This is a genomic window from Pseudomonas sp. NY8896, assembly GCF_039634505.1.
The window spans coordinates 889,150-1,004,492 of the sequence record NZ_CP132350.1 but is presented as its reverse complement, the minus strand read 5'-3'; the positions used below and the strand labels follow the sequence as shown (position 1 = coordinate 1,004,492).

General features: G+C 62.5%; 107 protein-coding genes and 1 other RNA gene (2 of these 108 only partly in view). 39 read left to right on the top strand and 69 right to left on the bottom strand.

What is annotated here, in order from left to right; translation table 11 throughout:
* The 9 genes from ubiB to Q9451_RS04425 all read left to right on the top strand — a co-directional run.
* Positions 1-1,111 carry the 3' portion of a ubiquinone biosynthesis regulatory protein kinase UbiB gene (gene ubiB / locus Q9451_RS04465; protein WP_012274570.1) on the top strand. The gene continues 512 nt to the left of window position 1, outside the view, so only the last 1,111 of its 1,623 coding nucleotides appear in the window; its start codon lies off the left edge, out of view; its stop codon occupies positions 1,109-1,111.
* A gap of 72 nt (positions 1,112-1,183) precedes the next feature.
* The gene (gene hisI, locus Q9451_RS04460; RefSeq protein ID WP_012274571.1) at positions 1,184-1,576 is read left to right on the top strand and encodes a phosphoribosyl-AMP cyclohydrolase; all 393 of its coding nucleotides are present in this window, start codon (positions 1,184-1,186) and stop codon (positions 1,574-1,576) included.
* A gap of 1 nt (position 1,577) precedes the next feature.
* Positions 1,578-1,913, top strand: coding sequence for a phosphoribosyl-ATP diphosphatase (locus Q9451_RS04455; RefSeq protein WP_012274572.1), 336 nt, complete (start codon positions 1,578-1,580; stop codon positions 1,911-1,913).
* 25 nt (positions 1,914-1,938) lie between these two features.
* The gene (locus tag Q9451_RS04450) at positions 1,939-2,211 is read left to right on the top strand and encodes a twin-arginine translocase TatA/TatE family subunit (RefSeq protein ID WP_012274573.1); all 273 of its coding nucleotides are present in this window, start codon (positions 1,939-1,941) and stop codon (positions 2,209-2,211) included.
* Between the two features lie 3 nt (positions 2,212-2,214).
* Entirely contained in the window at positions 2,215-2,592 is a 378-nt protein-coding gene (gene tatB, locus Q9451_RS04445; RefSeq protein WP_012274574.1) for a Sec-independent protein translocase protein TatB, read from the top strand.
* Complete coding sequence (gene tatC, locus Q9451_RS04440) at positions 2,589-3,377, top strand: twin-arginine translocase subunit TatC (RefSeq protein WP_012274575.1); 789 nt, start codon at positions 2,589-2,591, stop codon at positions 3,375-3,377. The genes tatB and tatC overlap by 4 nt, the downstream gene beginning before the upstream one ends.
* Positions 3,374-4,081, top strand: coding sequence for a 16S rRNA (uracil(1498)-N(3))-methyltransferase (locus Q9451_RS04435; RefSeq protein ID WP_012274576.1), 708 nt, complete (start codon positions 3,374-3,376; stop codon positions 4,079-4,081). Before tatC ends, Q9451_RS04435 begins: the two co-directional genes overlap by 4 nt.
* Before the next feature lie 101 nt (positions 4,082-4,182).
* Positions 4,183-6,099 carry a methyl-accepting chemotaxis protein gene (locus Q9451_RS04430; protein WP_012274577.1) on the top strand — a complete coding sequence of 639 codons (1,917 nt, stop codon included), beginning with the start codon at positions 4,183-4,185 and terminating at the stop codon, positions 6,097-6,099.
* Between the two features lie 162 nt (positions 6,100-6,261).
* On the top strand, positions 6,262-8,205 hold the full coding sequence (locus Q9451_RS04425; RefSeq protein WP_012274578.1) for a methyl-accepting chemotaxis protein: 1,944 nt from the start codon (positions 6,262-6,264) through the stop codon (positions 8,203-8,205).
* A 34-nt stretch (positions 8,206-8,239) separates the two neighbouring features.
* On the opposite strand, the gene Q9451_RS04420 is transcribed toward Q9451_RS04425, so the two are convergent.
* From Q9451_RS04420 to hutC, 14 genes are all read right to left on the bottom strand, one after another.
* The gene (locus tag Q9451_RS04420; RefSeq protein WP_003249271.1) at positions 8,240-8,974 is read right to left on the bottom strand and encodes an amino acid ABC transporter ATP-binding protein; all 735 of its coding nucleotides are present in this window, start codon (positions 8,972-8,974) and stop codon (positions 8,240-8,242) included.
* Positions 8,967-9,929: an amino acid ABC transporter permease gene (locus tag Q9451_RS04415; RefSeq protein WP_012274579.1), complete on the bottom strand. Its 963-nt coding sequence runs from the start codon at positions 9,927-9,929 to the stop codon at positions 8,967-8,969. The genes Q9451_RS04420 and Q9451_RS04415 overlap by 8 nt, the downstream gene beginning before the upstream one ends.
* 79 nt (positions 9,930-10,008) lie before the next feature.
* A complete protein-coding gene (locus Q9451_RS04410) occupies positions 10,009-10,806 on the bottom strand; it encodes a transporter substrate-binding domain-containing protein (protein WP_025752328.1) in 798 nt (265 codons plus the stop codon).
* 252 nt (positions 10,807-11,058) lie between these two features.
* Positions 11,059-13,632 carry a glucans biosynthesis glucosyltransferase MdoH gene (gene mdoH, locus Q9451_RS04405; RefSeq protein WP_012274581.1) on the bottom strand — a complete coding sequence of 858 codons (2,574 nt, stop codon included), beginning with the start codon at positions 13,630-13,632 and terminating at the stop codon, positions 11,059-11,061.
* Complete coding sequence (locus Q9451_RS04400; RefSeq protein ID WP_209976282.1) at positions 13,625-15,364, bottom strand: glucan biosynthesis protein G; 1,740 nt, start codon at positions 15,362-15,364, stop codon at positions 13,625-13,627. The genes mdoH and Q9451_RS04400 overlap by 8 nt, the downstream gene beginning before the upstream one ends.
* 263 nt (positions 15,365-15,627) lie before the next feature.
* Positions 15,628-16,065 (bottom strand): D-aminoacyl-tRNA deacylase, encoded by a 438-nt coding sequence (gene dtd, locus Q9451_RS04395; protein WP_012274583.1) that lies wholly within the window; start codon positions 16,063-16,065, stop codon positions 15,628-15,630.
* Positions 16,062-17,033 carry a prolyl aminopeptidase gene (gene pip / locus Q9451_RS04390; RefSeq protein WP_012274584.1) on the bottom strand — a complete coding sequence of 324 codons (972 nt, stop codon included), beginning with the start codon at positions 17,031-17,033 and terminating at the stop codon, positions 16,062-16,064. The genes dtd and pip overlap by 4 nt, the downstream gene beginning before the upstream one ends.
* A 77-nt stretch (positions 17,034-17,110) precedes the next feature.
* A complete protein-coding gene (hutG, locus tag Q9451_RS04385; protein WP_012274585.1) occupies positions 17,111-17,914 on the bottom strand; it encodes an N-formylglutamate deformylase in 804 nt (267 codons plus the stop codon).
* Positions 17,915-17,924: 10 nt separating this feature from the next.
* Positions 17,925-19,130 carry an imidazolonepropionase gene (hutI, locus tag Q9451_RS04380; protein ID WP_012274586.1) on the bottom strand — a complete coding sequence of 402 codons (1,206 nt, stop codon included), beginning with the start codon at positions 19,128-19,130 and terminating at the stop codon, positions 17,925-17,927.
* A 15-nt stretch (positions 19,131-19,145) separates the two neighbouring features.
* Positions 19,146-20,549, bottom strand: coding sequence for an amino acid permease (locus Q9451_RS04375; protein WP_012274587.1), 1,404 nt, complete (start codon positions 20,547-20,549; stop codon positions 19,146-19,148).
* Positions 20,550-20,707: 158 nt separating this feature from the next.
* Positions 20,708-22,240, bottom strand: coding sequence for a histidine ammonia-lyase (gene hutH, locus Q9451_RS04370; protein WP_012274588.1), 1,533 nt, complete (start codon positions 22,238-22,240; stop codon positions 20,708-20,710).
* A 107-nt stretch (positions 22,241-22,347) separates the two neighbouring features.
* Positions 22,348-24,021 carry a urocanate hydratase gene (hutU, locus tag Q9451_RS04365; protein ID WP_012274589.1) on the bottom strand — a complete coding sequence of 558 codons (1,674 nt, stop codon included), beginning with the start codon at positions 24,019-24,021 and terminating at the stop codon, positions 22,348-22,350.
* A gap of 395 nt (positions 24,022-24,416) precedes the next feature.
* Entirely contained in the window at positions 24,417-24,989 is a 573-nt protein-coding gene (locus Q9451_RS04360) for a HutD family protein (protein ID WP_012274590.1), read from the bottom strand.
* Positions 24,986-25,696, bottom strand: coding sequence for a histidine utilization repressor (gene hutC, locus Q9451_RS04355; RefSeq protein ID WP_171577230.1), 711 nt, complete (start codon positions 25,694-25,696; stop codon positions 24,986-24,988). The genes Q9451_RS04360 and hutC overlap by 4 nt, the downstream gene beginning before the upstream one ends.
* Positions 25,697-25,841: 145 nt before the next feature.
* On the opposite strand from hutC, the gene Q9451_RS04350 reads away from it, so the two are divergent.
* Positions 25,842-27,206: a formimidoylglutamate deiminase gene (locus tag Q9451_RS04350; RefSeq protein ID WP_012274592.1), complete on the top strand. Its 1,365-nt coding sequence runs from the start codon at positions 25,842-25,844 to the stop codon at positions 27,204-27,206.
* A 31-nt stretch (positions 27,207-27,237) separates the two neighbouring features.
* On the opposite strand, the gene Q9451_RS04345 is transcribed toward Q9451_RS04350, so the two are convergent.
* From Q9451_RS04345 to Q9451_RS04320, 6 genes are all read right to left on the bottom strand, one after another.
* Positions 27,238-27,810 (bottom strand): lipocalin family protein, encoded by a 573-nt coding sequence (locus tag Q9451_RS04345; protein WP_012274593.1) that lies wholly within the window; start codon positions 27,808-27,810, stop codon positions 27,238-27,240.
* Positions 27,807-28,061 carry an outer membrane protein assembly factor BamE gene (gene bamE, locus Q9451_RS04340; protein WP_003249234.1) on the bottom strand — a complete coding sequence of 85 codons (255 nt, stop codon included), beginning with the start codon at positions 28,059-28,061 and terminating at the stop codon, positions 27,807-27,809. Before bamE ends, Q9451_RS04345 begins: the two co-directional genes overlap by 4 nt.
* 226 nt (positions 28,062-28,287) lie before the next feature.
* Positions 28,288-29,709 carry a group II intron reverse transcriptase/maturase gene (gene ltrA, locus Q9451_RS04335; RefSeq protein WP_024718247.1) on the bottom strand — a complete coding sequence of 474 codons (1,422 nt, stop codon included), beginning with the start codon at positions 29,707-29,709 and terminating at the stop codon, positions 28,288-28,290.
* A gap of 465 nt (positions 29,710-30,174) precedes the next feature.
* Positions 30,175-30,636 carry an FxsA family protein gene (locus tag Q9451_RS04330; protein WP_012274037.1) on the bottom strand — a complete coding sequence of 154 codons (462 nt, stop codon included), beginning with the start codon at positions 30,634-30,636 and terminating at the stop codon, positions 30,175-30,177.
* A gap of 65 nt (positions 30,637-30,701) precedes the next feature.
* Positions 30,702-31,433 (bottom strand): DUF2470 domain-containing protein, encoded by a 732-nt coding sequence (locus Q9451_RS04325; RefSeq protein ID WP_041166584.1) that lies wholly within the window; start codon positions 31,431-31,433, stop codon positions 30,702-30,704.
* 152 nt (positions 31,434-31,585) lie between these two features.
* Positions 31,586-32,596 carry a DUF481 domain-containing protein gene (locus Q9451_RS04320; protein WP_012274039.1) on the bottom strand — a complete coding sequence of 337 codons (1,011 nt, stop codon included), beginning with the start codon at positions 32,594-32,596 and terminating at the stop codon, positions 31,586-31,588.
* 152 nt (positions 32,597-32,748) lie between these two features.
* On the opposite strand from Q9451_RS04320, the gene Q9451_RS04315 reads away from it, so the two are divergent.
* Together Q9451_RS04315 and Q9451_RS04310 are read left to right on the top strand one after the other, a co-directional pair.
* The gene (locus Q9451_RS04315) at positions 32,749-33,102 is read left to right on the top strand and encodes an MGMT family protein (protein WP_012274040.1); all 354 of its coding nucleotides are present in this window, start codon (positions 32,749-32,751) and stop codon (positions 33,100-33,102) included.
* A gap of 43 nt (positions 33,103-33,145) precedes the next feature.
* Positions 33,146-34,693, top strand: a complete 1,548-nt coding sequence (locus Q9451_RS04310) for an AmpG family muropeptide MFS transporter (RefSeq protein ID WP_012274041.1) — start codon at positions 33,146-33,148, stop codon at positions 34,691-34,693.
* 67 nt (positions 34,694-34,760) lie between these two features.
* Here the strand turns inward: Q9451_RS04310 and Q9451_RS04305 are convergent, their stop codons facing one another.
* The 3 genes from Q9451_RS04305 to Q9451_RS04295 form a co-directional block, all read right to left on the bottom strand.
* Positions 34,761-36,005: an MFS transporter gene (locus Q9451_RS04305; protein WP_012274042.1), complete on the bottom strand. Its 1,245-nt coding sequence runs from the start codon at positions 36,003-36,005 to the stop codon at positions 34,761-34,763.
* A gap of 112 nt (positions 36,006-36,117) precedes the next feature.
* On the bottom strand, positions 36,118-36,960 hold the full coding sequence (locus tag Q9451_RS04300; RefSeq protein WP_012274043.1) for a mechanosensitive ion channel family protein: 843 nt from the start codon (positions 36,958-36,960) through the stop codon (positions 36,118-36,120).
* 114 nt (positions 36,961-37,074) lie between these two features.
* Complete coding sequence (locus Q9451_RS04295) at positions 37,075-37,560, bottom strand: YajQ family cyclic di-GMP-binding protein (RefSeq protein ID WP_012274044.1); 486 nt, start codon at positions 37,558-37,560, stop codon at positions 37,075-37,077.
* A 100-nt stretch (positions 37,561-37,660) separates the two neighbouring features.
* On the opposite strand from Q9451_RS04295, the gene Q9451_RS04290 reads away from it, so the two are divergent.
* Genes Q9451_RS04290 through Q9451_RS04280 form a run of 3 tightly spaced genes read left to right on the top strand, consistent with a single transcriptional unit; the run spans position 37,661 to position 41,208 of the window.
* The gene (locus Q9451_RS04290) at positions 37,661-38,578 is read left to right on the top strand and encodes a putative 2-dehydropantoate 2-reductase (protein WP_345960896.1); all 918 of its coding nucleotides are present in this window, start codon (positions 37,661-37,663) and stop codon (positions 38,576-38,578) included.
* Between the two features lie 37 nt (positions 38,579-38,615).
* On the top strand, positions 38,616-40,640 hold the full coding sequence (locus Q9451_RS04285) for an ATP-binding protein (protein WP_012274046.1): 2,025 nt from the start codon (positions 38,616-38,618) through the stop codon (positions 40,638-40,640).
* 1 nt (position 40,641) lies between these two features.
* Positions 40,642-41,208: a cob(I)yrinic acid a,c-diamide adenosyltransferase gene (locus Q9451_RS04280; protein WP_012274047.1), complete on the top strand. Its 567-nt coding sequence runs from the start codon at positions 40,642-40,644 to the stop codon at positions 41,206-41,208.
* A 130-nt stretch (positions 41,209-41,338) separates the two neighbouring features.
* Here the strand turns inward: Q9451_RS04280 and Q9451_RS04275 are convergent, their stop codons facing one another.
* From Q9451_RS04275 to secA, 4 genes are all read right to left on the bottom strand, one after another.
* Complete coding sequence (locus Q9451_RS04275) at positions 41,339-42,283, bottom strand: Nudix family hydrolase (protein ID WP_012274048.1); 945 nt, start codon at positions 42,281-42,283, stop codon at positions 41,339-41,341.
* A complete protein-coding gene (locus Q9451_RS04270) occupies positions 42,280-42,912 on the bottom strand; it encodes a glutathione S-transferase family protein (protein ID WP_012274049.1) in 633 nt (210 codons plus the stop codon). The genes Q9451_RS04275 and Q9451_RS04270 overlap by 4 nt, the downstream gene beginning before the upstream one ends.
* Before the next feature lie 130 nt (positions 42,913-43,042).
* Positions 43,043-44,260: a bifunctional glutamate N-acetyltransferase/amino-acid acetyltransferase ArgJ gene (argJ, locus tag Q9451_RS04265; protein ID WP_012274050.1), complete on the bottom strand. Its 1,218-nt coding sequence runs from the start codon at positions 44,258-44,260 to the stop codon at positions 43,043-43,045.
* Between the two features lie 194 nt (positions 44,261-44,454).
* Positions 44,455-47,190 carry a preprotein translocase subunit SecA gene (gene secA, locus Q9451_RS04260; RefSeq protein WP_012274051.1) on the bottom strand — a complete coding sequence of 912 codons (2,736 nt, stop codon included), beginning with the start codon at positions 47,188-47,190 and terminating at the stop codon, positions 44,455-44,457.
* Between the two features lie 301 nt (positions 47,191-47,491).
* On the opposite strand from secA, the gene Q9451_RS04255 reads away from it, so the two are divergent.
* Entirely contained in the window at positions 47,492-47,950 is a 459-nt protein-coding gene (locus tag Q9451_RS04255; protein WP_345960895.1) for a DciA family protein, read from the top strand.
* Between the two features lie 62 nt (positions 47,951-48,012).
* Here the strand turns inward: Q9451_RS04255 and ltrA (Q9451_RS04250) are convergent, their stop codons facing one another.
* The 19 genes from ltrA (Q9451_RS04250) to rsmI form a co-directional block, all read right to left on the bottom strand.
* Positions 48,013-49,434 (bottom strand): group II intron reverse transcriptase/maturase, encoded by a 1,422-nt coding sequence (gene ltrA, locus Q9451_RS04250; protein ID WP_024718247.1) that lies wholly within the window; start codon positions 49,432-49,434, stop codon positions 48,013-48,015.
* Positions 49,435-49,920: 486 nt separating this feature from the next.
* Positions 49,921-50,832 carry a UDP-3-O-acyl-N-acetylglucosamine deacetylase gene (gene lpxC, locus Q9451_RS04245; RefSeq protein WP_012274053.1) on the bottom strand — a complete coding sequence of 304 codons (912 nt, stop codon included), beginning with the start codon at positions 50,830-50,832 and terminating at the stop codon, positions 49,921-49,923.
* 112 nt (positions 50,833-50,944) lie between these two features.
* The gene (ftsZ, locus tag Q9451_RS04240) at positions 50,945-52,141 is read right to left on the bottom strand and encodes a cell division protein FtsZ (protein ID WP_012274054.1); all 1,197 of its coding nucleotides are present in this window, start codon (positions 52,139-52,141) and stop codon (positions 50,945-50,947) included.
* Between the two features lie 55 nt (positions 52,142-52,196).
* Positions 52,197-53,459, bottom strand: coding sequence for a cell division protein FtsA (gene ftsA / locus Q9451_RS04235; RefSeq protein WP_012274055.1), 1,263 nt, complete (start codon positions 53,457-53,459; stop codon positions 52,197-52,199).
* 14 nt (positions 53,460-53,473) lie between these two features.
* Positions 53,474-54,343: a cell division protein FtsQ/DivIB gene (locus Q9451_RS04230; RefSeq protein ID WP_012274056.1), complete on the bottom strand. Its 870-nt coding sequence runs from the start codon at positions 54,341-54,343 to the stop codon at positions 53,474-53,476.
* A gap of 5 nt (positions 54,344-54,348) precedes the next feature.
* Positions 54,349-55,305, bottom strand: coding sequence for a D-alanine--D-alanine ligase (locus Q9451_RS04225; protein WP_012274057.1), 957 nt, complete (start codon positions 55,303-55,305; stop codon positions 54,349-54,351).
* Positions 55,302-56,750, bottom strand: a complete 1,449-nt coding sequence (gene murC, locus Q9451_RS04220) for a UDP-N-acetylmuramate--L-alanine ligase (protein WP_012274058.1) — start codon at positions 56,748-56,750, stop codon at positions 55,302-55,304. Before murC ends, Q9451_RS04225 begins: the two co-directional genes overlap by 4 nt.
* Positions 56,743-57,822, bottom strand: coding sequence for an undecaprenyldiphospho-muramoylpentapeptide beta-N-acetylglucosaminyltransferase (gene murG, locus Q9451_RS04215; RefSeq protein ID WP_012274059.1), 1,080 nt, complete (start codon positions 57,820-57,822; stop codon positions 56,743-56,745). The genes murC and murG overlap by 8 nt, the downstream gene beginning before the upstream one ends.
* On the bottom strand, positions 57,812-59,023 hold the full coding sequence (ftsW, locus tag Q9451_RS04210) for a putative lipid II flippase FtsW (protein WP_171577223.1): 1,212 nt from the start codon (positions 59,021-59,023) through the stop codon (positions 57,812-57,814). The genes murG and ftsW overlap by 11 nt, the downstream gene beginning before the upstream one ends.
* Positions 59,023-60,369 (bottom strand): UDP-N-acetylmuramoyl-L-alanine--D-glutamate ligase, encoded by a 1,347-nt coding sequence (murD, locus tag Q9451_RS04205; RefSeq protein ID WP_041166782.1) that lies wholly within the window; start codon positions 60,367-60,369, stop codon positions 59,023-59,025. The genes ftsW and murD overlap by 1 nt, the downstream gene beginning before the upstream one ends.
* Positions 60,370-60,375: 6 nt before the next feature.
* Positions 60,376-61,458, bottom strand: a complete 1,083-nt coding sequence (mraY, locus tag Q9451_RS04200; RefSeq protein ID WP_003251852.1) for a phospho-N-acetylmuramoyl-pentapeptide-transferase — start codon at positions 61,456-61,458, stop codon at positions 60,376-60,378.
* Positions 61,458-62,825, bottom strand: coding sequence for a UDP-N-acetylmuramoyl-tripeptide--D-alanyl-D-alanine ligase (gene murF / locus Q9451_RS04195; protein WP_012274062.1), 1,368 nt, complete (start codon positions 62,823-62,825; stop codon positions 61,458-61,460). The genes mraY and murF overlap by 1 nt, the downstream gene beginning before the upstream one ends.
* The gene (locus Q9451_RS04190; protein ID WP_041166783.1) at positions 62,818-64,305 is read right to left on the bottom strand and encodes a UDP-N-acetylmuramoyl-L-alanyl-D-glutamate--2,6-diaminopimelate ligase; all 1,488 of its coding nucleotides are present in this window, start codon (positions 64,303-64,305) and stop codon (positions 62,818-62,820) included. The genes murF and Q9451_RS04190 overlap by 8 nt, the downstream gene beginning before the upstream one ends.
* Positions 64,305-66,053: a penicillin-binding protein 2 gene (locus Q9451_RS04185; protein WP_171577224.1), complete on the bottom strand. Its 1,749-nt coding sequence runs from the start codon at positions 66,051-66,053 to the stop codon at positions 64,305-64,307. The genes Q9451_RS04190 and Q9451_RS04185 overlap by 1 nt, the downstream gene beginning before the upstream one ends.
* Positions 66,053-66,346, bottom strand: coding sequence for a cell division protein FtsL (gene ftsL / locus Q9451_RS04180; protein WP_012274065.1), 294 nt, complete (start codon positions 66,344-66,346; stop codon positions 66,053-66,055). Before ftsL ends, Q9451_RS04185 begins: the two co-directional genes overlap by 1 nt.
* Complete coding sequence (rsmH, locus tag Q9451_RS04175) at positions 66,343-67,284, bottom strand: 16S rRNA (cytosine(1402)-N(4))-methyltransferase RsmH (protein WP_171577225.1); 942 nt, start codon at positions 67,282-67,284, stop codon at positions 66,343-66,345. The genes ftsL and rsmH overlap by 4 nt, the downstream gene beginning before the upstream one ends.
* A gap of 2 nt (positions 67,285-67,286) precedes the next feature.
* Positions 67,287-67,742: a division/cell wall cluster transcriptional repressor MraZ gene (gene mraZ / locus Q9451_RS04170; RefSeq protein WP_004575120.1), complete on the bottom strand. Its 456-nt coding sequence runs from the start codon at positions 67,740-67,742 to the stop codon at positions 67,287-67,289.
* A 308-nt stretch (positions 67,743-68,050) separates the two neighbouring features.
* Positions 68,051-68,424: RNase P RNA component class A (rnpB, locus tag Q9451_RS04165), an RNA gene on the bottom strand.
* A gap of 67 nt (positions 68,425-68,491) precedes the next feature.
* Complete coding sequence (gene rsmI, locus Q9451_RS04160) at positions 68,492-69,286, bottom strand: 16S rRNA (cytidine(1402)-2'-O)-methyltransferase (protein WP_231118587.1); 795 nt, start codon at positions 69,284-69,286, stop codon at positions 68,492-68,494.
* 267 nt (positions 69,287-69,553) lie between these two features.
* On the opposite strand from rsmI, the gene Q9451_RS04155 reads away from it, so the two are divergent.
* The 5 genes from Q9451_RS04155 (at position 69,554) to Q9451_RS04135 (ending at position 73,337) form a co-directional block, all read left to right on the top strand.
* Positions 69,554-71,371 (top strand): penicillin-binding protein activator, encoded by a 1,818-nt coding sequence (locus Q9451_RS04155; RefSeq protein WP_012274068.1) that lies wholly within the window; start codon positions 69,554-69,556, stop codon positions 71,369-71,371.
* Positions 71,371-71,742 (top strand): YraN family protein, encoded by a 372-nt coding sequence (locus Q9451_RS04150; protein WP_012274069.1) that lies wholly within the window; start codon positions 71,371-71,373, stop codon positions 71,740-71,742. The genes Q9451_RS04155 and Q9451_RS04150 overlap by 1 nt, the downstream gene beginning before the upstream one ends.
* An 86-nt stretch (positions 71,743-71,828) precedes the next feature.
* The gene (locus Q9451_RS04145; protein ID WP_012274070.1) at positions 71,829-72,422 is read left to right on the top strand and encodes a phosphoheptose isomerase; all 594 of its coding nucleotides are present in this window, start codon (positions 71,829-71,831) and stop codon (positions 72,420-72,422) included.
* Positions 72,419-72,997: a BON domain-containing protein gene (locus Q9451_RS04140; RefSeq protein ID WP_012274071.1), complete on the top strand. Its 579-nt coding sequence runs from the start codon at positions 72,419-72,421 to the stop codon at positions 72,995-72,997. The genes Q9451_RS04145 and Q9451_RS04140 overlap by 4 nt, the downstream gene beginning before the upstream one ends.
* A gap of 121 nt (positions 72,998-73,118) precedes the next feature.
* On the top strand, positions 73,119-73,337 hold the full coding sequence (locus Q9451_RS04135) for a YgdI/YgdR family lipoprotein (protein WP_012274072.1): 219 nt from the start codon (positions 73,119-73,121) through the stop codon (positions 73,335-73,337).
* A 50-nt stretch (positions 73,338-73,387) separates the two neighbouring features.
* Here the strand turns inward: Q9451_RS04135 and Q9451_RS04130 are convergent, their stop codons facing one another.
* The 7 genes from Q9451_RS04130 to rplM all read right to left on the bottom strand — a co-directional run bounded on the left by Q9451_RS04130 (position 73,388) and on the right by rplM (position 78,252).
* Positions 73,388-73,819: a ClpXP protease specificity-enhancing factor gene (locus tag Q9451_RS04130; RefSeq protein WP_012274073.1), complete on the bottom strand. Its 432-nt coding sequence runs from the start codon at positions 73,817-73,819 to the stop codon at positions 73,388-73,390.
* A gap of 10 nt (positions 73,820-73,829) precedes the next feature.
* Entirely contained in the window at positions 73,830-74,453 is a 624-nt protein-coding gene (locus Q9451_RS04125; protein ID WP_012274074.1) for a glutathione S-transferase N-terminal domain-containing protein, read from the bottom strand.
* A 117-nt stretch (positions 74,454-74,570) separates the two neighbouring features.
* Positions 74,571-75,350, bottom strand: a complete 780-nt coding sequence (locus Q9451_RS04120; RefSeq protein WP_012274075.1) for a cytochrome c1 — start codon at positions 75,348-75,350, stop codon at positions 74,571-74,573.
* On the bottom strand, positions 75,350-76,561 hold the full coding sequence (locus tag Q9451_RS04115) for a cytochrome bc complex cytochrome b subunit (RefSeq protein WP_003251825.1): 1,212 nt from the start codon (positions 76,559-76,561) through the stop codon (positions 75,350-75,352). Before Q9451_RS04115 ends, Q9451_RS04120 begins: the two co-directional genes overlap by 1 nt.
* The gene (petA, locus tag Q9451_RS04110; protein ID WP_003251823.1) at positions 76,561-77,154 is read right to left on the bottom strand and encodes a ubiquinol-cytochrome c reductase iron-sulfur subunit; all 594 of its coding nucleotides are present in this window, start codon (positions 77,152-77,154) and stop codon (positions 76,561-76,563) included. Before petA ends, Q9451_RS04115 begins: the two co-directional genes overlap by 1 nt.
* 262 nt (positions 77,155-77,416) lie before the next feature.
* Entirely contained in the window at positions 77,417-77,809 is a 393-nt protein-coding gene (gene rpsI / locus Q9451_RS04105) for a 30S ribosomal protein S9 (protein ID WP_003260797.1), read from the bottom strand.
* 14 nt (positions 77,810-77,823) lie between these two features.
* Positions 77,824-78,252 (bottom strand): 50S ribosomal protein L13, encoded by a 429-nt coding sequence (gene rplM, locus Q9451_RS04100; RefSeq protein WP_003251819.1) that lies wholly within the window; start codon positions 78,250-78,252, stop codon positions 77,824-77,826.
* Between the two features lie 258 nt (positions 78,253-78,510).
* On the opposite strand from rplM, the gene Q9451_RS04095 reads away from it, so the two are divergent.
* Positions 78,511-79,551 carry an NADP(H)-dependent aldo-keto reductase gene (locus tag Q9451_RS04095; RefSeq protein ID WP_012274076.1) on the top strand — a complete coding sequence of 347 codons (1,041 nt, stop codon included), beginning with the start codon at positions 78,511-78,513 and terminating at the stop codon, positions 79,549-79,551.
* A gap of 179 nt (positions 79,552-79,730) precedes the next feature.
* The gene (locus Q9451_RS04090; protein ID WP_171577226.1) at positions 79,731-80,651 is read left to right on the top strand and encodes a GlxA family transcriptional regulator; all 921 of its coding nucleotides are present in this window, start codon (positions 79,731-79,733) and stop codon (positions 80,649-80,651) included.
* Between the two features lie 31 nt (positions 80,652-80,682).
* Here the strand turns inward: Q9451_RS04090 and zapE are convergent, their stop codons facing one another.
* The 3 genes from zapE to Q9451_RS04075 all read right to left on the bottom strand — a co-directional run bounded on the left by zapE (position 80,683) and on the right by Q9451_RS04075 (position 83,872).
* Positions 80,683-81,777 carry a cell division protein ZapE gene (gene zapE / locus Q9451_RS04085; RefSeq protein ID WP_012274078.1) on the bottom strand — a complete coding sequence of 365 codons (1,095 nt, stop codon included), beginning with the start codon at positions 81,775-81,777 and terminating at the stop codon, positions 80,683-80,685.
* A gap of 84 nt (positions 81,778-81,861) precedes the next feature.
* A complete protein-coding gene (locus Q9451_RS04080) occupies positions 81,862-83,211 on the bottom strand; it encodes a tryptophan--tRNA ligase (RefSeq protein WP_012274079.1) in 1,350 nt (449 codons plus the stop codon).
* Between the two features lie 25 nt (positions 83,212-83,236).
* Positions 83,237-83,872: an alpha/beta fold hydrolase gene (locus Q9451_RS04075; RefSeq protein ID WP_012274080.1), complete on the bottom strand. Its 636-nt coding sequence runs from the start codon at positions 83,870-83,872 to the stop codon at positions 83,237-83,239.
* Positions 83,873-84,007: 135 nt separating this feature from the next.
* On the opposite strand from Q9451_RS04075, the gene Q9451_RS04070 reads away from it, so the two are divergent.
* Entirely contained in the window at positions 84,008-84,445 is a 438-nt protein-coding gene (locus Q9451_RS04070) for a DUF1043 family protein (RefSeq protein ID WP_012274081.1), read from the top strand.
* 59 nt (positions 84,446-84,504) lie between these two features.
* Here Q9451_RS04070 and Q9451_RS04065 read toward each other — a convergent pair whose 3' ends face one another.
* On the bottom strand, positions 84,505-85,701 hold the full coding sequence (locus Q9451_RS04065; RefSeq protein ID WP_012274082.1) for a methionine gamma-lyase: 1,197 nt from the start codon (positions 85,699-85,701) through the stop codon (positions 84,505-84,507).
* Positions 85,702-85,828: 127 nt separating this feature from the next.
* On the opposite strand from Q9451_RS04065, the gene Q9451_RS04060 reads away from it, so the two are divergent.
* From Q9451_RS04060 to Q9451_RS04050, 3 genes are all read left to right on the top strand, one after another.
* Entirely contained in the window at positions 85,829-86,308 is a 480-nt protein-coding gene (locus Q9451_RS04060; RefSeq protein WP_012274083.1) for an Lrp/AsnC family transcriptional regulator, read from the top strand.
* 114 nt (positions 86,309-86,422) lie between these two features.
* Positions 86,423-86,743, top strand: coding sequence for an S-type Pyocin (locus tag Q9451_RS04055; protein WP_012274084.1), 321 nt, complete (start codon positions 86,423-86,425; stop codon positions 86,741-86,743).
* Complete coding sequence (locus Q9451_RS04050) at positions 86,740-86,997, top strand: bacteriocin immunity protein (protein ID WP_012274085.1); 258 nt, start codon at positions 86,740-86,742, stop codon at positions 86,995-86,997. The genes Q9451_RS04055 and Q9451_RS04050 overlap by 4 nt, the downstream gene beginning before the upstream one ends.
* 93 nt (positions 86,998-87,090) lie before the next feature.
* Here the strand turns inward: Q9451_RS04050 and cysN are convergent, their stop codons facing one another.
* From cysN to Q9451_RS04035, 3 genes are all read right to left on the bottom strand, one after another.
* Positions 87,091-88,992, bottom strand: a complete 1,902-nt coding sequence (gene cysN / locus Q9451_RS04045) for a sulfate adenylyltransferase subunit CysN (RefSeq protein ID WP_012274086.1) — start codon at positions 88,990-88,992, stop codon at positions 87,091-87,093.
* Positions 88,993-89,008: 16 nt separating this feature from the next.
* Positions 89,009-89,926, bottom strand: coding sequence for a sulfate adenylyltransferase subunit CysD (gene cysD / locus Q9451_RS04040; RefSeq protein ID WP_003251799.1), 918 nt, complete (start codon positions 89,924-89,926; stop codon positions 89,009-89,011).
* 198 nt (positions 89,927-90,124) lie between these two features.
* Entirely contained in the window at positions 90,125-90,883 is a 759-nt protein-coding gene (locus Q9451_RS04035) for a Nif3-like dinuclear metal center hexameric protein (RefSeq protein WP_012274087.1), read from the bottom strand.
* A gap of 168 nt (positions 90,884-91,051) precedes the next feature.
* On the opposite strand from Q9451_RS04035, the gene algW reads away from it, so the two are divergent.
* Entirely contained in the window at positions 91,052-92,212 is a 1,161-nt protein-coding gene (gene algW / locus Q9451_RS04030) for a Do family serine endopeptidase AlgW (RefSeq protein ID WP_012274088.1), read from the top strand.
* Positions 92,213-92,242: 30 nt separating this feature from the next.
* Here algW and Q9451_RS04025 read toward each other — a convergent pair whose 3' ends face one another.
* The 4 genes from Q9451_RS04025 to Q9451_RS04010 all read right to left on the bottom strand — a co-directional run bounded on the left by Q9451_RS04025 (position 92,243) and on the right by Q9451_RS04010 (position 96,400).
* On the bottom strand, positions 92,243-93,007 hold the full coding sequence (locus Q9451_RS04025) for an amino acid ABC transporter ATP-binding protein (protein WP_003251792.1): 765 nt from the start codon (positions 93,005-93,007) through the stop codon (positions 92,243-92,245).
* Positions 93,008-93,017: 10 nt separating this feature from the next.
* On the bottom strand, positions 93,018-94,115 hold the full coding sequence (locus Q9451_RS04020; protein ID WP_012274089.1) for an amino acid ABC transporter permease: 1,098 nt from the start codon (positions 94,113-94,115) through the stop codon (positions 93,018-93,020).
* 10 nt (positions 94,116-94,125) lie between these two features.
* On the bottom strand, positions 94,126-95,304 hold the full coding sequence (locus Q9451_RS04015) for an amino acid ABC transporter permease (protein WP_012274090.1): 1,179 nt from the start codon (positions 95,302-95,304) through the stop codon (positions 94,126-94,128).
* Positions 95,305-95,371: 67 nt separating this feature from the next.
* Positions 95,372-96,400 carry an amino acid ABC transporter substrate-binding protein gene (locus Q9451_RS04010; RefSeq protein WP_012274091.1) on the bottom strand — a complete coding sequence of 343 codons (1,029 nt, stop codon included), beginning with the start codon at positions 96,398-96,400 and terminating at the stop codon, positions 95,372-95,374.
* Between the two features lie 332 nt (positions 96,401-96,732).
* Between Q9451_RS04010 and Q9451_RS04005 the strand changes: the two genes are divergently transcribed.
* Positions 96,733-97,389 carry an alpha/beta fold hydrolase gene (locus Q9451_RS04005; protein ID WP_012274092.1) on the top strand — a complete coding sequence of 219 codons (657 nt, stop codon included), beginning with the start codon at positions 96,733-96,735 and terminating at the stop codon, positions 97,387-97,389.
* 101 nt (positions 97,390-97,490) lie between these two features.
* On the top strand, positions 97,491-98,960 hold the full coding sequence (gene rhlB, locus Q9451_RS04000) for an ATP-dependent RNA helicase RhlB (protein ID WP_012274093.1): 1,470 nt from the start codon (positions 97,491-97,493) through the stop codon (positions 98,958-98,960).
* Positions 98,961-99,123: 163 nt separating this feature from the next.
* Here the strand turns inward: rhlB and moaE are convergent, their stop codons facing one another.
* From moaE to Q9451_RS03975, 5 genes are all read right to left on the bottom strand, one after another.
* On the bottom strand, positions 99,124-99,570 hold the full coding sequence (gene moaE, locus Q9451_RS03995; RefSeq protein WP_012274094.1) for a molybdopterin synthase catalytic subunit MoaE: 447 nt from the start codon (positions 99,568-99,570) through the stop codon (positions 99,124-99,126).
* A 2-nt stretch (positions 99,571-99,572) separates the two neighbouring features.
* Positions 99,573-99,818 (bottom strand): MoaD/ThiS family protein, encoded by a 246-nt coding sequence (locus tag Q9451_RS03990; protein WP_012274095.1) that lies wholly within the window; start codon positions 99,816-99,818, stop codon positions 99,573-99,575.
* Positions 99,818-100,288, bottom strand: a complete 471-nt coding sequence (moaC, locus tag Q9451_RS03985; RefSeq protein ID WP_012274096.1) for a cyclic pyranopterin monophosphate synthase MoaC — start codon at positions 100,286-100,288, stop codon at positions 99,818-99,820. The genes Q9451_RS03990 and moaC overlap by 1 nt, the downstream gene beginning before the upstream one ends.
* 106 nt (positions 100,289-100,394) lie before the next feature.
* On the bottom strand, positions 100,395-101,789 hold the full coding sequence (locus Q9451_RS03980; RefSeq protein ID WP_012274097.1) for a PhoH family protein: 1,395 nt from the start codon (positions 101,787-101,789) through the stop codon (positions 100,395-100,397).
* Positions 101,790-102,070: 281 nt separating this feature from the next.
* Positions 102,071-103,198: a polysaccharide deacetylase family protein gene (locus Q9451_RS03975; RefSeq protein ID WP_060493260.1), complete on the bottom strand. Its 1,128-nt coding sequence runs from the start codon at positions 103,196-103,198 to the stop codon at positions 102,071-102,073.
* A gap of 137 nt (positions 103,199-103,335) precedes the next feature.
* On the opposite strand from Q9451_RS03975, the gene yaaA reads away from it, so the two are divergent.
* The 9 genes from yaaA to Q9451_RS03930 form a co-directional block, all read left to right on the top strand.
* Positions 103,336-104,115 (top strand): peroxide stress protein YaaA, encoded by a 780-nt coding sequence (yaaA, locus tag Q9451_RS03970; RefSeq protein WP_012274099.1) that lies wholly within the window; start codon positions 103,336-103,338, stop codon positions 104,113-104,115.
* Between the two features lie 804 nt (positions 104,116-104,919).
* Entirely contained in the window at positions 104,920-106,236 is a 1,317-nt protein-coding gene (locus Q9451_RS03965) for a UDP-glucose/GDP-mannose dehydrogenase family protein (protein ID WP_012274100.1), read from the top strand.
* A gap of 75 nt (positions 106,237-106,311) precedes the next feature.
* Positions 106,312-107,793, top strand: a complete 1,482-nt coding sequence (locus Q9451_RS03960; RefSeq protein ID WP_041166586.1) for a glycosyltransferase family 2 protein — start codon at positions 106,312-106,314, stop codon at positions 107,791-107,793.
* 37 nt (positions 107,794-107,830) lie between these two features.
* Positions 107,831-108,997: an alginate biosynthesis protein Alg44 gene (locus Q9451_RS03955; protein WP_012274102.1), complete on the top strand. Its 1,167-nt coding sequence runs from the start codon at positions 107,831-107,833 to the stop codon at positions 108,995-108,997.
* 21 nt (positions 108,998-109,018) lie between these two features.
* Complete coding sequence (gene algK / locus Q9451_RS03950; RefSeq protein WP_223296420.1) at positions 109,019-110,560, top strand: alginate biosynthesis TPR repeat lipoprotein AlgK; 1,542 nt, start codon at positions 109,019-109,021, stop codon at positions 110,558-110,560.
* Entirely contained in the window at positions 110,557-112,035 is a 1,479-nt protein-coding gene (locus Q9451_RS03945) for an alginate export family protein (protein ID WP_012274104.1), read from the top strand. The genes algK and Q9451_RS03945 overlap by 4 nt, the downstream gene beginning before the upstream one ends.
* A gap of 22 nt (positions 112,036-112,057) precedes the next feature.
* On the top strand, positions 112,058-113,617 hold the full coding sequence (algG, locus tag Q9451_RS03940; RefSeq protein ID WP_012274105.1) for a mannuronan 5-epimerase AlgG: 1,560 nt from the start codon (positions 112,058-112,060) through the stop codon (positions 113,615-113,617).
* A 13-nt stretch (positions 113,618-113,630) separates the two neighbouring features.
* Positions 113,631-115,070, top strand: coding sequence for an alginate O-acetyltransferase (locus tag Q9451_RS03935; RefSeq protein ID WP_012274106.1), 1,440 nt, complete (start codon positions 113,631-113,633; stop codon positions 115,068-115,070).
* A gap of 8 nt (positions 115,071-115,078) precedes the next feature.
* Positions 115,079-115,343 carry the start of a mannuronate-specific alginate lyase gene (locus Q9451_RS03930; protein WP_012274107.1) on the top strand. 839 nt of this gene lie beyond the right edge of the window, so 265 of the gene's 1,104 nt are visible here — the first part of the coding sequence; its start codon is at positions 115,079-115,081; its stop codon lies beyond the right edge, outside the window.

Here is a 115,343-nt window from a genome sequence, read left to right as displayed (position 1 = left end):
GTTCCTGATCGCCAAGGCCGCCGAGCGAGCCTCGGCCGATGCCCGTCGCCTGCACCCGGTGGAAATCGTCGGCGACTACGAAAAGACCATCTACGACGAACTCGACCTGCTGCGCGAGGCGGCCAACGCCAGCCAGCTGCGACGCAACTTCGAAGGCTCCGAGCTGATGTACGTGCCCCAGGTGTACTGGGACCTGTGCCGCCCCAAGGTGCTGGTAATGGAGCGCATCTACGGCGTACCGGTAACCGACATGGTCACCCTGGCCGACCAGCGCACCGACATGAAGCTGCTGGCCGAGCGTGGCGTGGAGGTGTTCTTCACCCAGGTGTTCCGCGACAGCTTCTTCCACGCCGACATGCACCCCGGCAACATCTTCGTCAGCACGGTCAAACCGTGGAGCCCGCAGTACATCGCCATCGACTGCGGCATCGTCGGCAGCCTGACCGCCGAGGACCAGGACTACCTGGCGCGCAACCTGATTGCCTTCTTCAAGCGTGATTACCGCCGCGTCGCCCAGTTGCACATCGATTCGGGCTGGGTGCCGGCGCACACCAAGGTCAACGAGTTCGAAGCGGCGATCCGCACCGTGTGCGAGCCGATCTTCGAAAAACCGTTAAAGGATATTTCCTTCGGCCAGGTGCTGATGCGCCTGTTCCAGACCGCGCGGCGCTTCAACATGGAAGTACAACCGCAGCTGGTACTGCTGCAGAAGACCCTGCTCAACATCGAAGGGCTGGGCCGCCAGCTGTACCCTGACCTGGACCTGTGGAGCACCGCCAAACCGTTCCTTGAACGCTGGATGCGCGATCGCTACAGCCCAAAGGCCGTGTTCGGCAACATTCATGGGCAGGTCGAGCAGTTGCCGCACCTGGCCAACATGGCCCGCGACCTGCTCGAACGCCTGTCGCAGCCGCACCTGAACGACCCGCAACTGCCGGAGCGTCGCCGCCAGGGTGACCGCTGGGCACTGCGCCTGCTGGGTGCCGGCCTGCTCGGCGGTGGTGCGGTATTGGCCGCAGGCGCCGCCGAGGCCGCGAGCCTGGCCGCCCCTGCTGCCTGGCCGGCCTGGCTGATGCTGGCCGCCGGCCTTTACCTGATCGTGCGCCAATAGCCAGCCGCGCCCGTGGCTGGCACACTAGCGCAAAGGGCCCGGTACAGGAGCGGGCCCGCTTTGGAGTCGACGATGAAAGACTGGCTGGACGAGATCAAGTGGAACAGCGATGGCCTGGTACCGGCGATCGCCCAGGACCACAAGACCGGACGCGTGCTGATGATGGCCTGGATGAACCGTGAATCGCTGGCCCTGACCGCCACCGAGCAACGCGCCATCTACTGGTCGCGTTCGCGCGGCAAGCTGTGGCGCAAAGGCGAGGAATCCGGGCACGTGCAAAAGCTGCATGAGCTGCGCCTGGACTGCGACGCCGACGTGATCATCCTGATGGTCGAGCAACTGGGCCATATCGCCTGCCATACCGGCCGTGAAAGCTGCTTCTACCGCGTGTATGAAGACGGCCAGTGGAAAATCGTCGACCCGGTCCTGAAGGACCCGGATGCCATCTACAGCGCAGGACACTGACATGAGCGACACCCTCAACCGCCTGGCCGAAGTGCTTGAAGAACGCAAGCACGCGGCGCCTGACAGCTCCTATGTGGCCAGCCTGTACCACAAGGGCCTGAACAAGATTCTCGAAAAGCTCGGCGAAGAGTCGGTCGAAACGATCATTGCTGCCAAGGATGCCGAGCACAGCAAGGATTACAGCGATGTCATCTACGAAACCGCCGACCTGTGGTTTCATAGCCTGGTGATGCTCAGCGCACTGGGCCAGCATCCACAAGCCGTACTCGATGAGCTGGAGCGCCGTTTCGGGCTTTCCGGGCACGATGAAAAGGCCGCGCGTCAGCCCTCGGCTTGAGCACAAAGCATTCTAGGAGAGCACCATGGGTATTTTTGACTGGAAACACTGGATCGTCCTGTTGGTCGTCGTGGTCCTGGTGTTCGGCACCAAGAAGCTGAAAAACTTCGGCAGCGACCTGGGCGAATCGATCAAGGGCTTCCGCAAGGCCATGAACGAAGAAGAGACCAAGCCAGCCGAGCAAACGCCGCCGCCTGCCCAGCCCGTGCCACCGGTGCAAAACACCGCGCAGCCGCAGCAAGGCCACACCATCGATGGCCAGGCCCAACCGGTCCAAGAGCCGCAGCGGAAAGACTGACCCATGTTCGGCATCAGTTTCAGCGAGCTGCTGCTCGTAGGCCTGGTCGCCCTGCTGGTGCTCGGCCCCGAGCGCTTGCCGGGTGCCGCACGCACGGCAGGGCTGTGGATCGGCCGGCTCAAGCGCAGCTTCAACAGCATCAAGATGGAAGTGGAGCGCGAGATCGGCGCTGACGACATCCGCCGGCAGCTGCACAACGAGCACATCCTGCAGATGGAAGAGGAAGCCAAGCGCATCCTCAACCCGCTGACGCCACCCGCGCAGCCGCCGGTAACCACGGCCAGCGTGCAGCCGCCTGCCGGGCTCGAAGCCAGGCCGGTCGAAGCACCTGCCGCCCCGGTCGCACCTTCTGAACCGCCTCAACCGCCGCGAGCCCCATGAGCGAGAATCCGGAACACGACCAGCCTATGCCGCTGGTTTCGCACCTGACCGAACTGCGCACCCGCCTGCTGCGCTGCGTTGCCGTCATTTTCCTGATCTTTGCCGGGCTGTTCTCCTTCGCCCAGCAGATCTACACCCTGGTCTCGGCGCCTCTGCGCGACCATTTGCCGGCCAACGCGACGATGATCGCCACCGACGTGGCCTCGCCGTTCCTCACGCCGTTCAAGCTGACCATGATCGTGTCGCTGTTCCTGGCCATCCCGTTCATTCTCCAGCAGATCTGGGGCTTTATCGCGCCAGGGCTGTACCGCCATGAAAAACGCATTGCCATTCCACTGCTGGTGTCGAGCATTCTGTTGTTCTACGCCGGTATGGCCTTTGCCTATTTCCTGGTGTTCCCGCTGATGTTCAAGTTCTTTGCCGCCGCCACCCCGGCAGGCGTGGCAATGATGACCGACATCGCCAACTACCTCGACTTCGTGATGACGCTGTTCTTCGCCTTTGGCGTTGCCTTCGAAATCCCGGTGGCGGTGGTGCTGCTGGTGTGGATCGGCGTGGTCGACGTGAAGTACCTGAAGAAGATCCGCCCCTACGTGATCATCGGCTGTTTCGTGGTCGGCATGGTCCTCACCCCGCCGGACATCTTCTCCCAGACTTTGCTGGCCGTGCCCATGTGGCTGCTGTTCGAGGTCGGTGTGCTGTGCGGCAGCCTGATCCGCAAGCGTAGTGCCCACGACGAAGAAGCCAACGACCACAACGACCAGCCACCTGCGACCCAACCGTGAACCTGTTGCTTCTTGAAGAGGCCGACTTCGTCTCGGCCGACCGCGTCGTTCTCGCCGACCGACGCTTCATCCACATGCAGGAAATCCATCGCGTGGCGGTGGGTGACAACCTGCGCGTGGGCCGCATCAACGGCCTGATGGGCAAAGCCACGGTGCTGCGCCTGGAAAAGCACGAAGCCGAACTTGAAGTAGCCTTCGACCAGCCACCACCGGCCAAGCTGCCATTAACCCTCATATTGGCGGTGCCGCGGCCCAAAATGCTGCGGCGGCTGTTCCAGACCGTGGCCACCCTCGGCGTATCACGGCTGATCCTGGTAAACAGCTACAAGGTCGAGAAAAGCTTCTGGCAAACGCCTTTCCTGCAGCCCGAGAGCATTCGCGAAAACCTGATCCTCGGCCTGGAACAGGCGCGGGACACGGTGCTGCCCGAGGTGATCATCGAGAAACGTTTCAAGCCTTTCGTCGAAGATCGGCTACCCGCCATCGCCACTGGCACCCTGGGCCTGGTCGGCCACCCCGGCCCCTACCCCGCCTGCCCGCGTGCCGTGGAGCAAGCCGTAACCCTGGCCATTGGCCCCGAGGGCGGCTGGATCCCCTACGAAATCGAGCTGCTGGGCAAGGCTGGGCTGGCACCGGTGCAACTGGGTGATCGCATCCTACGGGTAGAGACCGCCGTCACCGCGCTGCTTTCGCGTATTTTCTGACGTAAACGCCCCTTTTTCACCCATCAAGTTTCCCTCCCCGGGGCCGATGGCCTTGGCAACACAACAACTATTTGTGCTGCCAAGCCGCCGGGGAGTCGTACATGTATCAATGGTTAGCCCAATCGCTGGGCAATGTGAGCGTCAATCGCAAATTGGGGCTGGGCTTCGGCCTGGTGCTGCTGTTGACCTTGGCCATTACCCTGGCCGGCTGGCACGGCATGGACAGCATCATCGACCGTGGCGACAAGCTGGGTAACATCTCGGTCATCCAGCAGTACACCCAGGAACTGCGCATTGCCCGCCAGCATTACGAGCGCCGCAGTGATGATGCGTCGGTGGCCGAGCTGGAAAAAGCCCTGGCCAACCTCGACCGCCAGGTGCAGCTGATGCTCGGGCAGATCGAACACCCCGCCGACCGCCAGCGCCTGGAGCAGCAGCGTGAGGCTGTGCGCATCTACCAGCAGGCATTCAACGAGCTGAAGCAGGCCGGCCAGCGCCGCGAGGCCAGCCGTAGTGTGCTTGGCGACAGCGCCGACAAGGCCGCAGAGCTGATCGGCCGCGTGCAGCGGGGCCTGCTGCAAGGTGGCGATATCAACCAGTACCAGCACGCTGTGGAGGTGAGCGCCCTGCTCCAGCAAGCCCGCTTCCAGGTGCGTGGCTACACCTACAGCGGCAATGCCGAGTTCCAGCAAACGGCGCTGAAGGCCATCGACCAGGCCCTGGCCGAGCTGCGCGCATTGCCGGCCAAAGTGTCGGCCGAACATGCCGCCGGCCTCGACGATGCTGCCACTGCCATGGGCGGCTACCGCGATGCGGTCACCCAGTTCGGCAATGCCCAGGCCGCCAGCGAGCAGGCCCTGCAGCACATGGCCGAGCAAGGTACGCTGCTGCTGCAGACCAGCCAGGCGATGACCACATCGCAGACCGAGGTACGTGACGCAGGCGCAGCCCAGGCCAAGACCCTGCTCGCCGTGGCCACGGTGCTGGCCCTAGCCCTCGGCCTGCTGGCCGCCTGGGCCATTACCCGGCAGATCATCATCCCCCTGCGCCAAACCTTGCGCGCCGCCGAGCGCGTGGCCAGTGGCGACCTGACCCAGAACCTGCAAGTGCAACGTCGCGACGAACTGGGCCAGTTGCAGGCCAGCATGCAGCGCATGACCCAAGGCTTGCGGGAACTGATCGGCGGCATTGGCGACGGCGTCACGCAGATCGCCAGCGCTGCCGAGCAACTGTCGGCCGTCACCGAGCAGACCAGCGCCGGGGTCAACAACCAGAAGGTCGAAACCGACCAAGTGGCGACTGCCATGAACCAGATGACGGCCACCGTGCACGAAGTAGCGCGCAATGCCGAACAGGCCTCGGAAGCCGCCTTGATGGCCGACCAGCAGGCCCGTGAAGGCGACCGGGTGGTGGGCGAAGCGGTGGCGCAGATCGAGCGCCTGGCGGGCGAAGTGATCAACTCCAGCGAAGCGATGAACCAGCTCAAGGCCGAAAGCGACAAAATCGGCAGCGTGCTCGACGTGATCAAGTCGGTGGCCCAGCAAACCAACCTGCTGGCCCTCAACGCGGCGATCGAAGCCGCCCGCGCCGGTGAGGCCGGGCGTGGCTTTGCCGTGGTGGCCGACGAAGTGCGCAGCCTGGCCCAACGCACCCAGCAGTCGACTGAAGAGATCGAAGAGCTGATTGCCGGCCTGCAAAGCGGCACCCAACGGGTGGCCAGCGTGATGGACAACAGCCGCCAACTGACCGACAGCAGCGTCGAGCTGACCCGCCGCGCCGGCAGCTCGCTGGAAACCATCACCCGTACCGTGTCGTCGATTCAGGCGATGAACCAGCAGATTGCCACGGCGGCAGAGGAACAGACAGCCGTGGCCGAGGAGATCAACCGCAGCGTGATGAATGTGCGGGATATTTCTGACCAGACCTCGGCGGCCAGCGAAGAGACGGCCAGCTCCAGCGTTGAGCTGGCGCGGCTGGGGACCCACCTGCAGGGGTTGGTGGGGCGGTTCAAGCTCTGAGCTGAGAGGTGGTTCGCCTGTACAGGCGAACCATCCTACATGCAGCAGTGAAATTTCCTACCTGATTATCAGGTCAAGTCCTACAACTCCGCTGCCGATTGGCAGGGATGTGATGCCGGCAATACGCCTGCATGCATTTTCCCAATCGCTCGGAGATTCCCCATGCTCGGCTACCTCAACCGCAAGCTCGGCAACATCAGTGTCGCTGCCAAGCTGGCCCTCGGCTTCGCCGTGGTCCTGCTACTCACCCTGGCCACCACACTCAGTGGCTGGCGCGCCCTGGATGGCGCGATCGTGCGCTCGCAGCAGCTCGGCGAAATAAACCTGATCAACGACCTGGGCAAAGACCTGCGCGCAGAACGCATCACCTACCGCGTGCTCAGCGACGACACCAGCAAGACGCGCATGACCGGCATCTACGACCAGCTCGAAAACCTCCTGACCACGTTGCAGCATCGCAGCAGCATCGATGAATCACGGCAGTTGCTGGCTAAAGACCTGGCACTGTTGCAGCGCATGCGCAGCGACTTCAGCGAACTGCAGCAATACGTCGCCAAGCGTACTGGCTTGCGTAAGGCCATGCAGATACAGGAGCAGAAACTCAACGAGGCGATCGACGAACTGCAAACCCAGGCTTTACTGAAGATGCCTGCAGACAGCCAGCAAAACGGTGTACTGGGGCTGATGGACACCCTCACCCGGCATGTCGACGGGGCCAACCAGCAAAGCCTGGTGCCGGCCTATACCTTCGATCCGGTCGAGGATTTCGCCAAAGTCGGCGACAACGCCCTGGATGCCGCCAACAGTAGCCTCGGGCAACTGCTTGCAGGCCTTGCGCCGCTGGGCTTGCCACGCGCAGTCAGCGAGCAGCCTGGTGTCGAGCTGGCCAAGTACCGCGCCAGCCTTGAGCAGTACCGCCACGCCGCCGTACGTGTCGAGCAGTTGCAGAACAACCTGGACATCATGGGCACCGAGCTGCGGGCGACGAGCCTCGAACTGGGCAAACGCAAGGTCGAACAACGCGACAGTGAGGCCCTGGCCGCCCGCTCGCTGCTGACCAGCGTGGCGCTGATGGCACTGGTGGTAGGGGTATTGGCCGCCTGGCTGATCACCGTGCAGATCACCCAACCGTTGCGCCAGACACTCGCCGTGGCCGCGCGTATCGCCAAGGGTGACCTGAGCCAGGTTGACGCAGTGCACCGCCGCGACGAAATGGGCCAGCTGCAAACCAGCATGCGCCAGATGACCTTGAGCCTGCGCGAACTGATCGGTGGCATCGACCAGGGTGTCGGCCAACTGTCACAGGCCGCCACTCAGTTGGCGGCCAGTAGCGAGGACACCAAGCTGCGCATCAACCAACAGCGCGAAGAGACCGACCAAGTGGCCACCGCCATGAACCAGATGAGCGCCACCGTGCAGGAAGTGGCACAGAACGCCGAGCAGGCCTCGCTGGCCGCGAGCAACGCCGACCAGCAGGCACAACTGGGCGACCGAGTGGTGGCAGAGGCCATCGGCCGTATCGAACAACTGGCCGGGCAGATGGACCATTGCCTGGCGGCCATGCAACACCTGGCGGGCGAGAGCCAGCGCATTGGCAGCATCCTCGACGTGATCAAGTCGGTTTCCGAACAGACCAACCTGCTGGCCCTGAACGCGGCGATCGAAGCTGCACGGGCGGGAGAAGCCGGGCGTGGCTTTGCCGTGGTGGCCGATGAAGTGCGCGGCCTGGCCCAGCGCACCTCGACGGCGACCGAGGAGATTGGCCAGTTGATCGACAGCCTGCACAACGGTACCGACGAAGTGACCCGCCTGCTGGACAGCAGCAAGAGCCTGACCGAGCAAAGCGTGGAGCTGAGCCGCAAGGCCGGGCAGGCGTTGGGCCAGATAACCGATACGGTGTCGAGCATTCAGGGCATGAACCAGCAAATCGCCACGGCCAGTGAAGAACAGAGCGTGGTGGCCGAGCAGATCAACCGCAGTGTGATCAACGTGCGGGATGTGTCGGATCAGACCAGTGCGGCCAGTGAACAGACGGCGGCTTCGAGCGGGGAGCTGGAGCAGCTGGGGCAGCAGTTGCGGGGGATGGTGGGGCGGTTCAACATCTGAAATTGCTGGGGGGCGCAAAGCGCCCCCCATGCGGTTACAGCACCTGGCGCAGGAAGGCCTGCGCACGCGGGTCTTTCGGGGCGGCGAAGAACGCGGCCGGGGCCGAATCCTCCAGCAGCTTGCCATGATCGAAGAACAGCACACGGTCGGCCACTTCGCGGGCAAAGCCCATTTCGTGGGTGACGCAGACCATGGTCATGCCTTCCTGGGCCAAGGTCTTCATCACGTCCAGTACCTCGCCGACCATTTCCGGGTCGAGCGCCGAGGTTGGTTCGTCGAACAGCATCACTTTCGGGTCCATCGCCAGCGCTCGGGCAATCGCTACGCGCTGCTGCTGCCCGCCAGAAAGCCGAGACGGGAACTCGTTGGCCTTTTGCGCAATGCCGACCTTTTCCAGCAGCGCCCGGGCCTTGGCTTCGCGGTCAGCCTTGTTGCGCTTGCGCACCACCTTCTGCGCCAGGCACAGGTTTTCCAGCACGGTCATGTGCGGGAACAGGTTGAAGTGCTGGAACACCATGCCGACTTCGCGGCGGTAGGCGTTGATGTCGGTCTTGGGGTCGGCCAGCTGCAGACCGTCGATGGCCACATGGCCCTGGTCGAAATGCTCCAGGCCGTTGAGGCAACGCAGGAAGGTCGACTTGCCCGACCCCGACGGGCCGAGCACTACCACCACTTCGCCCTTGGCGACCTGGGTGGTGACGTTATCCACAGCCCGTACCACCTGGCCACGGGTGTCGAAGACTTTCAGCAGGTCACGGACTTCAATCACTTTGCGCAAGCCTCCGCTCGAGCCGACTGGCAATGTGCGACAGCGGCAGGTTGATCAGCAGGTACAGGCCTGCCACGCAGAACCAGATTTCGAAGGTAGAGAACGAGGTGGTGATAGCCTCACGGCCACTCTTGGTCAGCTCGGTGATGGCGATTACCGACACCAGCGAAGTGTCCTTGACCAGGCTGATGAACTGGCCGGCCAGCGGTGGCAGCACACGTTTGAACGCCTGCGGCAAGATGACGTGGCGCATCGACTGGCCAGCGTTCAGGCCCAGGGAACGAGCTGCTTCATTCTGGCCCTTGGCGATCGACTGCACGCCGGCACGGACAATTTCGGCCACGTAGGCGCCAGTGAACAGCGCCAGCGCCGCCACCCCGGCAAATTCCCGGGACAGGTTGAGCACAGTGCCGATGAAGAAGTAGAAGATGAAGATCTGCACCAGCAGCGGCGTGCCGCGCACCAGTTCGACATAAACGGTCGACAGGTCGCGCAGGGTGGGGTTGTTGGACAACCGGCACAAGCCAGCGAACAGGCCGATCACCAGGCCCAGTGCCCCGGACACCACCGAGATCCACAAGGTGGTCCAAAGGCCCCAGGCCAGCGGGCCCGCTGCCCAATGCCGGGTTACACCAATCGGGTCGCCTTCGGCGACATCGTCGCCACGGCTCAGCTGCAGGCTGTCCTTGGCCACATCGAGCACTTGCTCGGCACCGCTCTCGTCCTTCAGCGTGACGCGAGCGTTATCGCCGGAGATGACGATTTCCTGCACGGTGCCGTAATTGGCAGCGCGCTGTGTTTCCTCGGCCTTGTAGGCAAAGTACTGCGGTACGCGGTTCCAGCGCCACTCGTAGGAAATCATCGAAGTGGCCATGTACAGGCTGAGCGCCAGGCCCACCAGGACCAGGGCGGTCAGCCCGTGCCAGGGCCACTGGGCTTTCTTGTGTTTGATCACGTGGGGTACTTCCGTAAATGCGAACGCGCAGGGTTTGCCTGCGCGTCGGGGTCATAAAGCCGGGCTTTTGGCCTGGGCCTTATTCCATTTCCTTCAGCCAGTCCTTGTTCTTGAACCACTTGTCGTGGATACGATCGTAGGTCCCGTCATGCTTGATCTGGTGCAGGAAGTTGTTGATGAAGTTGATGCTGTCGTAGTCGCCTTTCTTCAGGCCGAAGGCCAGCGGCTCGTAGGTGAAGGGCTCTTCGAGGAACAGCAGCTTGCCGGCGCCGGCTTTTTCCACGGCAACCACGTTGTATGGGGCGTCATAGACGAAGGCATCGGCCTTGCCGTTGACCACGTCCATCACCGCTTCCTGCTCGTTGTCGTAGCCGTGGTACTTGGCTTTGCCGATCAACTTCTTGGAAACCATTTCGCCGGTGGTGCCCAGCTTGGACGTCAGGCGGTACTTCTCGTTGTTCAGGTCCTTGTACGACTTGATCTCGCCAGCCAGCTCTTTGCGGATCAGCAGGGTCTGACCAACCACGATGAAGGGTTCGCTGAAGTTCAGGCGCAGGTTGCGCTCCTGGGTCAGGGTCATGCCGCTGCCGATCATGTCGAACTTGTCGGTCAGCAGGGCCGGGATGATGCCGTCATAGGCGGTGGACACTGCCTCGAACTTGACGCCCATCGACTTGGCCATGGCTTTGAGGATATCGACTTCGAAGCCGATGATCTCGCCACGCTTGTTGGTCATCTGGAACGGCATGTAGGTCGGGTCCATGCCCACCCGCAAGGTGCCGCGCTTGACCGCGTCATCGATGGCGCCCGCCTGGGCCGCTGTCACGGCGACCAGGGCGGTAACACCGACCAACAGTCGCGAAAGGTATTTCTTGATCATCACCAAGTCCCCTAGCAAGAAAAGTAGCGAATCTTATTGTTGGCACGGCCGTGCAGGCCGATGAGTCGTATCGGAGAGGGATGCTAACGCATGGCGGCCCGGGGACCTAGAGCTGGGGGGGACTTTGTTGGCCAAAATCGGTTATGCAGGGACATTGCTGGCGAGGGCTTCCGCTCCTACAGAGGAATGTATATCCCTGTAGGAGCGGCCTTGTGTCGCGAATGGGCCGCAAAGCGGCCCCAAGATCTATCAGGCGCCGGCGAGTACTGGTTGGCCTTCACTCTCCGGATGCAACGGCAACAGCGGCGAGTGCGGGTCGTTTTTGATGGAAGCACGCCACACATCGATCCACGCCGCATTGTGCTCGGCCCACACTTGCTCATGCAGGCGAGTCAGCGCCACGGGGTCACTGAGCAGAGCCAGACGGGTATTGAGGTCCAGCCCTTTCGGCCCGACCTCCATCGCCTTGGCCACGCGCTCGGCACGCAGTGCTTCGATCGGCGCCGCCTGGCCGTGACGGGCAGTGGCCATGGCGCAGGCCAGGGCGTTCTGCCGCGGGTCGACCACTGCCCGCACGAAGCCATCATGCAGGGCATGCCAGCGGTTTTCGTGGGTGTACTGGTCGGTAGCCAGCAGCTCTTGCGGGGTGGCGTATTCCTCGGGGATGAGGAACAGCTTCTCATCCTTGGCCGCCAGGCCCAGGCGGGTGCGGCTGGAAATTACCGACACCGGGATCGACAGCACCAGCGAACCGACGATAGGCGCCAGCCACCACAGGAAGCTTGGGTTCAACCACGCCACCAGCGCGGCCCAGGCAATACCCAGCAGTGTTTGTGGGCCGTGGCGACGCACCGCTTCGCTCCACGGCGTGGAGTCGTCGTCACGCTGCGGCGAGTTCCAGGTCGCGGCCCAGCCGAGGAACGCGGCCAGCACGAAGCGGGTGTGGAAGATCATGCGTACCGGTGCCAGCAGCATGGAGAACAGCATCTCCATCAGCATCGACAAGGTAACCTTGATCCGCCCGCCGAACTCGACGGCGCCCTTGGCCCAGATCAGGATGACACTGAGCAGCTTGGGCAGGAACAGCAGCACGATGGTGGTGGAGAACAGCGCCACGGCCTTTTCCGGGTGCCACTGCGGCCACAGCGGGTAAAGCTGGTACGGCTCGATGAAATACTGCGGCTCCATCAGCGTGTTGGTCGCCAGCAGCGCAGTCGACAGCACCAGGAACAGGAACCACAACGGTGCCGACAGGTACGACATGACCCCGGTGAGGAACACCGCACGGTGTACCGGGTGCATGCCCTTGACCAGGAACAGGCGGAAGTTCATCAGGTTGCCGTGGCACCAGCGGCGGTCGCGCTTGAGCTCGTCGAGCAGGTTCGGCGGCAGTTCTTCGTAGCTGCCCGGCAGGTCGTAGGCGATCCACACGCCCCAGCCGGCGCGGCGCATCAGCGCGGCTTCGACGAAGTCGTGGGAAAGGATGGCACCGGCGAACGCGCCCTTACCCGGCAACGGCGCCAGGGCGCAGTGCTCGATGAACGGCTTCATGCGGATGATCGCGTTGTGGCCCCAGTAGTGCGACTCGCCCAGCTGCCAGAAGTGCAGGCCAGCGGTGAACAGCGGGCCGTACACGCGGGTGGCGAACTGCTGCATGCGTGCATACAGGGTGTCCATGCCCGAGGCTTTTGGCCCGGTCTGGATGATGCCGGCGTCCGGGTTGGCCTCCATCAGGCGCACCAGGCTGCTCAGGCACTCGCCGCTCATGACGCTGTCGGCGTCGAGCACGACCATGTACTTGTACTCGCCACCCCAGCGACGGCAGAAGTCGTCGAGGTTGCCGCTCTTGCGCTTCACCCGGCGCCGACGGCGGCGGTAGAAGATGCGGCCAAAGCCTTTGGTTTCGCGGCACACGTCCAGCCAGGCCTGTTGCTCCGCCACGGCAATGTCGGTGTCGTTGGTGTCGCTGAGCACGAAGAAGTCGAAGCGGTCGAGGTTGCCGCTGGCGGCCACCGACTCGAACGTTGCGCGCAGGCCGGCGAACACGCGCGGCACGTCTTCGTTGCAGATCGGCATCACCAACGCGGTACGCGCCTCGGGTGCAATCGGCTCGTTGCCGGCGCTACTGCCCGAAATCTTGTATTTGTCGCGCCCGGTGAGCAGCTCGAGGAAGCCCATCAGTGCGGTCCAGAAGCCCGCCGATACCCAGCAGAACAGGATGCCGAAGAGGATCAGGATGGAGGTTTGCAAGGCATACGGCCACACCTGCACGACGGTGTCCCACAGCGACTGACTGAGGATTTCGTCGAGGTCGACGAACGACCAGCCCTGGTACGGCAGGATGCCCTTCATGTACCAACCGGCGACGATGGTCTGGCCGATCATCAGGGCCAGCAGGATGTAACGGCGGATCGACCCGACCGTGCGCCAGCGTGCCGGCGGCAGCTCGCGCTTGGGTGGCTGCGGCGCGTTGGGACGGCCGGTCATGCGCCGCCACATGCGGATCAGCACGTTGGTGCGCCACGGCTCGGGCACGACCTTGGTGCGTTTGATCGGCGGGGCGATCTTCAGGCACAGGCGGCCGCTGCCATCGACACCGAGCATTTCGGCATCTTCCAGCTCGGCAGCACTGCCCACGGTCAAACGTGGACCGACCGAGGCCTGTACGGCCTCGGCAGGGCCGGCGGCCGGGTCGGCCGCCAGACGTTGGTGCAGCTCACTGAACGACGAGCAACTGGCGAGTTCCGCCCGTTGCTCGTCACTCAGTGGCAGGTGAGCCAGGTACTCGCCAAGCGATACTGGCCTTGCGTTTGAGTTACTCATCGGCAGGCAACTGATAGCTCCAGGTCTCGGTCAGCACCTTCTCGGTGGTGGCCGGGGCCCCGTTGGTGGGCGCCGCATCGGCGGCAGGTTGTTCGGCCTTGGCAGGTTGCTCGGCCTTCACGGCTTTCTCGGCCTTGGCATGTTTGGCTGCGGCCTTGTCCTGCTTGGCGTCCTGGGCAGGCTTGGCGGGCTCGACCGGCACATCACGCACCAGCGCGGCACGCATTTCGGTCGACTTGTTGGCTTCCTTGACCTTCAGACGCAGGGTCAGGCGCCAGCCCTTGGTCTCAGGGTTATAGCGCAGATTGTTTTCGACCACCTCGGCGTTGTCGTCAACGCTGATCTGGCTGCGCACGGCGGTATCTTCCGGCAAGGCGGCCAAGGCGGGGCCTGTGAAATCGACCAGGAAGGCCACGCTGCCGTCTGGCTGGCGGATCAGGTTGGACTGCTTGACGTCACCGGTGGAGCGCAGGGTCTGCTTGACCGAGCCCAGATCAGGCGCCTGGAATTTCGCCTCGTCGATGGTCCAGTGCAGGCGGTAGGCGTACTCGATCGGCTTGCCTGGCTCTGGCAGCTTCTCCGGGCTCCAGAAAGCTACGATGTTGTCGTTGGTTTCGTCGGCAGTCGGGATTTCGACCAGGTCGACGGTGCCCTTGCCCCAGTCACCCTTTGGCTCGATCCAGGCGCTTGGGCGCTTCTGGTAGTTGTCGTCGAGGTCTTCGAAGTCGCTGAAGGCACGCTGACGCTGCATCAAGCCGAAACCACGCGGGTTCTCGACGCTGAAGTTGCTCACGGCGAGGTGTTTCGGGTTGTTCAGCGGGCGCCACAGCCACTCGCCATTGCCGGCGTGAATCGACAGGCCTTCGGAGTCGTGCAGGGCCGGGCGGTAGTTGAGCACTTTGGACGGCTGGTTGGGGCCGAACAGGTACATGCTGGTCAGCGGGGCAATGCCCAGGCGGCTGACCTGGTCACGCAGGAACACGCGGGACTGCACGTCGACCACGGTATCGTTGCCTGGGCGCAGGGTCAGCTTGTAGGCACCGGTGGAGCGCGGCGAGTCCAGCAAGGCGTAGATCACCAGGTGCTTGTCGGCCGGCTTGGGTTTCTCGACCCAGAACTCGGTGAAGCGCGGGAACTCTTCGCCCGATGGCAGTGCAGTGTCGATGGCCAGGCCACGGGCCGACAGGCCGTACACATGGCCCTTGCCGACCACGCGGAAATAGCTGGCGCCAAGCAGGGTCATGATCTCGTCCTGCTTGTCGGCCTTGTTGATCGGGTACAGCACGCGGAAGCCGGCGTAACCAAGGTTCTTGGTGGTTTCCGGGTCGTGCGGCACGTCACCGAACTCGAAGCGGCTCGGGTCGTACTTGATTTCCTCGACCTTGGAGGCGGTGACTTCGTTGATTTTCACCGGGGTGTCGAAGTGCATGCCCTGGTGATAGAACGACAGTTTGAACGGGGTCTTGTCCTTGGCCCACTCGGCCTTTTCCTGCAGGAAATGGATTTTCTGGTAGTCCGCGAACTTCATGTCGCGGAACACCGCAGGCAGGTTGCTTTTTGGTGCGTCGTACTTCTGGCCGGCCAGATCCTTTGCCTTGGCTGCAACATCGTCAAGATTGAATGCCCACAGCTGGCCCGCGCTCATCAGGCCGACCAGTGCCACACTGGCCATCAGGGCCTTGCGTAGACGCACGCCGGGGATTCTTGATGCTTTTTGGGGACTAACAATCACGAGCAACCCTCGCCGAAAACAGATCATGAAACCAACGGCCAGCGACAAATGCCGGGTTGGCGAGCACTGTTCGGACCCCGTGAGGGCGTAATGATTCCCCAAACGGATCCAGACAATGCTCGAGTCAGAGTGAAACGAACCTGCGAACGCAGGTCCATGCAGCGCGCGATTATCCAGCAGGTCGCGTGACAACGCATCAGGCTGGAACAACTATTTATCGTACAAAACCCCTTGTTTTCCTATAAACAAAGGGTTTTTTGACCTCACATTTGTAACATAAATGTTACGGGGCCATCATTGACCAGGTGCACCTGCATATCCGCACCGAAGCGGCCGCTGGCCACGTCGGCGTGCTGAGCGTTTGCCTGCTGCAAAAGATAGTCGAACAATTCGGCGCCGAGGGCCGGTGGCGCTGCCGTCGAGAAGCTTGGGCGCATGCCATTGCGGGTGTCGGCCGCCAAGGTGAACTGCGACACCAGCAACAAGCCACCCCCGACATCCTTGAGCGACAGGTTCATCTTGCCTTGCTCGTCGCTGAACACACGGTAGTTCAGCAGCTTGTGCAACAGCTTATCGGCCTGTTCACGGGAATCTTCAGGCTCGACCGCCACCAGTACCAGCAGACCCTGGTCGATGGCGCCGACCACCTCCCCCGCTACTTCGACGCGTGCACCGCGCACGCGCTGCAGCAGGCCCCTCATGCTTCTTCCAGGGGCAGGTCGAGCAGGCGCCGGGCCATCTGGTCGGCGGCACGTACCAGGGCATCGGTGATGCCAGGCTCCGAAGCCGCGTGACCGGCGTCACGGATCACTTTCAACTCGCTGTTCGGCCAGGCCTGGTGCAGGGCCCAGGCGTTGTCCAGCGGGCAGATCACGTCGTAGCGGCCGTGCACGATCACCGCCGGCAGATGGGCGATTTTCGGCAAGTCGCGGATCAGCTGATCCGGCTCGAGGAAGGCATTGTTCATGAAGTAGTGGCATTCGATACGGGCGATCGACAGCGCACGCTGCGGTTCGGAGAACCGGTCGACGACCAGCGGGTTCGGACGCAGGGTGGCGGTACGGCCTTCCCAGGTGGACCAGGCCTTGGCCGCATGCATCTGGGCAATCTGGTCGTTGCCGGTCAGGCGCTTGTGGAAAGCCTTGACCAGATCGCCACGCTCTTCCGGCGGAATCGGTGCGATGTAGTCCTGCCAGTAGTCCGGGAACATGCGGCTGGCGCCTTCCTGGTAGAACCATTCGATCTCCTGTGGCCGGCACAGGAAGATGCCGCGCAGGATCAGGCCATGCACACGCTCGGGGTGGGCCTGGGCGTACGCCAGGGCCAGGGTCGAGCCCCACGAGCCGCCGAAGAGCACCCACTTGTCGATACCCAGGTGCTCACGAATGCGCTCCAGGTCCTCGACCAGGTGCCAGGTGGTGTTGTTCTCCAGGCTCGCATGGGGCGTGGAGCGGCCACAGCCGCGCTGGTCGAAGGTGATGATGCGGTACAGCGTTGGGTCGAAGTAGCAACGGCTCTGGGCGTCGCAACCGGCGCCCGGCCCACCGTGGATGAACACCACCGGCAGACCTTCTGGCGAGCCGCTCTCGTCGACATACAGCACATGCGGCGCTTCCACGGCCAGATCGTGCCGGGCGTAGGGTTTGATCTGCGGGTAGAGGGTCTGCATTGCGCACTCCGTGTGAGGATTATTCGGCCGTGGGCCATCATAAACCTGAATTGCGCTTTGAGCACCGCCTCTTCCACTCAACGCGGGTAACGCGCTTCCCCCCAAGCCAGCAGCGCTTGCAAAAGCTGCTTCAATACCACTTGCGTCGGTTGCGCCAAGTCTTCCCGGTAGGCAAACGGCTCGGTTTCCTCCATGTACGTGCTTTGCGCCAGCTCCAACTGCACCGCATGGATATGGTTGGCCGGGTCGCCATAATGCCGGGTGATGTGCCCGCCCTTGAACCGGCCATTAAGCACATGGCTGTAACCTTGCGCCTCGGCGCACACGGCCTGCAGCCGCTCAGCCAGTGCCGGGTCGCAACTGGCACCGTTGAAAGTGCCCAGGTTGAAGTCCGGCAACTTGCCGTCGAACAGGTGCGGGATATGCGAACGGATCGAATGGGCATCCCACAGCAGCGCATAGCCAAACTGCTCGCGCAGCCGGTCCAGCTCGTGACGAAGGGTGTCGTGATAAGGGCGCCAGATTTGCTCCAGGTAACGTTTACGTTCTTCGCCGGACGGCACCAGCCCATCCTTGAACAGCGGCTCGCCTTCGAACAACGTGGCCGGGTACAGGCCCGTGGTCGCGCCGGCGTACAGCGGTTTGTCGTCATCCGGGCGATTCAGGTCGATGACGAAACGCGAATACTCCGCGGCCACCACGCTGGCACCCAGGTCACGGGCAAAGTCATACAGCCGCGGGATGTGCCAGTCGGTGTCCGGCAAGCTGCGCGCCTGGTCGACCAGGCCGTCGCGCACGGCGTCGCTCAGGCGCAGGCCGGCGTGCGGCATGCTGATCAGCAGCGGCAGGCGGCCTTGGTGAAAACTCAGTGCCTTGTCCATCATGCCTCGCTCAGTTGGAGATTTCGTGGCCCTTGCGCACCACGCGCTTGGGCAGGTCGCCACCCAGCCAGTAGGCCAGGTCGGCGGGACGTTCGATTTGCCAGGCGACGAAGTCGGCCACCTTGCCCACCTCCAGCGAGCCGTGGCTGTCGCCCAGGCCCAAAGCAGTGGCGGCATGCACGGTGACGCCGGCCAAGGCTTCTTCCGGGGTCATGCGGAAACAGGTACAGCCCATGTTCAGCATCAAGCGCAGTGACAGCCCTGGCGAAGTGCCGGGGTTGAGGTCGCTGGCCAGGGCAATCTTCACTCCGTGGCGGCGCAAGGCGTCCATGGGCGGCAACTGGGTTTCGCGCAGGAAGTAGAAGGCGCCCGGCAGCAGCACGGCGACCGTGCCGGCTTTTGCCATGGCAATGGCGTCTTCCTCGGTCATGAACTCCAGGTGGTCGGCCGACAGTGCCTGGTAGCGTGCTGCCAGGCTGGAGCCATGCAACGACGACAGCTGTTCGGCGTGCAGTTTGACCGGCAGGCCCAGCGCGCGCGCCTTGATGAACAACCGCTCGACCTGGGCTGGGGAGAACGCCAGGTGTTCGCAGAAGGCATCCACCGCATCCACCAGGCCTTCGGCGGCCAGGGCTGGCAGCATCTCGTCACAGATGTGCGCGATGTAATCGTCGGCCCGGCCCGCGTACTCCGGCGGCAAGGCATGCGCCGCCAGGCAGGTGGCACGCACCGCCAACGGCAGCTCGTCGGCCAAGCGCCGGGCCACACGCAGCATCTTGCGCTCGTTGGCCAGGTCCAGGCCGTAGCCGGACTTGATCTCGATCGTGGTCACGCCATCGCGCATCAGCGCCTGGACCCGCTGGCGAGCACTGGCGAACAGCTCGTCTTCGCTGGCCGCGCGGGTGGCCCGCACGGTGCTGGCGATACCACCGCCTTGCGCTGCGATTTCGGCATAGCTCACGCCTTGCAGGCGCTGCTCGAACTCACCGCTGCGGTTGCCACCGAACACCGCGTGGGTGTGGCAGTCGATCAGCCCCGGGGTGACCCATGCGCCGCCCAGGTCCACCGTGCGGTCAGCCTCGACCGGTGCCAGCTCGGCGCGTGGGCCGATCCATTCGATCAGCCCGGCGCTGGTGACGATGGCCGCGTCTTCGATGGCCGAGTATCGGCCTTCGGCCATGGTTGCCACATGGCAATGCTGCCAGAGGGTTCTCATGCACAATCTCCTTTACTAGCGGTGCAGCTCGGCCGGTTCCACTGCCGGCTGGCCCTGCCCTGCGCGCGGCTTGCACCACAGCAGGTAGGACGCCACCAGGAACACCACCCAGATCACGCCGACGATCAATGCCGCCTGGGTGTCCGGGAAGTAGCCAAGCACGCCAAAGATGAACACCATGAACGCAATGGCCATGGCCGGGCCATAGGGCCAGAACGGTACCGGGAACTTGAGCTGGGCCACTTCCTCACGGCTCATGCTGCGGCGCATGGCCACCTGGGTAAGCAGGATCATCAGCCACACCCACACCGTGGCGAAGGTGGCGATCGAGGCAATCAGCAGGAACACGTTTTCCGGGATCAGGTAGTTGAGCAGCACGCCGATCAGCAATGCAGCGCCCATCACCACCACGGTCATCCACGGCACGCCATGTTTCGACAGCTTGCCGAAGCTGCGTGGCGCATGGCCTTGATGGGCCAGGCCGTACATCATGCGGCCGGCGCCGAAGATGTCGCTGTTGATGGCCGAGATGGCGGCGGAAATCACCACGACATTCAGCACGGCGGCGGCCGAGCCAATCCCCAGGTTGCTGAAGATCTGCACGAACGGGCTGCCCTGGCTGCCGATTTGCGGCCAGGGGTACAGGCACATCAGCACGAACAGGGTGAGCACGTAGAACAGCAGGATGCGCAGGGGCACCGCGTTGATCGCTTTGGGGATGACGCGTTGCGGGTCCTTGGCCTCACCGGCGGTGACGCCGATGATCTCGATACCGCCGAAAGCGAACATCACCACGGCAAACGACGCAATCAGCCCGCCGATGCCGTTAGGCATGAAGCCGCCGTGGTCGAACAGGTTGCTCATGCCCACGGCATGCCCGGTGCCCACCTGGCTGAAACCGAAGGCCATGATGCCGAGCCCGGCCAGGATCATCGCGACGATGGCGCCGACCTTGAGCAGCGACAGCCAGAACTCCATCTCGCCAAATACCTTGACGTTGCACAGGTTGAGGCCGCCGATGATGAACACGATACCCAGCACCCAGATCCAGCGGGCGACCTCCGGAAACCAGAAGCCCATGTAGATCCCGAAGGCGGTGACGTCGGCGATGGCGACGATGACCATCTCGAAGGCGTAGGTCCAGCCGAGGATGAAGCCGGCCATGGGGCCGAGGTAGGTGCTGGCGTAGTGACCGAAGGAACCGGCCACCGGGTTGTGCACGGCCATTTCGCCGAGGGCGCGCATGACCATGAACACAGCGGCGCCGCCGATCAGGTAGGCCAGCAGCACGGCCGGGCCGGCCATCTGGATGGCCGAGGCGGAACCGTAGAACAGCCCGGTGCCGATGGCGGAACCGAGGGCCATGAAACGGATGTGGCGGGCACTTAGCCCGCGTTTGAGACCTTGAGCTTGTTGCATGTCACGTCCTTAAATTGTTTTTGTGGTCGTGAGATCAGAAGGGGCTGCTGCGTAGCCCATTCGCGGGCACGCCCGCTCCCACAGGAATACCGCAGCTTTGTGCCGTACCTATGAGAGCGGGCGCGCCCGCAAAGGGCCGCAATGCGGCCCCAGGGGCATTACAGGCTTGGCAGCACACCCGCCGGCAACAAACCGGTCAGGCTGCCCTTGGCCAACAGTTCCACAGCCTTTTCGATGTCTGGCGCGAAGAAACGGTCACGGTCGTAGTGCGCCACTTCGCTGCGCAGCGCCTGGCGTGCCTTCTCCAGCTTGGCCGAAGTCTTCAGGCCCTTGCGCAGGTCCAGACCCTGGCAGGCGCCCAGCCATTCGATGGCCAGTACGCCACGGGTGTTTTCGGCCATTTCCCACAGGCGCTTGCCGGCAGCCGGGGCCATCGACACATGGTCTTCCTGGTTGGCCGAGGTTGGCAGGCTGTCGACGCTGTGCGGGTGCGACAGGGCCTTGTTCTCGCTGGCCAGGGCGGCAGCGGTCACCTGGGCGATCATGAAGCCGGAGTTCACCCCACCGTTTTCCACCAGGAACGGCGGCAGCTGGGACATGTGCTTGTCCATCATCAGCGAGATGCGGCGCTCGCTGAGCGAGCCGATTTCGGCAATGGCCAGGGCCAGGTTGTCGGCAGCCATGGCCACGGGCTCTGCGTGGAAGTTACCACCGGAAATCACGTCACCCTCGGCAGCGAACACCAGCGGGTTGTCCGACACAGCGTTGGCTTCGACGCCCAGTACCTCGGCGGCCTGGCGCAGCTGGGTCAGGCACGCGCCCATGACCTGCGGCTGGCAGCGCAGCGAGTACGGGTCCTGAACCTTGTCACAGTTCTTGTGCGACAGCGACACTTCGCTGGAATCGCCCAGCAGGTCGCGGAAGCAGGCGGCGGTGTCGATCTGGCCGCGCTGGCCACGCGCTTCGTGGATACGCGCATCGAACGGCGAACGCGAGCCCAATACGGCTTCGACGCTTAGGCCGCCGCAGGCGATGGCGGCGGCATACAGGTCTTCGGCCTGGAACAGGCCACGCAGGGCATAGGCGGTGGACGCCTGGGTGCCGTTGAGCAGGGCCAGGCCTTCTTTGGCAGCCAGGGTCAGCGGTTCGAGGCCGGCAACCGCCAGGGCTTCGGTAGCCGACAGCCATTGGCCCTTGTAGCGGGCTTTGCCTTCACCCAGCAGCACCAGCGACATGTGCGCCAGCGGTGCCAAGTCGCCGGAAGCACCCACGGAGCCTTTCAGCGGGATGTGCGGATAGACTTCGGCGTTTACCAGGGCAATCAGGGCGTCGATGACTTTGCGACGAATGCCTGAAAAACCACGGCTGAGGCTGTTGATTTTCAGCACCATGATCAACCGCACCAGGTCGTCATCCAGCGGCGCGCCGATACCGGCGGCGTGGGACAGCACCAGCGAGCGCTGCAGGTTTTCCAGGTCGTGGCTGGCAATGCGGGTCGAGGCCAACAGGCCGAAACCGGTGTTGATGCCGTAGGCGGTGCGGTCTTCGGCAATGATTTGCTCGACGCAGGCAACGCTGGCGTCGATGGCCGGCGCGGCGCTGGCATCCAGTTGCAGGCGCACGGGCGCGGCGTGGATCGCGCGCAACTGGGCCAAGGTCAGGGTGCCAGGCTTGAGGGTGAGTTCGGTCACTTTGCTACTCCAATCGCGTGGAGCCGCAGGCCCGTCGTTGGGTGCCTGCGCGCTCCTTCTTGTTGTTCAGTATCACCCCTTGCGGGGTGCGATCCAAAGCGTGGCGATCAGCCAGTGATCATCGGCAGGTCCAGGCCCTGCTCCTTGGCGCAGTCGATGGCGATGTCATAACCGGCATCGGCGTGGCGCATGACGCCAGTCCCTGGATCGTTGGTCAGTACGCGGGCGATACGCTCGGCAGCTTCATCGGTACCGTCACAGACGATGACCATGCCCGAGTGCTGCGAGAAGCCCATGCCCACACCACCGCCGTGGTGCAGCGACACCCAGGTGGCGCCGCCTGCGGTGTTCAGCAGGGCGTTGAGCAGTGGCCAATCGGAAACGGCGTCCGAACCATCACGCATGGCTTCGGTTTCGCGGTTGGGGCTGGATACCGAACCCGAGTCCAGGTGGTCACGGCCGATCACCACCGGTGCCGACAGCTCGCCGCTGCGGACCATTTCGTTGAAGGCCAGGCCCAGCTTGGCGCGAAGGCCCAGGCCAACCCAGCAGATACGCGCCGGCAGGCCCTGGAAGCTGATGCGCTCGCGGGCCATGTCCAGCCAGCGGTGCAGGTGGGCGTCGTCGGGGATCAGTTCCTTGACCTTGGCGTCGGTCTTGTAGATGTCCTCTGCCTCGCCAGACAGCGCCGCCCAGCGGAACGGGCCGATACCACGGCAGAACAGCGGGCGGATGTAGGCAGGGACGAAGCCTGGGAAGTCGAAGGCATTGGCCACGCCTTCTTCCTTGGCCATCTGACGGATGTTGTTGCCGTAGTCGAAGGTCGGGATGCCCTGTTTCTGGAAGTCCAGCATGGCCTGTACGTGCACGGCCATCGACTGCTTGGCGGCCTTGACCACTGCAGCCGGTTCGGTCTGCGCACGGTCGCGGTACTGTTCCCAGGTCCAGCCGGCAGGCAGGTAGCCGTTCAGCGGGTCGTGGGCGCTGGTCTGGTCGGTGACCATGTCCGGGCGCACGCCACGCTTGACCAGCTCTGGCAGGATTTCGGCGGCGTTGCCGTGCAGGGCGATGGAAATGGCCTTGCCTTCGGCGGTGTACTTGGCGATGCGCGCCAGGGCGTCGTCAAGGTCAGTGGCCTGCTCGTCTACGTAGCGGGTTTCCAGACGGAAGTCGATGCGGCTCTGCTGGCACTCGATGTTCAGCGAGCAGGCACCGGCCAGGGTAGCGGCCAGTGGCTGCGCGCCACCCATGCCGCCGAGGCCTGCGGTGAGCACCCACTTGCCTTTCAGGCTGCCACCGTAGTGCTGGCGACCGGCTTCGACGAAGGTTTCATAGGTGCCCTGAACGATGCCTTGGCTGCCGATGTAGATCCAGCTGCCGGCGGTCATCTGGCCGTACATGGCCAGGCCCTTGGCGTCCAGTTCGTTGAAATGTTCCCAGTTGGCCCAGTGTGGCACCAGGTTGGAGTTGGCGATCAACACGCGCGGGGCGTTGCTGTGGGTCTTGAACACGCCGACCGGCTTGCCCGACTGCACCAGCAGGGTTTCGTCGTCTTCCAGGCGGGTCAGGGTTTCGACGATCTTGTCGTAGCATTCCCAGTTACGGGCGGCGCGGCCGATACCGCCGTACACCACCAGTTCTTTCGGGTTTTCCGCGACCTGCGGGTCGAGGTTGTTCATCAGCATGCGCAGTGGCGCTTCGGTCAGCCAGCTTTTGGCGGTCAGCTTGTTGCCACGTGGGGCACGGATTTCAACGTCACGGTATTTGTTGTTGTCGGTCACGGGAAAGGTCCTCTGCGGTCGTCCGCGGGCGGGTATGTCGTGGTGAATATACAAACACACCTTTACTTGTATGTACAAGCATGGACAACCAAAATAATTGGACCTGTGCGTTCCTGGCTTGGGTTTTGTGGTGGTGCATAGATCGAGCGCCGCCCGCGCGGCGCTTCGCGAGCTGCGCTCGCTCCTACGTTTGTTTCGGGCCAGTATCGCCTGTGACAGGCGCGCGCGACCGCCTGGTTTGTACGACGCGATATCGAGCCGTGCGCCCAGGCGTTCGCGCGCAAATCCCACAGGCATGATTGGCCCGAAACAAACGTAGGAGCGAGCGCAGCTCGCGATGCGCCGCGCGGGCGGCGCTCGATCTCACAGGCAATGAAAATGCATTGCCAAGCCCATCAGCGCAAAATGAGCTCGATCAAGCAAAACCGCCCCTGAACCTCCAGCCCAAGCAACTCGTCGTTGCCCTCCAGCCGCAGGCAGTCATACAACCCCAACCGCTGCGTCTCACGCCCGGCAACGCCAACCTCGACCTGGCTACCGGCCGCAAACAACAGCACCGTCGACGCCGAGCTGTACAACCGGCTGGTGCCATCGAACCACTGCAACCGCGCCCGATACCGCTGCGGCGCATAGATCAGGTTGAAATCGCGGATCGCCCCCCCCAGCAGCTTGCAACTGACCTGGCTTTCACCGCTGAAGGCAAAGGCATCGAACGGCAGCAACGGCCGGCTGGCCTGGCCGTCGACCATCAAGCGCATGCCGTCGCCCTGCAGCACGGTGATGATTCGCTGATAACCGGCGAAGGTGGAAAAACCACCCGACTCTTCGATATCGGCAATCGACAGGCGCCAGCCAAAGCCATCCAGGCCCTCGCCACTGTCGCGGGTAATTTCTTCGGTGAAACCGCCACCGTTCTTCCACGGCATGCGCGGGTAATCCTGCGCACGCAACAACTGCAGCTGGCTCATTTACTGAAACGTCCTTCCAGGCGATGACGGGAACCGGGGTGGATCAGCCGTGCAGCGGTCACCGGCTGGCGGCCGGACCAGGTACGGCGGCGAATCAGCAGGCACGGCTCGCCCCGCTCGATCTGCAGCAGGCGGCACTCTTCCGGCTCGGCCAGAATGGCCTCGACCACGTGCTCACCTTCGGTCAGCGGCGCCACCTGGGACAGGTAGGCGTAAGGCGTCTGCCGGGTGAAGTCCTGCTTGAGGTAGTCGGGGGCAATGGCCGCGTTGACGTAGCGGTCCTCGATCTGCACCGGCACGCCGTTCTCGAAATGCACGATCAGCGAGTGGAACACGCGCTGGCCTTCGCGCATGTCCAGGGCCAAGGCCCGCTCGGAGCCGGCGGCTTCCTCGTTGAGGGTGATCACCTGGCAGCTATGCTGGTGGCCGCGCGCGGCAATTTCGTCGGCAATGTTGTTGACTTCGAACAGCGCCGAACGGCCCTTGGGCTCGGCCACGAAGGTGCCGACCCCTTGCATGCGCACCAGCAGCCCTTCGGCGGTGAGTTCACGCAGGGCACGGTTGATGGTCATGCGGCTGAAGCCCAGCTCGCTGACCAGTTCACTCTCCGAGGGGACCCGGTGATGGGGTGGCCAGCTGCCGTTGTCGATCTGCTGGATGATCATCTGTTTGACCCGGGCGTACAACGGCGCCGGGCCCTCGCCCATCTGGGCAACCAGCGCGGAGACAGGAGGTGTCGGCACGGCGTTGGATCCTTGTGCATATGGAGTGAGCGGTAGCTTGCCGCAGTTTACCCGGCAGGCAAACGGCTGTATATGTATATACAAGTTAACAATAACAGGATTTGCACAGATGTCCGCCTACTTCGCCGAACGCGCCCTGCTCCCCACGGGCTGGGCCAGCCATGTCCGTATCGAGGTCGCCAGCGATGGCCATGTGGCCCGCATCGAGCCCGGCGCTTCGGCCGAAGGCGCCGAGCGCCTGGCCGGCCCGCTGCTGCCCGGCATGCCCAATCTTCACTCGCATGCCTTCCAGCGCGCCATGGCGGGCCTGGCGGAAGTGGCCGGCAACCCCAACGACAGCTTCTGGACCTGGCGCGACCTGATGTACCGCCTGGTCGGGCAGATCACGCCGGACCAGTTGCAGATCATCGCCCGCCAGCTGTACATCGAAATGCTCAAGGCCGGCTACACCTCGGTGGCGGAATTCCACTACGTGCACCATGACCAGGCCGGCAAGCCCTACGCGGACCCGGCCGAACTGTCCTGCCGCATCAGCGCGGCCGCAGCCGACAGCGGCATAGGCCTGACCTTGCTGCCGGTACTGTACAGCCACGCAGGCTTCGGCGGCCAAGCACCGAACGACGGGCAGCGGCGCTTCATCAACTCCACCGAACAGTACCTGAAGCTGCAGGCACAACTGGCCCCGCTGCTGGCCGCGCAACCGGCGCAGCAACTGGGCTTGTGCTTCCATTCACTGCGGGCGGTAACGCCTGGGCAAATCGCCGATGTGCTGGCAGCCAGCGCCCCACAATGCCCGGTGCATATCCACATCGCCGAGCAGCAGAAGGAGGTGGACGATTGCCTGGCCTGGAGTGGCCTGCGTCCATTGCAGTGGCTGTACGAACATGTGGACGTGAACCCGCGCTGGTGCCTGGTGCACGCCACCCACGCCGAGCCGGACGAGGTCACCGCCATGGCCCGCAGTGGCGCGGTGGCTGGGCTGTGCCTGACTACCGAAGCCAACCTGGGCGACGGGATATTCCCGGCGGTGGACTTCCTGGCCCAGGGCGGGCGCATGGGCATTGGTTCGGACAGCCATGTGTCGCTGAGCGTGGTGGAAGAACTGCGCTGGCTGGAGTATGGCCAGCGGCTACGGGACCAGCGACGCAATCGCCTGTATCGTGGCGACCAGCCGATGGTCGGGCGCACGCTGTACGACGCTGCACTGGCAGGCGGCGCGCAGGCGCTGGGGCAGGCGGTCGGGGAGCTGGCCGTGGGCAAGCGCGCCGACTGGCTGGTGCTCGATGGGCAGGACCCTTACATCGCCATGGCGGATGGCGACGCCATTCTCAACCGCTGGCTGTTCGCCGGTGGGGATCGCCAGGTACGCGACGTGATGGTGAACGGACAGTGGGTGGTGCGCCAGGGTCGGCATGCGCAGGAAGCGGAAAGCGCGCAGGCATTTGCCGGCGTGCTGCGCCAGCTCTTGGGTTGAGCGTAATGGGGCTGCAAAGCAGCCCCAAACATCAGTGCATTTTCACGATTTGCTGATCGGACGCTCGCCAGATCAACCGACTGGTGTCATACCCCTGCTGCCGCGCCTTGGACAGCAGGTTCTCGCGCTCCCAGGCCGGCAACGTCGGCGTGCGCGACAGAATCCACAGGTGCTTGCGGTCCGGGCTGCCGACCACCGCTGTGCGGTAGCGATCATCCACGTACAGAATCCAGTACTCGCCCCGCGCCACGCCAGGCACCAGCTTGGTGAACCAGTTATCGAACTCTACCCACAGCTTGTCGGTATGCCCCGGCTCCTGGATGCTGGCATGCCCTTCGGCGCGCAGCCATTCATCACCCATGGTACGGCAGCGGTTGAGCACGCCAAAGGTGCCGTCCGGCTTGAGGTTGTAGTGTGCCTCGGACTGCTCGCAGCCGGTCTGGTAGCGCATGGGCAGGCGCGCCAGTTCGAACCATTTGCCCTGGTAGCGCTTGAGGTCGACATTGCCAGCGGTTTTCGGCGCCAGCGGGTCGTGCACGGAGCCTGCGCAACCACCCAGCAGCAACGCCAGGCATACCCCCATCAGCAGGTACAGGCGCCTCATTTGAGGCCCTGCCCGGAGTACATCAGTACCTTGTCAGCCGCGTACTGCACGCTGATGAAGCTCTTCTCGTCCCCCCAGGTGCAGCTGCTCATGCCCAGCGCGCCCGAACACTCGGTCGGCGTGCCGAGCAACTGCTCGACCTCGGCCTTGTTCATACCGGCCTTGATCTTGGAATAGTTTTCCTGATTGATCTTGCTGCAGGCAGTCAGAACGACGCACAGCGACAACAGGGCGAGGGAACGCAACGACATGAAGGACACTCCTGGAAGATGATACAGGCGAGTGGCCTGCAGTGATCTTCGACGGGAAAATCCCTCCCTGGTTCCCTGCCCCACCCCCTTTGCCCCTACACCATTGGTCGGATGGCCATTACTGTGCGATTAATCACAAAGAAATAGTCGTTCGCATCGAGTAGGAGGCGGCTTCACAGCCGCCGTCCTCTCACACCACCGTGCGTACGGTTCCGTACACGGCGGTTCAGGTTATACGGCTAAGCCGGTTTATCGTATCCAGTATCGAGACCAGTCCGAACCTATCCCATAGCCTCTTCGGTAGCGCCTGATTCACATGAGATGCTCCCGAGTTCCACCACGGGCCTCGGCCATTAAAGGCCGATTTACAGGCACGTTCTTCGCTCAGGCCCAGGCGCATCAGGTTGCGCGCCCTCGTTGAGGGCCGTTTCCATTGACGCCAGATGACGCAGCGAAGTTTATGCCTGACCCAACCATCCAATTTCTCAAGTGGGCGTTTGCTCTGGCTGAGCTTGAAGTAGCCAGCCCAGCCTCGCAGGACAGGGTTGATTCGCTCAATGACAGTCGCCACTTTGCGGGCCCTTACACTGCGTAGCAATATTCTGAGTCGGTCGCGTAAGCGCCCCAGGCTCATCGTTGCCACACGCAGCCTTGGTTGCTGGTGCCTGCTCATCCCGTAACCCAAGTAGTCACACTTCCAAGCCCCTGCTACTTGGCTCTTCTTCCGGTTCACCGTCAGTTTCAAACGATGGCACAGGAAGCGCTCGATACTGGCCAACACCCGCTCGCCCGCCCGAGGACTGCGCACATAAATGTTCGCATCATCGGCGTAGCGCACGAAGCGATGACCCCGCCGTTCCAATTCGCGGTCGAGCTCATCCAGAAGGATATTCGACAGCAACGGCGAGAGTGGGCCGCCTTGCGGTGTCCCCTCTTGCCGTTGGCTGACGATACCGCCCGACATGGCCCCAGCTTCAAGGTAGCGGCGGATGAGCCTAAGCACTCGCTTGTCTTCGACGCGACGCTGCAAGCAGGCCATCAGGATGTCGTGGTTGACCCGATCAAAGAACTTTTCCAGATCAAGCTCCACGCACCAGCGATGCCCCGCCGCCACATGGGAGCGGGCCAGTTCAACGGCTTGGTGAGCGCTTTTGCCCGGACGAAAACCGTAGCTGTAGTCCGAAAACAGCGGATCGAAGAGTAGCGTGAGTTGTTGCTGTAATGCTTGCTGGATCAGGCGATCCACGACGGTGGGGATTCCCAGTTGCCGTGTGCCGCCCTGCGGCTTGGGAATTTCAACCGCTCGCACTGCTTGGGGATGGTATTCACCGGCCAGCAACCTGGCCTTGAGGGTTGGCCAATACTGTTTCACGTAGCCCGCCAAGTCAGCGACCGTCATGCCATCGGCACCCGGAGCCCCCTTGTTGCTAACCACGCGTTGATACGCACGCCTGAGGTTGGCCGGTGCAAGCACCCGCTCCATCAGCGTGTCCGGCTCCGCGTTCGTCCACGTCGCTGACGCCGCCGGCACCTTTGCACTGTCAGGCATCACCCTCGGCTTCTGGCCGGGATTCGGAGTGACAGATTCCGTTGTAGGAAATTTCTGCATTACGGCTACCAACGAGACAGTGACGCCTACTGGCGGCATAACCTGTTCGGCCCTTGGTGGCGCGGTTAACCGCCACTTACTACGGCCTCGGCTGACTTCTGCACGCTCGTCCCGTCGCCTCTCGACGCTCGGTAGCACAGTGGCAAACGTGCAGATCTCCCAGGGTAATTCGCGTGACCTTCCTGCTTATGCCTGTCGGATTTACGTCACAGCGTCCCGTGCAAGTACTGGGCTTTGACGATTTGGGCCGCCTCACCCCGCTGTGCCGCCTCTATCCGCTTCCTGTTCGTCAGGCCAGCAGTTTGCCTCGGGCTTCCTTCAGATTCGCGGTCGCCCACGACACCCTTGCCTCTGGCTAACACTTCCCCTTGCCGGGTGTGTAGAGGACTTTCACCTCCAAGTCACCCGCTTTGGCCACCACAACCAAGCGGGTTGCGCTACGCGCAACGCGCCATGCCTGGCGCACCCAAAAAAACCGGGGCCGCTTGCGCGGCCCCGGGCGTTTTACTTGTCGCGGCGCTCGTACTCGCCTTCGATCACGTTCGGGCGATGGCCACCCTCTCGTGGCTGCGCCTGGAACGGGTCATCCTGGAACGCACGCTGACGCATGGCCTGGGCCTCGGCACGCTCACGCATCTTGCGCGCCGCCAGGCGGCGGGTGAACGGCAGCAGGCACAGCACGCCCAGCACATCGCTGATGAAGCCCGGCAGCAGCAGCAGGCCACCACCCACGGCCAGCATCATGCCCTGGAACATGTCCTCGGCGGGCAATTCGCCACGTTGCAGGCTTTCACGGGCGCGCAGTGCGGTGGCCAGGCCGGCCACCCGCATCACCAGCACACCCAGGGCGGAGCCGGCGATGATCAGCAGCAACGCCGGGAAGAAACCGATTGCCGCGCTGACCTTCACGAAGACGAACAGCTCCAGCACAGGAAAAATCAGAAACAGCAGTAGAAAAGCACGCATCAAGGGTTCCTCGACGGAAGATAACCTTCCAATAAGACCTCACATGGATGCCTGCGCTCCAGATTTCAACCCTCGACTTGCGCCTGAACCGGCCACTGGTCGGCGCGCGCCAGTAAAACCAAGGCTTCGCGGACTTGTGTCGGCGTGTTGCAAGTATTCGGGAATGGCAGCCAATACACGGCCTGACCGATGCGCAGGTGCATGCCTTCGCTGTCTACGCCAACCATCTGCGCCGGCGCATGCTGCGGCAGGTCGGTCAGTTCGACGTAATGGGCGATGGCGTTGGCATGATCGCTGTTCATGTGCTCGACCATGCTTGCCTCGGCCTTGCCGGCGAACGGATTGCCCAGGGTTACCTGGTCAAGCCAGTGGATGGCGCCGAAGCCGCCGATGTAGCGGTGGCGCACTGGCTGCAACACCCAGAAATCGAAGTCGTGGGCCTTGTGGTAGTTGGCCGCTTCCGGGAAATAGCGGTAGTAGCGCTCGGCAGCCGCCTCGATAGCGGCTTCGTCGACCAGCTTGTGTGCCTCGGCCATCACGGTCAGGCGCCCCACGGCCTGCACATCCTCCGCCTCGCGCTCCCCCACCAGCAGCGAGCATTTCGGGTCTTTCTGCAGGTTGTGGGTGTGCTGGGCAATGCGGCTGATGAGGATCAGCGGGTTGCCCTGGGCGTCCATGCAGTACGGCACGACGGAACCGAAGGGGTAGCCGGGCATCGACTTGGAATGAGTCGAGAGCACGCCACGGTATTCCTTGAGCAGCAGTTCCCGGGCGGGGCGGATGGCGTTGGTACTCACTTGAGGGCGGCTCCTGGCGGACTGGATGGAGGACAAGATAAGCATTATCAGGTCCAGTGCCAATGGGGTCCTTCCGACCGCCTGCAGGCCGTACACCATCCCCTGTAGGAGCGGCCCTGTGTCGCGATGGGCCGCAAAGCGGCCCCAAAAAATTACCAGGTAACGCCGAAGCCCGCGGTATAGCGCGTCTTGTCCAGGTCACTCTCACGCGTGCCGGTGATGATGTCCTTCTCCGCCTTGAGGTTCAGCGAGGCCCACTCGGTGACCTTGTAGCGCAGGCCAATCTCGGCATCCAGCGAGTAGTCGGCCACGCCACCCAACGGTTTGGCGAACTCGCCGTTGGTGAACAATTGCACGTTCTTGCCGATCAGGTAGCGGGTGTAGTCCCACTTCACCGCCGCGGAATAGAAGTTGTCCTTGGAGCCGTCCTGGTACTCGAAGTCGGTGCGGTTGATCAGCGAGCCCAGCGAGAACGCGCCCAGTTCGTCATCCCAGAACTGGTAACCCGGGCCGGTGCCGACGGTACGCTGACGGGCCAGGTCTTCGATACGGTCGCGCTTGTATTCCGCACGCCCCTGCCAGAACCACTTCTCGGTCATGAAGCGGTCCAGGGCGTACTCGGCGCTCCAGTTGTCGGTGGTGGTGACGTCGTCCTTGGTCTCGCGGTTGTATTCGCCTTCGGCATTGTGCCGCCAGCGGCCATGGCGGGCGGTGGTCTTGAAGCCTACGTCGTAATCGTCGGTGTCGTTCTCGGCGCGCTTGTAGTCCAGCGCTACGTCGACGTTGCCTTTCCATACGAAGTCCTCGACCAGGGGCTTGGGCTTCATGATCTGCTCGATGCTGGCCAGTTCCACCGTTTTCGGCGCCTCGCCATTGGCCAGAGTCACCTTGCCTGGCTCGGCGGCCTTCAGCGACTTGGCCTTCTCACCGCTGTAGGCGTCCTGCTTGACCAGCATCTCCTGGTCGCTTTCCAGGGTTTGGACTTCTTTCCAGTCCAGGGCGATCGACCCGCCATAGGGGGTTTCCAGCAGCAGCTTGCCGCCGTCGAAAACTTTGATCTTGCCACTGAGCCGGTCACCGTTTTTCATCCACACGGTGTCGGCGAACACCGGGGAGGCGCACAAGGAGGCAGCTAGCAGGCACAACAACGATCTAGTATTCATAAGCGGACTACGGGTTCGATTCGACGAAAAAAGCCGGGCATTATCCAGATACCGCCGGCCAGAGCAAGGACAGACCGAGCACATGCCGTTGAGTTCAACTCTCATTTGCCGGACCACCGGTCCGGTTTCATCTACAGCCCAAGGGGGGCGTGATGTCTGATGGATATGCGCACGCGCTTGATTCCGCCGAGGGCCGACGAACGGCGCTATATTCAGTACTTGGGCAGGTGCCGGCCGGCAAAGTGGTGAGCTATGGCCAACTGGCCGAACTGGCGGGGCTTGGCCGAGCAGCGCGCTGGGTCGGGCGTACCCTTGGGCAGTTGCCCGAGGACACACGCCTGCCCTGGCACCGGGTGCTCGGTGCAGGGGGCCGGTTGAGCCTGGCACTGGGCACCCCATCGGGGGATGAACAACGGGCGCGACTACGCGCGGAAGGTGTGAATGTAACCAACAATCGTGTGGATATGACGCGCCATGGCTGGCGCCCAATGGAGCACAGCGGTTAGAGTGCGCGCTTTGTTTTCGCAAACTTGAGGCAGATGTTGGCCCATGCCCCGTAAAACCTGGCGCGCTGCGCTTGCTGCCTATGCCAGCCCGTCAACCTTGGTACTTTTGCTACTCGGTTTCGCCGCCGGCCTGCCCTACATGCTGGTGTTCTCGACCCTGTCGGTGTGGTTGCGCGAAGCCGGCGTGGCCCGTGAAACCATTGGTTATGCCAGCCTGATCGGCCTGGCCTACGCCTTCAAGTGGGTGTGGTCGCCGCTGCTCGACCAATGGCGCCTGCCGCTGCTCGGTGGCCTGGGTCGCCGCCGCTCGTGGCTGCTGTTATCGCAGGCGCTGGTGGTGATCGGCTTGGTCGGCATGAGCCTGTGCGACCCGCAACAACATCTGTCATGGCTGATTGCCATGGCCGTGCTGGTGGCCTTTGCCTCGGCGACCCAGGACATCGCTGTGGACGCCTACCGCTTGGAGATCGCTGACGACCAGCGTCAGGCTGCGCTCGCTGCCAGCTACATGGCCGGGTACCGGGTAGCTGCCCTGCTGGCCACGGCCGGCGCGCTGTTCTTTGCCGAATGGTTCGGCTCCACCGGTTTCAGCTATCTGCACAAGGCATGGGCCGGCACCTACGTGATGTTCGGGGTCATGATGCTGCCCGCCCTGTTCACCACCCTGGTCATGCGCGAACCGCCAGTGCCCATGCGCACTCAGCTGTCGGCAGCACGCTATGGGCTGGTGCACCAGATGGCCTCAGTGTTCGTGTTGATCATCCTCCTGGTGTCGGTACCGGCCAGCTTCACCCAGATGTTCAACACCGGCTGGTCCAGCGTGATTTCCGGTGACGCCACGCCGCTCGATCTGTTACTGGAAGACCGCGCTTTCCTGCGCCTGATCCTTTACGTGCTGCTGACCTGGGCGTGCCTGTCGAGCCTCGGCCGTCGCGGCCTGGCCCCAGTGCTGACCCCGGTCAACGACTTCATCGCCCGCTACCGCTGGCAAGCCCTGCTGCTGCTTGGCCTGATTGCCACCTATCGCATGTCGGACACGGTGATGGGCGTAATGGCCAACGTGTTCTACATCGACATGGGCTTCACCAAGGACCAGATCGCCAGCGTCAGCAAGATCTTCGGCCTGATCATGACCCTGGTCGGCGCCGGGGTCGGCGGCCTGTTGATCGTGCGCTTCGGGATCATGCCGATCCTGTTCATCGGCGGCGTAGCCTCGGCCGGCACCAACATCCTGTTCCTGATGCTGGCAGACATGGGCCCGAACCTGGAAATGCTGGTGGTGACCATCTCGCTGGACAACTTCAGCTCTGGCATGGCCACTTCGGCCTTTGTCGCCTACCTGTCGAGCCTGACCAACCTCAAGTTCTCGGCGACCCAATATGCGCTGCTCAGCTCGATCATGCTGCTGTTGCCACGCCTGATCGGCGGCTATTCGGGGGTGATGGTGGAGAAGTTCGGTTACCACGACTTCTTCCTGATTACTGCCTTGCTGGGCGTGCCTACATTGATTCTGATCGCCCTGCAGTGGCGCCAGGAGGCTGGGCGAGGCACCCCGGTGGCAGAGGAAAACTCGGCGGCCGAGCGGCCCTGATAGATCGATGGCCCCTGTACTGGCCTATTCGCGGGTGAACTCGCGCAGGCCAGTACAGGCAATGAAGTTACTGAGCTACAGCCCCTTCCCCATGGCGCCCGCCTACGACAAACCACAACGGCCACAACGCCAACGCCCCCGCCACACCCGCCGCCAGGGCAAAGTGCAGCAAGCTGGCACCGGCGCCAATCATCGCCAGCAACGCCCCGCCCAGCCCCAACAAGGCAATGGTGATCATCCCCAGCATGGCCGAAACCAGGCCCTTGCTTTGCTCGCTGGAGAACAACGTCATGCGGTACAGCACCGCGTTGGCCACGCCCAACCCCAGTGCGTACAGCGACATGCCCGCCACCACACTGGTCACGCTCGGCCAGTACCAGGTCACCAGCACCATCAGGCTCAGGCCGGCCAGGTACGGCCACAGCGCGCCACGCACCAAAGCCGGCAACGGGTAGCGGTCGGCGATACGGTTGATGATCAGGTTGCCGAGAATCAGCCCGCCAAATACCGGCAACTGCCACAAAGCGTATTCCAGGGTGCTTAAACCCTCATCGTGAATCAGCAGCACCGGCGACAGGCCAATCCAGCCAATCAGCGGCAAGCCGACCAGCCCAAGGGCAGCGCTGCCGGCAACGAAGCGGCGGTTGGCCAGCAACTGGCCGTAACCCGCCAGCAGTGGCAGCAGGTGGATTGGTGTGAATGCCAGGCGCGAGCCATCTCGGCGTTCCACACCCAGGGTTTCCGGCATCAGGCGATACAGCAGCAGCCAGACCAACACCGCGCCAATGGCGAACGCCACGAACAGCCAGCGCCAGTCCAGCCACTGCAGCAACAAGGTGCCCACCAGCGGCCCGAGCAGCGGCGACAGCAGGGCAATGTTGGCCAGCAAGGCCATCATGCGCACGGCATCAGCCTCGCTGAAGGCCTCGTTCAGCGCCGGGTAGCTGACCGTGACCACAAAGCCCAGGCCTATGCCCTGCAACAGGCGCAGCAGGTTGAACAGGCCAATATCATGGACCCAGAAGGTGGCCAGGCAGGACAAACCGAAGAACGCGCAACCGACCAGCAGCAACGGGCGCCGGCCATATCGGTCGGCCAGCGGGCCGATCAGCCATTGCAGTACCACGCCCCCCAGCAGGTACAGGTTGAGAGCATGGGGAATGTATTCGGGGCTGGCGTTCAGGTCGCCGACCACCACCGGCATGGCCGGCATGACCGCGTCGCTGGCCAGGTAGGTCAGCAGCTCGAACAGAGCCAGGGTCAGGCCGAACAGCAAGGCACGTAGGGGGGTGATGTACAGCAGTGGTTTCATGATGGCGTATCGGGTGTGACAGGAAGGGTCAGGCTATATGCCAGAAATGGGGTGATATTGCTGTGAACAAGTGTAAAAAAGGGCCGCATTGCGGCCCCGGTCTCATGCGCAATTACTGCGCTGCAGTCTCCTGCACCACACGAATCACCCGCTGCGGGAACGGAATGTCGATCCCTTCGGCCTTTAACCGGTCACGCGCATGCTCGTTGAGCATGAACATCACGTCCCAGTAATCGGACGTCTTGGTCCACAACCGCAGCGACACGGTAATCGAGCTGTCGCCCAACGTCGCCACTACCGCCTGCGGTGCAGGGTCAGGCAGCACACGCGGGTCCTCTGCCAGCGCCAGCAGCACATTGCGGGCCTTCTGCAGGTCGGCCTCGTAGTCCACACCTACATCGAACACCACCTTGCGCGTCGGCTGGCGGTTGGTGTTGGTGATGATGCCGTTGGACAGGCTACCGTTGGGCATGATGACGGTCTTGTTGTCACCGGTGCGCAGCACGGTGTGGAAGATCTGGATGCTGTCGACGGTGCCGGAAACACCCTGCGCCTCGATCCAATCACCGATACGGAACGGGCGGAACATCAAAATCAACACACCGCCGGCGAAGTTCGCCAGGCTACCTTGCAAGGCCAAGCCGATGGCCAGGCCTGCGGCACCGATGGCGGCAACGAACGAGGTGGTCTCGATGCCGATCATCGAGGCCACGCTGACCATCAGCAGCACCTTCAGCACGATGTTCGCCAGGGTACTGATAAAACCCTGCAGCGCCAGGTCGGCGTTGCGCAGGCCAACCAGCTTGCCGAGGCGGGCGCTGACTTTGTTGATGATCCACCAGCCGACCGCGAGGGTGAGCAGTGCCAGCAGCACACGGCTGCCGTATTCCATGATCAAAGGGATCCAGGTTTGCGATTGGCGGACCAGCTGATCGACTTCAGCGTTCAAATCCATACTCATCTCCTGATGCCGAGCGGCAAGTACACGGTAAAACAGGCCGCGCGCGTTTACGCAGCCCCGGCCCCCATGGACATCATTACGCCATCGGGGTTCCGGGCGGCGCCTGCATCAGTCGCGGAAGTTGTTGAACTGCAGAGGCATGTCGAATTCCTTGGTGCGCAGCAGGGCAATGGCTTCCTGCAGGTCGTCGCGCTTCTTGCCAGTTACGCGCACCTGCTCGCCCTGAATGGCGGCCTGTACTTTCAGCTTGCCGTCCTTGATGGTGGCAACGATCTTTTTCGCCAGGTCCTTGTCGATGCCCTCGCGGAACTTGGCTTCCTGTTTCTTTTCCTTGCCGGAAGGGTACGGATCCTTGGTTTCCAGGCATTTCACGTCGATCTTGCGTTTGACCAGTGCCAGGCGCAGGATTTCCAGCATCGCTTCGAGCTGGAACTCTTCCTCGGCGGTCAGCATCACGGTCTGATCTTTGTCCTTGAACTCGAAGGAGCCCTTGCCCTTCAGGTCGTAACGGCGATCAAGCTCCTTGATGGCGTTATCAACGGCGTTCTGCACTTCGTGCTTGTCCAGTTCCGATACCACGTCGAACGAAGGCATGGTTGTTCTCCCAAAATAAAAGCGCGCTCAGGCTGAAGATGGAGCGCGCTGGGTTTGACGGTTAAAATGCGGGCTCATTATAACGGGTTGCGAAACGCATATGAGCAGCACCTGGCATATTCTCGGCGCCGGCAGCCTGGGCAGCCTGTGGGCCTGCCGCCTGGCACGGGCGGGCAAGGCAGTGCGCCTGACCCTGCGCGACGGGCAACGGCTGCAGGCTTATCAGCAGGCCGGCGGCCTGACCCTGGTCGAACAGGAACAACCCCAGCACTACGCCATCCCTGCCGAAACCGCGCAGGCGCAAGGCCCGATCCACCGCCTGCTGGTAGCCTGCAAGGCCTATGATGCGGCGCTGGCGATCGCCGGTGTAGCACCGCGGCTTGCCGAGGGCGCCGAGGTACTGCTGTTGCAAAATGGCCTTGGCAGCCAGGATGAGGTCGCCGACCTGGTGCCACGCGCGCGCTGCATCTTCGTCTCCAGCACCGAGGGGGCCTTTCGCGAAGGGGACTGGCAGGTGCGTTTTGCCGGCCATGGCTTCAACTGGCTGGGCGACCCACGCAACCCCACGATCCCTGCCTGGTTCGATGACCTGCACGAAGCAGGCATTCCCGCTGAGTGGACGGTGGACATTCTCACCCGCTTGTGGCGCAAGCTGGCGCTCAATTGCGCCATCAACCCGCTGACTGTGCTGCACGACTGCCAGAACGGCGGGCTGCTGGGGCACTTGGCTGAAGTGCAGGCTCTGTGCGTCGAGCTGGCCCAGTTGCTACGCCGCTGTGGTCAGCCGAAAGCAGCCGATGAGCTGGACGAAGAAGTGCAGCGGGTTATCCTCGCCACCGCAGCCAACTACTCTTCGATGTACCAGGACGTGCGCGCGGGCCGGCGCACCGAGCTGCACTACCTGCTCGGCCATGCCTGCCGGGCCGCAGGCCGGCATGGCCTGCAGCTGCCGCAGCTGGAACACCTGCTGCAGCGCCTGGTCGAAAACCTGCGCACGCGTGGCTTGCCCTGCGACTGACGCGGCCCTCCAACCGGATACGGACATTGCCTAGCCCATGACCTTGCGCCAACGCCTGGAAAACCTGCCGGTCGGGCAGAAGCTGCTGGCGGCCCTGCTGGTATTGCTGGTAACCATCCTGCTGGTGGCCAACCTTACCTTCATCAGCGCCGCCTACTGGATCACCCAGGAAAGCATGGCACCGCAGGCTCTGCAGACCATAGGCCGGCTGGTAGCCAACCCGCAGCTTGCGGCCCGCGCCGGCGATACCCCCGACACCGCCAGCGCCCTGCTCAAGGAGCTGGACAGCTACACACCGCTGCGCGCTGCCGCTGTCTACGGGGGTGATGGTCGCCTGCTTGCACAACTGCAGCATGGCGAGCCGCTGGCCCTGCCCAAGCGTTTTCGCAACATCGACGGCTGGCGCCTGATGGAATTTCGAAGCACTCAGCTGATTCGCATTCCGCGCGATGCCAACCCACCGGCGCACCTGCTGCTGGTGGCCAGCAGCGAACTGCCCACGGCCTTCTACACCGGCACCCTCAGCGCCAGCCTGGGCATTCTGGTGTTCAGTATCCTGCTGTGGATCGTCATCGCCCGGCAGATCAAACGCCTGATCACCCAGCCGATCAACCAGCTGGAAGAACTCAGCCGCCAGGTCACCCGCGAAGAGAGCTACGCCTTGCGCGCCCGGCGCGGCAACGACGATGAAATCGGCAGCCTGGCCGAGGCTTTCAATACCATGCTGTCGCGCATCGAGGCCCGCGAGCATCAGCTCAAGCGCGCCCGCGACGAATTCCAGGATGCCTATGACCAGGCTCAGGGCCTGGCCGAGGAGACCCGCCACACCAACCGCAAGCTGGAACTGGAAGTGCAGGTGCGCAGCAAGATCGAGAAAAAGCTCACCGGCTTCCAGAACTACCTCAACAGCATCATCGACTCGATGCCCTCGGCACTGATCGCCCTCGACGAACAACTTTACGTGACCCAGTGGAACCACGAAGCCACGGTGCTTTCCGGCACGCCGCTGGACGAAGCACTGAACCAGCCAGTGTTCATTGCCTTTGAACCGCTCAAGCCGTTCCTGCCACAGCTGAAGGAAACCGTGGAAAAACACCGGGTGGCGAAGATCGAGCGGGTTACCTGGCCCAAAGACGACGACCTGCGCCATTACGCCCTGACCTTCTACCCGCTGACCGGCGGCGGCGGGCGCGGTGTGGTCATCCGTATCGACGACATCACCCAGCGCCTGTCACTGGAAGAAATGATGGTGCAATCGGAGAAAATGCTTTCGGTCGGTGGCCTGGCTGCCGGCATGGCCCACGAAATCAACAACCCGCTGGGCGCCATCCTGCACAACGTGCAAAACATACGCCGACGCCTGTCGACCGACCTGCCGCGCAACCAGGAACAGGCCCAAGAGCTGGGCATCGACCTGGCCACGGTCAACCGCTACCTGGACAGCCGCGAGGTGCCGCAACTGCTCGACGGCATCGCGCAAGCCGGCGCCCGGGCGGCGAAAATCGTAACCCACATGCTCAGCTTCAGCCGCCGCAGCAACCGCCAGCTGGTGCCGTGCGAGCTGCCGGCACTGATCGACCAGGCACTGGAAATTGCTGGGAATGACTTCGACCTGGCCATCGGTTTCGACTTCAAGGGCCAGGCCATCGTGCGCCAGTTCGACCCCAACCTGGGGCCAGTACCCTGCACGGCCAACGAGCTGGAACAAGTGCTGCTCAACTTGCTGAAGAACGCCGCCCAGGCCATCCACCAGCGCCCGCAGCCGAGTGAGCCCGGGCGCATCACCCTGCGTACCCGGCTGAACCCGCCATGGGCGGAGATCCAGGTCGAGGACAACGGCGTCGGCATGCCCGAGGCGGTGCGCAAGCGCACCTTCGAGCCGTTCTTCACCACCAAGGAAATCGGCCAGGGCACCGGGCTTGGCCTGTCGGTCTCGTACTTCATCATCACCAACAACCATAAGGGGCAGATGGAAGTGCAGTCCACGCCCGGCCAGGGCACTTGCTTTACCCTGCGCCTGCCCCTCGGCCAGCCGGCGACGCCGGCCAACACGGAGAAGTGACATGGGCTACCGCCTGTCGAAGATCTACACTCGCACCGGCGACAAGGGCGAAACCGGCCTGGGCGACGGACGCCGGGTACCCAAGGACCACCCGCGGATCGAGGCAATTGGCGAGGTGGACAGCCTGAACAGCCAGTTGGGCCTGCTGCTGGCGGGGCTGGACGAGCAAGGGCTGGACGAGCTGAGTGCTGTGCTGGTGCCATGTCAGCACCGCTTGTTCGACCTGGGTGGTGAGCTGGCGATGCCCAGTTACCAGGCGTTGACCCTGGCAGAGGTGGAGCGCCTGGAGGCGGCCATCGATGTATGGAACGAAGAGCTGGGGCCGTTGAAGAACTTCATCTTGCCCAGTGGTTCGGCGCTGGTGGCACAAGCCCATGTGTGCCGCAGCCTGGCGCGCAGTGCAGAGCGGCGGTGTCAGCAGTTGAATGCCATAGAGCCGCTGCAAGGCGTTGGGTTGGCGTACATCAATCGGCTTTCCGATCTGCTGTTCGTGGCAGCGCGGATCATTGGCAGACGCCAGGGCGTGGCTGAGGTGTTGTGGCAGCCTGCTGAGAAACCGAAAGGCTGAAATTTACGCGATTCCCTGTGGGAGCGGATTTACCCGCGAAGCATCCAACGCGGTGTATGGCACCGGCTGCGCCGGTGTTCGCGGCGGTTCGACGCCTCGATGAACCCGCTCCCACTGGGGCCCAATTGACTCAGATTTCAGGCCAGAACGCGCGGATCCCTGCCACACCCTGTGCCCCGGCATTCCAGGCCTGCTCGCGCTCGCCCGGCCCTACCCCGCCCAACAGGTAAACCGGCTTGCTGAACCCGGCAATCAATCGCTGCGCCTCATCCCACCCCAGCGGCACCGCCTCTGGGTGAGTCTGGGTCGCCTGCACCGGCGACAAGGTGACAAAGTCCACGCCCATCTGCTCAGCCAGCGCCAGTTCCTCGACGCTGTGGCAGGACGCCGCCAGCCAGCGTTCCTTGGGGAACGGCCTGCCTTTGGCGGCGTACTTGCGCAACTGCGCAGCCGTCAGGTGCCAACCCGCCGACGGGAAATCGCCCAGCCATTCCAGCGGCCCCTTGAGCATCAACTGAGCCTTGCCTGCGCACAGCCCGACGGCATCCACCGCTACATCGCGGTACTTGGGGTCGTACATGTCCGGCGCCCGCAACTGAATCAAGCGCGTACCGTTGGCCACCGCCCTCTGGATGCCTTTGAGCATCTGCGGCACTTCCAGGCCATCCGGGGTAATCAGGTACTGGTCCGGCAGGCGTGCGGCTGCAACGATCGGCTTGTTGGCCTCAGGGAATTCGTACTGCGGCAAATCGCGCGGCGCAACCCATTCCAGCGGCTGCCCTTCCGCGCCATGAGGTTCGCCCGTGAACGCTTCGACCTCGCGCACGTCCAGCAGCACCTGTTTGTCCGGGTAGTCATGGCTGACCTTGATCAGCGCACGCGAGCGGGTCACCTCGATGCCCAGCTCCTCGCGCAGCTCACGGGCCAATGCCGCTTCCACGCCTTCCCCCTCCTCCACTTTGCCGCCGGGAAACTCCCACAGGCCGCCCTGGTGCTGGGTATCGGCCCTGCGTGCAATCAGAATGCGGCCGTCAGTACCACGAATGACCGCAGCTACAACATGTATCCGTTTCACCCTTCACGCTCCGCCAGGCCGGCCTGCTGCCATGCCTGGAAGGCTGGCCACTGATAAATGGTTTCGATGTAGGCTGCCGCCTCTGCCGGCACCTCTACGCGGTAGGTGCGCAGGCGCACGGCCACCGGGGCGAAGAAGGCGTCGGCCAGGCTCGGCTTGCCGAACAGGAACGGGCCGCTGTCCTTGGCCACCACACGGCATTCGGACCACAGCGCGACGATGCGATCGATGTCGACCTGCACCTCAAGCGGTATATCGTCCAGGGCCTGGTCACGCGACAGGTCGAACGGCATGGCGCTGCGCAAGGCGAAGAAACCGCTGTGCATCTGTGCGCAAGCCGAACGGGCCTGGGCACGGGCGGCTACGTCGGCAGGCCACAGTTGGGCTTCGGGGTGCTGTTCGTTGAGGTATTCGGCAATGGCCAGGGAATCGGCGATCACACCCTGCTCACTCTTGAGCAGCGGCACCTTGCCGGTGGAGGAAAAAGCGAGGATGCGCTGACGGGTATCAGGCTGGTTGAGCTTGATCAGGGTTTCTTCGTAGGGCACGCCAGCCAGCTCGAGGGCCAGGGCGCCACGCAGCGACCAGGAGGAATACAGCTTGTCGCCGATGATCAGGTGATAGCTCATGGTTCGGCTCCATTGGTTTGGATGTCTTGGGGCTGCTTTGCAGCCCAATCGCGACACAAGGCCGCTCTCACAGGACCTTGTGGGAGCGGCCTTGTGTCGCGATTGGGCCGCAACGCGGCCCCATTTTCGATCAGGTACGGTACTCGGCGTTGATCTTCACGTACTCGTGGGACAGGTCGGTCGTCCAGATGGTTTCGCTGCACTGGCCACGGCCCAGCTCGATACGGATGGTGATCTCCTCCTGGGCCATCACTGCCGAACCCTGCGCTTCGGTGTAGCTTGGGCTGCGGCCGCCTTTGCTGGCGATGCACACACTGTCCAGGTACACGTCGATCAAGCTCACGTCCAGCTCCGGTACGCCGGCACGGCCAACGGCGGCAAGGATACGGCCCCAGTTCGGGTCGGAGGCGAACAGCGCAGTCTTGATCAGCGGCGAATGGGCCACGGCGTAGCCGACGTCCAGGCACTCCTGGTGGTTGCCACCACCGTTGACTTGCACGGTCACGAACTTGGTGGCGCCTTCGCCGTCACGGACAATGGCCTGGGCCACTTCCATGCACACTTCGAACACCGCTTTTTTCAGCGCTTCGAACAGCGCGCCGCTGGCTTCGGTCACTTCCGGCAGGTTGGCCTTGCCGGTGGCGATCAGCATGCAGCAGTCGTTGGTCGAGGTGTCGCCATCGATAGTGATGCGGTTGAACGACTTGTTGGCGCCGTCCAGCATCAGGTCCTTGAGCACCGCAGGGGCAACCTTGGCGTCGGTGGCGATGTAGCCGAGCATGGTGGCCATGTTCGGGCGGATCATGCCTGCACCCTTGCTGATGCCAGTCACGGTAACGGTCACGCCTTCGTGCTGGAACTGGCGGCTGGCGCCCTTGGGCAGGGTGTCGGTGGTCATGATGCCGGTGGCGGCTTCAGCCCAGTGGTTTTCCGACAGGTTGTCGAGGGCGGCCTGCAGTGCTCCCTCGATCTTCTCTACCGGCAGTGGTTCGCCGATCACGCCGGTGGAAAACGGCAATACCGATTCAGCTGGCACACCCGCCAGCTCGGCCAGCTTGGCGCAGGTACGTTCGGCTGCGGCCAGGCCTGGCGCGCCGGTACCGGCATTGGCGTTACCGGTGTTGGTCAGCAGGTAGCGCACGGTGCCCTGAACGCGCTGCTTGGACAGGATCACCGGCGCCGCGCAGAAGGCGTTGAGGGTGAACACGCCAGCCACGCTGGAGCCTTCGGCACAGCGCATGACCACCACATCCTTGCGCCCTGGGCGCTTGATGCCGGCAGAAGCGATGCCGAGTTCAAAACCCGGAACCGGGTGCAGGGTGGGCAAAGGACCAAGACCAACAGCCATTAGAGCGCTCCTAGAAAAACGGTGAAATGATGATGGAAGAGCGGGGCCGCTTCGCGCCCCATTCGCGGCACAAGGCCGCTCCCACAAGGGCATCGCAGCCTAGAATGCGGCGCGGTCCTTGTGGGAGCGGCCTTGTGCCGCGAATGGGCCGCACGGCGGCCCCGGATTTGTCACGTTACTGCGAGTGGATCAGATCACTCGATCTGCCCGTGGCAATGCTTGAACTTCTTGCCCGAACCACACCAGCACGGTTCGTTGCGGCCCAGCTTCTGGTCGTTACGTACTGGCGCCGCGGCTACCGCCACTTCGGCACCCTCCTCGCTCAGTTGCTCGCTTTCCAGGCCCGGTGCGGCGGCGTGCTGGAACTGCATGCGGCTGGCCAGTTCTTCGGCCTCGCGACGCAGGCGGGCTTCTTCTTCGATAGGGTCTTCGCGGCGAACCTGTACGTGCGACAGCACGCGGATGGTGTCGCGCTTGATCGACTCCAGCAGCTCCTGGAACAGGCTGAACGACTCGCGCTTGTACTCCTGCTTCGGGTTCTTCTGCGCATAGCCGCGCAGGTGAATACCGTGACGCAGGTGGTCCATGGTCGACAGGTGGTCTTTCCACAGGTCGTCCAGCACGCGCAGCAGGATCTGTTTCTCGAAGGTACGCAGGGCTTCGATACCGGCCTGGTCTTCCTTCTCGGTGTAGGCGGTAGTGATTTCGTTAAGCAGCTTCTCGCGCAGGGTCTCTTCGTAGAGGTGATCATCCTCGTCGAGCCACTGCTGAATCGGCAGCTTCATGGCGAAATCGCTGGCCAGCGAAGCTTCCAGGCCGGCCACGTCCCACTGCTCGGGCAGCGACTGCGGCGGAATGTGCTGGCTGATGGTAGCGTCCAGAACTTCCTGGCGGAATTCGACGATGGTGTCGCCGATGTTCTCGGCGGCCAACAGGCTGTTGCGCATGTGGTAGATCACCTTGCGCTGCTCGTTGGCCACGTCGTCGTATTCGAGCAGTTGCTTACGGATGTCGAAGTTGCGGCCTTCGACCTTGCGCTGGGCCTTCTCGATGGCGTTGGTGACCATGCGGTGCTCGATGGCCTCGCCCGACTGCATGCCCAGTGCCTTCATGAAGTTCTTCACCCGGTCAGAGGCGAAGATGCGCATCAGGCTGTCTTCCAGCGACAGGTAGAAGCGGCTGGAGCCTGGGTCGCCCTGACGGCCGGAACGGCCACGCAGCTGGTTGTCGATTCGACGCGATTCGTGACGTTCGGAGGCGATTACGTGCAGGCCACCGGCCTCGATCACCTGCTGGTGACGCTTCTGCCAGTCGGCCTTGATCTGGGCGATCTGTTCGGCGCTCGGGTTTTCCAGGGCGGCCACTTCGGCTTCCCAGTTACCGCCCAACAGGATGTCGGTACCACGGCCAGCCATGTTGGTGGCGATGGTCAGGGCACCCGGAGCACCCGCTTGCGCGATGATCTCGGCTTCCTTTTCGTGGTACTTGGCGTTCAGTACCTTGTGGTCGATGCCTTCCTTCTTGAGCAGGTTCGACATGTGCTCGGAAGTTTCGATGGTCGCGGTACCCACCAGGATCGGCCGCCCCTTGGTCATGCTTTCCTTGATGTCGGCAATGATCGCGGCGTATTTCTCGTCGGCGGTCAGGTACACCAGGTCGTTGAAGTCCTTGCGCGCCAGCGGCTTGTTCGGCGGAATGACCATCACGTTGAGGGCGTAGATCGACTGGAACTCGAACGCTTCGGTGTCGGCGGTACCGGTCATGCCGGACAGCTTGGTGTACAGGCGGAAGTAGTTCTGGAAGGTGGTCGAAGCCAGGGTCTGGCTCTCGGCCTGGATGTTCAGGTTTTCTTTCGCCTCGATGGCCTGGTGCAGGCCCTCGGACAGACGACGGCCCGGCATGGTACGGCCGGTGTGCTCGTCGATCAGCAGGACCTGGCCGTCCTGGACGATGTACTCGACGTTGCGGTGGAACAGTTTGTGCGCGCGCAGGCCAGCGTAAACGTGGGTCAACAGGCCCAAGTTATGGGCGGAGTACAGGCTCTCGCCTTCGGCCAGCAGGCCCGCTTGGGTCAGCATCTCTTCGATGAACTGGTGACCGGCCTCGTTCAGCTCGACCTGACGGCTCTTCTCGTCGATGGTGAAGTGGCCTTCCTGGGTGACCTGGCCTTCGACCTCTTCGATGTGCTGGGTCAGGCGCGGGATCAGGCGGTTGATTTCGATGTACAGCTTGGAGCTGTCTTCAGCCTGGCCGGAAATGATCAGCGGGGTACGCGCTTCGTCGATGAGGATCGAGTCGACTTCGTCGATCACGGCGAAGTTCAGTTCACGCTGGAACTTCTCCTCCTGGCTGAACGCCATGTTGTCGCGCAGGTAGTCGAAACCGAATTCGTTGTTGGTGCCGTAGGTGATGTCGGACGCATAAGCGGCGCGCTTTTCTTCCGGCGGCTGGAAGGCCGAGACGATACCGACCGACAGGCCGAGGAACTCGTACAGCGGGCGCATCCAGTTGGCGTCACGGCGGGCCAGGTAGTCGTTGACGGTGACCACGTGCACGCCCTTGCCGGACAATGCGTTGAGGTACACGGCCAGGGTACCGACCAAGGTCTTGCCTTCACCGGTGCGCATTTCTGCGATCATACCCTCGTGCAGGGTCATACCACCGATCAGCTGCACGTCGAAGTGGCGCATGCCCATTACGCGCTTGCCGGCCTCACGGGCCACGGCGAAGGCTTCGGGCAGCAATTGGTCCAGTGTCTCGCCTTTGGCCAGGCGCTCCTTGAACTCTGCGGTCTTGCCCCGCAGCTGCTCGTCGGAGAGGGCCACCATCTTCTCTTCGAAGGCATTGACGATACTCACCGTCTTGAGCATGCGTTTGACTTCACGCTCGTTCTTGCTTCCAAAAAGTTTTTTTAACAAAGGCGCAAACATATCGGCAGGATCTTCCACACGTAGGGATGGAGGGCGGCCCCATGAGTCGCCCGTGCAGCCCTAAGGCCGCATGCGAACGAGCATTCTACCCGGAAACGATGGTGAGGAAAGTGGTGGATTTCCACGATGCTATTACAGCGTTTTGGCGGGGGCTTGTTTTAGATAGGGGCATTTTCCCTGAGTTCAAGGCCCGTGTTCATGAAACGTATCGAGAATGACTCGTATCTTGCATTGCCCGCGAACGGCCGCCACAGGCTATAGAGGTGTTAAACTGCCGCTCTTGCCATCTCATGCGTACCCCATGGCCTACAAACCCTCCCCCGCCCAGCCGCCCTCCGCCCTGCTGCGCCAGGTGCGCCCACTGCGCCTGCTGCTGAACCAGGCCGAGCGCCTGGAGCACCTGCAGCGCCTGCTGGAAAGCCAACTGCAACCGGCGGCCCGCGAGCACTGTCACGTGGCGTCGTGGCGTGATGGCACCTTGTTGCTGGTGGTGACCGACGGCCATTGGGCAACCCGCCTGCGCTACCAGCAGAAGCATTTGCTGGCGGCATTGCAGGCCATGGAAGCCTTCGGCAACCTCAGGCGCATCCTGTACAAGGTGCAGCCGCCGCTGGTGCCGGCCAAGCGTGGTGGGCACGCCGCAGAGCTGTCGAACAGCGCAGCCGAAAGCCTGCGCGATACCGCCGAGGGCATCACCGACCCCAAGCTGCGCGCAGCGCTGGAACGGCTGGCAGCCCACGCTCAGCACAAGATCGAGTAGGAGGCGGCTTCACAGCCGCCGTCCTCTCACACCACCGTGCGTACGGTTCCGTACACGGCGGTTCAGGTTATACGGCTAAGCCGGTTTATCGTATCCAGTATCGAGACCAGTCCGAACCTATCCCATAGCCTCTTCGGTAGCGCCTGATTCACATGAGATGCTCCCGAGTTCCACCACGGGCCTCGGCCATTAAAGGCCGATTTACAGGCACGTTCTTCGCTCAGGCCCAGGCGCATCAGGTTGCGCGCCCTCGTTGAGGGCCGTTTCCATTGACGCCAGATGACGCAGCGAAGTTTATGCCTGACCCAACCATCCAATTTCTCAAGTGGGCGTTTGCTCTGGCTGAGCTTGAAGTAGCCAGCCCAGCCTCGCAGGACAGGGTTGATTCGCTCAATGACAGTCGCCACTTTGCGGGCCCTTACACTGCGTAGCAATATTCTGAGTCGGTCGCGTAAGCGCCCCAGGCTCATCGTTGCCACACGCAGCCTTGGTTGCTGGTGCCTGCTCATCCCGTAACCCAAGTAGTCACACTTCCAAGCCCCTGCTACTTGGCTCTTCTTCCGGTTCACCGTCAGTTTCAAACGATGGCACAGGAAGCGCTCGATACTGGCCAACACCCGCTCGCCCGCCCGAGGACTGCGCACATAAATGTTCGCATCATCGGCGTAGCGCACGAAGCGATGACCCCGCCGTTCCAATTCGCGGTCGAGCTCATCCAGAAGGATATTCGACAGCAACGGCGAGAGTGGGCCGCCTTGCGGTGTCCCCTCTTGCCGTTGGCTGACGATACCGCCCGACATGGCCCCAGCTTCAAGGTAGCGGCGGATGAGCCTAAGCACTCGCTTGTCTTCGACGCGACGCTGCAAGCAGGCCATCAGGATGTCGTGGTTGACCCGATCAAAGAACTTTTCCAGATCAAGCTCCACGCACCAGCGATGCCCCGCCGCCACATGGGAGCGGGCCAGTTCAACGGCTTGGTGAGCGCTTTTGCCCGGACGAAAACCGTAGCTGTAGTCCGAAAACAGCGGATCGAAGAGTAGCGTGAGTTGTTGCTGTAATGCTTGCTGGATCAGGCGATCCACGACGGTGGGGATTCCCAGTTGCCGTGTGCCGCCCTGCGGCTTGGGAATTTCAACCGCTCGCACTGCTTGGGGATGGTATTCACCGGCCAGCAACCTGGCCTTGAGGGTTGGCCAATACTGTTTCACGTAGCCCGCCAAGTCAGCGACCGTCATGCCATCGGCACCCGGAGCCCCCTTGTTGCTAACCACGCGTTGATACGCACGCCTGAGGTTGGCCGGTGCAAGCACCCGCTCCATCAGCGTGTCCGGCTCCGCGTTCGTCCACGTCGCTGACGCCGCCGGCACCTTTGCACTGTCAGGCATCACCCTCGGCTTCTGGCCGGGATTCGGAGTGACAGATTCCGTTGTAGGAAATTTCTGCATTACGGCTACCAACGAGACAGTGACGCCTACTGGCGGCATAACCTGTTCGGCCCTTGGTGGCGCGGTTAACCGCCACTTACTACGGCCTCGGCTGACTTCTGCACGCTCGTCCCGTCGCCTCTCGACGCTCGGTAGCACAGTGGCAAACGTGCAGATCTCCCAGGGTAATTCGCGTGACCTTCCTGCTTATGCCTGTCGGATTTACGTCACAGCGTCCCGTGCAAGTACTGGGCTTTGACGATTTGGGCCGCCTCACCCCGCTGTGCCGCCTCTATCCGCTTCCTGTTCGTCAGGCCAGCAGTTTGCCTCGGGCTTCCTTCAGATTCGCGGTCGCCCACGACACCCTTGCCTCTGGCTAACACTTCCCCTTGCCGGGTGTGTAGAGGACTTTCACCTCCAAGTCACCCGCTTTGGCCACCACAACCAAGCGGGTTGCGCTACGCGCAACGCGCCATGCCTGGCGCACCCATAAAAAAGGCCACCCGAAGGTGGCCTTGATTACAACACTAGAGAGAGTGTTCGAACTTACACGGCCGCAACAGGGCGCATGTACGAGATCGGTGCCGTACTGGCATCTTCGAAAGTGACCACTTCCCAGGCATCGGTTTCAGCAATCAGCTTGCGCAGCAACTGGTTGTTCAGCGCGTGGCCGGACTTGTAGCCCTTGAACTCGCCAATCAAGCTGTTGCCCAGCAGGTACAGGTCGCCAATGGCGTCGAGGATCTTGTGCTTGACGAATTCGTCTTCGTAACGAAGGCCGTCTTCGTTGAGCACGCCGTCCTCATCGACCACGATGGCGTTCTCGACACTGCCACCCAACGCAAGGTTGTGCTTGCGCAGGTACTCGATATCACGCATGAAGCCGAAGGTACGCGCGCGGCTGACTTCCTTCACGAACGAGGTGCTGGAAAAGTCGACGCTGGCGCTTTGGGTCCGGTTGCGAAGCACCGGGTGATCGAAGTCGATCTCGAAGCTCACCTTGAACCCTTCGAAAGGCAGGAATGTGGCGCGCTTGTCGCCCTCTTCCACAGTTACCTCACGCAGGATGCGGATGAACTTCTTGGCTGCGTCCTGTTCTTCCAGGCCGGCAGACTGAATCAGAAATACAAAGGGTCCGGCGCTGCCATCCATGATCGGCACTTCCGAGGCGGAGAGCTCGACGTAGGCGTTATCGATGCCCAGGCCCGCCATGGCGGAGAGCAGGTGCTCGACCGTATCGACCTTGACGTCACCGTTGACCAGCGTCGTCGACATGGTTGTCTCGCCGACGTTGGCCGCACGCGCAGGGATCTCGACCACAGGGTCGAGGTCGGCGCGGCGGAAGACGATGCCGGTGTCAACAGGTGCAGGCTTGAGGGTCAGGTAAACCTTCTCCCCGGAGTGCAGACCGACACCTGTGGCACGGATGGTATTCTTCAGGGTGCGTTGTTTAATCATGGCATTGGCCGCTTCAGCGCAAATTGCGAACAGGTATCAACAAAGGCTGGGGATGATAACAGACCCAACCTTTGATGAATACCAATCACCTTTATACCCCTGATAAATTCCATTAATCAGCCTGACGACGCAGGAAAGCCGGGATATCGAGGTAGTCCAGGTCATCCTGAGGGTTCAGTTTAGCGGCTGCGGCAGCACCTGCATGGGCCTGGTTGCGCATTACGGTCGGGCGCTCCAGGTCACGGTAGTTGACCGCTGGCTGCTCCTGGCGGGCCGGCGCAGGGTTGGACGCTTCGTACGCCTGCTGGGCGGTCTGCAGGGTGTTGTCGACTACCTTCACAGGCTTCTCGATGCGCGCGCCCAGGCCAGTGGCCACGACCGTCACGTGCAGTTCGTCGCGCATGTCCGGGTCGATCACGGTGCCGACCTTGACCATCGCGTGGTCAGAGGCGAAGGCTTCGATGATGCTACCCACGTCGGAGTACTCACCCAGCGACAGGTCCGGGCCTGCGGTGATGTTCACCAGGATGCCGCGCGCGCCCTGCAGGTTGACGTCTTCCAGCAGCGGGTTGCGGATCGCGGCTTCGGTGGCTTCACGCGCACGGTTCGGGCCGCTGGCGCAGCCAGTACCCATCATGGCCATGCCCATCTCACCCATTACGGTACGCACGTCGGCAAAGTCGACGTTGATCATGCCAGGGCGCTTGATGATGTCGGAAATACCGCGCACGGCACCGGCCAGTACATCGTCAGCCTTGGCGAAGGCGGACAGCAGGCTGGCATCCTTGCCCAGGATGGTCAGCAGCTTCTCGTTGGGGATGGTGATCAACGAGTCGACGCTTTCAGCCAGCATGCGGATGCCTTCATCGGCGATCTGCATACGTTTGCGACCCTCGAACGGGAACGGACGGGTCACCACGGCTACGGTGAGAATGCCCATTTCCTTGGCCACTTCGGCAATGATCGGCGCTGCACCGGTACCGGTACCGCCGCCCATGCCAGTGGTGATGAACACCATGTTGGTGCCTTGCAGCACTTCAGCGATGCGCTCACGGTCTTCCAGCGCGGCCTGACGGCCGACTTCCGGATTGGCACCAGCACCCAGGCCCTTGGTCACGCCAGTGCCCAATTGCAGAATGGTGCGCGCGCCAATGTTTTTCAGCGCCTGGGCATCGGTGTTGGCGCAGATGAATTCCACGCCTTCGATGCTGCTCTTGACCATGTGATTGACGGCGTTGCCGCCACCACCACCAACGCCGATCACCTTGATGACCGGGCTTTGCGGGACGTTGTCTACGAGCTCGAACATTTTCCCTCTCCTTACAGTTCTCTAGTTGTTGCGCCTACCACTACTGCTTTGAAACTTAGAAGTTGCCCTGGACCCATTTCTTGAAGCGCTCAAGCACTGGGGCCTTCGGTTCATCGCCATAGCTGTTGTTGCTGCTGTTGCTGTTACCGGTCAGGACCAGGTCCTCGGACTGCTTCAGCAGGCCATAGGTGAGCAAGCCCACGCCGGTGGAATAGATCGGGTTGCGCACCACGTCGCTCAGCCCCCGAACGCTGTGCGGTACGCCCAGGCGTACCGGCATATGGAAGATTTCCTCGGCCAGTTCCACGGCGCCTTCCATCTTCGCGGTGCCGCCGGTGAGCACGATGCCGGCCGGCACCAGGTCCTCGTAGCCGCTGCGGCGCAGTTCGGCCTGGATCAGGGTGAAGAGCTCGTCGTAACGTGGCTCCACCACCTCGGCCAGGGCCTGGCGCGACAGCTCACGCGGTGGGCGGTCGCCCACACTCGGCACCTTGATGGTCTCGCCGGCGCCGGCCAGTTTGGCCAGGGCGCAGGCGTAGCGGATCTTGATTTCTTCGGCGTACTGGGTAGGGGTACGCAGGGCCATGGCGATGTCGTTGGTCACCTGGTCGCCGGCAATCGGGATGACCGCGGTGTGGCGGATGGCACCCTCGGTGAAGATGGCGATGTCGGTGGTGCCGCCACCGATGTCCACCAGGCACACTCCCAGCTCTTTTTCATCATCGGTCAGTACCGAATAGGCCGAAGCCAGCTGCTCGAGGATGATGTCGTCGATTTCCAGACCACAGCGGCGTACGCACTTCTCGATGTTCTGCGCCGCGTTGACCGCGCAGGTGACCACGTGAACCTTGGCTTCCAGGCGTACGCCCGACATGCCCAGCGGCTCGCGCACGCCTTCCTGGTTGTCGATCACGTAATCCTGCGGCAGGGTGTGCAGCACGCGCTGGTCGGCCGGAATCGCCACGGCCTGAGCGGCGTCGAGTACGCGCTCCAGGTCGGCCACGCTGACCTCGCGGTCGCGGATGGCGACGATACCGTGGGAGTTCAGGCTGCGGATGTGATTGCCAGCCACGCCGACGAACGCCGAGTGAATGCGGCAGCCGGCCATCAGCTGTGCCTCTTCCACGGCGCGCTGGATCGACTGCACGGTGGACTCGATGTTCACCACCACGCCCTTCTTCAGGCCACGGGACGGATGAGTGCCGATCCCGACGATTTCCAGGGTGCCGTCTTCGCCCACTTCGCCCACCAGCGCCACCACCTTGGAGGTGCCAATGTCCAGCCCGACGATCATTTTGCCGCTATGCGCGTTTGCCATGGTCCTGCCTCTCTCTAATTCTTCGCAACGGCGGGTTGGGCCGTCGTCGGTGCAATCGGTTCCCGCCAACCAACGGCAAGTCCGTTGGAATAACGCAGATCAATGCGGGCGATAGTGGTGATCTGGTCTTTGAGTGTCTTGTCGTAAATGGCAATGAAACGGCGCATCTTCTCCACCAGATGGTCGCGCCCCAGCAGCAGCTCGATGCCCGGCCCGGCACTGCTCGCACCGGTGGTCAGGAACCAGCTGCCTCGCTCGCGCAGCTCCAGGCGAGCGATGGAAAAGCCCAGGGGGCGCAGCATCTGGCTCAATACCTGATACTGCTGCATGACTTGTTGCTGCGCACGCTGCGGCCCGGCCAGCTGCGGCAGGTGTTCGTAGTTGGCCAGCTCGCGCGGGGTAAAGGCCTGGCCCTGGTTGTTGAGCAAAGCTTCATCACCCCAGCGGGCTACCGGCAGTTGCTCTTCCAGGCGGATCACCACCTCGTCGGGCCACACCCGGCGCACTTCGGCATGGGCGATCCAGGGCATCTGCTCAAGCTCGGCACGCATCGCCGGCAGGTCGACACTGAAGAAGCTTGCCGCCACGTAGGGCGCGATACGCTGCTGCACCGACTGCTGGCTGATGTAGCTGAGGTCACCCTGCACGTCGATCTTGGTGATGGGCCGGTCGGCGTACGGCATCAGCCGAATGGCGCCCTCGTAGGCACCAAAACCGGCCGCCACCAGCAGCACCGGCCACAGCAGGCGCTTGAGGCCGCCCAGGCTTGGCCGTGGCAGGCGCGCCGATACGGGCTCGTCGGCCACCAGCCGGCTGGCACCACGCGGCACCGGCTTGCTACGGCCGGTAACGGGTTGCTGCTGACGTATCATCGCGCCTTGCATGGTTGTTAACCTCGCGTCGCCACGCTTTCGGCCAGGATTGCCAGCACCAGTTGCTGGAAGTCCAAGCCGGCCGCGCGGGCCGCCATGGGCACCAGGCTATGATCTGTCATGCCTGGTGCGGTGTTGACTTCGAGCAGCCAGAACCGGCCCTGCTCGTCCTGCATCACGTCCAGCCGCCCCCAGCCTTCGATGCCGATGGCATCGCAGGCACGTGCGGTCAGGTCGATCAGTTCCTGTTCCTTGGCGCTATCCAGGCCGCACGGGATGCGGTACTGGGTATCGTTGGCGATGTACTTGGCGTCGTAGTCGTAGAACACGTGCGGCGTACCCAGGGCGATCGGCGGCAGCACCTGGCCGCGCAGTACCGCGATGGTGAACTCCGGGCCGTGGATCCACTGTTCCACCAGTACCTGGGAATCGTATTTGGCGGCGTCCTGCCAGGCGGCGACCAGTTCCTGGGCGCTGTTCACCTTGGCCATGCCGATGCTAGAGCCTTCATGGGCGGGTTTGACGATAAGCGGGAAGCCCAGTTCCGTACTGGCCTGCAAACAATCGCTTTCGCTCGCCAATACCGCGTGACGCGGGGTCGGAATGCCCAGGCTCTGCCACACCTGCTTGGTGCGCAGCTTGTCCATGGCCAGCGCCGAAGCAAGGATGCCGCTGCCGGTGTAGGGGATGCCAAGGCACTCCAGCAGGCCTTGCATGCTGCCGTCTTCACCGCCACGGCCGTGGAGGATGATGAAGGCGCGGTCGATTTCCTCGCTTTGCAGGCGCGCGAGCAGGTCGTCACCGACGTCGATGGCAACCACGTCGACACCGGCAGTTGTCAGCGCATCGATCACCGCAGCGCCAGACTTCAACGACACCTCACGCTCGGCGCTCTTGCCACCGTACAGCACGGCAACGCGGCCGAATGCCTTGACGTCCAAGGTGGAGTGCAGCTTGTCGTAGGCGCTGGTCATTTCGACTTCTCCTGCTTGGCGCCTGCGAACAGCGGGCTTTTCATCAACTGCGGGGCCAGGCCGCCAACATCGCCGGCACCCTGGCAGATCAGGATGTCACCAGCGCGCAGCAGTGGCTTGACCAGCGGCGCCAGCTCGGCGCCACGCTCGATATAGATCGGGTCCAGCTTGCCGCGCTGACGGATGCTGTGGCACAGCTGACGGCTGTCGGCACCGGGGATCGGCTCTTCGCCGGCCGGGTACACTTCCATCAGCAGCAGCACGTTGGCATCGCCCAGTACCTGGACGAAATCGTCATACAGGTCGCGGGTGCGGCTGTAGCGGTGCGGCTGGTAAACGATCACCAGGCGACGGCTTGGCCAGCCACCGCGCACGGCCTTGATCACCGCGGCCACTTCGGTCGGGTGATGACCATAGTCGTCGACCAGCATCACGCTGCCGCCTTCGACCGGCAGCTCGCCGTACACCTGGAAGCGACGGCCGACACCCTGGAAGCCAGAAAGGCCTTGGATGATGGCTTCGTCAGTGATGCCTTCGTCAGTGGCAATGGCGATGGTGGCCAAGGCGTTGAGCACGTTGTGGTTGCCGGGCATGTTCACCGACACCTCCAATGGCTCGCAGTCACGGCGCAGCACGGTGAAGTGGGTCTGCATGCCCTGCTGGCGCACGTTGATGGCGCGGATGTCGGCCTCTTCGCTGAAGCCGTAGGTCACGGTCGGACGCTTCACCTGCGGCAGGATTTCGCGCACCACCGGGTCGTCCAGGCACATCACGGCCAGGCCGTAGAACGGCAGGTTGTGCAGAAACTCGACGAAGGTTTTCTTCAGCTTGTTGAAGTCACCTTCGTAGGTCGCCATGTGGTCGGCGTCGATGTTGGTGACCACGGCCACCATCGGCTGCAGGTGCAGGAAGCTGGCATCGCTTTCGTCTGCTTCGGCGATCAGGTAGCGGCTGGTGCCCAGCTGGGCATTGGTACCGGCGGCGGTCAGGCGGCCACCGATGACGAAGGTCGGGTCCAGGCCACCGGCGGCGAACACCGACGCCAGCAGGCTGGTGGTGGTGGTCTTGCCATGGGTACCGGCAACGGCAACGCCGTGGCGATAGCGCATCAGCTCAGCCAGCATCTCGGCACGCGGTACCACTGGGATGCGCCGCTCGAGGGCGGTGGCCACTTCCGGGTTGGCCGGGTTGATGGCGCTGGACACCACCAGCACGTCGGCGGTGGCGGCGTTCTCGGCACGGTGGCCAACGAAAATCTCGGCGCCGAACGATTCCAGGCGCTCGGTGACCGGCGAAGCTTTAAGGTCGGAACCGGACACTTCATAGCCCAGGTTCAGCAGCACTTCGGCAATACCGCACATGCCCACGCCGCCGATACCGACGAAGTGAATACGGCGAATACGGCCCATCTTCGGCTGGGGCATGGCTTTCTGGCTCTCAACCATGGGCCACCTCCAGGCAGATATCGACCACGGTGCTGGTTGCGGCAGGTTTGGCCAGGCGCCGTGCGGTGCCTGCCATGACGTTGAGTTTCTCGGGTTGCATCAGCACCTCGTTCAGGCGTTCAGCGAGCTGCGCTGCGCCAGTTGTCGCTTGTGGCATCAGGAAGGCAGCGCCTTCGCGGGCCAGATATTGGGCGTTGTGGGTCTGGTGGTCGTCGATTGCGTGGGGCAAAGGCACCAGCATCGAAGGCAGGCCTGCTGCCGCCAGCTCGCTGACGGTCAGGGCACCGGCCCGGCACACCACCATGTCGGCCCAGCCATAGGCTTGGGCCATGTCTTTGATGAAGGGCTCTACCTGAGCTGCGACGCCCGCCTCGTGATAACGCTCGGCAGTGATCGGCGCGTGTTGCTTGCCGGCCTGGTGGAACACCTCTGGCCGCAGCCCAGCGGGCACCTCGGACAGGGCCTTAGGCAACAATTTGTTCAATGGTTCCGCACCCAGGCTGCCACCGAGCACCAACAGGCGTGCACGGCGCTCGGCCAGGGGCGCGCGTTGCGCGTCCATGAACAGCTCCGGGCGCACCGGGTTGCCGGTGGTGCGACGTTTGTCGCTAGCCTCGAAGGTGTTCGGGAAAGCTTCGCAGACCCGCGCCGAAAGTGGCACCAGCAGGCGATTGGCGGTACCGGCCCGGGCATTCTGCTCGTGAATCACCAGCGGCACGCCGCACAGCCGCGCAGCAACGCCACCAGGGCCGGTCACGTAACCGCCAAAGCCCAGTACGCATACCGGCTTGAGCTGACGAATGATCCGCCGCGCCTGCAGCACGGCCTTGATCAGGGTGAACGGCGCCTTGAGCAACGACAGCTTGCCCTTGCCGCGCAAGCCGCTGACCTGGATCAGGTGCAATGGCAAGCCTGCCTGTGGCACCAGCTCGTTCTCGATGCCGCGCGGGGTGCCCAGCCAGTGCACGCTGTAACCGCGTGCCTGGAACTCTCGGGCGCAGGCCAGGGCCGGGAACACATGGCCCCCGGTGCCGCCTGCCATGATCAATACATTCTTGCCGTCAGCGGCCATGACTGGTCTCCTCGGCAAAATCGCTTTCACTGAATTCGTGTTCCTCGCTGCCCAGGTGCGTGCGGCTTTCCCACTCGATGCGCAGCAACAGGCCCACGCAGGCACAGCAGATCACCAGCGAGCTGCCCCCGTAACTGAGGAATGGCAAGGTCAGGCCCTTGGTCGGCAGCAGGCCGACGTTCACGCCAATGTTGATCAGGAACTGGCCGATCCACAGGAAGGCCAGGCCGAACGCCATATAGGCGGCAAAGAACTGCTTGGCCTTCTCGGCCCACAGGCCGATGTACAGGGCACGCACGGTGACGAACACGAACAAGGCGATGGTCACCAGCGAGCCGACCACGCCCAACTCTTCGGCCAATACCGAGAACACGAAGTCGGTGTGCGCTTCAGGCAGGTAGAACTGCTTCTGCACACTGTTGCCCAGGCCAACACCCAGCCACTCGCCACGGCCGAAGGCAATCAGCGCCTGGGTCAGCTGGTAACCCGAGCCGAACTGGTCGGACCACGGGTCGGTGAATGTGATAAGGCGCGCCATCCGGTACGGCTGCGCCTGTACCAGCACGAACACCGCCAGCACCGCCAGCACCACCATCAGGCTGAAGCGGAACAGCCCCACCCCGCCAAGGAACAGCATCGCCGCCGCCGCGCCCATCATCACCACGGTGGCACCGAAGTCCGGCTCCATCAGCAGCAGTGCAGCCATGGGCAGCAGCACGATGAACGGTTTGAAGAAGCCCATCCAGGTTTCGCGCACCTCGGTCTGACGGCGCACCAGGTAGCCGGCCAGGTAGATGACCACGAACACCTTGGCAATTTCCGAAGGCTGCACGTTGAAGAAGCTGAAACCGATCCAGCGCATGGAGCCGTTCACTTCACGACCGATGCCTGGCACCAGCACCAGCACCAGCAGGCCGAAGGCGCCCAGCAGCATCATGAAGCCCATGCGCTGCCAGGTGGCGATCGGCACCAGCATGGTCGCACCACAGGCAACCAGGCCAAGGGATACGTAAACCAGGTGGCGGAACATGTGGTAAAGCGGGTTGCCCGACTGCACCGCAGCCACTTCCGAGGACGCCGAGGTGATCATCACCAGGCCAAGGCCCAGCAAGGCCAGGCAACCGGCAAGCATCGGGAAGTCCAGGTCGATGCCACGGCCGCTGATCAGCGGCGACGGGTAAGGCTTGAGGATGCCGAAGATCATGCAAGGCCTCCCGCTGCCTGGGCGAACAGGCGCCCGCGTTCTTCGAAGTTCTTGAACATGTCGAGGCTGGCGCACGCCGGCGACAGCAGCACGGCATCACCGGCCTGGGCCAGCTGGGCACACTGCTGCACGGCGTCGTCGAGGCTCTTGACCCGTACCAGCGGCACGTCATCGCCCAAGGCGTCGGCCAGACGCTCGGCATCACGCCCCAGCAACACCACGGCGCGGCAGAAACGCTTGACCGGCTCGCGCAGTGCGGTGAATTCAGCGCCCTTGCCATCGCCACCGGCAATCAGCACCAGCTTGCCTTCGATATCGGCCCCCAGGCCTTCGATGGCGGCCAGGGCAGCACCCACGTTGGTGGCCTTGGAATCGTCGTACCAGTTCACCCCGTTACGCTCGCGTACCCACTGGCAACGGTGGGCCAGGCCACCGAACTCACGCAGGGCTTCGAGCATGGGCTCGAACGGCAGGCCGGCGGCATGCCCCAAGGCCAGGGCCGCCAGGGCGTTGCTCTGGTTGTGAGCGCCGCGAACCTTCAGCTCGCGCGCCGGCATCAGCGCCTGGAACTCGAACGCCAGGTATTTTTCGCCATCCACTTCACGCAGGCCAAAGGCCTTGAAGTCCGGCTGGTTGAGGCCGAAGGTCCAGCATGGGCGGCCTTCCACCGGCAGCGGCCGGCTCAGGGCGTCCTGACGGTTGACCACCACCTGCTTGGCGCCCCGGAAGATCCGGTGCTTGGCCAAGTGGTAGGCAGGCAGGCCGCTGTAGCGATCCATGTGGTCTTCGCTGATGTTCAGCACCGTAGCCACTTCAGCGTTGAGCTGGTCAGTGGTTTCCAGCTGGAAGCTGGACAGCTCCAGCACGTACAGCTCGACATCATCGGCCAGCAGGTCCAGCGCCGGAGTACCGAGGTTGCCGCCCACGGCCACGCGCTTGCCGGCCTTGGCGGCCATTTCGCCGACCAGGGTAGTGACGGTGCTCTTGGCGTTGGAACCGCTGATGGCAATGATCGGCGCGGTGGCATGGCGGGCGAACAACTCGATATCGCCGGACAGCTTCACGCCGCGCGCGGCCGCCTGCTGCAGGGCCGGCGTGGCCAAGGCCAGGCCAGGGCTCACGTACAGCTCGTTGGCGCGGCACAGGAAGTCCACGTCCAACTCACCACAGCGCACTTCCACCTGCGGGTAATCACGGCGCAGGGTGTCCAGTTCCGGCGGTTGCTCGCGGGTGTCGGCGACCGCAAAGGCAATGCCCCGGTTCGCCAGGAAGCGAACCAGGGACATGCCGCTCTTGCCGAGGCCGACAACGATGCGGAATTGGTCGGAAGCGATCAAAGACACGCTCATCTACCTCAGTTTCAGGGTTGCAAGGCCGATCAGCACCAGGATCACGGTGATGATCCAGAAGCGGACGATCACCCGTGGCTCTGGCCAGCCCTTGAGTTCAAAGTGGTGGTGGATCGGCGCCATGCGGAACACGCGCTTGCCGGTCAGCTTGAAGGAGGCGACCTGGATCACCACCGACAGGGTTTCGACAACGAAGATGCCCCCCATGATGAACAGCACGATTTCCTGGCGCACGATCACGGCGATGGTGCCCAGCGCAGCGCCCAGCGCAAGCGCGCCGACGTCGCCCATGAACACTTGTGCCGGGTAGGTGTTGAACCACAGGAAGCCCAGGCCGGCACCGATCAGCGCGCCGCAAAACACAATCAGCTCGCCCGAGCCCGGCACATAGGGGATCAGCAGGTATTCGGCGAACTTCACGTTACCTGACAGGTAGCAGAAGATGCCCAGCGCACCGCCGACCATCACTGTCGGCATGATTGCCAGGCCGTCGAGGCCATCGGTGAGGTTGACCGCGTTGCTCGAGCCGACGATGACGAAGTAAGTCAGCACCACGAAGCCGACGCCCAGCGGAATGGTGACATCCTTGATGAACGGCAGGATCAGGGTGGTCTCCACGCTGGTTGGCGCGGTCTTGTACAGGAACACTGCCGCCGCCAGGCCGAACACCGACTGCCAGAAATACTTCCAGCGGCTCGGCAGGCCACGCGAGTTCTTTTCGATCACCTTGCGGTAGTCATCGACCCAGCCGATGGCACCGAACGCCAGGGTGACGATCAGCACAACCCAGACGTAACGGTTGCTCAGGTCCGCCCACAGCAGGGTGCTGACGGCGATGGCCGACAGGATCAGCGCGCCACCCATGGTCGGGGTGCCGGACTTGGACAGGTGCGATTGCGGGCCGTCGTTACGCACGGCCTGGCCGATCTGGCGAATTTGCAGGGTACGGATCATCCACGGCCCCAGCCACAGCGCCAGGGACAACGCGGTCAGTACACCAAGAATCCCGCGCAGGGACAGGTACTGGAAGACCGCGAAGCCTTTGTGGAACTGTTGCAGATACTCGGCCAACAGCAGCAGCATTAATGTTTCTCCCCGCTGGCACCGCACAATGCCGCCACGACGTTTTCCATCGCAGCGCTGCGCGAGCCCTTGATCAAAATAGTGGTGTCGCTGGCGTGTTCGGCGCTAACTGCGTCGATCAGCTCAGCTTGAGTAGCGAAATGGCGGCCATTGGCGCCGAACGCCTTGACCGCGTGTGTCATGTTGGAACCCACTGCGTACAGGGCATCGACCTTGCCACGCGCGTAGTCACCCACCTGACGATGGCCTTCTTCCGCCCATTGCCCCAATTCGCCGATATCCCCAAGCACCAGGACGGTGCGTCCGGAAAAGCCGGCGAGTATATCAATGGCCGCGCACATGGAGGAGGGATTTGCGTTGTAACTGTCGTCGATCACCCGTACCCCGTTCGGCGCAATCTGTGCCACGGTACGGCCCTTGACCGGCTGCACTGCAGCCAGGCCGGCAGCAATACCGTTCAGGCTCAGACCAACGGCATGCGCAGCGGCGGCAGCGGCCAGGGCATTGCTGACGTTGTGCTCGCCCAGCACATTGAGTTGCACGTCTACTGTTTCACCCGCGCCATGCAGCTTGAACGACGGACAGCCACGTGCATCGCGACCGATGTCCGTGGCGTGGAAATCGGCCTTCGGGTTGCTGCGCGCGAAACTGACGACCTTGTGCGAGCCGGCACGCGCACTCCAGATGGCGAAGGCCTTGTCGTCCAGGTTGAGGATGGCAATGCCGCCCTCGCCCAGGCCTTCGAGAATCTCGCCCTTGGCTTCGACAATCTTCTCCGGGCCGCCGAACTCGCCAACGTGGGCGGTACCGGCGTTGTTGATGATGACCACCTGCGGCTGGGTCAGGCCCACGGTGTAGCGGATCTCACCGATGCGCGAGGCGCCCAGCTCGATCACTGCGGCGCTGTGCTCCGGGGCGATCTCCAGCAGTGTCAGCGGCGCACCGAGGTCGTTGTTCAAGTTGCCACGGGTAGCGTGCACCAGGCCACGGGTACGCAGGATGCTGGCGAGCATTTCCTTGACCGTGGTCTTGCCGCTGGAGCCGGTAATGGCCACCACCGGTTTGTCGAATGCGGCGCGGTTCAATGCACCGAGTTGGCCAAGGGCCAGGCGGCAATCGGCCACCAACAGCTGTGGCAGGTCTACATCGGCGACTTCACGCTCTACCAAGGCTGCGACCGCGCCTTTGGCTTTTACATCGGCCAGGTAGTCGTGACCATCGAAACGCGGACCGGCCAGGGCGACGAACAGTTGCCCGGCGCCGACACTGCGGCTGTCGATGCTGACACCGGTAAACGTGGCGTCGGCACCGATTTGTCGACCACTCAGTGCTGTGGTCAGCTGGCTGAGTGATAGTGGCTTAAGCATGTGGCGCCTCCCAGGCTGCAAGTGCCTTTTCGGCTTCGGTCAAATCGGAGAAGTCATGGCGCTCGCCATTGATCTCCTGGTAATCCTCGTGCCCCTTGCCAGCCAGCACGATCACGTCGTTGGCAGCAGCGGAGGCAATCAACTGCGCGATGGCCTCGCCACGACCGGCAACGAACTCGACCGAGACAGGCCGGGCGAAACCGGGACGGATGTCGTCGAAGATGCGCTGTGGGTCTTCGGTACGTGGGTTGTCATCGGTGACCAGTACGCGATCGGCCAGGCGCTCGGCCACTTCGGCCATCAGCGGGCGCTTGCCGCGATCACGGTCGCCGCCGCAGCCGAACAGGCACAGCAACTTACCGTGGGCGTGTGGGCGCAGCGCTTCGAGCACTTTTTCAAGGGCGTCCGGGGTGTGGGCGTAATCGACCACCACCAGCGGTTTGTCGCCGCCACCCAGGCGCTGCATACGGCCTACCGGACCGTGCAGTTGCGGGGTGACCTTGAGGATTTCGTCCAGTGCATAATCCAGTGCCAGCAGTGTCGCGACAGCGGCGAGCATGTTGCTCAGGTTGAAGCGCCCCAGCAGCTGACTGCGCAGGATACGCTCACCTTGTGCGGTAACGATCGTCGCGCGCACGCCATCGTCACTGAACGCGGCCTCGCGACAGAACAGCGAGGCATCTGGGTTTTCCAGGCTGTAGCTCAGCAGCCGGGTGTCGATATGGTCGACGCTCGGACGGCGGGCAAAGTCAGCGGCCAGGCGACGGCCAAAGGCGTCATCCAGGTTGACCACCTGGCAACGCAGGCTGGGCCAGGCGAACAGCTTGGCCTTGGCGGCCTCATAGGCCTCCATGCTGCCGTGGTAGTCGAGGTGGTCGCGGGACAGGTTGGTCATCACCGCGATGTCGAACTCCAATGCGGCGACTCGGCCTTGCTCCAGGGCGTGAGAGGAAACCTCCATGGCCACAGCCTTGGCGCCCTGCTTTTTCAAATCGTAAAGGGTCGACTGCACGGCAATCGGGTCGGGCGTGGTCAGACGGCCGCTCTGCAGCTCCCCGTAGAAGCCGGTACCCAGGGTGCCGATCAAGCCGCAGCGCTGGCCGAGCAGGTCGAGCGCCTGGGCCACCAATTGGGTAACGCTGGTCTTGCCGTTGGTCCCGGTCACACCGACCAGGTTCAGCTGGCGGCTGGGTTCGCCATAAAAACGCCCGGCGACATCCGACAGCTGTGCGATCAGGCCCTTGACCGGAATCAATGGCACTTCGGTCAGCGGCAGCACGGTGGCGCCCTGCTCTTCATAGGCCACGGCGGCGGCACCACGGGTCAAGGCATCGGCGATATGCTCGCGGCCATCGACCTTGGCACCCGGCACGGCCAGGAACAGGTCACCCGGGCGCACGTTGCGGCTGTCCAGGGTCAGTTCACGAATCAGCGGGTCACGGCTGGCGTGGGCGAAAAGTTTGCTTAATGGCATTGTCATCATCCACGCCCTCCCTTGGCGGCTGTTGCATTGACTTGCGATTGCACGGCAGGTGCCGCGGGTGCTGGTGGCGGCAGGTTGTCTGGCGGCACGTTCATCAGGCGCAGGGTGCCGGACATGACCTTGCTGAACACCGGCGCCGAGACCAGACCACCGAAGTAACCACCCTTGCCCGGCTCGTCGATGACCACGACGATGGCGTAGCGCGGGTCGCTCATCGGCCCGAAGCCGGCGAACAGCGAGCGGTAGGCGTTTTCGGTGTAACCCTTGGAGCCCACGGTGGCTTTACGCGCGGTGCCGGACTTGCCGGCCACGTGATAGAACGGCACCTGGGCACGGAACACACCACGCGGCGCTTCAATCACCTGCTGCAGCATGCCTTGAACGGTTTCGGCGGTTTCCTTCGGAATGGCCTGCACCGCTTCCGGGGCCTTGTCGACCTTGATGATCGACAGCGGCACCATCTTGCCGTCGTTGGCCAGCGCTGCGTAGGCATGCACCAGTTGCAAGGCAGTCACCGACAAGCCATAGCCATAGGACAGCGTCGCGGTCTCGGCCTTGCGCCACTCGCGGTGGTTGGGCAGGTTACCGACACGCTCGCCCGGGAAGCCAAGGCCGGTGTACTGACCCAGACCGACCTGGGACATGACCCGGTAGATGGCCTCGCCCCCGATGTCGAAGGCGATCTTGCTCATGCCGACGTTACTGGAGTTGATCAGGATGCCGGTCAGGTCGAGGATCGGGCCCTCGCTGCGCGACACGTCCTTGATGGTGTAGCGGCCGATCTGCAGGCTACCCGGGTACACCTCGACCTTGTCGGTCGGCTTCCAGCGGCCGCTCTGCAGCGCCGCGCTCATGGAAATCGGCTTGACCGTGGAACCCGGCTCGAACACATCGATGATCGCCCGGTTACGCATGGCCGCCGGGAACATGCTGCGGCGGTTGTTGGGGTTGTAGGTCGGCTGGTTGACCATGGCCAGGACCTCACCGGTCTTCACGTCCATGATCACCAGGCTGCCGGCCTTGGCGTCCTGCTCGGCAATGGCATTGCGCAGCTCGCGGGTAGCCAGGTACTGCAGGCGCAGGTCTATCGACAACGCCAAGGTCTTCCCGGCCTTGGCGTTCTTGGTTACCTGGATGTCCTTGATCAGCCTGCCGCGCCGGTCCTTGATCACCTGGCGCTTGCCTGGGACACCGGCCAGCCACTCGTCATAGGCCAGCTCCACCCCTTCACGACCGTGGTCGTCGAGGTCGGTAAAGCCGACCATGTGCGCGGTGACATCACCGGCCGGGTAGAAGCGGCGGAATTCTTCCAGGCCGTACACACCCGGCACTTTCAAGTCGAGCACGTGCTGGCCCTGCTCCGGGGTCAGGCCACGCACCAGGTAGATGAACTCTTTGTTGGCCTGCTGAGTCAGGCGTTCGATCAGCTGTTGCGGGTTTTGCCCCAGCGCGGCAGCCAGTTGCGGCCAGCGCTCCTTGGAGGCCTGCATTTCCTTGGGGTTGGCCCACAGGGTGGTAACCGGGGTACTCACGGCCAATGGCTCACCGTTGCGGTCGGTAATCAACCCACGGTGCGCCGGGATGGGAATGTGACGCAGGCTGCGCGCATCGCCCTGGCCCTTGAGGAAGTCACGGTCAACTACCTGCAGGTCGATGATGCGCCAGCAGATCGCACCGACCATGATTGCCAGCAAGCCGATCACCACGCGGAAGCGCCACGGGTAGAGTGCGCCTTCGAGCTTCATCATGGCGCCACCATCCGTACTTCGTCAGCCGACGGCACGCGCATTTTCAGCTGTTCGGAAGCCAGGTTCTCGATACGGCTGGCGGCGGTCCAGGTGCTCTGCTCCAGAATCAGCCGGCCCCATTCGGCCTGAGCCTTGTCGCGCTCGCTCAATTCACCGTACAGGGTATTGAGCAGCTGGCGGTTCCAGTGCGCGCTGTAGGACACGGCAATGGCCGAAACCAGCACGCCAACGAACAGCAGAAGCATCAGGAAGCTTCCGCCTGGCAAAGGCTTGGCGAACAGCCTGCTCACCGCAGTTTCTCCGCCACACGCATCACGGCGCTACGCGACCGCGGGTTGGCCTTGAGCTCGGCTTCGGAGGCGAACTGGGCCTTGCCGATGAGTTTGATTTTTGGCTCGAAGACCTTGTGCTGCACCGGCAGGTTGCGCGGCAGGTTGTCGGCCTCGCCTTTCACCAGCTTGCGCATGAACAGCTTGACGATACGGTCTTCCAACGAGTGGAAACTGATGACCGCCAGACGGCCCCCGACTTCGAGCGCATCGAGTGCGGCTTCAAGGCCAGCCTCAAGGTCGCCCAGCTCGTTGTTGACGTGAATGCGAAGCCCCTGGAAGGCACGGGTAGCCGGGTTTTTACCTTTTTCCCAAGCCGGGTTGGCCACCTTGAGCACTTCTGCCAGGTCGGCGGTACGGGTGAACGGCTGCTTTTCGCGGCGTTCGACCACGGCCCGCGCCATACGCCCAGCGAAACGCTCCTCGCCGTACTCCTTGAAGACGCGGGCGATTTCTTCTACTGGCGCAGTGGCGATGAACTCCGCGGCACTGATGCCCTGGCCCGGGTTCATACGCATGTCCAGCGGGCCATCATTGAGGAAGCTGAAGCCACGCTCGGGGTCATCCAGCTGCGGCGAAGACACGCCCAGGTCCAGCAGCACACCACTGACCTTCCCGTGCAGGCCGCGCTCGGCCACCTCAGCGCCCAGCTCGGCAAAGCTGCGCTGCACAATGACAAAGCGGCCGTCTTCGGCCGCCAGCGCTTGCCCCGTGGCAATCGCCTGTGGATCTTTGTCGAAGCCCAGCAGCCGCCCTTGCGGCCCGAGCTTGCTGAGTATCAGCCGGCTGTGTCCGCCACGGCCAAAGGTGCCGTCCAGATAGCAACCGTCGGCGCGCAGGGCCAATGCCTCGACAGCTTCGTCGAGCAGGACGGTAATGTGGTTGAAGCCGCTATCTATGGTCACAGGATCAGGTCACGCAATTCGTCGGGCATGGCGCCCGGTTGTTGAATAGCTGCAAGGTCGGCTGCCGAAACCGCGTTCCAGGCATCTTCATCCCACAGCTGGAATTTGTTCAGTTGCCCCACCAGCATCGCCTTCTTGTCGAGCTTGGCGTACTCACGCAGGCGGGGCGGCACCAGGAAACGACCACTGCCATCGAGCTCCAGGTCAACCGCATTACCAATCAGCAAGCGCTGCAGGCGGCGGTTTTCCTCACGCAACGATGGCAAGGCACGCAACTTGGCTTCTATCTGTTCCCACTCATCGAGGGGATAAACACACAAGCAGGGGTCTACGGCGTCGATGGTCACGATCAGCTGACCATTGCAACGCGAATCGAGCTCGTCACGGTACCGGCTCGGCATGGCGAGACGGCCCTTGGCATCGAGGCTGACGGCGTTGGCTCCGCGGAACACGGCTGCGATTCCCCACAATGTTAGCTTTTTTGTGCCAGAAAACCCACTTCATCCCACTTTCTGCCACTTGCGCACACTATAGGAATCCGTCCGCAGCACCGTCAAGGCGCGTTCATAAGGAAAAGCCTTACAGGACCGAGATTTAGCGCGATAAGGGAATGTGGAAGGACTGCCGAAGAGAAAAAAACACGTGAAAAATCAAACCCACTCAAGCGAATGGAGTTCAAAGTTAAAGTGATTTATCAAGAGTAAGATTTTTTCGGTATTACCAGAGAGGATCTGCTACCGAATCACGCAGGGAAGGAAAGGTGGAGAGTCGATCTGTAAGCCGGGTTTTGTCGAGGACAGTCATTCCTCTACGACGGCCATCACTGGACGCCTCTAGCAACCTACCCGGTTCCGACGCGGGCCACGCCTGATGGAACCCTATTTGGTCTTGCTCCGAGTGGGGTTTACCTAGCCACGCACTGTTGCCAGACGTGCGGTGCGCTCTTACCGCACCTTTTCACCCTTACCGGCACCGAAGTGCTTAGGCGGTTATTTTCTGTGGCACTTTCCGTAGGCTCGCGCCTCCCAGGCGTTACCTGGCACTCTGCCCTATGGAGCCCGGACTTTCCTCCCCCTGCTGTCCACACAACAAAGTTGCGGAACAAAAACAGGCAGCGACTGTCTGATCGACTCTCCGCCGCCAAGGTTACCGGCACGCGCGCACAAGAACAAGCAATACCGGTATTTATATCAAAGTGCCACTATTCGGCTTTCTGCTTTTCAAGGGCAAGTTGATACAACAGGTTCTTGCGCACACCGGTAATTTCCGCGGCAAGTGCCGCCGCCCGCTTCAGCGGCAACTCGGCCAACAGCAGGTCGAGCACACGCTGCGCCTCGGCGCTGATGGCCTGCTCGCCCTCCGGCGCACTCCAGCCGCCGACCAGCACCACGCATTCACCGCGCTGCTGGTTGCTATCACCAGCAACGAATGCACGTAGCTCCGCCAGCGGCAAACCCTTCAGGGTCTCGAAGGTTTTAGTCAATTCGCGCGCCAGCAACGCCGGGCGGTCGCCACCAAATACCGCTTCCATGTCCTCAAGGCACTCCAGGATCCGGTGCGGGGCCTCATAGAAAATCAGCGTACGTGGCTCTTCCTTTACTTGCTCCAGGCGTGCCCGACGCCCGGCCTGCTTGGCCGGCAGGAAGCCTTCGAAGATGAAGCGGTCCGACGGCAAGCCGGCTGCCGACAGCGCGGCGATCAAAGCACAGGCGCCCGGCACCGGCACCACGTTCACGCCCGCGGCCCGCGCCTGGCGCACCAGGTGGTAACCCGGATCGGAAATCAGCGGCGTGCCGGCATCGGAAACCAGCGCCACATGCTCACCCGCGAGCAGCTTGGTGAGAAAGCGCCCGCCCTCGTCGCGCTCGTTGTGCTCATGGCAGGCCGCCAACGGCGTATCGATGCCAAAGTGTTGCAGCAGGCGGATCGAATGACGGGTGTCTTCGGCGGCGATCAGGGCCACATCCGCCAGCACCTTCAGCGCCCGGGCGCTCATGTCGTCGAGATTGCCGATGGGGGTTGCCACCACATACAGCGTCCCCACCGTGGATTTCGAAGCCCCTGCCACATCAGTCACTGCGTACACCTGTCATTTGGATCAAAGGCGCCATTGTAGCCCGAGCGCCTGCAACAGGGCGCAAAGATCTTCGCCGGCGATCAGTAACAAGCCGCCTATAGTGAAGGATCGACACAGCAACATCGCGCCCCGGCCAGTGCTTGGGTACAATTGCCGGCCAACTTGATCGAGTAACAGGACCTTTACATGATCGCTTGCCTGCGGCTGCTCACAGCCCTCTGCCTCGCCGCCCTGCTGGCAGCCTGCGCCAGCTCGCCCTCATCCAGCCTGGGCGAACTGCCACGCACCCCGGACGCCAGCATCGAGCAACTGCTCGAAAAAGCCGCTTCCAGCAAGTCTGCTGAAGACGCGGCCCTGCTGCGCCTGAGCGCGGCCGACCTGGCCTACAAGCAGAAGGATTTCCCACGCGCCGCACGCATTCTCGAGCAGGTTCCGCTGGACACGCTCAAGCCGGCCCAGCAAGTGTTCGCCAGCACCCTCGCCGCCGAGCTGGCCATGAGCCGCAACCAGCCCAAAGCGGCCCTGGCTGCCCTGGCCCACCCCAGCCTGCAGCGCGTAGCTGAGCTGCCAAAGGAACAGCAAGCGCGCACCTACAACGTGCATGCCGCCGCCCTCGAAGCCGACGGCCAGGCCTTGGCGGCCGCACAACAGCGCGTGCTGCTGGCCCCGCTGCTCAGCGGCCAGGCCGCCAGCGCCAACAATGACGCCATCTGGGCCCTGGTTGCCTCACTGCCGGCAGAGCAACTGCAACAGCCAGCCAACGATCAGACCCTGGCCGGCTGGACCAGCCTGGCCTTCGCCGTGAAAAGTGCAGGCACCCTGGAACAGCAACAAGCGGCCATCGAGACCTGGGTCAAACAACACCCGGACCACCCTGCCGCCCAGCAACTGCCGCTGGCGCTGACCAAGCTCAAGGAACTGGCCAGCCAACCGCTGACCAAGGTCGCCCTGCTGCTGCCTCAGGAGGGCCCGCTGGCCGGTGTTGCCCGCGCCCTGCGTGACGGCTTCATGGCCGCTCACTTCCAGGCCCAGCAAGCCGGCCAACCGGCACCTGCCGTGCAGGTGTTCGACAGCTCGCGCATCGGCTCGCTCGATGACTTCTATCGCCAGGCCCAGGCCGCCGGCGTGCAACTGGTCATCGGCCCGCTGGAAAAGCCGCTGGTGAAGCAACTGGCCGCCAAACCGCAATTGCCGATCACTACCCTGGCCCTGAACTACGCCGACGCCGGCCAGAAAGCCCCGCCGCAACTGTTCCAGTTCGGCCTGGCTGCCGAAGACGAAGCCCGCGAAGTAGCCCGCCGCGCCCGCGCCGATGGCATGGTCCGCGCCGTGGCCCTGGTGCCGAGCGGTGAATGGGGCGACCGCGTACTGGCCGCCTTCCGTCAGGACTGGGAAGGCAATGGTGGCACCCTGCTCGCCGCCGAGCGCATCGCCCAGCCGGTCGCCCTGGCCCAGCAGATTGCCGACCTGTTCCAACTGCGCCAGAGCGAAGGCCGCGCCAAGAGCCTGCAAAGCACGGTAGGCGGCAGCATTGCCGCACAACCGTCGCGCCGCCAGGACATCGACTTCATTTTCCTCGCCTCGACCCCACAGCAGGCCCAGCAGATCAAGCCGACCCTGAACTTCCAGTACGCCGGTGACGTACCGGTCTACGCCACCTCGAACCTGTACAGCGCCAGCGGTGACGTCAACCAGTACAACGACATGAACGGCATCCGCTTCTGCGAAACGCCGTGGCTGCTCGACACCAGCAACAGCCTGCGCCAACAGGTCGTACAGCAGTGGCCACAGGCCGCTGGCAGCCTGGGCCGTCTGTATGCCATGGGCGTCGATGCCTACAGCCTGGCGCCACGCCTGGGCCAGCTGAAAGCACTGCCGGACAACCGCGTCCTGGGCCTTTCGGGCAGCCTGAGCATCAACGCCAACCAACGCGTCGAGCGCCAGCTGCCATGGGCCGAGTTTGCCGGCGGCCAGGTCAAGCGCCTGCCTGACACCCCGCGCTGATGCCTGCAGCATCGCCTACCCGTGCCGGGCAAGCAGCAGAGACCCAAGCCCTTGAGTACCTTCAGGGGCAAGGCCTGCAACTGCTGGCACGCAACTGGCGATGCAAAGGCGGTGAGCTTGATCTGGTCATGCTCGACGCCGATACAGTAGTATTCGTCGAAGTCCGCTACCGGTTGCACGCGGGCTTCGGAGGCGCCCTCGACAGTATCGATGGGCGCAAGCAGAAACGGCTGGTGCTTGCCGCCAGCCTGTTCCTGCAGAAGGAGCCCCACTGGGGCAACCACCCCTGCCGCTTCGACGTAGTCGCCCTGCAGGGCAGCCACCATGCAGGCAGACCGCTTCAATGGCTGAAAAACGCCTTCGAATGCTGAACCCACTTCGTTTTTTTTGCTCTATGTTTCGCGGGCTGGTCGTTGTTGCGCGTAGCAAAGGCCACCGCCCCACTTAAGGTCACCAGATGGACATGCAATCCCGAATTCGCCGGCTGTTTCAGGCCAGCATCGATACCAAGCAACAGGCAATGGACATCCTGGCACCGCACATCGAGCAGGCTAGCCTGGTCATGGTCAATGCGCTGCTCAACGAGGGCAAGATGCTCGCCTGTGGCAACGGCGGCTCGGCCGGCGATGCCCAGCACTTTTCTTCAGAGCTGCTCAACCGCTTCGAGCGCGAGCGCCCGAGCCTGCCGGCCATCGCGCTGACCACCGACAGCTCGACCCTGACCTCTATCGCCAACGACTACAGCTACAACGAAGTCTTTTCCAAGCAGATCCGCGCCCTGGGCCAGCCCGGCGACGTTCTGCTGGCGATCTCCACCAGCGGCAACTCGGCCAACGTCATTCAAGCGATCCAGGCCGCACATGACCGCGAAATGATTGTCGTAGCATTGACTGGTCGCGACGGCGGCGGCATGGCTTCGCTGCTGCTGCCCGAGGACGTGGAAATCCGCGTTCCTTCGACGGTTACCGCGCGCATCCAGGAAGTCCACCTGCTGGCGATCCACTGCCTGTGCGATCTGATCGACAGCCAACTGTTCGGGAGTGAAGAATGACCCCTATGCGCCTCGGCCTGATGGCCCTGACCCTGTGCCTGAGCGTCACCGGTTGCAGCTCGGTACTCACCTCTACCCGCAATTCGCCGATCGAGGACGATCGCGGTACGCGCACCATTGGCAGCAAGATCGACGACTCGCTGATCGAGACCAAGGCCGCCGTGAACATCTCCAAGGCCAACCCAGACCTGGACAAGGGCTCGCACATCGTTGTCAGCAGCTACAACGGCATTGTCCTGCTGGCCGGCCAGACCCCACGCGCCGACCTCAAGAGCCTGGCCGAGCAAACCGCCAGCCAGGTACAACGGGTCAAGAAAGTGCACAACGAGCTGCAGGTGATGCAGCCCTCCTCCATCCTGGCGCGCAACAACGACGCCTGGCTGACCACCAAGATCAAGACCCAGATGCTGACCGACAATGCGGTGCCAAGCTCGCGCATCAAGGTGATCACCGAAAACGGCATCGTCTACCTGCTTGGCCTGGTCACCCAGCAAGAGGCCAACTCGGCCACTGCCGTGGTGCAAGGCGTGTCGGGCGTGCAAAAGATCGTCAAGCTGTTCGAGTACATCGACTGACTCTCCGGCCTCTTCGCGGCTAAAGCCGCTCCTACAGGGGTACGCTACACCCTGTAGGAGCGGCTTTAGCCGCGAAGAGGCCGGCGCAGACAACACCCTCAAGAAACCCAGGAAACACCGCATGAAAAAGCTTCTGCTGCCCGCCCTGCTGATCGGCACCTTCGCCACCCTGGCCGGCTGCTCCACCCCAAGCCTGATCACCCTCAACGATGGCCGTGAAATTCAGGCTGTCGATGCACCAAAGTTCGACCGCGACGCCGGCTTCTACGAGTTCCAACAGCTCGACGGCAAGCGCACCCGCATCAACAAGGACCAGGTACGCACCATCAGCGACCTGTAACCCAGATTGGCGGTAAAGAAAAAGGCGATCCGGTTGGATCGCCTTTTTTGTTACTTGACCACTTTCAGGCTTGGCCGACCAGTCGGACGCGGCGGCTGGCCACCGCCCTCTGGCGGGCCATCGTCATCCGGCTGTACATCATCGTCTTCAAGGTCGTCGCCATCCATCAACGGGGACTCCAGCTCGAAGACCATACCCTGGCCATTTTCGCGAGCATAAATGCCCAGGATGGCGCCAACCGGCACGTACAACGAATGAGGCACGCCACCGAAGCGGCCATCGAAACTGACCGCTTCGTTGTCCATCTTCAGGCTCCGCACGGCACTTGGCGAGATATTCAAGACGATCTGGCCATCACTGGCGAAACCATCCGGCACCTGAACTTTCGGGAATTCGGCATTGACCAGCATATGGGGCGTGCAATCGTTGTCGACGATCCACTCGTACAGTGCTCGAACCAGATAGGGGCGACTGGAGTTCATCAACGGCTCCTTAAAGCTTGCGCATTTCACGTTCTACGGAGGACAGGCTCGCCTGGAAAGACTCGCGGGCGAACTGGCGCTCCATGTAATCAAGCAGCGGCTTGGCTTGCCGCGGCAACTCGATACCCAACACCGGCAGACGCCAGAGTATGGGCAATAGACAGCAATCGACCAGGCTTTGCTCATCACTCATGAAGCAGGCGAACTCGCTGAACAACGGCGAGACCCCGGTCAGGCTTTCACGCAAGGCCTTACGCGCATCGGCTCGGACAGCCTCTTTGCTGCGCGGGTCGAGGACGGTATCGGCCAGGGCACACCAGTCGCGCTGGATGCGGTGAATCAGCAAACGGCTGTTGCCGCGCGCAACCGGGTAGACCGGCATCAGCGGCGGGTGCGGGTAACGCTCTTCGAGGTATTCCATCACCACGGTCGACTCATACAACGCCAGGTCTCGGTCGACCAAAGTCGGCACGCTGCCGTAAGGGTTGACCTCGACCAGCTTGGGCGGCAGGCGAGCAGGGTCGACATCGATGACCTGCACGCTCACACCCTTCTCGGCCAGCACCAGGCGAACCCGATGAGAATAGTGATCAGCGGGATCGGAATAGCAGGCTAACCTGTTGGTTGCGCCCATGTAGCGGCTCCTCGCACGGGATGCTTGTGACACTGTAAATGAAAACGCGCCCGGGGCACCCTGGCAGTATTGCCAGGGCGCCACGGGCGCGTTCAACAACCAGAAACTACTGCGTGATCAGTGCACGTCCTTCCAGTATTCACGCTTGAGCAAGTAGGCGAATACGAAGAAGAAAGCCAGGTACAGCAACACGTAGGTACCGATGCGCTGGCTTTCCAGTTTGACCGGGTTGGCCGAATAGGCCAGGAAGGTCACCAGGTTCTTGACCTTCTCGTCGAACTGCTCAGTGGTCAGGGTACCGGATTTCGGCGTAATGGTCAGCTGGTCACAGGCTTCATGGGTTATCGGGCTGCCGGTCAACGGGTCGAATTGCTTCTTGCCATCGGTCACGGTCTGCACCTGCTTGCAGCCGATCACCTGGTTACCCTGCAGGCCAACCAACACGTTCGGCATGCCGACGTTCGGGAACACCTTGTTGTTCACCCCGTAAGGCCGCGACGGGTCCTCGTAGAAGCTGCGCAGATAGGTGTACAGCCAGTCGGTACCGCGCACCCGAGCCACCAGGGTCAGGTCGGGTGGCGCAGCGCCGAACCAAGTCTTGGCGTCGCTGGGCTTCATGCCGATCTGCATGTGGTCACCGATCTTGGCACCGGTGAACACCAGCTTCTCGAGCATCAGCTCGTGCGGAATGCCCAGGTCATCGGCCACTCGCTCGTAACGCTGGAACTTGGCACTGTGGCAACCCATGCAATAGTTGGCGAAGGTACGCGCACCGTCCTGCATGGCGGCCTTGTCGGTCAGGTCGATATCGGCCTTGTCCAGCTCCAGGCCGTGTTCGGCAGCGAAGGAAAAGGCAGGCATCACTGCCAGCAAAAATACTGCAATCAACTTTTTCATCAGCCAGTCACCCTTTCCGGAACCGGTTTGGTCTTCTCGAGCCTTGTGTAGAACGGCATCAGCAGGAAGTAGGCGAAGTACAGCACCGTGCATACCTGCGACAACAAGGTACGCCCAGGTGTCGGCGCCAGTACGCCCAGCACGCCGAGGATGACGAAGGCCACGCAGAACACCAGCAGGAAGACCTTGCTGATCCAGCCCTTGTAACGCATGGAACGCACCGGGCTACGGTCGAGCCAGGGCAGTACGAACAGCACGGCGATGGCCGCACCCATGGCAATGACACCCATCAGCTTGTCGGGCACCGCACGCAGGATCGCGTAGAAGGGTGTGAAGTACCACACCGGAGCGATGTGCTCAGGGGTCTTGAACGCGTTGGCCTGCTCGAAGTTCGGTTTTTCCAGGAAGTAACCGCCCATTTCCGGGAAGAAGAACACCACGGCGCAGAACACGAACAGGAACACCACCACCCCGACAATGTCTTTGACGGTGTAGTACGGGTGGAACGGAATGCCGTCCAGCGGAATGCCGTTTTCGTCCTTTTTCTTCTTGATGTCCACGCCATCAGGGTTGTTCGAACCCACTTCGTGCAGCGCAAGGATATGCAGCACCACCAGGCCGAGAATCACGATTGGCAGGGCAACCACGTGCAGGGCGAAGAAGCGGTTCAGGGTGATGCCCGAGATCAGGTAGTCACCACGGATCCACTGGGTGAGGTCGTCACCGATCACCGGGATGGCACCGAACAGCGAAATGATCACCTGGGCGCCCCAGTAAGACATCTGCCCCCACGGCAACAGGTAGCCCATGAACGCTTCAGCCATCAGCGCCAGGTAGATCAGCATGCCGAACAACCAGACCAGTTCGCGTGGCTTCTGGTAGGAGCCGTAGAGCAGGCCGCGGAACATGTGCAGGTAGACCACGATGAAGAACGCAGACGCACCGGTAGAGTGCAGGTAGCGCAGAATCCAGCCGTACTCCACATCACGCATGATGTACTCGACCGAGGCGAACGCCTCTTCCGCCGAGGGCGTGAAGCTCATGGTCAGCCACACGCCGGTAACGATCTGATTCACCAATACCAGCAATGCCAAGGAGCCGAAGAAATACAGGAAGTTGAAGTTCTTGGGCGCGTAATACTTGCTCAGGTGGTCTTCCCACATCTTGGTGGCGGGGAAGCGAGCATCAATCCAGTCCATGAACTTGCTCATCATGCGTTCTCCTGGTCGACGCCAATGACGATGATCTCGTCCGACTCGTAAGAGTGCGGTGGCACGGGCAGGTTGAGAGGCGCCGGCTGCGACTTGTAGACACGGCCAGCCAGGTCATAGTGGGAGCCGTGGCATGGGCAGAAGTAGCCACCTACCCATTTCGGGCCAAGGTCGGCGGGCGCGACTTCCGGGCGGAAGGTGGGCGAGCAACCCAGGTGCGTGCAGAGGCCCACGAGAATGAGGATTTCCGGCTTGATCGAGCGAACCTCGGGGTCGACGTAAGCCGGCTGGACCGAGGCCTTGGACTCTGGATCAGACAGATCGCCGGTGATTTTTTTCAGGTTACCGAGAATCTCCTCCGTTCGGCGCACGATGAATACGGGCTGGCCACGCCACTCGGCCACCATCTGCTGCCCGGCCTCGACCTTGGCAATATTGACCTTCACCGGTGCACCCGCGGCTTTCGCCTTGGCACTGGGAAACCATGACCCCACGAACGGTACCGCAGCCCCCACTGCTCCCGCTGCCCCGACCACGGATGTCGCGGCTACGAGGAAGCGGCGCCGGCCTGCGTTGACGCCGTCATTGCTCATTCAGTCCTCTCCCATCAGCTTGCTTGGCCTGTTGAACCAGGCTTGTACTTAGGTTGTGTCAATGGCACTAAAAATTGGCCGCCATGGTAAGAAACAAATCCACACACTGACAAGGTGATTACCCCGGCAAGGGTGACAACCCGCGCTTTGCTTGATCTGTGTCTATGCGACAAGCGGCCACTGACATGCTGACAGGTTAGTTCAAGCCAAAAAAAAAGCCCGGTTCCAAGGAACCGGGCTTTTTTCGACTGCCGAAGCGGTATTAACGCTTGGAGTACTGAGGACGCTTACGCGCTTTACGCAGACCCACTTTCTTACGCTCAACTTCACGAGCGTCGCGGGTGACGTAGCCAGCACGACGCAGAGCGCCACGCAGGGTTTCGTCGTATTCCATCAGAGCGCGGGTGATACCGTGACGGATCGCACCGGCTTGACCGCTGACACCACCACCGGAAACGGTGACGTAGATGTCGAACTTCTCAACGGTTTCGGTCAGCTCGAGTGGCTGGCGAACAACCATGCGAGCGGTTTCGCGACCGAAGAACACGTCCAGAGAACGGTTGTTGATGGAAATGTTACCAGTACCCGGACGCAGGAATACGCGAGCGGTTGCGGTCTTGCGACGGCCAGTGCCGTAATTTTGAGTCGCCGACATAATGAACTATCCCGTTAGATCTTCAGTTCTTGAGGCTGCTGAGCAGTGTGTGGGTGAGCAGCACCCGCGTACACTTTCAGCTTGCGGTACATGTCGCGACCCAGCGGGTTCTTAGGCAGCATGCCTTTGACCGCGGTTTCGATAACACGCTCAGGGGCCTTGGCGATCAACTTCTCGAAGTTGATTTCCTTGATACCGCCCGGGAAGCCGGAGTGGGAGTAGTACATTTTGTCGGAAGACTTGGCACCAGTCACACGAACCTGCTCGGCGTTGATAACGACGATGTAGTCGCCGGTGTCAACGTGAGGGGTGTATTCTGGTTTGTGTTTGCCACGCAGACGGGTAGCGATTTCGGTAGCCAGACGACCCAGGGTCTGGCCAGCGGCGTCGACTACGAACCACTCGCGCTTTACTGTTTCCGGTTTAGCAGTAAAAGTTTTCATTCTCTAAAGCCTCAGAGGCCGCCCAGCGAAAAATAGACGGCGAATCTTACTGGATAGTGCACAGCTTGCCAAGGGCAAGCGCGCAGCCGAACACAGACGCTTTTGGGGGCTCGGGTCGGGCACGCCAATGTTCGACGGGGTTCTTCCTGCGTGATGGTGCATCACTTCCGCCACGCGGAGAGGGGCTGAATTATCCAGATTGCGAGAAAAATTTCAACCTGCTTTGATAGGCTTCTATTGCCAAGGAGTGTCTAACCGATGGAATACCGTCAGCTCGGCCGTACCGACCTCAACGTCAGCGCCCTGTGCCTGGGCACCATGACCTGGGGCGAGCAGAACGTTGAAGCCGAGGCCTTCGAACAGATTGCCCGGGCCAAGAAAGCCGGGGTCAACTTCATCGACACCGCCGAAATGTACCCGGTGCCACCCCGCCCGGAAACCTACGCTGCCACCGAACGCATCATCGGCAACTGGTTCCGGGCCAACGGCGATCGCGATGACTGGGTCCTGGCCAGCAAGGTCGCAGGCCCCGGCAACGGGATCAGCCACATCCGCGACGGCCAGCTCAAGCACAACCGCCAGCACATCGTCGCGGCGCTGGACGAAAGCCTCAAGCGCCTGCAAACCGACCGTATCGACCTGTATCAGTTGCACTGGCCGGAGCGCAGCACCAACTTCTTCGGCAAGCTGGGCTACCAGCACCTGCCACAGGACCATTTCACCCCGCTGGAAGAAACCCTCGAAGTACTCGACGAGCAGGTGCACGCGGGCAAGATCCGCCACATTGGCCTGTCCAACGAAACGCCGTGGGGCACCATGAAGTTCCTGCAGTTGGCCGAAAGCCGTGGCTGGCCGCGGGCGGTGTCGATCCAGAACCCGTATAACCTGCTCAACCGCAGCTTCGAGGTAGGCCTGGCGGAAGTGGCCATCCGCGAGCAGTGCGGCCTGCTGGCCTATTCGCCGCTGGCCTTCGGCATGCTCTCGGGCAAGTACGAGAACGGCGCACGGCCGGGCAACGCACGCCTGACCCTGTTCAGCCGCTTTGCCCGTTATTCCAACCCGCAGACCGTGGCAGCCTGCAGCCGCTATGTGCAACTGGCCCGCGAGCACGGCCTGGACCCGGCGCAGATGGCCCTGGCGTTCGTCACCCGACAGCCGTTCGTGACCAGCAACATCATCGGTGCCACCAGCCTGCAACAGCTGGACAGCAACCTGGCGAGCCTTGAGCTGAACCTGAGCGATGAGTTGCTGGCGGCGATTGAAGCCATCCACCAGGAGCAGCCTAACCCGGCACCTTGAGCTGCAAAGCAGCCCCGCTGTTACATGGGGTAGACACAATCGCCAAAAAATAAGACGATCCAGCCGGTGATTGACCACTCTACCCTATAAGAACAATGACAATGATGTTTACCCAACCCTCCGCGTCGCTGCGGCGCGTCAGCATCCTGGCCATTGACAAGGTGTTTGCTTCGACCTTGATGCAGGCCAAGGACTTCTTCCACCTCGCCAGCCTGCGCTACAGCAAGCAGCTGGGCCTGGGTTTGCAGCCCATGTTCGAAATCCGCCTGGTGAGCCCCGACGGCCAACCTGTGGACAGCTTCAGCAATGTGCAGCTACCGGTCGATGGCGGCCTGGACGACGCCGATGTGATCATTCTCCCGGCCTACTGGGATGACTTCGACAACCTCCTGCAACGTTACCCGCAGGTGCTGCCGTGGCTGCGTGAGCAGCACGCGCGTGGCGCGGTGCTGTGCGCCGAGGCCAGTGGCGTGTTCTGGCTGGCCGAGTCGGGCCTGCTCGACGGCAAGGAGGCCACCACCTACTGGCGCTTCTTCAGCAGCTTTGCCGAACGCTTCCCGAAGATCCGCCTGAACCAGGACAAGCACCTGACCGATGCCGACAATATCTATTGCGCCGGCGGTGCAACTTCAGCCTGCGACCTGTACATCTACCTGATCGAGCGCTTCTGCGGTGCCAATGTGGCCCGTGCGGTGTCACGCGACATTCTTTACGAAGTGCAACGCAACTACACCCCGGGGCGCATGGGCTTTGGCGGGCAAAAACTGCACCAGGACCTGATCATCCTGCAGATTCAGCACTGGCTGGAAGAGCACTTCGCCGACAAGTTCCGCTTCGAAGATGTGGCCCGCAACCACGGCATGAGCATCCGCAACTTCATGCGCCGGTTCCAGGGCGCAACGGGTGACAAGCCGCTGCACTACCTGCAACGGCTACGCATCGAGACAGCCAAGGGGTTGTTGTCGAGCACGCGCAAGAGCATCAAGACCATCAGCTACGAGGTCGGTTATGACGATGCCAGTTTCTTCGCGCGGCTGTTTCGCCAGCACACCGAGCTGTCACCAAACCAGTATCGGCAGCAGTTCATGCAAGAGGCTTGAGGCCAATGGGGCCGCTTTGCGGCCCCCAAATTTATGGCTTGTGCGCGCGCGACAGGAATTCGTGCGACTGCATCTCCAGCAACCGGCTCAGGGTACGCTGGAACTCGAAGCTCAGGCGCCCACCGGTATACAGGTCCTTTAGTTCCACCTCGGCCGAGATGATCAACTTGACGTTGCGGTCGTAGAACTCGTCCACCATGTTGATGAAGCGACGGGCGATGTCGTCGGTGGTAACGCCCATCTGCTCCACGTTGCTGAGCAACACGGCGTGGAAGATCTTGCCCAGTTCGATGTAGTCGTTCTGGCTGCGCGGCCCGTCGCACAGGGCGCGGAAGTCGAACCAGGCGACGTCGTCGCACGTACGCAGGGCATTGATCGGGCGGTTCTCGATCATCAGCACGTCGTTCTCGACCGCCTGGGTGCACTCAGGGGTCAGCGCCTTGAAGCTGGCACGCATGCTCTGATGCGCCGCATCATTGAGCGGGAAGTGGAACAGTTCGGCCTGTTCCAGATGACGCAGGCGGTAGTCGACGCCGCTATCCACGTTCACCACGTCGGTGTACTGCTTGATCATGGCGATGGCCGGCAGGAAGCGCGCACGTTGCAGGCCGTCTTTGTACAAGCCGTCCGGCACGATGTTGGAGGTGGCCACCAGCGATACGCCGTTCTTGAACAGTTCTTCCATCAGGGTGCCGAGGATCATGGCATCGGTAATGTCCGACACGAAGAATTCGTCGAAGCAGATGACCTTGGCTTCTTCGCTGAAGCGCTTGGCGATGATGGTCAGCGGGTTCTTCTCGCCCTTGAGGGTTTTCATTTCCTCGTGCACGCGCTTCATGAAGCGGTGGAAGTGCGTGCGCATCTTCTGCTTGAACGGCAGCGCTTCATAGAATGTATCGACCAGGTAGGTCTTGCCTCGCCCTACCCCACCCCAGAAGTACAGGCCCTTGACCGGGGTCTGCTCCTTCTTGCCGAACAACTTGCCGAACATGCCTGGCTTATTGTTCTGCGCCTGCACCAGGTCGTCGTACAGGCGCTGCAGGTGACGCACCGCAGTTTCCTGCGCCGCGTCATGGAAGAAGTCGGGACGTTTCAGATCTGCTTGATAGCGTTCTAAGGGAGTCATGATTCGTTAGCGAGGCAACAAAAAACGGGCCGTCACTGTAGCGACAGGCCCGCTTAATGGCAATCAGACTTGCGTCAATATGCCTCAGTCGTGCTGTGGTGCCAGGGCATCACGCAGGCTTTGAATGGCCACATCACGGGCTTCGGTGCTGTCAAACTGCGGCCCGTCGGCAACCTGCTCGCCATTCAGCCACAGGCCGAAGCTCAGGCCTTCAACCCGTACATCGGCCTCGCCACCCTGTTGCAGCTGCTTGCTCACGGCGCCGGCGCTCTTGCCGTCGGCAAAGCTGCGCGACAGCAGCAGTTGCTCGCCGTCAGCGGCCAGCAGGCGGAAGCGGAAGCTGCCATCTTCGTCACGGAAGCTGACAAAGCGCGCACTCTTGGCGGCTTTTTTCTTCACTTCGGCAGTGGCCTGCACGCCAGTACGGAACGAACGCAGGCCAACGGCTTCGCGCAGTTGCTCGAGGAACGGCGTGGCAATCTTGCGGGCCTTGGCGGCGCCGGCCAGCAGGATGTCTTCCAGGTCCGCCGGGCGGGCGATCAACTGGTGGTAGTACTCGCGTTTTTCGGCCAGTTGGCCATCCAGCAACTGGAACAGGCGCTGCTTGGCATCGCCCCAGCCCAGACCCTGCAGCAGCTCTTCACGGAAGCCGGCGCATTGCTCCGGCGTCGAGAAAGCCTGGTACAGGGTGAACAGGTGCGAGTTGTCCGGGTCTTTCGCTTCGCCTGGCGCGCGCGAGTCGGTGACGATGCGCGAAATGGCGTCCTTCATGTCCTTGGCGCTGGTGAACAACGGGATGGTGTTGTCATAGCTCTTGGACATCTTGCGCCCATCCAGGCCGGGCAGCGTGGCCACGCTTTCTTCGATCACCGCTTCTGGCAGGGCGAAGAAGTCCTGGCCCTGACCGAACAGGTGGTTGAAGCGTTGGCCGATGTCGCGGGCCATTTCCACGTGCTGGATCTGGTCACGGCCAACCGGCACCTTGTTGGCGTTGAACATCAGGATGTCGGCAGCCATCAGCACCGGGTAGCTGAACAGGCCCATGCTCACGCCGGCGTCCGGGTCTTCGCCGCTCTCGACGTTCTTGTCCACCGAGGCCTTGTAGGCATGGGCACGGTTCAGCAGGCCCTTGGCGGCAACGCAGGTCAGCAGCCAGGTCAGCTCGGGGATTTCCGGGATATCGGACTGGCGGTAGAAGGTCACCTTGTCTGGGTCCAGGCCACCGGCCAACCAAGTGGCGGCGATTTCCAGACGCGAACGTTGAATGCGCTGCGGGTCGTCGCACTTGATCAGGGCGTGGTAGTCGGCCAGGAAGTAGAACGAGTCGACACCGGGCTGCTGGCTGGCACGGATCGCCGGGCGGATGGCGCCGGCGTAGTTGCCCAGGTGCGGTGTGCCGGTGGTGGTGATACCGGTAAGAATGCGCGTGGTCATGGGTGTTCGCTTATTCAGGCTTGGCTCAGTTCGAAAGGCGCGGCAGCAGCAGATCCTTCAGATCGGTCAGCTTGCCATGGAAGAAGTGTCCGCATTCTGCCACTTTCAGCAGCTCATGGGGGCGCGACAAGCTGTCGGACCACTCGTAAACCAGCTGCGGCGCGACGACTTCGTCGGCGTCCGGTTGCACCACGGTGATCGGGCAACGCTGCGGCACCGGGAACTCGGTGGTCAGGCGCATGACGGCGGGGGCGATCATGAACAGATGCTGCAACTGCGTGCCTGCAGCTTCCAGGCGCCCAGCCAGGCTGGTGGCCACGAAACCACCGAACGAGAAGCCCATCAGCACAAGTGGCAGCTCGGGGTGTTTGGCACGCAGCCAGGCGGCAGCGGCCTCGGCATCGGCCACTTCGCCAGCGCCCATGTCATGGCTACCGGCGCTCTGGCCAACACCACGGTAGTTGAAACGCAGGGTCACATAGCCGGCATCACGTGCGGTGCGCTGCAGGGTCGAGACCACCTTGTTGAGCATGGTGCCGCCCTGGACCGGGTTGGGGTGGCAGATCAGCACCGCGCCACGGGCGTCGGCCACGTCCAGGTACAAGGCTTCCAGCTGGCCGCTGGGGCCATCGATGAACAAGGGGGTTTCGCGGACAAGCAAGGCACTACTCCGTGACCTCGGGAAGGGTCGATTCGTCTAGGTGAGGAATTCTGTTCTGATTTGCGATCGCTCGCGGTATACAGCGCAGGTCTGAGCCGTTAACGTAAAGCAAAGCCGTTTATAGAGGAAGGACTCGTGGAACTCTCGCTCCTTGTTTGGTTGTTGCCAACCCTGGCCCTGGTCATCGGTGTGGCGGTCGGTTTCATCGTTGCCCGCCTGCTGCCCAATGCGGCGCCGAGCAACACCCAGCGCCAACTGGATGATATCCAGAAGCGTTTCGACAGCTACCAGAACGAAGTGGTCACCCACTTCAACAGCACCGCCATGCTGGTCAAGAAACTGACCCAGAGCTACCAGGACGTACAGGATCACCTGGCCGAAGGCGCCAACAGCCTGGCCCTCGACGACGTCACCCGCCAGCGCCTGCTGGCTGCGCTGCATTCCGAAGCGCCGCAAGGCCCGCGTGACCGCCTGACCCCGCCGAAGGACACCGCCGAAGTGCCACGCGACTATGCGCCAAAAGCGCCGAACTCGCCGGGCATGCTCGACGAGAGCTACGGGCTCAAGCGCTGATCGGCTGAACATGAAAAAGGCCTCGCAAGAGGCCTTTTTTGTGGGCTGGTACAGGCTGCCTATTTGCAAGCCTGCAATGCCTGCTCGACATCCGCCAGCAGGTCTTCCACATCCTCCAGCCCCACCGACAACCGCACCAATCCTTCCGATATGCCGTGATGCGCCCGCTCCTGCGGCGTGTAACTGGAATGCGTCATGCTCGCCGGATGCTGCGCCAGCGATTCGGCATCACCCAAGCTCACCGCCCGTGCAAACAGCTGCAGCGCATTCATGAAGCGCCGCCCGGCGTCGATCCCCCCCTTGAGCTCGAAGGCAATCATCCCACCCGGCAAGCGCATCTGCCGCTGCGCCAGTTCGTATTGGGCGAACGACGGCAAACCTGGGTAGTGAATAAGTTCCACCTGCGGCTGCCGCGCGAGGAACTGCGCCACCTGCAAGGCGTTGGCGCAATGGCGGTCCATGCGCAGGGCCAAGGTCTTGATACCGCGCATCAGCAGCGACGCGTCATGCGGCGACAGCACCGCCCCGGTCATGTCCTTCAGCCCCTCCAGGCGAATGCGGTCGACCAGCGCCTTACGCCCCACCACCAGGCCCGCCGTGATATCACCATGGCCACTGAGGTACTTGGTCGCCGAATGCACCACCAGGTCCGCCCCAAGCTCCAGCGGCCGCTGCAGGTACGGCGTGCAATAGGTGTTGTCGACCACCACAAGTACATCACGCCCTCGTACTGCCTCGACGACCGCCGCTATATCCACCAGTTGCATGTTGGGGTTGGCCGGCGTTTCGAAGTAGATCATCCGTGTTTTGCTGTTGATCGCCGCTTTCAGGGCCTTGGCATCATTGAGGTCGACATGGTGGATCTTTACCCCGAACTCGCCAATGCCGTGATGCAGGAAAGCGAACGTGCAGCCATACAAAGTACGCCCGACAATCAGTTCATCGCCAGGCCGCAGCAAGGTCCAGATGGTCGAAGTGATCGCGCCCATCCCCGACGCCAGCGCCAGCCCCGCCTCACCGCCCTCCAACGAAGCCATGCGTTGCTCGAGCAAGGCCAGGGTGGGGTTGGAGATGCGGCTGTAAAAGTGGCCCGCCTCCTCCCCGGCGAAGCAGGCTGCGCCGTACTCAACGGTGGGAAAGGCATAGGTAGCGGTCTGGTACACCGGTGGCACCAGGGCACCACCGTGGGAAAGCGGGTCGTAGCCATGGTGAATGGCCCGTGTGGAAAAACCGGTGTTGTTATGGGAGTCGCGCATGGCAACAGCCTCTTGTGGTTTGTTATAAGCTTATGCCACCGGGCTGCCCGATTTTTTCCAAATTGGCCCACGCATACGCGTGCTTGCTGGAACGAAAACAATAATCAACGGACCAGGAGGGCAAAATATGCCTTCAAGCCTCGATCGCACCGACCGCGCCCTGCTGGCTGCGTTGCAGGACAACGCCCGCCTCACCATCGCCGAGCTCGCCGACCAGGTGGCGCTGACCACCTCGCCCTGCTGGCGACGGGTCAAGCTGCTGGAAGACAACGGCTACATCACCGGCTACCAGGCCATCCTCTCGCCCAAGTCGCTGGGGTTTGGCGTGACGGCGTTCGTCAGCATCATGATGGACTCGCACACCAAGGACATGGCGCTGGCGTTCGAGCAGCGACTGATGGAAATTCCCGAGATCGTCGCCTGCCACAACATCTCAGGGCGCTATGACTTTTTGCTGGAAATTCTGGCGCGGGACCTGGAGTCGTTTGGCGAATTCACCCGGGAAGTGCTGCAACGGCTGCCGGGGGTGAAGGAGATCTATTCGAGTTTTTCCTACAAGGCGGTGAAGGAGAAAAGGGTAATACCTGTGTCGGAAAAACACATCTAAGACAGATCTTCCCAATCAGCAGGAACGTTCCTACTGACACGCAGTCCGTCTCTGACATACATAAAACTCGTCTCCGGGCACACTTTCCATGCCTCTTATTCCAGGGACGACTCCATGGCCAGCCATCTTCCAGAGTTCATCATCCAGAAACTCGCAGGTCGAACATTCCACAGCTTCGACCATTTTTCCCAGTCCTTCTGGCTGGCGATCGCAGAGGACCCAATCTACAGCCAGCAATTCATCCCCGCCCAGCTCAACCGCCTCAAGAAAGGCTGGCCCCCTCGCGCGCCATTCCATGAGACGGCAAAGGGGCTGCGCTCCTATCAGCTATGCCACCTGAACCCGCCCGAGTGGGGTGGGCTGATGTACGACGCTGAAAACCTGCGAATCATGAGCGCGATGCAGTACACGCTTTCATCGGAGGCGCCCTGGTGATAAGCCTGAAGCAGGACCTGGCAGACTATTCATACAGTGAGTTCCGCTCGATAGTAGACGCGCTAATTCAGGCGACAGGCTCCCGGGAATGGCAGGAAAGACTGCTGGAGCATTTTATCGAGCTGGTTGCGCACCCCGATGGTTCTGACCTGATCTATTACACCGGGGATAAACCGGAAGACTGCACTGGGCAGGTAATGACTCGCATCGTGGCATGGAGAGCGTCGAAGGGCCTTTCAGTGTTCAGGGACTGACAGCGGGCGCAGCATTGGGTGATGATCGCCTCACAAGCCGGTATTGCACACAAAAAACCCCGCCGAAGCGGGGTTTTCCTTGCAGCCTAGCGCTTAGATCGCGCCACGCTGACGCAGCACGTCCAGCACCAGCTTCACACCTTCGTCCACGCTGGTGGACTGGGTGTCGATCACAAGGTCAGCATCCAGCGGCACATCGAACGGGAAGCTTTCGCCCGGGATGTTGTCGCCGCCGGCGGCGTACAGGCCTTGCGGGTCACGCTCGCGGCAAGCCAGCGGCGAAGCCTGGACGTAAACAGTCACCAGGCGGTCCTTGCCGATCAGCGCCTTGGCCTGTTCGCGGCCTTCGGCATCCGGGGCCACGAACGCAGCCAGGGTCAGCAGGCCGGCCTCGTTGAACTGGCGCGCCACATGGGCGGCGCGGCGCCAGTTTTCGGTGCGACCGGCGCGGTCTTGCGGCAGGCCCTTGTTCAGGTCGTGGCGCAGGTTCTGGCCGTCGAGCACGTACACCGCACGGCCCATGTCGAACAGCTTGCGCTCCACGGCATAGGCCAGGGTGCTCTTGCCAGCGCCGGACAGGCCGCTGAACAGCACGGTGGCTGGCTGCTGGCCGAAGCGCAGGGCGCGCTCTTCGGTCGACACGTGGGCCTGCTTGCCATGCTGGCCGGTGCTGCCGTGTGGCAGAACGGGCGGAGCGATGATCATGCCGGCGCCAACGGTGCCGTTGGTCAGGCGGTCGATGACAATGAACGCACCGGTGGTGCGGTTGCTGTCGTAGCCGTCCAGGGCGATCGAGGCGTCCAGTGCAACCTTCACGCGGCCGATCTCGTTCAGCTGCAGTGCGCTGGCAGCGCCCTGCTCCAGGGTGTTCACATCGACCTTGTGGGTGATGCTGGCAATCGAGCCCGGCACATAGCTGGTGGCGCGCTTGATGTCGTACTTCTTGCCCGGGAGCATCGGCTCTTCGGCCATCCACACCAGCATGGCGTCGAACTGGTCGGTCACCGGCGGTACGTTGTCGGCATGTACCAGCAGGTCGCCACGGGAGATGTCGATCTCGTCTTCCATGGTCAGGGTCACTGCCTGGCCTGGGCCGGCGTTTTCCAGCTCACCTTCGTAGGTGACAATGGACTTGACGCGGCTGCTCTTGCCCGACGGCAGCACGACGATTTCGTCGCCCTTGTGCACCACGCCGCTGGCGATGGTGCCGGCGAAGCCACGGAAGTTCAGGTTCGGGCGGTTCACGTACTGCACCGGGAAACGCAGGTCGGTGAAGTTGCGGTCGGCCGACACTTCGACGGTTTCGAGGATTTCCATCAGCGTCGGACCGGCATACCACGGCGAACGCTCGCTGTGGTTGACCACGTTGTCACCCTTGAGCGCCGACATCGGCACGAAGTGCAGGCTGCTCGGGGTCAGGTTGATGGCTTCGGCGAACTGCAGGTAGTCGGCCTTGATCGACTCGAAGACGTCTTGGTCGAAGCCCTTGAGGTCCATCTTGTTGACCGCGACCACGATGTGCTTGATGCCCAGCAACGAGGCGATGTAGCTGTGGCGGCGGGTCTGGGTCTGCACGCCGTAGCGGGCATCGACCAGGATGATCGCCAGGTCGCAGGTGGATGCACCGGTGGCCATGTTGCGGGTGTACTGCTCGTGGCCCGGGGTGTCGGCAATGATGAACTTGCGCTTGGCGGTGGAGAAGTAGCGGTAGGCAACATCGATGGTGATGCCCTGCTCACGCTCGGCCTGCAGGCCGTCTACCAGCAGTGCCAGGTCGACTTCTTCGCCGGTGGTACCGACTTTTTTCGAATCACGGGTGATGGCCTCGAGGTGGTCCTCGTAGATCATCTTCGAATCGTGCAGCAGGCGCCCGATCAGGGTGCTCTTGCCGTCATCCACGTTGCCGCAGGTGAGGAAACGCAGCAGTTCTTTGCGCTCGTGCTGAGCCAGATAAGCGAGGATGTCTTCGCTGATCAAATCGGATTGGTGCGACATGGAGTAACCCTGAAAATTAGAAGTAGCCCTGACGTTTTTTGTCTTCCATGGAACCGGCGCCATCGTGGTCGATGACTCGGCCCTGGCGCTCGGAAGTGCGCGTCAGGAGCATTTCCTGAATGATGTCGGTGAGCGTTTCGGCTTCCGACTCGACAGCGCCCGTCAGCGGGTAGCAGCCAAGGGTACGGAAACGCACCTTCTTCTTGACGATGCGGGCTTTCTCTTCCTCGGAGAGGTGCTCGAGAATGCGCTCGTCGTCGATCATGATCAGGGTGCCGTTCTTCTCGATGACTTCACGCTCGGCGGCGAAGTACAGCGGCACGATCGGGATGCCTTCGAGGTAGATGTACTGCCAGATGTCCAGCTCGGTCCAGTTCGACAGCGGGAAGACGCGGATCGACTCGCCCTTGTTGACCTTGCCGTTGTACACGTTCCACAGCTCTGGGCGCTGGTTTTTCGGGTCCCAACGGTGCTTGCTGTCACGGAACGAATACACGCGTTCCTTGGCCCGCGACTTCTCTTCGTCGCGGCGCGCGCCACCGAAAGCGGCGTCGAAACCATGCTTGTCCAACGCCTGCTTCAGGCCCTGGGTCTTCATGATGTCGGTGTGCTTGGAGCTGCCATGGGTGAACGGGTTGATGCCCTGCGCCACACCCTCGGGGTTGACGTGGGTGATCAGTTCCAGGCCCATTTCCTCGACCATCTTGTCGCGGAAGCTGTACATCTCCTGGAATTTCCACTGGGTGTCGACGTGCATCACCGGGAACGGCAGCTTGCCCGGGAAGAAGGCCTTGCGCGCCAGGTGCAGCATCACGGCGGAATCCTTGCCGATCGAGTACAGCATCACCGGGTTGTCGAACTCGGCGGCCACCTCGCGGATGATATGGATGCTTTCCGCCTCCAGCTGTTTCAAGTGCGTCAGTTTGTCGACCATGGCTACTCACGAAAAACGATCTTATGGACGGCCTGCGGGCCGTGTTCGAGCGAGCCACTTTATCACAGCGGCTGCTTCTATTTAGGCGGCGGGCTAGATCGAAAAGGTCTAACGATATGACTGGGGGTTTGGCTGATATTGGGGCCGCGTTGCGGCCCTTTGGGAGCAGGCGAGCCCGCGCAGAGGGCAGCACTGATTTCAGATGGGGTTCGGGCAATCGATGAACAGGTGCTCCACGGCAAACCGCCGCGCCAGGTAATCGCCCAGCGCCTGCACGCCATAGCGCTCGGTGGCATGGTGCCCGGCCGCAATGAAGCTGACCCCATTCTCGCGGGCACTGTGGTAAGTCTGCTCCGACGCCTCGCCTGTGAGGTACAGGTCCACCCCGGCCGCAATCGCCGTGTCGATGTAACCCTGCCCGCCACCGGTGCACCAGCCGACCCGACGGATCATCTCGTCGCCTTCGACCAGCAACGGCTCACGCCCCAGCACGTCCTGCACCCGCCTTGCAAAATCACGCGCGGTCACGGGCTCGGCCAGCGAACCGACCAACCCGACCACTTTGGGGTTCTCCGGGTCCAGCGGCCCTTCGACGGTGATGTCCAGTTGCCGCGCCAGTTGCACGTTGTTACCTACCTCCGGGTGCACGTCCAGCGGCAGGTGAAACGCCAGCAGGCTGATATCGTTGTTCAGCAAGGTTTTCAGGCGACGCTGGCGAATACCGGTGATGCATGGGTTTTCACCTTTCCAGAAGTAACCATGGTGCACCAGCACCAGGTCGGCCCCGGCCTCGACCGCTGCGTCCAGTAACGCCTGGCTGGCGGTAACGCCACTGACGATGCGGCTGACCTGTGGCCGGCCTTCGACCTGCAGGCCATTGGGGCAATAATCCTGGATCTTCGCGCTACCCAGGTAACGCTCGGCTTCTTCGACCAGGGTGTTTAGAGCGACGGCCATGAAAATCTCCTCGAAAACTGCGCTTTTCCCAGGCACAACGCCTAGCGAACGCCCGTATAATGCCGGCCATTATGGGCCGTCGCCGGCACTGGGGGAACCGGTGTATCATCGCGCGCGCTCATGCCCCACTGCGCGGCCGCTGGCCCCCGCTCTTTCCAGGATTCGTTCATGTTCAAGGCTTTGCGTTACTTTGGCTGGCCCCTGCTTACCGGCGTACTGATCGCCATGCTGATCATCCAGCGTTTCCCGGAATGGGTCGGCCTGCCCAGCCAGGACGTCAACCTGCAGCAAGCACCGCAGACCACGCGGATCATGCAAGGCCCGGTGTCGTACGCCGACGCCGTGACATTGGCCGCCCCGGCTGTGGTCAACCTGTACACCACCAAGGTGGTGAACAAAAGCGCTCACCCGCTCTTCGAAGACCCGCAGTTCCGCCGCTTTTTCGGCGACAACCTGCCCAAGCAGCGCCGCTGGGAATCAAGCCTGGGCTCGGCGGTGATCATGAGCCCCGAGGGCTACCTGCTGACCAACAACCACGTCACCAGCGGCGCCGACCAGATCGTCGTTGCGCTGAAGGATGGCCGCGAAACCTTGGCCCGCGTGATCGGCAGCGACCCGGAAACCGACCTGGCGGTGCTCAAGATCGACCTGAAGAATCTGCCGGCAATCACCATCGGCCGTTCCGACAACATCCATATCGGCGACGTGTCGCTGGCCATCGGCAACCCGTTTGGCGTCGGCCAGACCGTGACCATGGGCATCATCAGCGCCACCGGCCGCAACCAGCTGGGCCTGAACAACTACGAAGACTTCATCCAGACCGACGCGGCGATCAACCCCGGCAATTCGGGTGGCGCGCTGGTGGATGCCAATGGCAACCTGGTCGGCATCAACACGGCAATCTTTTCCAAGTCCGGCGGCTCGCAAGGCATCGGTTTTGCCATCCCGGTAAAACTGGCACTGGAGGTGATGAAGTCGATCGTCGAGCATGGCCAGGTGATTCGTGGCTGGCTGGGTATCGAAGTGCAGCCGCTGAGCCAGGAGCTGGCCGAGTCGTTCGGCATGAAGGACCGCCCAGGCATCGTGGTGGCGGGTATCTTCCGCGAAGGGCCGGCGGCCAAGGCCGGGCTGCAGCTGGGTGACGTGATCCTGAGCATCAACGGCGAGCCGGCCGGTGACGGGCGCAAGTCGATGAACCAGGTGGCGCGGATCAAGCCCAATGAGAAGATCACCATCGAGGTGATGCGCAATGGGCAGCAATTGAAGCTGGTTGCCGAGGTGGGGCTGCGGCCGCCGCCGGCGCCGGCTGCCAACCCGGAAGAGAAATAAAAATGGGGCCGCTTTGCGGCCCCAACTGCATCAGTGCAGGATCTGGCTGAGGAACAACTTGGTCCGATCACTGCGCGGCCGGTCGAAGAAGTCATCCGGCGCGGCTTGCTCCACAATCTCCCCCTTGTCCATGAAGATCACCCGGTTCGCCACAGTCCGGGCAAAGCCCATTTCGTGGGTTACGCAAAGCATGGTCATGCCATCTTCGGCCAGGCCCACCATGGTATCGAGCACTTCCTTGACCATTTCCGGGTCCAGCGCCGAGGTCGGTTCATCGAACAGCATGATCTTGGGTTTCATGCACAGCGCACGGGCAATCGCCACACGCTGCTGCTGGCCACCCGACAACTGCCCTGGGTACTTGTGCGCCTGCTCCGGAATACGCACCCGCTCCAGGTAATGCATGGCAATTTCCTCGGCCTTGCGCCGTGGCATCTTGCGCACCCACATCGGCGCCAGGGTGCAGTTTTCCAGAATGCTCAGGTGCGGGAACAGGTTGAAGTGCTGGAACACCATGCCCACTTCACGGCGGATAGCCTCGATCTGCTTGAGGTCGTTGGTCAGCTCCACCCCGTCGACCACGATACGCCCCTGCTGATGCTCTTCCAGGCGGTTGAGGCAGCGGATGGTGGTGGACTTGCCCGAGCCGGACGGCCCGCACAGCACGATGCGCTCGCCCTGGCGCACATTCAGGTTGATGTCCTTGAGCACATGGAACTGGCCGTACCACTTGTTCACACCCTGCATCTGGATGATGCCTTCGGGGCCAGCAGGCTGCTTGATCGCTTCACTCATTTCGAAACTCCTAACGCTTGTGGCCAGTGTCCAGCTTGCGCTCCAGATGCATGGAGTAGCGGGACATACCGAAACAGAAAACCCAGAACACCAGGGCGGCGAACACATAGCCCTCGGTGGCCATGCCCAGCCAGGCCGGGTCAGCGGCGGCTTGCTTGACGCTGTTCAGCAGGTCGAACAGGCCGATGATGATCACCAGGCTGGTGTCCTTGAACAGGGCGATGAAGGTGTTGACGATGCCGGGGATCACCAGCTTGAGTGCCTGCGGCAGGATCACCAGGCCCATCGAGCGCCAGTAGCCCAGGCCCATGGCCGCAGCGGCTTCGTACTGGCCCTTGGGGATGGCCTGCAGGCCACCGCGCACCACCTCGGCGATGTACGCCGACTGGAACAGGATCACGCCGATCATCGCCCGCAGCAGCTTGTCGAAGCTCATGCCTTCAGGCAGGAACAACGGCAGCATCACCGAGGACATGAACAGCACGGTGATCAGCGGTACGCCGCGCCAGAACTCGATGAAGGTCACGCACACCACCTTCACGGCTGGCATCCGCGAACGCCGGCCCAGGGCCAGCAGGATGCCCAGCGGCAAGGCACCGACGATACCCACGGTGGCGATCACCAGGGTCAGCATCAGCCCGCCCCATTGGCTGGTCGGCACGCTATCCAGGCCCAGGTAGCCCCCGTGCAGCAGGGTGTAGGCCAAAACCGGGTACAGCACCAGGAAGCCCAGGCCATAGAAGGCCTTGCGCGGGAAGCGCTTGATGAACAGCGGGGCGGCACCGAGCACGGCAAGCCACACGGTCAGGTCCACGCGCCAGCGCAGCTCCGCCGGGTAGTAGCCGTACATGAACTGGCCGAAGCGCTGCTGCACGAACACCCAGCAGGCGCCCTCCTTGGTGCAGTCGGCGCGGGTGGTGCCGACCCAGTTGGCGTCGATCAACGCCCACTGCAGCAACGGCGGCACGATCAGCCACACCAGGTACAGGGCAAACAGGGTCAACAACGTGTTGAGCCAGCTGGAGAACAGATTGGCACGCATCCATGCGAGCACGCCGACGGTTTTCACCGGTGGCGGCATATCGGGTTTGAAAACATGGGCATTCACGGGCGTATCCTCACCGCTCGATCAGCGCAATGCGCTTGTTGTACCAGTTCATCAGCAGCGAAATGCTGATGCTGATGGCGAGATAGACACTCATGGTGATGGCGATCACCTCGATGGCCTGGCCGGTCTGGTTGAGCACGGTACCGGCGAACAGTGAGACCATTTCCGGGTAGCCGATACCGGCCGCCAGCGACGAGTTCTTCGCAAGGTTCAGGTACTGGCTGGTCAGCGGCGGAATGATCACCCGCAGTGCCTGGGGGATGATCACCTTGCGCAGGGTCGGGCCCTCGCGCAGGCCGAGCGAACGGGCGGCTTCGGTCTGGCCATGGCTGACCGAACGGATGCCGGAACGCACGATTTCAGCGATGAAAGCTGCCGTATAAATAGTCAGCGCCAAGGTCAGCGCCAGCAGTTCGGGGATCAATACCCAGCCACCGACGAAGTTGAAGCCCTTCAGCTGCGGTACTTCCCAGGTCACCGGGCTGCCGAACAACAGCACGCTCAAGCCCGGGATGGCGATCAACAGCGCCAGCCCTGCCCAGAACTTGTGGAACGGCACGCCAGTCTCGTCAAAGCGTTTGTTGGCCATGCGCACCATCACGGCAATGGCCGCGATTGCCACCACCACGGCCACTGCAAACGGCCAGAAACCATCGGCCATGGAGGCGCCCGGCATGTTCAGGCCACGGTTGCTGATGAAGAACATATCGTCGATGTTGATGCTGCCCCGTGGGCCTGGCAGGGTCAGGAACACGGCGAAATACCAGAACAGGATCTGCAACAGCGGCGGGATATTGCGGAAGGTTTCCACATACACGGTCGCCAGCTTGTTGATCATCCAGTTTGGCGACAGCCGCGCCACACCGATGATGAAGCCCAGGATCGTCGCCAGGATGACACCGATGAAGGTCACCAGCAGGGTATTGAGCAGGCCGATGACGAACACCCGCGCATAGCTGTCGGATTCCACGTAGGGGATCAGGTGCTGGGCGATGCCGAAGCCGGCACTGCGGTCCAGAAAGTCGAAGCCCGACGTGATGCCTCGGTGCTGCAGGTTGGTTTGCGTGTTGTGGAACAGGTACCAGCCCAGACCGACCACGAAGACGATCGTGAGAATCTGGAACAGCCACGCGCGCACACGCGGATCGTTAAGGGACAAGCCCTTGGGTGCGCCGATTTGATTTTGCATGAAGTGCCCCGGACAGTAGGGATTCGAACAGCCTGCGGCGGCGGGATGCCGCCGCAGGGTGCAACCATCAGCGCACAGGTGGCGCGTACTGGATGCCGCCGTTGTTCCACAGGGCGTTCATGCCACGGTCGATCTTCAGGTCGGTGCTCTGGCCCAGGTTCTTCTCGAAGACTTCGCCGTAGTTGCCGACTTGCTTGACGATCTGCACTACCCAGTCTTTGGGCAGTTTGAGGTCCTTGCCGTACTCGCCATCCCCACCCAGCAGGCGGGCGACGTCCGGGTTCTTGGTGGCCTTGGCCTCAGCTTCGACGTTCTTCGAGGTGATGCCCGCCTCTTCGGCGTTGAGCATGGCGAACAGGGTCCATTTGACGATGCTGAACCACTCCTCGTCGCCCTTGCGCACTACCGGGCCCAGTGGCTCCTTGGAGATGGTTTCCGGCAGCACCACGTAGTCGGTCGGCGCGGCCAGCTTGGAGCGCTGGGCGAACAGCTGCGACTTGTCCGAAGTCAGCACGTCGCAACGGCCGGACTCCAGCGACTTGGCGCTTTCGTCGGACGTGTCGAAGGTGATCGGGGTGTACTTCAGGTTATTGGCGCGGAAGAAGTCCGATACGTTCAGCTCGGTGGTGGTACCGGCCTGGATGCAGATGGTCGCGCCATCGAGCTCCTTGGCGCTGGAAACACCCAGCTTCTTGTTGACCAGGAAGCCGACGCCGTCATAGTAGGTGACACCGGCGAACACCAGGCCCATGCCCGCATCGCGCGAGCTGGTCCAGGTGGTGTTGCGCGACAGCACGTCGACTTCGCCCGATTGCAGGGCGGTGAAGCGTTCCTTGGCGTTGAGCTGGCTGAACTTGACCTTGGTGGCATCGCCAAACACGGCGGCGGCCACGGCACGGCAGACATCGGCGTCGATACCGACGATCTTGCCCTGTGCATCAGGTACCGAGAAGCCTGGAAGACCGTCGCTCACGCCACACTGGACGAAGCCCTTTTTCTTTACCGCATCGAGGGTGGCGCCGGCCTGGGCATTGCTCACGGCGCCCAGCGCGGCGGCAGCGGTCAGGACTGCCAGGGTGGTTTTCAACATCTTCATTCACAACCTCCAAATCGCTCTTGTTGTATCGAGCCGGAATTGCACCGCACCCTTTTGAGGCGTATCCGACCCGTATTGGCTTGTTATTGGGTCAATTGGCGCAATGGACTGTTCTGTGACAGCCTTCGCGTGCAAAGGGTGTTACCGTCACGGCTTGCCCTTTGCATCACAGGTTGAATTGCAAAGGGCGTACCAGATTCTTTGGCTGTAGCGTTTAAGCGCTCGTCAAGTAGGGAAAGTTGTATCGTTGCGACATTCTTTTTCCGACAATCATTTCCCGTGCCTTCTTTTCACGCACGCCATAACAAGACACGCACATTTTCGGAGCAGTCATGACCAACCCGCTGATTCTCGAACCACAGAAAACCGCTGACGCCTGTGTGATCTGGTTGCACGGTCTGGGGGCCGATCGTTACGACTTCCTACCTGTGGCCGAATTCATGCAGGAGCGCCTGCTCAGCACCCGCTTCATCATGCCCCAGGCGCCAACCCGCCCCGTGACCATCAACGGCGGCTACGCCATGCCCAGCTGGTACGACATCAAGGCCATGACCCCAGCCCGCGCCATCGACGAAGCTCAGCTGGAGGAGTCGGCCGAGCAAGTGGTTGCCCTGATCAAGGCCGAGCAGGCCAAAGGCATCAACCTGTCGCGGATCTTCCTGGCCGGTTTCTCCCAGGGTGGTGCGGTGGTGCTGCACACTGCCTATATAAAGTGGCAAGAAGCACTGGGCGGGGTGATCGCCCTGTCCACCTACGCCCCCACCTTCAACGACCAGCACCAGTTGAGTGCCTGCCAGCAACGCACCCCGGCCCTGTGCCTGCATGGGGTGCACGACCCGGTAGTGATCCCGTCCATGGGCCGCACCGCCTTCGAGTACCTGAACACCTGGGGCGTCGCCGCCCGCTGGCACGAGTACCCGATGGAGCACGAAGTGGTAGTCGAAGAGCTGAACGACATTCACGAATGGCTGGCCAAGCAACTGCAATAAGCCGCGACCGCCTGTAGTTGTAGGGCTATTCCACTACGCCGCGCCCGAATCTTGCATTACACTGCCCGGCGTACATTCCTTAACCAGTTGATGAGACGATCGTGCTCAAGGCACTCAAGAAAATATTCGGCAAGGGAGACGCCGCGCCACAGGCCGTCGCTCCTGCTGCCAGCGTGACGCCACCGGCGCCCACGCCCGCCAGCGAGCCCCGGCCCGCAGCCAAACCGGCCGCCCCGCGCGCCAACCCCACCCCCAAGGCTGAGCGGCCTGCCGCCGTTACGCCAGCGCCAGCAGCCGAGAAGCCGGCCAAGGACAAACCGCGTCGCGAGCGCAAGCCCAAACCGCAGGCCAGCCTATGGAAGCCCGAAGACTTCGTGGTCGAGCCGCAGGAAGGCAAAACCCGTTTCCACGACTTCAAGCTGTCCAACGAGCTGATGCACGCCATCCACGACCTGGGCTTCCCATACTGCACGCCGATTCAGGCGCAGGTACTGGGTTACACCCTGCGTGGCCAGGACGCCATCGGCCGGGCCCAGACCGGTACCGGCAAGACCGCCGCATTCCTGATCTCGATCATTTCCCAGTTGCAGCAAACGCCCCCGCCCAAGGAACGCTACATGGGCGAACCGCGCGCGCTGATCATCGCCCCTACCCGCGAGCTGGTGGTGCAGATCGCCAAGGACGCCGCGGCCCTGACCAAGTACACCGGCCTGAACGTGATGAGCTTCGTCGGTGGCATGGACTTCGACAAGCAGCTCAAGGCCCTGGAAGCGCGCCACTGCGATATCCTGGTGGCCACCCCGGGCCGCCTGCTGGACTTCAATCAGCGCGGCGAGGTGCACCTGGACATGGTCGAGGTGATGGTGCTGGACGAAGCCGACCGCATGCTCGACATGGGCTTCATCCCCCAGGTTCGCCAGATCATTCGCCAGACGCCGCCGAAGAGCGAGCGCCAGACCCTGCTGTTCTCCGCCACCTTCACCGACGACGTGATGAACCTGGCCAAGCAGTGGACCACCAACCCGGCCATCGTCGAGATCGAACCGGAAAACGTCGCCAGCGAAACGGTCGAGCAGCATGTGTATGCCGTGGCCGGCAGCGACAAGTACAAGCTGCTGTACAACCTGGTGACCCAGAACAAGTGGGAACGGGTAATGGTGTTCGCCAACCGCAAGGACGAAGTGCGGCGTATCGAAGAAAAGCTGGTGCGTGACGGCATCAATGCCGCCCAGCTGTCGGGCGACGTGCCGCAACACAAGCGCATCCGTACCCTGGAGAGCTTCCGTGAAGGGCGCATCACCGTGCTGGTGGCGACCGACGTGGCGGGGCGTGGTATTCACATCGATGGTATCAGCCATGTGATCAACTTCACCCTGCCGGAAGACCCGGACGACTACGTGCACCGCATTGGCCGAACTGGCCGTGCGGGGAGCAGTGGTGTGTCGATCAGCTTTGCCGGTGAGGATGATTCCTACCAGTTGCCGGCGATCGAAGAACTGCTGGGGCGCAAGATCAAGTGTGAAATGCCGCCGGATGAGCTGTTGAAGCCGGTGCCGCGCAAGCACCACTGATTACCCGAAATGCTAACGCCGTCCCTGTAGGAGCGGCCTTGTGTCGCGAAAGGGCCGCGCAGCGGCCCCAAAGATTTCATCTTTAATGCAGCTATTGCCGGGGCCGCTTTGCGGCCCTTTCGCGACACAAGGCCGCTCCTACAGGGAATCGGTGCAACCTTGACTACCAGCGCCCCGCCGCATCCTGGTCACTCTGCTTCCCTTCCACCCACCGCGGCCCTTCCTCGGTATTCTCCTTCTTCCAGAACGGCGCCCGGGTCTTCAGGTAGTCCATGATGAAGTTGCAGGCGTCGAACGCTGCCTGCCGATGGGCACTGGCCACACCGACGAACACGATCGGCTCACCCGGCTCCAGCGCACCGATGCGGTGCAGCACTTCCACCTTCAGCAGTGGCCAGCGCTGCTCGGCCTCGACCACGATCTTGGCCAAGGCCTTCTCGGTCATGCCGGGATAGTGTTCAAGGAACATCCCCGCCACTTCACGGCCATCGTTGAAATCCCGCACATAGCCGACAAAACCGACCACCGCGCCCACGCCGACGTTGGCCGCATGCATGGCATTGACCTCGGCCCCCGGGTCGAACGCGCCTTGCTGCACTCGCACTGCCATGTTCAGCCTCCGGTCACCGGCGGGAAAAACGCCACTTCATCACCCTCTGCCAGCGGCTCGTCGAGTTTGCACAGTTCTTCGTTACGCGCGGACATCAGGTTCTGCTCGGCCAGCACCGCATATTGCCCGCCCTTGGCCACCAGGACCTGGCGGACATCGTCCAGCACCTTGAACGCGCCCTCTACATGCTCGGCATCCACGCCCAGCAGCTCGCGGTAACGGGCAAAATAACTCACCTTGACCTTCATCACGCCTGCACCTTGTAGTGACCGCTCTTGCCGCCGAGCTTTTCCAGCAGGCGCACTTGCTCGATGACCATGCCCTTGTCCACCGCCTTGCACATGTCATAGATCGTCAGCGCCGCCACACTGGCTGCGGTCAACGCTTCCATCTCCACACCGGTCTGCCCCGCCAGCTTGCAACGGGCGACGATACGCACAGTGTCCTGGCCCTCGGCACTGAGTTCGACCTTGACGCTGGTCAGCATCAATGGGTGGCACAGCGGGATCAGGTCGCTGGTCTTCTTCGCCGCCTGGATCCCGGCAATGCGCGCCACGGCGAACACGTCGCCTTTGGGGTGTTCACCGTCGACGATCATCTGCAACGTCTGCGGCAACATGCGCACCCGCGCCTCGGCGGTGGCCTCGCGCTCGGTCACGGCCTTTTCAGTGACGTCGACCATGTTGGCCCGCCCCTGGGAATCAAGATGTGTCAGCACTGCTCTGCTCCTGTGAAGGGAACAGCCAGTGTAAACCCGTGGGTCAGGTTTGAGCAGAGGGTTTGACCGCGAAGAGGCCGGGCGGCGAACCGCCCGGCGGCAAGGGTTACAGATGCGACTCGGCGTACTCGGCCAGCACCGAGCGTGGCACGCCCTGCAGGGTGATGTGCACGCCGTGGGGGAAGTCCTTGAAACGCTCGGTCAGGTAGGTCAGGCCCGAGCTGGTCGCGGACAGGTAGGGGGTGTCGATCTGCGCCAGGTTGCCCAGGCAGACCACCTTGGAACCGGAGCCGGCACGGGTAATGATGGTTTTCATCTGGTGCGGCGTCAGGTTCTGGCACTCGTCGATCAGGATCAGGCTTTGCTGGAAGCTGCGGCCACGGATGTAGTTCAGCGACTTGAACTGCAACGGCACGCGTTCGAGGATGTACTCGACGCTGCCATGGGTACTTTCGTCATCCATGTGCAAGGCTTCGAGGTTGTCGGTGATAGCGCCCAGCCACGGCTCCATTTTCTCCGCTTCGGTACCCGGCAGGAAGCCGATCTCCTGGTCCAGCCCCTGCACGCTGCGGGTGGCGATGATGCGCCGGTAGCGCTTGCTGACCATGGTCTGCTCGATGGCCGCAGCCAGGGCCAGGATGGTCTTGCCGGAGCCTGCGGCGCCGGTCAGGTTGACCAGGTGGATATCCGGGTCGAGCAAGGCGAACAGCGCCAGGCTTTGGTGGATGTCGCGTGGTTTCAGGCCCCAGGCTTCCTGGTGCAGCAGCGGTTCCTGGTGCAAGTCGAGCAGCAGCAGTTCGTCGTTGCGGATGCCCTTGATCCAGCCGACGAAGCCCTGCTCATCGATGATGAACTCGTTGATATGCACGGCTGGCAAGTTGTCGATCATCTGCACCCGATGCCAGGTACGGCCACGCTCCTGGCGGGTATCGACCTTGCTGACGCGGTCCCAGAACGAGCCGGTGACCGAGTGGTAACCCTTGGACAGCAAGGACACGTCATCGACCAACTGGTCGGTGCTGTAGTCCTCGGCCGCAATGCCACAGGCGCGCGCCTTCAGGCGCATGTTGATGTCTTTGGTGACCAGCACCACGTCCAAGTCGGTGCGCCGGCTGCGTACGTCGAGCAAGGTGTTGATGATGATGTTGTCGTTGAGGTTTTCCGGCAGCAACTTGCTGGGCTCGTTGCGCGGGCTCATCAGGATCGACAGGAAGCCCTTGGGCCCGCTTTTGTTGCGCTGGATCGGCACGCCCTGCTCGACATCGCTAGGCGAAGCGTCACCAAGGGTCTGGTCGATCAGGCGGATGGCCTGCCGGCATTCGGCGGCGATGGTCTGTTTACCGGTCTTGAGCTTGTCGAGTTCCTCCAGCACCGTCATCGGAATGGCGACATGGTGCTCCTCGAAGTTCAGTAACGCGTTGGGGTCGTGAATCAGGACGTTGGTATCGAGCACATAGAGGATTGGCTTGCTGGAGGAAGGGTTGCGTCCTTGGTCATCCATACTCGGTCACCTTATGTCGAAGCCATACGGCGCGGTCTGTTGCGCCGCAAAGTGACTGCCGCTGTTCCCGTATCCGCGTTGTTACGGGCGGGAAGCGAACCTGGCAAGGTGGGCCTGGATGACGCCACCTGTGCTGCAGGAATCGGCTGTCTGGTTTCTTCATACCGCAAAAACCATGACCAAAAAAAGCATTTTTACGTGTTTTTGAACTTTATTTTTCTGATTGACGAAGCCCTCTTGGCGGCAGGGCCAGAGGGGTCTACGCTCAGAAGTCATACCCTCTATTCGCTATATCCATATTCTCGGCAACTCTCCCAGCCAATCCCGCTCTGGGCGGTATTGCGCAGCACCCATTCCACCGCCGGCTGCGCCTTGGGCAGGCTGTCATGGAACTGGATCACGCCCTTGCGCCACAGCAGCATCAGGGTCAGTACACGCTGCGCCGACGCCTCTGCGCTCAGTGCGCCGTCATCCTGGGCATCGATATCCCATAACGATACCCGCAGCTGTTGGCTGGCCATGAACGCCTCGCCGTCGGCCCGGCGCTGGCCATAAGGCGGGCGGAACAGCGGCACATACTGTTCCGGCAAGTCGGCCTGCACCCGCGCCTGGCTGCGCCGCAGCGAATCCTGCCAGTCGGTCCACTGCGCATGGGAGCGGTACTCCCAACCCTGGATGCCCACGCACTGGCCGCCATAGAGCCGGCGCAAGGCGTTCGCAGCCCCGCCATCCCGGCGTTGCTGCAGACGGTTGCCGAGCACGAAGAACGTGCCTTCGAGCTTCTGCCGGCGCAAGTAATCGGTGAGTAAATCGGTACTGCCACTCTCAGGCCCGGGCCCGCCGACGAAGGTCAGCAGGAACATACGGTCGTTCAATTCGTCGCCATTGCGCTCGCGCGAAGACAACCGCTCGATTTCGCTACTGGTCTGCGGCAACAACGCCGCCTTGCGCAGCTGCTCGTCCAGATAGCGCACATGAAACTGATGGCTTGGCTCGACCCAGCCGGTATAGAACGTGCCGACATCAGCAGCGAACGTGGCTGCCTGCGTGCGCAACTCCGCCATCGACGTAACCGGGTAGCAGAACGACGCGTCCTGCTCGCAACTGCGCTGCGCCTGTTGATAACCTGCCCACAACCGCTGCCACATACGTGCCCGCACCTGGCGCACCTTCTGCAGGTTGATCTGCCGCAGCCCCAGCCTCGCCGCCAGCGCCGAGTCATCCAGCAACTCGCTTTCGTGCAGCACCTGGGCGAACGAAAGGATTTCCGCCCGCGAGGCCACGTCGAACAGCGCCGGGCTGTTCAGTTGCTCGGGCCACAGGCTGCGGTCCAGGCTGACCTGGGGTGAAGGGGCGGCTTGCACGGCCAGGCTCAGCAGAGCGGCCAGCAAGGCAAAGGCAGTGCGCACGGTCGAAGGCTCCGCAACGGCAAAACGCGAACTATAGCGCCTGCATCGGCCATGGTCTGTGACTATCGTCGCCATAGTTTGGACTTGCACCGCCCAGCCCGTAGAATCCTCGACCAACGATGCCAGGAGCCGACCCGATGCTGACGGTGATTTCCCCCGCCAAGACCCTCGACTACGACACCCCGCCAGTAACCGAGCGTTTCACCCTGCCCCAGTACCTGGATGACTCCCAGGCGCTGATCCAGCAGCTGCGCGAACTGTCGCCAGCGCAGATCAGCGAACTGATGCACCTGTCCGACAAGCTCGCGGGCCTGAATGCCGCTCGTTTCGGCAGCTGGACCCCAGACTTCACCCCCGCCAATGCCAAACAGGCGCTGCTGGCGTTCAAGGGTGACGTGTACACCGGCCTCGACGCCGAAAGCCTGGCTGAAGACGACTTCAGTTACGCACAAGACCACCTGCGCATGCTTTCTGGCCTGTACGGCCTGCTGCGCCCGCTGGACCTGATGCAGCCCTACCGCCTGGAAATGGGCACCAAGCTGGCCAACGCACGCGGCAAGGACCTGTACGCCTTCTGGGGCACACGCATCAGCGAATGGCTGAACGAGGCCCTGGCCGAACAGGGTGATGACGTGCTGCTGAACCTGGCCAGCAATGAGTACTTCAGCGCGGTGAAACGCAGCGCGCTGAAGGCCCGGGTGATCAATGTCGATTTCAAGGACCTGAAGAACGGCCAGTACAAGATCATCAGCTTCTACGCCAAGAAAGCCCGCGGCATGATGAGCCGCTTCGTCATCCAGCAGCGCATCAGCGACCCAGAGCAGCTCAAGCAGTTCGATGTGCAGGGCTATTACTACAGTGCCGAGCAGTCCAAGCCGGACCATCTGGTGTTCCTGCGCGATCACCCTGCCGATTAAGCCTGCAAAGCCCTCTTCGCGGGCGTGTCCGCGAAGGGGCCATCAGCCAAGCCCCATCCCCTCCGCCCTGCAACAGGGCACGATGCAAATCGCCATCACGCCATAAATCAGGCGCCAACAAATCGACATGCCTACCTTTATCGCCAAACGCCATAAGACCGTTCATACCTTTTTTGACGAATTTTGAAAAATATTTTCCGATACTGGCATAAAAACATCTCGTAACAGTTACACCCTTGATACACGGGGGTGAAACACCCGCGTGCTATCAAATTGAAACTGCCTACAACTGAATAAATATTTAGAAATCTTTCATCCGAGCGAAACCGGCTCAGGAACTTCTGCTAGGAGCAATCGCTCATAGTGCCGTAACGATTTTCCTGCCTGTGGGCTGTGAGAGATGACTTACAGATGACAACGGCAGGTATCCACTACCGTGCCCTTACAACTTCGACAGGTACTACGGGAACACCCCAAGACCGTGTCCATGCTGGAGATACGCGCCCCTTAAAAATCGTCCTAGTGGTTGATTTCAAAGGATTTATCCACTTGAAAAAACAAGCACAGCAACGCGCCAAGTAGCGCATTGCAATAAAGACGGCTGCATTTCAGGGCACGTTTTTTAATTGATGGCTTTTTACTGCCAACTTTGAGCGCATAACTTTTTGCGCTCCGGATTTATTTTGCCTGCGCTCGGCGAAGTGTGCATTCGCCATGGATCCGTGCGCCCGAAAACTGTTGTTAATCAACCCAGCCCGGCACTCTGCGGAGGCGCCGGCGTGATAAACACATGAGGTGATAGCGATGCGTATCAGCATCTTTGGTTTGGGTTATGTGGGTGCAGTCTGTGCAGGCTGCCTGACGGCGCGTGGCCATGAAGTGATCGGTGTGGACGTGTCCAGCACCAAGATCGACCTGATCAACCAGGGCAAGTCGCCCATCGTCGAACCTGGCCTGGAAGCACTGCTGCAACAGGGCATCGCCAATGGCCGCCTGCGTGGCACCACCGACTTCGCCGAAGCCATCCGTGCCAGCGATGTGTCGATGATCTGCGTGGGTACGCCCAGCAAGAAAAACGGCGACCTGGGCCTTGAGTACATCGAATCGGTGTGCCGTGAAATCGGCTACGTGCTGCGTGACACCACCCGCCGTCACACCATCGTGGTGCGCAGCACCGTGCTGCCGGGCACCGTCAAGAATGTGGTCATCCCGATCCTCGAAGACTGCTCGGGCAAAAAGGCCGGCGTCGACTTCGGTGTCGCGGTCAACCCGGAATTCCTGCGTGAAAGCACCGCCATCAAGGACTACGACCAGCCACCGATGACGGTTATCGGCGAACTGGACAGCGCCAGCGGCGACATCCTCCAGGCCCTGTACGAAGAGCTTGACGCCCCGGTCATCCGCAAGCCGATCGAGGTGGCCGAGATGATCAAGTACACCTGCAACGTGTGGCACGCCACCAAGGTCACCTTCGCCAACGAAATCGGCAACATTGCCAAGGCGGTAGGCGTTGATGGCCGTGAAGTGATGGACGTGGTCTGCCAGGACACGGTGCTGAACCTGTCCCAGTACTACATGCGCCCAGGTTTCGCCTTCGGCGGCTCGTGCCTGCCCAAGGACGTGCGTGCCCTCACCTACCGTGCTGCCAGTCTCGATGTGCGCGCACCGCTGCTCGACTCGCTGATGCGCAGCAACGAATCGCAGGTGCAGAACGCTTTCGAGCTGATCGAAGCCCACGACAAGCGCAAGGTCGCCCTGCTGGGCCTGAGCTTCAAAGCCGGCACCGACGACCTGCGCGAAAGCCCACTGGTCGAGCTGGCCGAGCGCCTGATCGGCAAGGGCTACCAGTTGGACATCTACGACGAGAACGTCCAGTACGCCCGCGTCCACGGCGCCAACAAGGACTACATCGAATCGAAGATCCCGCATGTGTCGTCGCTGCTCAATGCCAACTTCCAGCAGGTGATCGACAACGCCGACATCATCGTCCTCGGCAACCGTGACGAGCAGTTCCGCGCGCTGGCCCAGCAAGCGCCAGCTGGCAAGCAAGTAATCGACTTGGTCGGTTTCATGAGCAAACCAACCTGCACCACCAGCCGTACCGAAGGCATCTGCTGGTAAGTGCCTGACCGGGCAGCGCAAGCCCTCCCCACTTGCGCTGCCCACCCTCCCCCGAATTCTCGACGGATGCTGAACATGCAAAGGCTCCAGACCGTGCTGTTGCAGTGCGCCGGGTGGCTGCTCTACATGAGCCTGCTCATGCTGATCGCCCTGGCCCTGCCAGCCGATATCTTCGACTCGCAATCGAAGCACTTCATCTTCCTGGTCGGCGCAGTCGGCATCTGGCGCTATTCCATGGGCGCCACCCATTTCATCCGCGGCATGATCTTCCTCTACGGCGTGTACCCGTACCTGCGCCGCAAGGTGCAGAAAATGGGCACTGCTGCCGACCCGTCGCACGTTTACCTGATGGTGACCAGCTTCCGCATCGAAGCGCTGACCACCGCCCAGGTGTACAGCTCGGTGATCCGCGAGGCGATCAACTGCGGCTTCCCCACCACCGTGGTCTGCTCACTGGTGGAAATGTCCGATGAGCTGCTGGTGAAAAGCCTGTGGGCCAAATACAACCCACCAGCCCATGTGAAGCTGGACATCGTGCGCATCGCCGGCACCGGCAAGCGCGATGGCCTGGCCTACGGCTTCCGCGCCATCTCACGCATGCTGCCGGACGAGAACGCCGTGGTGGCGGTGATCGACGGGGACACCGTGCTGGCCGATGGCGTGGTACGCAAGACCGTACCGTGGTTCAAGCTGTTCCCCAACGTCGGTGGCCTGACCACCAACGAATTCTGCGAGGTGCGCGGCGGCTACATCATGAGCGAGTGGCACAAGCTGCGCTTCGCCCAGCGCCACATCAACATGTGCTCGATGGCACTGAGCAAGCGCGTGCTGACCATGACCGGGCGCATGTCGATGTTCCGCGCCAGCGTGGTGACCAACCCCGAATTCATCGCCGATGTTGAAAGCGACTCACTGATGCACTGGCGCCTGGGCCGCTTCAAGTTCCTCACCGGTGACGACAAGTCCAGCTGGTTCAGCCTGATGCGCCTGGGCTACGACACGTTCTACGTGCCGGACGCGGCCATCAACACGGTCGAGCACCCGCCGGAAAAAAGCTTCTTCAAAGCCAGCCGCAAGCTGATGTACCGCTGGTACGGCAACAACCTGCGGCAGAACTCCCGCGCACTGGGCCTGGGCCTGGGCCGCCTGGGGTTGTTCACCAGCATCGTGCTGTTCGACCAGCGCGTGTCGATGTGGACCAGCCTGCTGGGCCTGACCGTGGCGGTGATCGCCAGCCTCAAGTTCGGCCTGGCCTTCCTGCTGGTGTACCTGCTGTGGATCGGCATTACCCGCCTGATCCTCACCATCATGCTGCTGTGCTCCGGCCACAACGTAGGCCCGGCCTACCCGCTGATTCTCTATTACAACCAGATCATCGGCGCACTGATGAAGATCTACGTGTTCTTCCGCCTCGACAAACAGTCGTGGACGCGTCAGCCCACTGCCCTCAAGCGTGACCTCGCCAGCTTTCAACAATGGTTCAACACCTGGTCCTCGCGGACCATGACCTTCTCGGCTGCCAGCATCTTCGTTGCTGTGCTGTTCATGGTCGTGTGAGCCCAACCCGGATCGGATCTAACAGGAACAAACCACCATGAATACCGCCGTGAACGTCAATGTCGTGCATGAGTCCGAAGCCCAGCGCCAACACGCCCGGGTACGCATTCCCGCCAAGCTGCGCTTCCTGGACGCCCAGCGCCAGACCCACGAAGTCAAGGTCGACGACCTTTCCGCAGGAGGCCTGAGCTTCCACACCAAGCAGCAGCTGACGGTAGGCGATGTACTGCGCGGGCGCCTGCAGTTCGTGGTCGACAACCTGGGCCTGTCGATCGACATCGAGTTCCAGGTGCGCTCGTACAACCCGGACAATGGCCGTACCGGCGCGCAGTTCCAGAACCTTGAACCACGCGACATCGCCACGCTGCGGCACATCATCACCAGCCACCTGTCCGGTGAGCTGATCAGCATCGGCGACGTGCTCAGTACCCTGCAGCGCGACAACTTCACCAAGGCGCGCAAGCAGAAGGACGGTGGTTCTGGCCTGAGCGCCTTCGGCCGGCTCAAGGCCGTTACCGTCACCCTCGGCGTGTTCGTGGTCGGCGTTGCAGCTTTTGGCTTCGTCGCCAAGTCGCTGTACGGCATGTACTTCGTCAGCCATGCCGAAGCGGGTGTGGTCGCGGTACCGACCACCACCGTCACCATGCCGCGCGACGGTACTGTGAGCAGCCTGGTCGAAAGTGGCGGGCAGATCGCCAAGGGCGCGCCACTGGCCAGCTTCACCACCAGCATGCTGGACATGCTCAAGGGCAACCTTGAAGACGCACAGCTGGAGCCGGCGAAGATCGAGGAGCTGTTCGGCAAGCAGCTGTCCGGCACCCTCACCAGCCCCTGCGATTGCGTGGTCGCCCGCCAGTTGGTGGACGATGGCCAGTACGCAGCTAAAGGCCAGGCGATCTTCCAGCTGATCCCGCGCACCACCACGCCGATGGTCGAGGCCCGCTTCAGCTACCGCCAGTTCGACGAGGTCAAGCCGGGTACCCGGGTCAACTTCCAGGTCGCCGGCGAAGACGAAGTGCGCACCGGCCAGATCGTCAGCAGCACCAGCCTCAACAGCGAAGACCTGTCCTCCGACATCCGCGTGCAGATCAAGCCTGACACTGGAATGCCCGCCGAACTGGCCGGCCGCCCGGCTTCGGTCAACAGCGACCGTGGCCCGTCTATGAACTGGCTGATCGACAAAGCAGTGGCCCGTGGGCTGTAAGAGGAACTTGCGATGACTAGCATGCCGCCGTTGCGAGGGCTTTGCCCTCGATCGCGACACAAGGCCGCTCCTACAGGGTCCGAGTCGTTCTCCCATCTGTCGCCTGGCACTCAACCTGTAGGAGCGGCCTTGCGTCGCGATCGAGCGCGCAGCGCTCGCCCATTCGCATGGTGCACACTCGCCCTGGCCATTACCCTGGCCGGCTGTGCCGGCCTGCCTGACCAGCGCCTGGCCAACGAAGCCATGAAGCGCGGCGACACGGCTTTGGCCGAGCGCAACTACAAGGCCCTGGCCGACCTGGGCTACAGCGAAGCACAAGTAGGCCTGGCAGACATCAAGGTGGCCACCCGCGACCCATCGCAAATCAAGGAAGCCGAGGCCACCTACCGCGCAGCGGCGGCCACTTCGCCCCGTGCCCAGGCGCGCCTTGGCCGCCTGCTGGTGGCCAAGCCCGACAGCACCCAGGCCGAACGCGAAGAAGCCGAAACCCTGCTCAAGCAGGCTGCGAAGCAGGGCGAAAGCAATACCCTGATTCCGCTGGCAATGCTCTACCTCAGCTACCCGCAGAGCTTCCCCAAGGTCAATGCGCAGCAGCAGATCGACCAATGGCGCGCCGCCGGCAACCCGGAAGCGGGCCTGGCCCAAGTGCTGCTGTACCGCACCCAGGGCACCTACGACCAGCACCTGGGCGACGTGGAGAAGATCTGCAAGGCCGCCCTGAACAGCACCGACATCTGCTACGTCGAACTGGCCACCGTGTACCAGAAGCGTGGCCAGGCCGACCAGCAAGCCGCCCTGCTCGCCCAGTTGAAGTCCGCCTACGCCCGTGGCGCGGTGCCGGCCACTCGGGTCGACAGTGTTGCCCGGGTGCTGGCCGACCGCAGCCTTGGCCAGACCGACGAGAAAACCGCCAAGGACCTGCTTGAGCAGGTGGCCCCCGCCAACCCGGCATCCTGGGTCAGCCTGGCGCAACTGCTGTACGACTTCCCCGAACTGGGCGATACCGACCAGCTAATGGCTTACATCGACAAGGGCCGCGAGGCCGAACAACCACGCGCCGAACTGTTGCTGGGCCGCCTGTACTACGAAGGCAAAACCCTGCCAGCCGACGCGAAAAAAGCCGAGCAGCACCTGCAAGCCGCCGCCGACGCTGGCGAAATCAGCGCCCATTACTACCTGGGCCAGCTGTACCGCCGTGGCTACCTGGGCAATGTCGAGCCGCAGAAAGCCGTCGATCACCTGCTGGCCGCCGCCCGTGGTGGGCAGAACAGCGCCGACTATGCCCTGGCCCAGCTGTTCAGCGAAGGCCACGGCATCCGCCCGCAACCGGGCAACGCCTGGGTGTTCGCCCAGCTGTCGCAGGCCAACCCGACGCCGCAATCGAGCGAACTGCTGCAGCAACTCGACCAGCAACTCACGCCTGACCAGCGCAGCCAGGCCCAGCAACTGTTGGGCCAGGAAAAGCGCGCACGCGGCAGCATGGCGCAGGGCGCGAACAGCACCCTGGCCCTCGAAGCCCTGCAAGACGACGAAAAAGAAGTAGACGGTGAGGACTCGCTATGACGCTCAATCCCTTCGTGAAAGCCGGCATCGGCCTGAGCTTCGCCCTGCTGTGGTCCTGCCCGACCCTGGCGGAAATGACCGCTGAAAAGAATTTTGGCCTGGACGTGAAAATCACCGGCCAGTCGGAAGACGACCGCGACCTGGGCACCCGCCCTGGTGGAGACGTCAACGGCCTGGGCCTGGACCTGCGCCCTTGGGTGTACGGCGAGCGCGGTAACTGGAGTGCCTATGCTATGGGCCAGGCCGTCGCCGCCACCGACACCATCGAAACCGACACCCTGCGCCAGAACGACGACGGCACCAGCACCGAAACCGGCGACGACAGCCGCCAACCGGACAAAAGCTACCTGGCCATGCGCGAGTTCTGGGTCGGCTACAGCGGCCTCACCGCCTACCCCGGCGAGCAACTGCGCTTCGGCCGCCAGCGCCTGCGCAGCGACGATGGCATGTGGCGCGACACCAACATCGAAGCATTGAACTGGACCTTCGACACCACCCTGCTCAAGGCCGACCTGGGCGTGGCCCAGCGCTTCAGCGAGTACCGCACCGACCTCACCGAACTGGCCCCGGAAGACAAGGACCGCACCCACATCTACGGCAACGTCGCCACGCAGTGGACGCCTGGCCATTGGGTTGGCGTGCGGGCACACCATACGCACGACAGCGGCAGCCTGAAAAACCCCGGCGAAACCGTCGACGCGCTGGACAAGACCCGCACTGGCGACTTGACCTGGCTGGGCCTGGAAGCCAACAGCGACGCCTACAACTGGCGCAACGACCACACCGTCAACTACTGGGGTAGCGTCACCTGGCTGACCGGTGACCGCGACACCCTCAGCAGCCAGGCCGTCGGCAACGATCAGGTTGCCACCGGCAAGCAGAGCGGCGACGTCAATGCATGGGCCACCGACCTTGGCATTCGCCTGCGCCTGGACCCGCAATGGCAGGTCGGTGCGGCCTACGCCCGTGGCAGCGGCGGTGGTGGCGACGACGGCTCGAACAACTTCGAGCAGACCGGCCTTGAGAGCAACCGCTCCAACTTCACCGGCACCCGCTCGCGCGTGCACCGCTTCGGCGAAGCTTTCCGTGGCGAGCTGGGCAACTTGCAGGCAGCCACCCTGTTCGCCTCCTGGCAGCTGCGCGACGACTACGACGCCAGCCTGATCTACCACAAATTCTGGCGGGTCGACGGTAACCAGAACATCGGCTCCAGCGGCATCAACGCGGTGGTCAACGACAACGGCGTGAACCGCCCGCTGGTCGACGGCGAAAAAGACCTTGGCCAGGAAATGGACGTGGTCGTGACCAAGTACTTCAAGCAAGGCCTGCTGCCGGCATCGATGAGCCAGGCCATCGACGAGCCGTCCGCTCTGGTGCGCCTGCGTGCCGGTGTATTCAAGCCGGGCGATGCCTACGGCAAGGAAGCGGACTCGTACATGCACCGCGCCTTCGTCGATGTGATCTGGCGCTTCTGAGGCCGGTAGGGGACTGACCGTTATGAACCTTCACCCGCACTTACGTCACAGCCTGTTGGCCAGCGCCTTGCTGCTGGCCAGCGGCCTGGCCGCTGCCGCAGAACCCCAGGTGATCGCCAAGGAGCTGCAGCAGGCCAAGACCTACACAGTGGCCAGCGCACCGATCGAACCGCTGCAGATGGACCCGCCAAAGCTGCCCGACTTGACCGGTTTCACCGCCGAGGCGGTGCAGAAGAAGATCGACCGTAGCCACAAAGGCAAGGTCAGCCTGCGCCGCATGTTCCAGGAGGACACCCTCAAGGAGTTCGTCGGCGGCGACAACAAGGCAGCCGAGTGGGTGCAGCGCCAGCACGGCATTCCGCAGGCGATCTTCGTCGATGACGGCCATGTCGACCTGGTCGAGCTGAGCAAGAAGGTGCCCAAACAGTACCTCAGCGAAGTCGAGCCCGGTGTGTACCTGGCGCGCCTGCCGATCGTGGTCGGGCAAAAGGGCATCCTCGAGATCGACGGCAAGGTCAAGCAGCTGCGCCTGTCCCAGGAGGGCGGTTCGTTCCTGGTCAACGACGGCAAGCTGTTCGTCACCGACACCCAGGTGACCGGCTGGCGGGAAAAGGACAATGGCCCGGCCACCTTCCGCTCGCCCAAGGAATTCCGCCCGTTCCTGCTGTCGTGGGGCGGCACCGAGACCTACATCGTCAACACCAGGATGGCCAGCTTCGGCTACGCCAAGTCCAAGTCGTATGGCGTGAGCATTTCGCAGTACACGCCGAACATGGCCAAGCGCATGGGCCGCCCGGAACCCACCGGCTGGATCATCGGCTCGGAATTCAGCGACATGTGGTACGGCTTCTATTGCTACGAAACCCAGGATTTCGTGGTCAAGGACAGCACCTACCGCGACAACATCGTCTACGGCATCGACCCGCACGACCGCTCGCACCGCCTGATCATCGCCGGCAACACGGTGTACGGCACCAAGAAGAAGCACGGCATCATCGTTTCGCGTGAGGTCAACGACAGCTGGATCATCAACAACAAGAGCTACGACAACAAGCTCTCGGGCGTAGTGATCGACCGTAACAGCGTCAACAACCTGGTGGCCTACAACGAGATTTACCGCAACCACACCGACGGCATCACCCTGTACGAAAGTGGCGACAACCTGATCTGGGGCAACAAGCTGATCAACAACCGCCGCCACGGCATCCGCGTGCGCAACAGCGTGAACATCCGTCTGTACGAAAACGTCGCCATGGCCAACGGCCTGGTCGGCGTGTACGGCCACATCAAGGACCTGTCCGACACCGACCGCGATATTGCCCTCGACCCGTTCGACACCAAGGTGTCGCTGATCGTGGTGGGTGGCGAGCTGGCGGCCAACGGCTCCGGCCCGCTGTCGATCGACTCGCCGCTGTCGGTCGAACTGTACAAGGTGTCCATGCTCGCCCCACGCAAGGCCAGCGGCATCAGCCTCAATGGCGTGCTGGGCGAGCGCCAGGACGAAATCCTCGACCTGCTGGTACGCCAGCAGAAGGCTGTGCTGATCGACCCGGTCGAACGCCAGACCGAAATGATCGATTAAGGAAGCCCAGACCATGACTCCACACCTGATGAAACTGCTGGGCCTGTCCGCCGCCCTTCTGGCGATCAGCCAGGGCGTGCGCGCCGAAGACGTCAAGGCCCCGACCTTCAGCGCCGAGCCCTGCTGCCAGCTGTGCCCCGAAGCGCACGATGCCAGCCGCTACACCACCCGCTACCAGCAGAACTTCACCACGCTGGTGCAGGCCAAGGGTGACTGGCTGTTCCGTACCCGCGAAGACCTGCGCACCGAGTTCACCACCACCCCGGCCGGCTACAAGCGCCTGCAACAAGTGCACGACGCGTTCAAGAAGCGTGGCGTGGAACTGGTGGTGGTGTACCAGCCGACCCGTGGCCTGGTGAACCGCAACATGCTCAACCCGGCCGAGAAAGCCGCCTTCGACTACCCAAAGGCCCTGGGCAACTACCAGGCCATGCTCAAGCGCTTCGCCAGCATGGGCTACAACGTGCCCGACCTGTCGCCGCTGACCAACGAGCAACTGGCCGCCGCCGACCAGGGCAAGGACTTCTACTTCCGTGGCGACCAGCACTGGACGCCCTATGGCGCCGAGCGCGCGGCAAAAATCGTGGCCGACACCGTGCACAAGATGCCGGCCTTCGAAGGCATACCGCGCAAGGAATTCGAGACCAAGAAGTCCGGGCGCATGGGCAAGACCGGCACCCTGCATAACGTAGCCGGCCAGCTGTGCGGCACCAGCTACGCGGTGCAGTACATGGACCAGTTCGCCACCGAGCCGAAAGGTTCGAGCGGCGGCGACGACCTGTTCGGTGACGGCGGCAACGCGCAGATCACCCTGGTCGGCACCAGCCACAGTGGCAAGAACTACAACTTCTCGGGCTTCCTCGAGCAATACATCGGCGCCGACGTGCTCAACGTCGCCTTCCCTGGCGGTGGCCTGGAGGGCTCGATGATCCAGTACCTGGGCAGCGAGGAATTCCAGAAGCACCCGCCGAAGATCCTGGTGTGGGAGTTCTCCCCGCTGTACCGCCTGGACCAGGAAACCATCTGGCGGCAAATCCTTGGCCTGCTCGATGACGGCTGCGACGACCGCCCTGCCCTGATGAGCGCCAGCACCACCCTCAAGCCCGGCAAGAACGAGCTGATGGTCAACGGCAAGGGCGGCGTGATCAAAGACTTGATCAACCGCAACCTGCAGATGGACGTGAAGTTCGAAGACCCGTCGGTGAAGGTGTTGCAAGCCACCCTCTGGTACCTCAACGGCCGCCACGAGGACATCAAGCTGGAAAAACCGGAAACCTCCGACACCGACGGCCGCTTCGTCTTCCAAATGCGTGAAGACGAAGACTGGGCCAGCCAGGGCCTGCTGGCGTTCGAGGTACAGGGGCCGGAAAGCGGCACCCAGAAGGTCGAGGCCAAGCTCTGCAAACGCAACAACTTCGCCGTGCCTGCGCAGACCGCGCAGGCCGGCCAGTGAGGCGATCCATGACCCTATTGAAGCGAATTTCCAGCCCCGCCCTGCTCGCTTTGGCCCTGTTTGGCGGTGCCGCGCACGCTGCGCTGGTACCCCCGCAGGGTTACTACGAGGGGATCGAAAAGCTCAAGACCGGCGACGGCAATTTCCGCTGCGAAGCGGCGCCCAAGCCGTACACCGGCGCGTTGCAGTTTCGCAGCAAATACGAAGGCTCTGACAAGGCGCGGGCAACGCTCAATGTTGCCTCGGAAAAGGCCTTCCGCAAGTCGACCGAAG

Coding starts and splice junctions, on each gene's coding strand:
- hisI (WP_012274571.1), top strand. CDS start 1,184: ATGAAAGACTGGCTGGACGAGATCAAGTGGAACAGCGATGGCCTGGTA.
- Q9451_RS04455 (WP_012274572.1), top strand. CDS start 1,578: ATGAGCGACACCCTCAACCGCCTGGCCGAAGTGCTTGAAGAACGCAAG.
- Q9451_RS04450 (WP_012274573.1), top strand. CDS start 1,939: ATGGGTATTTTTGACTGGAAACACTGGATCGTCCTGTTGGTCGTCGTG.
- tatB (WP_012274574.1), top strand. CDS start 2,215: ATGTTCGGCATCAGTTTCAGCGAGCTGCTGCTCGTAGGCCTGGTCGCC.
- tatC (WP_012274575.1), top strand. CDS start 2,589: ATGAGCGAGAATCCGGAACACGACCAGCCTATGCCGCTGGTTTCGCAC.
- Q9451_RS04430 (WP_012274577.1), top strand. CDS start 4,183: ATGTATCAATGGTTAGCCCAATCGCTGGGCAATGTGAGCGTCAATCGC.
- Q9451_RS04425 (WP_012274578.1), top strand. CDS start 6,262: ATGCTCGGCTACCTCAACCGCAAGCTCGGCAACATCAGTGTCGCTGCC.
- mdoH (WP_012274581.1), bottom strand. CDS start 13,632: ATGAGTAACTCAAACGCAAGGCCAGTATCGCTTGGCGAGTACCTGGCT.
- dtd (WP_012274583.1), bottom strand. CDS start 16,065: ATGAGGGGCCTGCTGCAGCGCGTGCGCGGTGCACGCGTCGAAGTAGCG.
- pip (WP_012274584.1), bottom strand. CDS start 17,033: ATGCAGACCCTCTACCCGCAGATCAAACCCTACGCCCGGCACGATCTG.
- hutG (WP_012274585.1), bottom strand. CDS start 17,914: ATGGACAAGGCACTGAGTTTTCACCAAGGCCGCCTGCCGCTGCTGATC.
- hutI (WP_012274586.1), bottom strand. CDS start 19,130: ATGAGAACCCTCTGGCAGCATTGCCATGTGGCAACCATGGCCGAAGGC.
- Q9451_RS04375 (WP_012274587.1), bottom strand. CDS start 20,549: ATGCAACAAGCTCAAGGTCTCAAACGCGGGCTAAGTGCCCGCCACATC.
- Q9451_RS04360 (WP_012274590.1), bottom strand. CDS start 24,989: ATGAGCCAGCTGCAGTTGTTGCGTGCGCAGGATTACCCGCGCATGCCG.
- hutC (WP_171577230.1), bottom strand. CDS start 25,696: ATGGGCGAGGGCCCGGCGCCGTTGTACGCCCGGGTCAAACAGATGATC.
- Q9451_RS04350 (WP_012274592.1), top strand. CDS start 25,842: ATGTCCGCCTACTTCGCCGAACGCGCCCTGCTCCCCACGGGCTGGGCC.
- Q9451_RS04345 (WP_012274593.1), bottom strand. CDS start 27,810: ATGAGGCGCCTGTACCTGCTGATGGGGGTATGCCTGGCGTTGCTGCTG.
- bamE (WP_003249234.1), bottom strand. CDS start 28,061: ATGTCGTTGCGTTCCCTCGCCCTGTTGTCGCTGTGCGTCGTTCTGACT.
- ltrA (WP_024718247.1), bottom strand. CDS start 29,709: ATGCCGCCAGTAGGCGTCACTGTCTCGTTGGTAGCCGTAATGCAGAAA.
- Q9451_RS04330 (WP_012274037.1), bottom strand. CDS start 30,636: ATGCGTGCTTTTCTACTGCTGTTTCTGATTTTTCCTGTGCTGGAGCTG.
- Q9451_RS04320 (WP_012274039.1), bottom strand. CDS start 32,596: ATGAATACTAGATCGTTGTTGTGCCTGCTAGCTGCCTCCTTGTGCGCC.
- Q9451_RS04315 (WP_012274040.1), top strand. CDS start 32,749: ATGTCTGATGGATATGCGCACGCGCTTGATTCCGCCGAGGGCCGACGA.
- Q9451_RS04310 (WP_012274041.1), top strand. CDS start 33,146: ATGCCCCGTAAAACCTGGCGCGCTGCGCTTGCTGCCTATGCCAGCCCG.
- Q9451_RS04305 (WP_012274042.1), bottom strand. CDS start 36,005: ATGAAACCACTGCTGTACATCACCCCCCTACGTGCCTTGCTGTTCGGC.
- Q9451_RS04300 (WP_012274043.1), bottom strand. CDS start 36,960: ATGGATTTGAACGCTGAAGTCGATCAGCTGGTCCGCCAATCGCAAACC.
- Q9451_RS04295 (WP_012274044.1), bottom strand. CDS start 37,560: ATGCCTTCGTTCGACGTGGTATCGGAACTGGACAAGCACGAAGTGCAG.
- Q9451_RS04290 (WP_345960896.1), top strand. CDS start 37,661: ATGAGCAGCACCTGGCATATTCTCGGCGCCGGCAGCCTGGGCAGCCTG.
- Q9451_RS04285 (WP_012274046.1), top strand. CDS start 38,616: ATGACCTTGCGCCAACGCCTGGAAAACCTGCCGGTCGGGCAGAAGCTG.
- Q9451_RS04280 (WP_012274047.1), top strand. CDS start 40,642: ATGGGCTACCGCCTGTCGAAGATCTACACTCGCACCGGCGACAAGGGC.
- Q9451_RS04270 (WP_012274049.1), bottom strand. CDS start 42,912: ATGAGCTATCACCTGATCATCGGCGACAAGCTGTATTCCTCCTGGTCG.
- argJ (WP_012274050.1), bottom strand. CDS start 44,260: ATGGCTGTTGGTCTTGGTCCTTTGCCCACCCTGCACCCGGTTCCGGGT.
- secA (WP_012274051.1), bottom strand. CDS start 47,190: ATGTTTGCGCCTTTGTTAAAAAAACTTTTTGGAAGCAAGAACGAGCGT.
- Q9451_RS04255 (WP_345960895.1), top strand. CDS start 47,492: ATGGCCTACAAACCCTCCCCCGCCCAGCCGCCCTCCGCCCTGCTGCGC.
- ltrA (WP_024718247.1), bottom strand. CDS start 49,434: ATGCCGCCAGTAGGCGTCACTGTCTCGTTGGTAGCCGTAATGCAGAAA.
- lpxC (WP_012274053.1), bottom strand. CDS start 50,832: ATGATTAAACAACGCACCCTGAAGAATACCATCCGTGCCACAGGTGTC.
- ftsZ (WP_012274054.1), bottom strand. CDS start 52,141: ATGTTCGAGCTCGTAGACAACGTCCCGCAAAGCCCGGTCATCAAGGTG.
- ftsA (WP_012274055.1), bottom strand. CDS start 53,459: ATGGCAAACGCGCATAGCGGCAAAATGATCGTCGGGCTGGACATTGGC.
- Q9451_RS04230 (WP_012274056.1), bottom strand. CDS start 54,343: ATGCAAGGCGCGATGATACGTCAGCAGCAACCCGTTACCGGCCGTAGC.
- Q9451_RS04225 (WP_012274057.1), bottom strand. CDS start 55,305: ATGACCAGCGCCTACGACAAGCTGCACTCCACCTTGGACGTCAAGGCA.
- murC (WP_012274058.1), bottom strand. CDS start 56,750: ATGGTTGAGAGCCAGAAAGCCATGCCCCAGCCGAAGATGGGCCGTATT.
- murG (WP_012274059.1), bottom strand. CDS start 57,822: ATGGCCGCTGACGGCAAGAATGTATTGATCATGGCAGGCGGCACCGGG.
- mraY (WP_003251852.1), bottom strand. CDS start 61,458: ATGCTGCTGCTGTTGGCCGAGTATCTGCAACAGTTCCACAAAGGCTTC.
- murF (WP_012274062.1), bottom strand. CDS start 62,825: ATGCTTAAGCCACTATCACTCAGCCAGCTGACCACAGCACTGAGTGGT.
- Q9451_RS04190 (WP_041166783.1), bottom strand. CDS start 64,305: ATGACAATGCCATTAAGCAAACTTTTCGCCCACGCCAGCCGTGACCCG.
- Q9451_RS04185 (WP_171577224.1), bottom strand. CDS start 66,053: ATGAAGCTCGAAGGCGCACTCTACCCGTGGCGCTTCCGCGTGGTGATC.
- rsmI (WP_231118587.1), bottom strand. CDS start 69,286: ATGAGCGCCCGGGCGCTGAAGGTGCTGGCGGATGTGGCCCTGATCGCC.
- Q9451_RS04155 (WP_012274068.1), top strand. CDS start 69,554: ATGATCGCTTGCCTGCGGCTGCTCACAGCCCTCTGCCTCGCCGCCCTG.
- Q9451_RS04150 (WP_012274069.1), top strand. CDS start 71,371: ATGCCTGCAGCATCGCCTACCCGTGCCGGGCAAGCAGCAGAGACCCAA.
- Q9451_RS04145 (WP_012274070.1), top strand. CDS start 71,829: ATGGACATGCAATCCCGAATTCGCCGGCTGTTTCAGGCCAGCATCGAT.
- Q9451_RS04140 (WP_012274071.1), top strand. CDS start 72,419: ATGACCCCTATGCGCCTCGGCCTGATGGCCCTGACCCTGTGCCTGAGC.
- Q9451_RS04135 (WP_012274072.1), top strand. CDS start 73,119: ATGAAAAAGCTTCTGCTGCCCGCCCTGCTGATCGGCACCTTCGCCACC.
- Q9451_RS04130 (WP_012274073.1), bottom strand. CDS start 73,819: ATGAACTCCAGTCGCCCCTATCTGGTTCGAGCACTGTACGAGTGGATC.
- Q9451_RS04125 (WP_012274074.1), bottom strand. CDS start 74,453: ATGGGCGCAACCAACAGGTTAGCCTGCTATTCCGATCCCGCTGATCAC.
- Q9451_RS04120 (WP_012274075.1), bottom strand. CDS start 75,350: ATGAAAAAGTTGATTGCAGTATTTTTGCTGGCAGTGATGCCTGCCTTT.
- Q9451_RS04115 (WP_003251825.1), bottom strand. CDS start 76,561: ATGAGCAAGTTCATGGACTGGATTGATGCTCGCTTCCCCGCCACCAAG.
- petA (WP_003251823.1), bottom strand. CDS start 77,154: ATGAGCAATGACGGCGTCAACGCAGGCCGGCGCCGCTTCCTCGTAGCC.
- rpsI (WP_003260797.1), bottom strand. CDS start 77,809: ATGTCGGCGACTCAAAATTACGGCACTGGCCGTCGCAAGACCGCAACC.
- rplM (WP_003251819.1), bottom strand. CDS start 78,252: ATGAAAACTTTTACTGCTAAACCGGAAACAGTAAAGCGCGAGTGGTTC.
- Q9451_RS04095 (WP_012274076.1), top strand. CDS start 78,511: ATGGAATACCGTCAGCTCGGCCGTACCGACCTCAACGTCAGCGCCCTG.
- Q9451_RS04090 (WP_171577226.1), top strand. CDS start 79,731: ATGCAGGCCAAGGACTTCTTCCACCTCGCCAGCCTGCGCTACAGCAAG.
- zapE (WP_012274078.1), bottom strand. CDS start 81,777: ATGACTCCCTTAGAACGCTATCAAGCAGATCTGAAACGTCCCGACTTC.
- Q9451_RS04080 (WP_012274079.1), bottom strand. CDS start 83,211: ATGACCACGCGCATTCTTACCGGTATCACCACCACCGGCACACCGCAC.
- Q9451_RS04065 (WP_012274082.1), bottom strand. CDS start 85,701: ATGCGCGACTCCCATAACAACACCGGTTTTTCCACACGGGCCATTCAC.
- Q9451_RS04060 (WP_012274083.1), top strand. CDS start 85,829: ATGCCTTCAAGCCTCGATCGCACCGACCGCGCCCTGCTGGCTGCGTTG.
- Q9451_RS04055 (WP_012274084.1), top strand. CDS start 86,423: ATGGCCAGCCATCTTCCAGAGTTCATCATCCAGAAACTCGCAGGTCGA.
- cysN (WP_012274086.1), bottom strand. CDS start 88,992: ATGTCGCACCAATCCGATTTGATCAGCGAAGACATCCTCGCTTATCTG.
- cysD (WP_003251799.1), bottom strand. CDS start 89,926: ATGGTCGACAAACTGACGCACTTGAAACAGCTGGAGGCGGAAAGCATC.
- Q9451_RS04035 (WP_012274087.1), bottom strand. CDS start 90,883: ATGGCCGTCGCTCTAAACACCCTGGTCGAAGAAGCCGAGCGTTACCTG.
- algW (WP_012274088.1), top strand. CDS start 91,052: ATGTTCAAGGCTTTGCGTTACTTTGGCTGGCCCCTGCTTACCGGCGTA.
- Q9451_RS04025 (WP_003251792.1), bottom strand. CDS start 93,007: ATGAGTGAAGCGATCAAGCAGCCTGCTGGCCCCGAAGGCATCATCCAG.
- Q9451_RS04015 (WP_012274090.1), bottom strand. CDS start 95,304: ATGCAAAATCAAATCGGCGCACCCAAGGGCTTGTCCCTTAACGATCCG.
- Q9451_RS04010 (WP_012274091.1), bottom strand. CDS start 96,400: ATGAAGATGTTGAAAACCACCCTGGCAGTCCTGACCGCTGCCGCCGCG.
- Q9451_RS04005 (WP_012274092.1), top strand. CDS start 96,733: ATGACCAACCCGCTGATTCTCGAACCACAGAAAACCGCTGACGCCTGT.
- moaE (WP_012274094.1), bottom strand. CDS start 99,570: ATGGCAGTGCGAGTGCAGCAAGGCGCGTTCGACCCGGGGGCCGAGGTC.
- Q9451_RS03990 (WP_012274095.1), bottom strand. CDS start 99,818: ATGAAGGTCAAGGTGAGTTATTTTGCCCGTTACCGCGAGCTGCTGGGC.
- Q9451_RS03980 (WP_012274097.1), bottom strand. CDS start 101,789: ATGGATGACCAAGGACGCAACCCTTCCTCCAGCAAGCCAATCCTCTAT.
- yaaA (WP_012274099.1), top strand. CDS start 103,336: ATGCTGACGGTGATTTCCCCCGCCAAGACCCTCGACTACGACACCCCG.
- Q9451_RS03965 (WP_012274100.1), top strand. CDS start 104,920: ATGCGTATCAGCATCTTTGGTTTGGGTTATGTGGGTGCAGTCTGTGCA.
- Q9451_RS03960 (WP_041166586.1), top strand. CDS start 106,312: ATGCAAAGGCTCCAGACCGTGCTGTTGCAGTGCGCCGGGTGGCTGCTC.
- Q9451_RS03955 (WP_012274102.1), top strand. CDS start 107,831: ATGAATACCGCCGTGAACGTCAATGTCGTGCATGAGTCCGAAGCCCAG.
- algK (WP_223296420.1), top strand. CDS start 109,019: ATGCCGCCGTTGCGAGGGCTTTGCCCTCGATCGCGACACAAGGCCGCT.
- Q9451_RS03945 (WP_012274104.1), top strand. CDS start 110,557: ATGACGCTCAATCCCTTCGTGAAAGCCGGCATCGGCCTGAGCTTCGCC.
- algG (WP_012274105.1), top strand. CDS start 112,058: ATGAACCTTCACCCGCACTTACGTCACAGCCTGTTGGCCAGCGCCTTG.
- Q9451_RS03935 (WP_012274106.1), top strand. CDS start 113,631: ATGACTCCACACCTGATGAAACTGCTGGGCCTGTCCGCCGCCCTTCTG.